Genomic DNA, 108,156 nt, shown 5'->3' on the forward strand with positions numbered 1-108,156 from the left:
AGGTGCCTGGTATGTGGCAACAACGGCTGATCAGCCTGCGCGCACGTGCGCGCGGCTTTCACCTGGTGAGCGACGAGATAGTCGCGGCGCTGCCCGAACTGGCCGAGTGCCGGATCGGCTTGCTGCACCTGTGGCTGCAACACACATCGGCCTCGCTGACCATCAACGAGAATGCCGATGCTGCGGTGCGACGTGACTTCGAGCGCTTCTTCAACCGTCTCGTGCCCCAGGGCGAGAGCGGCTACGAGCACGACTACGAAGGTCCGGACGATCTGCCGGCGCATTTCAAGGCGAGCCTGCTCGGTTGCCAGCTGACTCTGCCGGTCACTGCAGGCCGGTTGAACCTTGGCACCTGGCAAGGCATCTATCTCGGCGAGCACCGCGACCACGGCGGTTCGCGCCGGGTGTTGGCGACCCTGCAGGGCGAGTGGTCCTGAGGGACGAAGAATTTTTCCAGCGGCATTTTTGCAATGCGTGCCGCTGGGCTATAAGTAACCTGCTTTGCGCAAGTCATGAGGTAGAACATGAGCGACGAAGAACTGGAACAGGACGATCTGGAAGGCGCCGACGAGGATGACGGCGAGGAGCTGGAAGCAGCCGATGCCGGCGATGCCGGCGATGACGGCGAGGACGACGGCGGCAGCGATGCCGGCGAGTCTGGCGGCAGCAAGCCGGGCAAGAAAGCCAAGGCGGCCGAAGAGGTCGAGGAGCTGCCCAGCGTAGAAGCCAAGCAGAAAGAGCGCGACGCCCTGGCTCAGGCCATGGAAGAGTTCCTTTCGCGTGGTGGCAAGGTGCAGGAGATCGAGGCCAATGTGGTCGCCGACCCGCCCAAGAAGCCGGACAGCAAGTACGGCAGCCGCCCCATCTGAGGACGGTCGCCGCCATGAAAAAGCCCGCCAATCGGCGGGCTTTTTCATTTCTATTACAGAGCGTCGGGGTTCAGCTCCAGTGCTCCAGCACACTCGGCAGCTCGGCCAGGTTGCGGATCTGCGCGTCCGGCTCGATCTCGCCGCTCCAGTCCTTGCCCAGCGGGTTGAACCAGATGGCGCGCAGGCCGGCGGCCTTAGCCCCAGCGATGTCGTCGCTCGGATGATCGCCGATATGCACCGCCTGCGCCGCCTGCATGCCGGCGCGCTGCAGGGCGGTGTTGAAGGGGTGCGGGTCGGGCTTGCCGATGCCCAGCTCCTCGGCGCACAGGGCGAAGCGGAAGTAGTCGGCCAGACCCAGGCGACGCACATCGGCGTTGCCATTGGTGATCACCCCGAGGGTGTAGCGCAGGGCCAGGCGTTCCAGGGTCGGGTGCACCTCGGGAAACAGCTGGACCTGGTGGCGGGCGCTGAGGAACACCTGGAAGCCCAGTTCGGCCAGCTCATCGGCCTCGCCGTGGGCATAGCCGGCATCCTCCAGGGCGTGGAACAGGATGCGCCGGCGCAGCTCGCTGAGGCGATGCTTGAGACCGGGGTCGGCATCCAGCAGGCGTGTGCGGATCGCCCACAGGTGCTCGATCGGCACCGGGCCCAGGCGCGGCGCCTCACTGGCCAGCCACTCGCGCAGGGCGGCTTCGGCGCCGTGCATCACCGGCGCCACGTCCCACAGGGTGTCGTCGAGGTCGAAGGTGATCAGGCGGATGCTCATGGGGTCTCGCTCTTGCGCTTGGCGCGCGGGTGGGCGCCGTCGTACACCTTGGCCAGGTGCTGGAAGTCCAGGTGGGTATAGATCTGCGTGGTGGCGATATCGGCGTGGCCGAGCAGCTCCTGCACGGCGCGCAGGTCCTGCGACGACTCCAGCATATGGCTGGCGAAGCTGTGCCTGAGCATGTGCGGGTGCAGGTGCTGGCCCAGCTCGCGTACGCCGGCCTCGCGCACCCGCAGCTGGATCGCGCGTGGGGTCAGGCGCTTGCCCTGGCGGCTGACGAATACGGCGCCGTCCTGCGGATTGGTCAGCGCACGTAGTGGTAGCCAGGCGTCCATCGCCTCGCGGGCCTTGCGTCCGACCGGCAGCTCGCGGGCCTTGTTGCCCTTGCCGCGCACGCGCACCAGCCCGGCGGGCAGGTCGAGACCATCGAGGTCGAGGCCGACCAGCTCGGACAGGCGCAGGCCGGAGGAATAGAACAGTTCGAGCATGGCCTGGTCGCGGCGGGCGATAAAGTCGTCCTCGATGGCGCCGTCGAGCAGCTGCGCCGTGCGGTCGGCGTCCAGCGCGCGTGGCAGGCGGCGCTCGCCCTTGGGCGCGGACAATCCGCCCGCCGGGTCATGCCGGCACAGGCCTTCACGGCCGAGGTACTGGTACAGGCCACGCACCGCCGAGAGCAGGCGCGCCAGCGAGCGACTGGACTGCCCCTGGCCGTGCAGGCGCGCGACCATGGCGCGCAGGCTACGGGTATCCAGAGCGTCCCAACTGGCCACGCCGTGCTTCTCGCACAGGGCGAGCACTTTTAGCAGGTCGCGGCGGTAGCCGTCGAGGGTGTGCACGGAGACCTGGCGCTCGCGGCGCAGGTGATCGAGAAAGGCGTCGAGGCTGCTCTGCATGGCGACTCCGGCAGGCGACGGGGTGGGCCGCGAGCGGCCCGGAATCAGCGTACCGAGCGCAGGGGCGCGGCGAAGCGCGGCAGCACGCGGGCCAGTACTTCGGCGACGTAGCCGAGGAACAGGGTGCCGAGGCTGCTCTTGTAGTGCTGCGGGTCCGGGCTGCCGATGGCGAGTACGCCGTGCAGGCCCTGGTGGCTGAGGCTGACCACGGCGGCCGAGCCGACCTTGGCGAACTCGTCCGCGCCGAAGAGGAATTCCAGCTCGTTGGGGCGCAGCACGCCGCAGGTGGTCTTACCGCCGCCGAGCAGGCCGCCGATGGCCTGGTGGGCCTCGGCCGAGCTGACCGAGCGGCCGACGCCGAGCGGCGTTTCGCTGAACAGGATCAGGCTGACGAAGGGCACCTGGAACTCGTGGCGCAGGCTGTCTTCCACCGCGCCGATGACCTCTTCCAGACTGGTGGCATCGAGCAGGTCGAGCACCAGGCGGCGGGTCTTGTCGAACAGACGATCGTTGTCGCGGGCCACGTCCATCAGCTGCGACAGGCGATGGCGCATCTCGATGTTGCGCTCGCGCAGCAGTTTGACCTGGCGCTCCACCAGCGACACGGCTTCGCCGGGCTGATGCGGGATGCGCAGCTCTGGGATCAGCTCGTCATGGTCGACGAAGAATTCCGGGTGCTGCCGCAGGTAGGCGGCGACGCTCTCGGAGTCGAGTTGCACGAGCTGATCCTGATCACTCATAGACGAACCTGTCCTTCGTACACGCGAACGGCGGGTCCGGTCATCATAACCGGCTGGCCGGGTCCTGCCCACTCGATGGACAGCTTGCCTCCCGGCAGTTCCAGCTGCACCGGCGAATCCATCCAGCCCTGGCGAATCGCGGCCACGGCGGCGGCGCAGGCGCCGGTGCCGCAGGCCTGGGTCTCGCCGGCGCCACGCTCCCACACGCGCAGGCGCGCCTGCTGGCGATCGATGATCTGCAGGAAGCCGACGTTGACCCGCTGCGGGAAGCGCGGATGGTGCTCCAGCTTGGGCCCGAGGCTATGCACCGGTGCGCTGTCGACGTTGTCGACACGCAGCACGGCGTGCGGGTTGCCCATGGATACGGCGGCCAGCTCATGGCTCTGCCCGTCCACCTCGACCGCGTAGCTCAGCGCCTCGGCCTCGGCCTGGAACGGGATCTGTGCCGGGGTCAGGCGCGGCGCGCCCATGTCGACCACCACCTGGCCATCCGGGCGCAGGTTGAGTTCGATGATGCCACCCTTGGTCTCGACGCGGATCTGCTTCTTCACGGTCAGGCGCTTGTCCACCACGAAGCGGGCGAAGCAACGTGCGCCGTTGCCGCACTGCTCCACTTCCGAACCATCGGAGTTGAAGATGCGGTAGCGGAAGTCCACGTCCGGGCTGGTCGGCGCTTCCACCAGCAGCAGCTGGTCGAAGCCGACGCCGGTGTTGCGGTCGCCCCAGGCCTTGGCGTGCTTGGGCTGGATGTGCGCGTGCTGACTGATCAGGTCGAGGACCATGAAGTCGTTGCCGAGGCCGTGCATCTTGGTGAAGCGCAATAGCATGATCGCGCCCTCACTGCGGCAGCAGGCTTTCGCCGGCGTAGAGTTCCTCGATGGTCTCGCGGCGGCGCACCTCGAAGGCCTGCTCGCCATCCACCAGCACCTCGGCGGCGCGGCCGCGGGTGTTGTAGTTGGAGCTCATGACGAAGCCGTAGGCACCGGCCGAACGCACGGCCAGCAGGTCGCCCTCGGCCAGGACCAGCTCGCGGTTCTTGGCCAGGAAATCGCCGGTCTCGCAGATCGGCCCGACCAGGTCATAGTTGCGTGCCTCGCCCTGGCGCGGCTGCACCGGGGTGACGTCCATCCAGGCCTGGTACAGCGCCGGGCGGATCAGGTCGTTCATGGCCGCATCGATGATCGCGAAGTCCTTGTGCGCGGTGTGCTTGAGGTACTCCACGCGGGTCAGCAGCACGCCGGCGTTGGCGACGATGGAGCGGCCCGGCTCGAACACCAGGGCCAGCTCGCGGCCCTTGAGGCGCTCGCGTACGGCGGCGATGTAGTCGCCGGCCAGCGGCGGCTGCTCGTCACGGTACTGCACGCCGAGGCCGCCACCGAGATCCAGGTGCTTGATCTGGACGCCTTGCGCGGCCAATTGGTCGACCAGCAGCAGCAGGCGCTCGAGGGCGTCGAGGAACGGCGGCAGGCTGGTCAGCTGGGAGCCGATATGGCAGTCCACGCCGACGATCTGCAGGTTCGGCAGCTGGGCGGCGCGGGCATACACCGCGGGCGCCTGCTCGATGTCGATGCCGAACTTGTTCTCTTTCAGGCCGGTGGAGATGTACGGGTGGGTGCCGGCGTCCACGTCCGGGTTGACCCGCAGCGAGATGCTGGCGGTCTTGCCGACTTCCGCGGCGACGATCTGCAGGCGCTCCAGTTCGTCGACCGACTCGACGTTGAAGCAGTGCACGCCGACTTCGAGGGCGCGGCGCATGTCGTCACGGGTCTTGCCGACACCGGAGAAGACGATCTTGGCGGCGTCGCCACCGGCGGCCAGCACGCGCTCCAGTTCACCACGCGAGACGATGTCGAAGCCGGCGCCGAGGCGGGCCAGGACGTTCAGCACGCCGAGGTTGGAGTTGGCCTTGACCGCGAAGCAGACCAGATGCGGCATGCCGGCCAGAGCATCGGCATAGGCGCGGAACTGCGCCTCGATGTGGGCGCGCGAGTAGACGTAGGTGGGCGTGCCGAAGCGTTCGGCGATGGCGGACAGGGCCACGCCTTCCGCGAACAGTTGCCCGTCGCGGCTGGTAAAGGCTTGCATGGAACCCCCTTAGAGGAAGACGTCTTTGTCGCGTTTTTCCGAGGTCTTCTGGTCGTCCGGGTGATACAGCGGACCTTTCTGACCGCAGCCGGTGAGGGCGGCAGTGAGCACGGCGAGCGCGATGAAGGGCAGCAGCAGGCGCTTCATGGTGGAATCCTTTGCGAAAACGAGAATGGGTCGGAGTATACCGACCCCCTGTCGCCTTGCCTATGTACGCCCGGCGGGCCCGCCAGGACCGTCCGGCTGGCGTCTCGGGCTTGCCCGCAGCAGGACGTTTGCGGCTAGCATGGCGGAAAAAACGGAGCCCCGATGGACGCCCCCGCCACACTCGCCAGCTCGGTCTCGGTCGCCTACCTGCAGGGGCTGCTGGACTATCTCGCCCGCCAGGGCTTCGCCAGCGAGGCGCTGCTGGCCAAGGTCCAGCTCAGCCCGAGCATCCTCGCCCAGCGCGACCAGCGTATCGCCGTCAGCACCTATCTAGAGCTGCTCGGAGAGGGCGTGCGCCTGACCGGCGACAGCCATCTCGGCTTGCATCTGGGCGAGGCCATGCGCCCCGGCTACTACGGCGTGCTCGGCTACCTGATCATGAGCTGCGCGACCCTGGCCGATGCCCTGCACCGCCAGGCCCGCTACGCCGCGCTGGTGGGCAACCTGGGGCGTGTCGATTTGGACGAGGAGCCGCCGCGCGAGGGGCTGGAGCCGCAGGTGGCGCATAGCTGGGAGCCGCTGGTGCTGGAGCAGCAGCGCCAGCACAGCGAGGAGACCCTGGCCGGCTGGCTGACGTTCGGTCGCTGGATCACCGGCCTGCAGATTCCACCCACCGAGGTGCGCTTCCAGCACGCGGCGCCGGCCGATACCGCGGAGCATGAGCGCATCTTCGGCTGCCCGGTGTTGTTCGGTCAGGCCGACAACGCTTTGGTGTTCCCCAAGCGCCTGCTGGCCACGCCGCTGGGCCAGGCCGACGCACAATTACGTCAGCTGCTCGATGCCCATGCCGACCGCCTGCTCGGCCAGCTCAACCAGGGGCACAGCGTGCTCGACCGCGCCCGTCGCGAGCTGGCGCGCCAGCTGCCGGAGCAGGGCGCTGACCTGGAACGCCTGGCGCAGACCCTCGACCTTAGCGCGCGCACCCTGCAGCGGCGCTTGCGCGAGGGCGGGCTATCGTTCAGCGAACTGCTCGACGAGACCCGCCAGCAGCTGGTGCTGCACTACCTGCGCGACCCGGCGCTGGAGCTGGCGGAGATCGCCTTCCTGGTCGGTTTCAGCGAAGCCGGTTCACTGGCCCGAGCCTTCCGCCGCTGGACCGGACAGAGCCCCGGCGCCTACCGACAAAGTCTGCTAGATTCCGCACCCCATTCCTGAGGATGCTGTTATGAGTTTGAGCGAAGCCCGTTTCCACGATCTGGTCGATGCCGCCCAGCAGGCCGTGGAAGACATTTTCGACGACAGCGATCTGGACCTCGATCTGGAGAACTCCGCCGGCGTGCTCACCGTGCGCTTCGAGAATGGCACCCAGGTGATTCTCAGCCGTCAGGAAGCGCTGCGCCAGCTGTGGGTCGCGGCCCGTTCCGGTGGTTTCCACTTCGACTACGACGAAGCCCAGGCGCTGTGGATCTGTGACACCAGCGACGAGCCGCTGGGCGAACTGTTGAACCGGGTGACCCGTGAGCAGGCCGGTGAAGACCTCGAGTTCGACGAGCTCTGAGGCCGTCGAGTCGCCCTGCCGCCGTCAGTGCTGCCTGAACGATCAGGACATCTGCCTGGGCTGCGGCCGCTCCCTGGCCGAGATCCTCGAGTGGGGCAAGGCGGACAACGGCCGACGCCGGCAGATCTGCCAGGCTGCGCAGGGGCGTCTGCAGGCCGCGCCGGGGCGTGCTTGACCGGGCGGTCTTGCTTATTGATGGGCTTGTGGTAGGGTCGGTCGAAGCTGACCAACCGATCAAAACCCCGCCTCCGGGCGGGGTTTTGCTTTATCTGGCCCAAGGAGGAAGATCCACGCCATGAGCAGCACCCCCGCAATCACCATCACCCGTCTCGACCTGCAGCGCCTGGAGCGCCTGCTCGACAGCCTGGAGGACTTCGGCCCGACCGCCGAGGCACTGGAAAGGGAGCTGGCGCGCGCCCAGGTGGTGGGCCACGACGAGGTGCCTGCGGGGGTGGTGACCATGAACTCGCGCGTGCATTGCCGCGAGGAAGGCAGTGGCAAGGACTGGCACCTGACCCTGGTGTTTCCAGAGGACGCCGGCGCCGACGGCAGCGTGTCGATCCTGGCACCGGTGGGCTGTGCCCTGCTCGGCCTCTCCGTGGGCCAGCACATCGACTGGCCGGGCCCGGCCGGCAAGCCGCTCAAGCTGACCCTGCTGGAGGTCGAATACCAGCCCGAGGCGGCCGGCGCCTACCAGCGCTAAGCCAGGAAGAAGCGCCGCGGCAGCGTCTGCGGCTCGCGGCAGGGCGGTGTGTCGCTGCCGCGCCGGAGTTGTTCATCCAGTTCCAGAGAGCGCGCGATGTTCTGATTGCATTCGATGGTGCGCGCCACGCCACCACCGGAGACCGGACCCTTGCCGGCTAGCGCGGGGCCGTTGATCAGCGCCAGTAGCAGCGAGAGGAACAGCGCGCGTGGAGTGGAGAGCTGCATGGCTAGCCTCCCACCCGGATGGCGCCGAGCAGGTTTTGCAGGGTTTGCGCAAGGTTCGCCGAGCTATGCGACTGCAGGTCCAGATCGACACTGCTCAGGCCCAGGGCGAGCACAATGCTGGCGACGATGGCGAACAGGCCGAGGCCGGCGAGAGCGCCGCTGTCTGCGTGTCTGCGAAGGAGTCTGGCCATGTCGCTCTGCCTGGGTGTTTGCTGGTGTGGCGCCAGCTTCGCTCAGGCAGAATCGATTGAATAATGGTCCTTCTTCGTATCAAGTATCAGTGAAATTGATTGTTTGGCGGCCGGGGTGAACTCCACCGGCGTCACTCAGTCACTGGACTAGAGTGTCTTAACCAACGCCGGCAAGGAGGCCGAACATGTCCAGCCTGCCCCTGTATTTCCCCGAGCACTTTTCCCTGGACCGCGCGCTGCTCTGCGCGCAGTTGGTCGACCAGGCGTATATGCAGTATCGCCAGTGGCAGACTCAGGATCGCCCGCGCCGCCCTCAGGACTTCGTCTGGACGCCGCCGAGCCTGCCGGGCTGGCGCTTCTCCCAGCCGATCTGGAGCATCCTCAGCGACCTGCACTTCATCAACGAGTCCGAGCCCTTCGGCTTCGCCGCGGCCAACGACCAGGGCGAGACTTACCTGGTGCTGCGCGGCACCGAGTCGGCCCAGGACTGGCTCGATGACCTCGACGCCGAACAGGCGCCCTGGCCTTGGGCGGAAGGTGCGCAGGGCCATGTGCATGCCGGCTTCCTCAAGCTCTACACCTCGCTGCGTGATCTGGCGCTGGCGGCGCTGGACAGCCTGCAGCCGACCGGCCCGCTGTGGGTCTGCGGGCACAGCCTGGGTTGTGCGCTGTCCAGCATGGCGGTGCTCGACCTGCGCGAGCGTTGGCCGGATCAGGCGCTGGAGCACTACAACTTCGCCAGCCCGCGCCTGGCCGCCCCGGATTTCGCCGCTGCCTACAACGCCCTCGGCGTCACCACCTTCCGCGTGGCCAACGACAGCGACCTAGTGACCGAGGTGCCGGCAGCAGCCGTCGACGGTCTGCTCTATCAGCACCTGGGCCTGGCCGTGAGCTTCACCGCCAGTTACGCCGGGGTGGAGGCCAATCACAGCCTCGAAGGCAGCTACCTGTACGCCCTGGAGCATCCGCGGGCGCCGATGAGCTCCTGAGTTGGGGCTGTCCGGGTATCAGGCGCTCTGCAGGGCGCTGTTCAGCGCACCTTCCAGCTCGGCCTTGTAGCGCAGGTAGTGGATGGTCTGCGCCTGTCCGTCGCCGAGGATGCGCGACAGGTCCAGGTCGGTGATGTAGCAGGGGTAGCGCTCGGCGCCGCGGCGTTGCGCCAGGATGTGCCGGGCCACCGCGCCGAACAGCTCGGCGCCGTACTCCAGCTCGGAAAACTCACGGTGGTTGCAGTACAGGGTGACATGCACCCGCTCGCCCTCGGCCGGTTCGACGATGGCCTGCACGTCGTAGAAGGAATGGGCCACCGGTGCCTGCGGCGGTGCGCGGCGCTCGAGCTGCTTGGCACGCTGTGGCGGCGGGGGCAGTACTTCGTAATACAGCACGTCGAGGGCCGCTGGCGGCTGCGGGCTGTCCAGCGGCAGCAGGGCGTTGCGCCGGTACAGCAGCGACTGCAGGAAGCGCTGCAGCGGCGTCAGCAGGCTCTGTTCGTCGCGGAACGGCAGGCGCTGGCGCCACAGGGCGTTGTATTCGTCGAGCACCGTCAGCTCGGCCAAAGCGCCGTCGACCCGGTAGAACACCTGGATGCACTGCGGCCGCCCCTGCGGCAGGATCAGCGCCAGGTCCTCGCCCTCCAGGGCGAAGCGGTCCAGGTGCAGCGGGCTGTAGGACGGCTGCTCCTCGCCCAGGTGCTCGACCAGGCTCGGCAGGTCGAGCAGCGCGGCATGGCTGACCTGGCCGGGCTGCAACTCGAGCACGTGGTAATGCTGCTGGATCTGCAGCAGGTAGCGACTGTTGTTGCTGCCGGTGAGGCTGCGCAGGGCCTCGCGGAACAGTTCCTCGACCCGCTGGGCGATGGCCTGGGCGCGGTTGCGGCAGAAGCAGCGCACCTGCAGGTTGGGCAGGCGGCCGCTGGCCGGCAGGGCGTTGAGGTAGTCGCGCAGGCAGTCGAGCAGGGCGCTGGGGCCGTCGTAGCGGCTTACCATCAGCTCGTTCCAGCTGTTCAGGCTGATCTGGTCGAGGGTCAGCACCAGGTTTTCGCGCACGCCGGAGTAGCCCAGCGAGTCGGTGCGCCCGGTGGTCAGGTGCACGTTGAGCTGGCTGTGCGCCTTGAGCGGATCGATGCCGACGTTGACCACCAGCAGCACTTCGGCCGGCTCGGCAGCGTGCAGCAGGGCGTCTTCGGACACCGGCGGCAATGGCAGCGGCACCGTCTGCTGCAGGCTGCCGAGCAGGCTGGACAGTTCGAACTCGGTGAGGTCGCTGCTGCCCGGGTGCAGTGAGAGTCGGGTGCTGGGGTCGATCACGCCGTTGCGGTGGCACCAGGCGAGCAGTTCGATCAGCTGGCGCGCGCGCTTGAGCGGGGCGAAGTCCGGCCACTCGCGGCCATTCAGGCTGCCCTGGTAGAGCGCCCACTGGGTCTCGCCCTCGGCCTCCTGGCTGGCACTCTGCACCAGGGTCAGCGTGTCTTCGGCCAGGTCCGGGGCGATGCCCGGGTTGATGAATTCGATCTTGCCGGCCTTGCGCTCGAAGGCGGCGTACAGGCGCCGGCCGAGCACGCCGAGGTCGCGGCTGTTGAGCGGGATGGCGGTCTGCTCGCTACGGGCGAACTGCGACAGGAAGCGGTAGCTGTAGGTCAGCTCGTTGACCAGCGCACGGCGTTCGGCGCCGACCTGGCGCACTTTCCACTGGCTGCGGCTGTCGAGCATGGCCAGCTCGCGCGGGCTCCACTTCCACTCACCGGTCAGGCGCTCGAACAGCAGGCGCTGCCAGCTCTTGGCGCGCTGGCGCGACGGCACGCTGAGCTTCTTGCCGATTTTCAGATACAGGCAGCGGCGGATCAGCTCCAGGCGCTCCAGTTCGCCGCGCTCGGTGAGGTATTCCTCCAGGCGGCGGTACACCACGATGTAGGGGTCGAGCTCGTCCAGCTCCAGGCGGCCCTCGTACATCGCCTGCTTGAAGCGCAGGCTCAGGCACTCCACCCGCGGGTGCTCGCTGGCGTAGACCTCGGTGAGCAGCAGCTTGAGCACTGACTTGTAGGGCGAGTCGATGCCCTTGAACAGCTGCCACATGCCGGCGCCGATGAATTCGCCCGGCGGGATGCGCGCCAGGTGGCCGAGGTCGAGCACTTCCTCCTCGCGGACGAAGCGCTTGCTCAGCAGGGCGTGGGTATAGGTGCGGTAGTTGGCTTCTTCATACACCGGCACCAGCCACCACAGCGGCGTGCGTCCGCCGAGCCAGATGGCGGTGCGGTAGAACTCGTCGAGTAGCAGATAGTGCTGGGTGGTGCCGCAGTCGTCGGAGGTCAGCTGCGCCTCGCGGTCGCCCAGGGTGTAGCGCGCCGGGTCGATCAGGAAGCAGTGCGCCTCGGCGCCCTGGGTCGCGGCCCAGGCCTCCAGTAGGTCGCATTTCTTGCGCAGCTCGGCCAGGGCGCGCGCGTCCAGGTGCGGGTCATGGCACACCCACAGGTCCATGTCGCTCTGCTCGGCTTGCGCCACGGTGCCCAGGCTGCCCATCAGGAACAGGCCGTGGATCGGCGTCGGCGGCTTGCTGCCCAGGCCGGTGCCGCGACGGGCCTTGTAGGCGAAGGAGCGGGTCAGGCGCTGGGCCTCGGCCAGGGTGTCGTCGTCCGGCTCGTAGCCGGACAGCCCGGCCGGGGTGCCTGCCGAGACATAGCCCGGCAGCAGCGGATGGTTCACATGGAACAGCAGCGGCAGCAACTTGAGCACCAGTTGCTGGCGCGTCGACAGCCCCTGCATGGCGCGCCCCAGGCGCCCGCTGTTGACCTTGAGAAAGCGCGCGCGCAGTTGCGCCAGGACCTTGCGGTCGATGCCGTCATTGATGTCCGGGCGGATTTCCTGGAGGCGCGTCATGTACTGCTCGGGGCGATGGTGGCAGCAAGACTACCAGCGCCGAGGGGCGCCTGGCAGCCATCTCTGCCCAGTGTATCGGCGGCGCGCACCGTTGCTGCAGGGGCAGGGTGACGGCTGCCGCCCCGGGTATCGGTGATTCAGGCTTTTTGCCCGGCCAGGATGATCAGCAGCGCCTGGGCGTGCTCGGCGGCGTCCAGCCCCAGACTGGTCAGGTAGCCGCCGTCCGCCTGGGTCACCAGGCCCTTCTGGTGCAGGCGGGTGATGGCGTGCTGGGCACGAGACGAGGCGTTGTTGTGCACCTTCAGGCCTTCCTGGTGGTTGTCCAGGTTGTACAGGGCGAGGATTTCCAGTTCGGCGATCATTTCGGGGGTGTAGGCCATGGTGGTTTCCTTGTTGTTGTCGACTGTCAGTGTAGGAGGCCATTCCAGCGCTGGATGATCTGTTCGTAGCCGCCGTCGCGATGCAGGCTGCGCATGCCACTGTCGTAGCGCTGCATCAGCTGCAGGGCCTGCGGGTGATAGCGCGAGAAGCTGATGAACAGCTGCGGCTGGTGCAGGGTGGCGACCGGGGCGAAGGCGCCGGCCAGCTCCGGATGCTCGACGAATAGCGCGTTGGCGATGCCGCGGTAGGCGGCGGTGTACTCCACGCGACCGTGGGCCAGCATGCGGAAACCGTTGAGGTCGCGGCGCACCGGCACGCGCTCGACGCCCGCCAGGCTGTCGAAGGCGGTGCCGTACTCGTAGCCGATGGTCACCGCGACCCGCCGGCCGACCAGCTGTTGCAGGTCGGCGAGCGGGCGGGCGTCGGCGGTGCGTGCCCAGAGCAGGATGTCGTCGCTGAACAGCGGCTCTTCGGGCAGGCGGTATTCGGTGGCGATGCTGGCGTCCGGCGAGGTGTTGAAGCAGGCCGCGAGCTGGCCGGTGCGGGTCAGCTCCATGCAGCGCGAGTAGGGGTAGGGCACCAGCTCGATGCGCGTGTCGCTGGCGGCGAAGGCCGCACGCACCAGGTCGACGGACATGCCGCGCATCTCGCCGTCGCGCAGGGCGGTGAAGGGATACCAGTCGTCCTCGGCGCCGATGCGGAATACCTCGTCCGCCCGCGCCACGGGGACGAGCAACAGGACCAGCAGAGTGATGAGGTAGCGCCGCAACACGCGCGAGGTCATGCGGGTGACCCTTTCGCAACTAGGCTGGCGCCACCATAGCAACAGCCGGTGGGTGCAGAAAATAGACCTTGGTCAAGCCCGCATCATTCTTCGCCGGGCAGTTGCGGCAGGGCGCGCAGGGCCTGCTCGTACCAGATGCCGTCGAACGGGCGGTCGGCGTCCAGCATGGCGTCGATCTCGTAGGCCAGGACCAGCGCCATCAGCTCGAGGATTTCCTCGCGCTCGTAGCCGACCAGGGTCAGCTTGTTGTAGACCGCCTTGGCCGCCGGCGGCTCGCCTGTTTCCAGCTGGTTCTCGATCGCCTGGATCAGGGTCGCCTCGGCAAAGGCTTCGTCGTTGTCGTCTTGCTCGCTCATACGGGCTCCTCGGTAGTAGATCGGCAGTGTGCCACAGGCATCATTCAGCTGCCCGATGGAGCTTCCCCCAGGCGTGCCAGCAGCTATAACTGGCTTTTCCCTGCCCGGTACCGACCCATGCTCAGACTTCACGGATTCGCCGTCAGCAACTACTACAACATGGTTCACCTGGCCCTGCTGGAGAAGGGGCTGGAGTTCGAGACCGCCACCGTCTACGGCTGCCAGGACGAGGACTTCCTCGCCATCAGCCCGCGCGGCAAGGTGCCGGTGCTGCAGACCGAACACGGCTATATCAGCGAGACCGGCGCCATCCTCGATTACCTGGAAGACCTCGGCCAGGGCCGCCCGCTGCTGCCGGCGGAGCCCTACGCACGTGCCCAGGTGCGGGCGCTGGCCCGGGAGATTGAGCTGTACATCGAGCTGCCGGCGCGCAGCTGCTACCCGCAGGCGTTCTTCCGCACCCCGGTGGATGCGGCGATCCGCGACAAGGCTCGCGCCGAGCTGCAGGCCGGCATCGCCGCGCTCAAGCGCCACGGGCGCTTCGCTCCCTATGTGGCCGGCGAGCAGTTCAGCATCGCCGACCTGTACTTCCTCTACAGCATCGACCTGGCCGCGGCGGTGGCGCAGCAGGTGTTCGACTTCGACCTGCTGGCGGAACTACCCGCCGCCCGCGCGCTGCTGCAGCGCCTGCAGCAGAACCCGCACGTGCAGATGATCGCCGCACAGAAAGAAGCCGGCATGGCCGGCTTCATGGCGTTCCTCAAGAGCAAGGCCTGAGTCAGGGCGCGGCGAAGTCCAGTAGCGCCTGGCCGGTCAGGCGATAGGTGGTCCACTCGTCCTGCGGGCGGGCGCCGAAGGACTGGTAGAAGTCGATGGCGGGTGTGTTCCAGTCCAGCACCGACCACTCGAAGCGGCCGCAGCCGCGCTGCACGGCGATGCGCGCCAGGTGTTGCAGCAGCGCCTTGCCGGCACCGCAGCCGCGGGCCTCGGGGCTGACGTAGAGGTCTTCCAGGTACAGGCCGTGCTTGCCCAGCCAGGTGGAGTAGTTGAAGAAGTACACGGCGTAGCCGATCGGTACGCCGTCCTGCTCGCAGATCAGCGCATGGCTGCTGCTATCGGCGCCGAACAGGCTGTCGCGCAGGCCGGCGGCGTCGGTCTTCACCTCGTGCTCGGCCTTCTCGTAGATGGCCAGGTCGATGATGAAGCGCAGGATCAGTTCAGCGTCGTCGGCGTGGGCGGGGCGGATGTGCAGGGACATGGCAATACTCGTTGCAGGGTTCAGCCGTAGGTAAAGACCAGTACTGCCAGTGGCAGGACGACGATCAGGCAAAAGCCGAAGGCGCCGACCCAGCTGCTGCGTGGGCCCATCGGGTCGGCTACGCGCAGCGGCAGGCGCGGATAGCGGCCCAGGGTCAGCAGGCGTAGCGCCAGCCAGCCGGCGCCATAGAAGAGATAGCTGACGACTATCTCCAGGACGAATTCGCCGACGAAGAGCAGGCCGCGCAACAGCAGTTCTAACATGGGAAATCCTTTTCCCTTGGCGGGTGATCAGCGTGTCGCCAGCAGTTCCTTGCCGCGGGCCACGGCGGCGCGGACCTGGTTCGGTGCGGTGCCGCCGATATGGTCGCGGGCGCCGACCGAGCCTTCCAGGGTCAGCACGGCGAACACGTCGTCGGTGATCTGCTCGCTGAACTGGCGCAGCTCGTCGAGGCTCATCTCGGCCAGGTCCTTGCCGCTCTGCACGCCGTACTTCACGGCGTGGCCGACGATCTCGTGGCAGTCGCGGAAGGGCAGGCCCTTGCGTACCAGGTAGTCGGCCAGGTCGGTGGCGGTGGAGAAGCCGCTGCGGGCCGCCTCGCGCATGATCTCGCGCTTGGGCTTGATCGCCGGAACCATGTCGGCGAAGGCGCGCAGGCTGTCGCGCAGGGTGTCGGCGGCGTCGAACAGCGGCTCTTTGTCTTCCTGGTTGTCCTTGTTGTAGGCCAGCGGCTGGCCCTTCATCAGGGTCAGCAGGCCCATCAGCGCGCCGAACACGCGGCCGGATTTGCCCCGTACCAGCTCCGGCACGTCCGGGTTCTTCTTCTGCGGCATGATCGAGGAGCCGGTGCAGAAGCGGTCAGGCAGGTCGATGAACTGGAACTGCGCGGAGGTCCACAGCACCAGCTCTTCGGAGAAGCGCGACAGGTGCATCATCGCCAGGGAGGCGGCGGCGCAGAATTCGATGGCGAAGTCACGATCCGACACGCCGTCCAGCGAGTTGCCGCCAACAGCGTCGAAACCGAGCAGTTCGGCGGTGATCTCGCGGGCAATCGGATAGGTGGTGCCGGCCAGTGCGGCCGAGCCCAGGGGCATGCGATTCACGCGCTTGCGGCAGTCGACCAGGCGCTCGTGGTCGCGGGTCAGCATCTCGAACCAGGCCAAAAGGTGATGGCCGAAGGTCACCGGCTGCGCGGTCTGCAGGTGGGTGAAGCCGGGCATGATGGTGTCGGCTTCGGCCTCGGCCAGGCCGAGCAGGCCCTGCTGCAGGCGGGTGATTTCGGCGAGGATCAGGTCGATCTCGTCACGCAGCCACAGGCGGATATCGGTGGCGACCTGGTCGTTACGCGAGCGCCCGGTGTGCAGTTTCTTGCCGGTGACGCCGATGCGGTCGGTCAGACGCGCCTCGATGTTCATGTGCACGTCTTCCAGGTCGACACGCCAGTCGAAGCTGCCGGCTTCGATCTCGGCCTGGATTTCCTTCAGTCCGGCCGCGATGGCATCGCGCTCGTCCGCGGTCAGTACGCCGACCTTGGCCAGCATGGTGGCGTGGGCGATGGAACCCATGATGTCGTGGCGATACAGGCGCTTGTCGAAGTCGACGGAGGCGGTGAAGCGGGCGACAAAGGCGTCGACTGGCTCGCTGAAGCGGCCGCCCCAGGACTGGTTGGTTTTTTCGCTGCTCATGGCTGGACTCGTGGCAGGGCAGGCGCGGCGGGCACCTGCGGAACGGACAAAGTGTGCCGATAATAACAGCCTTGCCGGGAAAACCGAGGCCGCGCCGATCTGCCGGGTGCGTCACAGTTTTCACCGGCCGGTGGCATTTGGGCGCCCGTTTTGGCCCGGCCGGAGCGCTCTGGCTTGCCGCCCGGGGGCGCACACAAGGAAACTGCGCGGATGAAAATCCACTGGTTCAACAAGGGCCGCGTGCTGGCCCAGGGCGACGATTTCTTCATTCCGGAACTGTGCGAGCCCGAGGCTCTGCTCAGCCTGGTGCTGCTGGCCGAGCTGCTGGTGCTGGTGCTGGTATTGGCCGAGCCGATGCTGCCGGGCTTCAACTGGGTGCGCCTGGCGCTGACCTCGTTGTTCGTGCAGTGGATCGTGCTGCTCTCGGCGGCGCTGCTGTGCCGCTTGCGCCCGCTGCTGGCGCGGCTACGCGCGGCCCTGGCCGGTACCCTGTGCTGCGCCCTGGTGATCGGCCTGACCTTGGCCTGCACGGCGGTGGCCGACTATTACGAGCTGGGCGGGCCGCTGCCGCGCAGTGGCGAGGTCAACCTGTACCTGCGCCATGCGCTGATCAGCCTGATCATGTCGGCGCTGCTGCTGCGCTATTTCTATCTGCAGAGCCAGTGGCGCCGGCAGCAGCAGGCCGAGCTCAAGGCGCGCATCGAGTCGCTGCAGGCGCGCATCCGCCCGCATTTCCTGTTCAACAGCCTGAACAGCATCGCCAGCCTGGTGGCGATCGACCCGTACAAGGCCGAGCAGGCGGTGCTCGATCTCTCCGACCTGTTCCGAGCCAGCCTGGCCAAGCCCGGCACCCTGGTGCCCTGGGCCGATGAACTGGAACTGGCCAAGCGATATCTGTCGATCGAGCACTACCGGCTCGGCGAACGTCTACAGTTGGATTGGCAGGTGGAAAACGTGCCGACGGATTTGCCGATCCCTCAGCTGACCTTGCAGCCGCTGCTGGAGAATGCCCTGATCTATGGCATCCAGCCGCGCATCGAGGGCGGCCTGGTGCGAATCGAGGCGGATTACCAGGACGGGGTGTTCCAGCTCTGCGTGAGCAATCCCTATCAGGAAAGCGCCGAACAGCAACCGTCGCGCGGTACCCACCAGGCCCTGGTGAATATCGACGCGCGTCTGGCGGCACTTTTCGGCCCCGGCGCGAGTCTCAGCGTGGACCGCCGTGACGGACGCCACTTCACCTGTCTACGCTATCCTTGTTCGAGACTCATGCAGGAAGCCCGAGCAATATGAATGTGCTGATCGTCGATGACGAACCCCTTGCCCGCGAGCGCCTGACCCGTATGGTCGGCGAACTCGAGGGTTATCGTGTCCTCGAGCCCTCGGCCAGCAACGGCGAAGAGGCGCTAGCGCTGATCGACAGCCTGCGCCCCGACGTGGTCCTGCTGGATATCCGCATGCCTGGCCTCGATGGCCTGCAGGTCGCCGCCAAGTTGTGCGAGCGCGAGGCGCCGCCGGCGGTGATCTTCTGCACCGCGCATGACGAGTTCGCCCTGGAGGCCTTCGACGTCAGCGCCGTCGGCTACCTGGTCAAACCGGTGCGCCCCGAGGCGCTGGCCGCGGCGTTGAAGAAGGCCGAACGGCCGAACCGCGTACAGCTTGCCGCGCTCACTCGCCCAGCCACGCCGGGCAATGGTGCCGGCCCGCGCAGCCATATCAGCGCGCGCACCCGCAAGGGCATCGAGCTGATTCCGCTGGAGCAGGTGATCTTCTTCATCGCCGACCACAAGTACGTGACCCTGCGCCACGAGGGTGGCGAGGTGCTGCTCGACGAGCCGCTGAAGGCGCTGGAGGACGAGTTCGGTGAGCGTTTCGTGCGTATCCACCGCAACGCCCTGGTCGCCCGCGAGCGCATCGAGCGCCTGCAGCGTACGCCGCTAGGACACTTCCAGCTCTACCTCAAGGGCCTGGGGCCGGACGCGCTGACCGTCAGCCGTCGTCACGTGGCCGGCGTGCGCAAGCTGATGCACAGCCTGTGACACCGGCGCGGTGCAGCCTGCGGCGATAGTGCCTGCGGGCTTGCGCCGACCATCCTGCTATCATCGCCGGCAGTTCGTCTTCTGGAATTGCCCATGTCCCGCGAAATCCGCATCGCCACCCGTAAGAGCGCCCTGGCCCTGTGGCAGGCCGAGTACGTCAAGGCCCGTCTGGAACAGACCCACCCTGGCCTCAAGGTCAGCCTGGTGCCCATGGTCAGCCGTGGCGACAAGCTACTCGACGCGCCCCTGGCGAAAATCGGCGGCAAGGGCTTGTTCGTCAAGGAACTGGAAACCGCCCTGCTGGAAAACGAGGCCGACATCGCCGTGCACTCCATGAAGGACGTGCCGATGGACTTCCCCGAGGGCCTCGGCCTGTTCTGCATCTGCGAGCGCGAAGACCCACGTGATGCTTTCGTCTCCAACACCTATGCGAGCCTGGACGAGCTGCCGGCCGGCAGCGTGGTCGGCACCTCCAGCCTGCGCCGCCAGGCCCAGCTGCTGGCGCGCCGCCCGGACCTGAAAATCCAGTTCCTGCGCGGCAACGTCAACACGCGCCTGGCCAAGCTGGATGCCGGCGAGTACGACGCCATCATCCTCGCCGCCGCCGGCCTGATCCGCCTCGGCTTCGAGGAACGTATCCGTTCCTCGATCAGTGTCGAGGACAGCCTGCCGGCTGGTGGCCAGGGTGCGGTGGGCATCGAATGCCGCACCGCCGATGCCGAGATCCACGCCCTGCTGGCGCCGCTGCACCATGCCGAAACGGCCGGGCGTGTCACCGCCGAGCGTGCGCTGAACAAGCGCCTCAACGGCGGCTGCCAGGTACCGATTGCCTGCTACGCGTTGCTCGAAGGCGAGCAGCTGTGGCTGCGCGGTCTGGTCGGCCAGCCGGACGGCGGTGTGCTGCTGCGCGCCGAGAGCCGTGGGCGCGACGCCGAGGCACTGGGCGTGCAGGTGGCCGAGCAACTGCTGGCCCAGGGCGCCGAGGCCATCCTCAAGGCGGTATACGGCGAGTGACGGGCTGGCGCCTGCTGCTGACCCGCCCCGCCGCCGAGTGCGCGGCGCTGGCCGCCACGCTGGCCGAGGCCGGCGTGTTCAGCAGCAGCCTGCCGCTGCTGGAGACCGAGGCGTTGGCCGAGACGCCCGCGCAGCGCGCCACCATTCTCGATTTGCAGCGCTACTGCGCGGTGATCGTGGTCAGCAAGCCGGCGGCGCGCCTGGGCCTCGACCTGCTCGCCCGCCATTGCGCGCAGCCACCGGCCGGCCCGCGCTGGTTCAGTGTCGGCGCCGCCACCGCGCAGGTGCTCGATCAGTATCTGCAGCCACATGGCCTGCAGGCCAGCTGCCCGAGCCTGGGCGATGACAGCGAGGCCCTGCTGGCCCTGGCCGAGCTCGATCAGGCGTTGCAAGTGCCGAACCCGCGAGTGCTGATCATGCGCGGCGAGGGCGGTCGCGAACTGATCGCCGAAACCCTGCGCCAGCGTGGCGCGGCGGTGGACTATCTGGAACTCTATCGGCGCGTGCGCCCTCAATACCCTGCCGGTACGCTGCAGCGGTTGGTCGCTGCGGAGCGTATCAACGCCCTGCTGGTGAGCAGCGCCCAGGGCCTGGACAACCTCCGCCAGTTGGCCGCCGATGCCTGGGCGGAGCTGGCTCGGCTACCCTTGCTGGTGCCCAGCCCGCGAGTGGCCGAACTGGCTCGTGCGGCCGGCGCCCGGCAGGTGATCGATTGTCGCGGCGCCAGCGCTGCGGCTGTTCTGACGGCCTTGCGCGCCCAACCGGCGCCGGCCTCTGATGGATAAGGAAGGACTCGTGAGCGAAACCACCCCGCAGATCAGCGAACAGACTCCGCAACTTGCCGCCGACCAGCCGCCGCAGGCGGTCGCGCCCAAAGCCAAGGGTCGTGGTCCGGCCTGGCTGGCCTTGCTGGTCGGCCTGGCTGCCCTCGGTGCCGGTGGCTGGAGTGCCTGGCAGCTGCATCAGCAGCAGGGCCAGGCGGCGCAGCAATTGGCGCAGTTCCAGCAGGCCGGTGAAGCCGCTCAGGCACGGGTCAAGGCCAGTGAAGATCATGTGGCCAAGCGTCTGGCCGGCCTGCCCACGGCGGACGAGCTGGCCACCCAGCGCGACCTGCTGGTAAGCCTACAGGGCGAGCAGCAGCGCCTGGCCCAGAGCCTCTCCGGCCTGCTCGGCAAGAGCCGCGAGGACTGGCGCCTGGCCGAGGCCGAGCACCTGCTGCGCCTGGCCATGCTGCGCCTGACCGCTCTGCAGGACGTGGACAGCGCCATCGCCCTGGTACAGGGTGCCGACGACATCCTGCGCGCGCAGAACGACCCCCAGGCCTTTGCTGCTCGCGGTGAGCTGATCAAGGTGCTGGAGGAGCTGCGCGGCATGCCGCAGATCGATCGCAGCGGCCTGTTCCTGCAACTGGCCGCGCTGCGTGGCCAGGTCGCCCAGCTGCAGATGCTGGCACCCGAATACATCCTCCCGGTCGAAGTGCCGAGCACGGTCAGCGCCAGCGACAGCAGCCGCTGGGACACGCTCTGGCAGGAGCTGTCGCGCTATGTGCGCATCGACCTGCACGCCGACCAGGACGTGCGCCCGCAACTGGCCGGGCAGAGCCTGGCACAGGTGCGCCTGACCCTGGCGCTGGCACTGGAGCAAGCCCAGTGGGGCGCGTTGAATGGCGAGCAGGAGGTCTACCGCCAGGCGCTAGCCTCTGCCAGCGAGGTGCTCGACAGCTACTTCGACCGCGACAACCAGGCCGTGCAGGCCCTGCAAAAACGCGTGGCCGAACTGTCCGGTCAATCGGTTTCCACCCAGCTGCCCAAGCTGGATAACGCCCTCAATACCCTGCAGGCCTACCTCAAGCGCCGCGAGGCTGCCGAGCTGCTGCCCGAAACCGAGGAACCGGCTGCCGAGGCGATCGAGGAGGGCGGGCAATGATCCGTGCCGTCCTGCTCCTGATACTGGTGGCTGCTGGCGCCACCGCGCTGGGCCTGGCCGTCGCCGAGCACAGCGGCTATGTGCTGATCGCCTGGAAGGGCCTGCGCTACGAGTCCAGCCTGTGGGTGTTCCTGCTGATCATCGCTGCGGCCTGGCTGTTGTTCATCGGCCTGCGCTGGTTGCTGCGCCTGCTGCTGGTGTCCGGTGGCCTGCTCAATCCCTGGTCGCGCCGTCAGCGTGGCCGGCGCCAGCAACTGGCGGCCGAGAAGGGCCTGCTGGACCTGATCGAGGGGCGCTGGGAGCGCGCCGAGCGGCATCTCGCGCTGGCCGCCGAAGGCGAGAGCCAGCCACTGATGTACTACCTGGGCGCGGCCCGTGCGGCCTACAAGCAGGGCCGCGTGGAGCAGGGCGAGGCACTGCTGGAGAAAGCGTTGCAGCGCCAGCCCCAGGCCGAACTGGCGGTGGCCCTGGCGCATGCCGAGCTGCAGCGCGAATACGGTGACCTGGCCGGTGCGCAAGAAACCCTGCAGGCCATGCACGAGCGTCATCCACGCCATCACCTGGTGCTCGACCAGCTGCAGCGCACGCTGGCCGAACGCGGCGACTGGGCGGCGCTGCTCGAACTGCTGCCGGAGCTGCGCAAGGCTCGCGTGCTGGAGGGTGAGGCACTGGCCGAGCTGGAGCGCCGGGTGTGGATCGCCCGCCTGCAGCACACTGGCGAGCAGGGGCTGAACCAAGGCGAGATGGCCCTGCAGCCGCTGAGCAATGCTTGGCAGCAGCTGTCTTCTGCACAGCGCCAGGATGTCGAATTGCTGCTCGCCTATGCCGGCCAGCTGCGCACCCTGGGGGCTCAAGAAGAGGCCGAGGAAGTGCTGCGCAAGGCGCTCAAGCAGGGTTACGACCAGCGTCTGATTCGTCTCTACGGCCAGCTGCGCGGACGCGATCCGGCGCGCCAGCTGCAGACCGCCGAAGGCCTGCTCAAGGAGCATCCGCAGGACCCGCAGCTGCTGCTGTCACTCGGTCGCCTGTGCCTGCAGAACGGATTGTGGGGCAAGGCGCGCGAGTACTTCGAGATCAGCCTGGACTTCTCTCGCAGCGCCGAAACCTACGCCGAGCTGGCCCGTCTGCTGGCCAGCCAGGGCGAGGTAGAGGCGAGCAATCGCCTGCTGCTGCAACTGCTGGAGGTACAGGGCCAGCAGCTGCCGGCATTGCCGCAACCCGGCCGCTAGCCGGTCCTCGCCGGCCTGACGTGCGGCGCCCTGTCGCTGACGGGGCGCCTGCCACTGCCTTGAAAGGCCGGCCGGCTTTCCTCTACCGTAGGCGCCTTTCTAGCCCCGCATCGGAGTTCCCATGGCGCTGGCCACCCCGCGTACCCTGTTCCTGCTCGCCTTCCTCGGCTGCCTGGCCCTGATGGGCGGTGCGCTGTATCTGGAACATGTGGTCGGCCTCAATCCCTGCCCGATGTGCATCGTCCAGCGCATCTTCGTCATCCTCTTCGGCCTGGCCTGCCTGGTCGCCGCTATTCACGGCCCGGCTCGTACCGGGCGCCGCGTCTACGCGATCCTGGCCCTGCTGTTTGCCGTCGGCGGTGCCGGTACGGCGGCGCGTCAGGTCTGGCTGCAGAGTGTGCCGGCCGATCAGCTGGATGCCTGCCTGCCGAGCTTGGAGTTCATGATGGAGGCCCTGCCGCTGCAGGAAATCGTGCGCCTGGTGTTCCATGGCACCGCCGATTGCGCCGAGGTGACCTGGACCCTGTTCGGCCTCAGCCTGCCGGAGTGGAGCCTGCTGGCGTTCGTCGGCATGATCCTGTTTTCCCTCTACCAGCTGCTGCGTCGCGGCTGAACCGTTCGCGAGCGAGATGACTTGATGCCCGCGCCGAGTGGGCATACTCTGGCCCAACGCCTCGTCATTTATCCGCCGTTTTCGGCGAGGCGCTTCCCGAGACTCCGCGAGCTGACAATAAAATGTCTCGGGGCTGGCGTATTCAGCATTCACCAGTAAGGGGAGTGAGGACATCATGCTCGAGAGCTGCCAGAACGCCCAGGAACGCTGGGGTGGCGTACACCAACTGATCGATCGCTGGCTGCAGGAACGCCATGAGCTGGTGAGCGCCTATGGCGGCCTCTGCGACCAGCCGCAGGGCCCGGCCTTCGGTGAGGACGTGCAGCGCTTCTGCGAGATCCTGCTCGACTACGTCTCGGCCGGTCATTTCGAGGTCTACGAACAGCTCACCGTCGAGGCCAAGGCCTTCGGTGACCAGCGCGGCCTGGAGCTGGCCAAGCAGATCTACCCGCGCATCGAAGCCATCACCGAGGTGGCGCTGGCCTTCAATGATCGTTGCGACAACGGTGACTGCCGCGATGCCGCCTCACTCAACGGTGAGCTCAAGCGTCTTGGCCAGCTGCTGCACGAGCGCTTCGAACTGGAAGACTGCCTGATCGAGGTGCTGCACAACGCGCACCAGCACGAGGCCAGCGCTGCGCCGCTATAGCCTTCGGATGCCATGAAAAAAGCCGCCTCGATGGGCGGCTTTTTTCATACTGTCACAGCGCGATCAGTTGGCCACTTCCAGCAGCTCGACCTCGAATACCAGTGGCGCATCGGGCGGAATCAGATCGCCAGCGCCTTCCTTTCCATACGCCTGTGCGGCCGGAATCACCACGCGCCAGCGTGCGCCGGTAGGCATCTGCAGCAGTGCCGTTTGCCAGCCGGGAATCAGGGCGCGCAGGCGGAACCATTGCGGCCCTTCGCTCTGGTCGAACAGGCGGCCATCGGCCAGTTCGCCGCGGTAGTTGACCTTCACCCGGCTGCCGGCCAACGGCTTGCGTCCGTTACCCGCGCGCAGCTCACGCACCAGCACGCCACCTTCGAGTTCGCGCACGCCATACTGGGATTTTTCCTTGGCCAGGAAGCGTCCTTCGGCCATGCGCGTCTGCTCTTCGCGACTCTGCGCCACGCGCTGTTCGTGAACCTCCAGCAGTGCCTCGATACGCTCCGGCGGCAGGCGCAGAGCATCGCCCTGATAGGCCTGGCGCAGGCCCTGCAGCAGGGCATCCAGCGGCAGTCCAGGCACCTCGCCACGCAGCCTCTCACCGAGTTTTGCCCCCAGGCTATAGGCCAGATCCTCGTCCTCGCTCGCCGCCGGCGAAAGAGCAGGAAGCAGGCATAGCAACAACAGCATGAGGCGCAACATGAACGAGTTCTCCACAGAATTTGCCGGCGATTATGCCTGTTGCCTGCGCGGGTGCTAGCGACTGGCGAGTCAGGCGTCTAGTATGGGGATCACCAACGTCCGTTAGGAGGCACGTCATGCCGACCAACAATAAGAAGTCCGTAAGCACCCCTTTGCATCTGCTCCAGCAACTCTCCCATAGCCTGCTCGAACATTTGGAAAAAGCCTGCTCGCAAGCTCTGGTCGACGCTGAAGACCTTCTGACCAAGCTGGAAAAACAGCGCGTCAAAGCTCAGGAAAAACTGCACGACACGCGCAGCAAAGTGCAGGAAGCGGCGAAGGCCGGCAAAGCCAAGGCGCAAGACAAGGCCAAGGCTGCCGCTGCCGAACTTGAAGAGTTGCTCGCTGGCCTCAAGACCCGCCAGGCCGAGACCCGCAGCTATATCGTGCAACTAAAGCGCGACGCCCAGGAAAGCCTGAAGCTGGCCCAGGGCGTAGGCAAGGTTCGCGAGGCCGCCGCCAAGGCCCTCGACAGCCGCGCCGTCGCCAAGCCCGCTGCGAAGCCAGCAGCCAAGCCGGCGGCGAAGAAAGCTGCGGCCAAACCCGCTACCAAGGCCGCCGCCAAACCGGCAGCCAAGCCTGCCGCGAAGCCAGCTGCGAAACCCGCCGCCAAGGCACCGGCCAAAGCACCTGCGAAAGCTGCAGCGGCGAAACCGGCGGCCAAGCCCGCAGCCAAACCGGCAGCTAAACCTGCTGCCAAGGCTGCTGCGAAACCTGCCGCGAAGAAGGCCTCCAGCACCGCCAAACCGGCAGCCAAGCCTGCCGCGAAACCAGCGGCAAAACCCGCCGCTAAGCCAGCTGCCAAGGCCGCTGCAAAACCAGCAGCCAAGCCTGTCGCTAAGGCTGCCGCCAAGCCCGCGGCGAAGCCGGCCGCCAAACCAGCTGCAGCCAAGGCTCCGGCTAAGGCCGCTGCGGCCAAACCGGCTGCGAAGCCGGCGGCCAAGCCAGTCGCCAAGGCTGCTGCGAAGCCCGCTGCCAAACCCGCTGCTAAGCCGGCAACCAAACCAGTGGCCAAGGTTGCGGCTAAACCTGCTGCCAAACCAGCAGCGAAACCTGCAGTGAAGAAGCCAGTCGCGGCTAAACCGGCAGTGGCCAAACCCGCTGCCAAGCCTGCTGCGAAGCCGGCCGCCAAACCCGCTGCCGCGAAACCTGCGGCGCCTGCCAGCGCAGCTACGCCGACTCCGGCGCCAGCCGCTGCACCGGTAGCCAGCAACGGCAGCACTCCGCCCGGCGTCTAAGCCTGGCTTGCCGCGGCGCGCAGCAGTTCGCGCGCGTCGCGGTCGCTGACCAACTGCTCCAACCAGGCCACGGCATCGTCCGTGGCCTGCCATTTCTGTGCTACCTCTTCCAGTCGCCCGAGCAGTTCGCGCTCGGCGTCCAGCTCCAGTGCCTTGATCCGCTCGCGCAGTTGCGCCAGGGCGGGATCTGCGGCGCTGTCGTTCTTCCAGCTTCGACGCAGCTTGCGCAGCGGTCCTACCACCTGTTGCTGCCAGTGCGCGGCCACGACCTGCAGCTGCGCGAGGCGCTGCGCGTCGCAGGTGATTCGCCGCCGTTCCAGCCACAGGGCGCAGAGCAGCAGGCAGACATCGGCACCGCCATCCTGCAGGCGCAGGCAGGCCTGTTCCACGCCGGGGCGGGCGTAGCAGGTCAGGGCGAAACTCCACAGGTCAGTCGGCATGCGGCTCTCCGGGCGGCGAAGGGGGGAAGCTGGTAGACTCCGCGGCCATTATGATCCGACTCCAGAACCTCACTCTACAGCGTGGTCCGCAGCGCCTGCTCGAAGGCGCCGAACTGACCCTGCACGCCGGCCACAAAGCCGGCCTGATCGGTGCCAACGGCGCCGGCAAATCCAGCCTGTTCGCTCTGCTGCGGGGCGAGCTCGGCCCCGACGCCGGCGACTGCAACATGCCGCCGGACTGGCGCATCGCGCACATGCGCCAGGAGGTCGACGACCTCGAACGCCTGGCCGTGGACTACGTGCTGGATGGCGACATCCACCTGCGCCAGGTGCAGCGCCAGCTGGCGGGCGCCGAAGCGGCCCACGACGGTGCGGCGATTGCCCGCCTGCACAGTGAACTGGACACCGCCGACGGCTATACCGCCGATGCCCGCGCGCGCAAGCTGCTGGCCGGCCTTGGCTTCAGCAACGAGCAGATGGACCGCCGTGTCGGCGACTTCTCCGGTGGCTGGCGGATGCGCCTGAACCTGGCCCAGGCACTGATGTGCCCGTCCGACCTGCTGCTGCTCGACGAGCCGACCAACCACCTCGACCTCGATGCCATCCTCTGGCTGGAAGAGTGGCTGAAGAGCTATCCCGGCACTCTGCTGCTGATCTCCCACGACCGCGACTTCCTCGATGCTGTGGTCGACCATGTGGCGCACCTCGAACAGCAGAAGCTGACCCTCTACCGTGGCGGCTACTCGGCCTTCGAGCGCACTCGTGCCGAACGCCTGGCGCAGCAGCAGCAGGCGTATGAGAAGCAGCAGGCGCAGCGCGCGCACATGGAAAAGTACATCGCCCGCTTCAAGGCCCAGGCGACCAAGGCTCGTCAGGCGCAGAGCCGGATCAAGGCCCTGGAGCGGCTGGAAGAACTGGCGCCGGCGCACGTCGACTCGCCGTTCGACTTCGTCTTCCGCGAGGCCGACAAAATCTCCAGCCCACTGTTTGATATGGCCGAGGCCCAACTCGGCTATGGCGACAAGGTGGTGCTGCAGCAGGTCAAGTTGCAGCTGGTGCCCGGCGCACGCATCGGCCTGCTCGGCCCCAACGGCGCCGGTAAGTCGACCCTGATCAAGACTATCTCCGGCGAGCTGTCGCCGCTGTCCGGTCGCCTGGCGCGTGGCGAGAACCTGTCGATCGGCTACTTCGCCCAGCATCAGCTCGACTCGCTGGATGCCAAGGCCAGTCCGCTGCTGCACCTGCAGCGCATCGCTCCGGGCGAGCGCGAGCAGACCCTGCGCGACTTCCTCGGTGGCTTCGACTTCCGTGGTGCTCGCTGCGATGAGGCGGTGCAGAACTTCTCCGGTGGCGAGAAGGCGCGCCTGGCTCTGGCTCTGATCGCCTGGGGCAAGCCCAACCTGCTGCTGCTCGACGAACCGACCAACCACCTCGACCTGGAGATGCGCCTGGCCCTGACCATGGCCCTGCAGGAGTTCGCCGGGGCGGTACTGGTGGTCTCTCACGATCGTCATCTGCTGAAGAGCACCACCGACGAGTTCCTGCTGGTCGCCGATGGGCGCATCCAGTCGTTCGAGGGCGACCTCGACGACTACGCGCGCTGGCTGGTCGACTACCGCGCCCGCCAACAGCCGCAGGCAGCTGCTGCACCGGCCAGCGACAAGACCGACAAACGCGCCCAGCGCCAGGCCGCCGCGGCCCTGCGCCAGCAGCTGGCCCCGCACAAGAAGCAGGCCGACAAGCTGGAACAGGAGCTGGGCAAGCTCCAGGGCAAGCTCGCCGCCGTCGAGGAAAAGCTCGGCGACAGTGGTGTCTACGAGGCCGCGCGCAAGGACGAGCTGCGTGAGCTGCTGGCCGAGCAGGCGCGTCTGAAGGCCGCCGAGGCCGAGCTGGAAGAATCCTGGCTGCTGGCCCTGGAGACGCTGGAGGAGCTGCAGAAGCAACTGGAGGAGGCCGACTGATGGAAGAGCTGCAACTGCTCGCCACCTGGCGTGAACCGCTGACCGTCGCCGGTCAGGTGCTGTTGATCCTGCTACTGGCCTGGGTCGCCCAGCGTTTGGTCACCCGCGGCATCAGCCGCCTCGGCTCGCGCTACGCGATGCTGCCGCAGGAGGTGCTGCTGCCGCTGCGTGGCCTGTTGCGCTGGCTGATCATGGGTAGCGCGCTGATGCTGGTGCTGGAGCGCCTGGGCGTTTCCGCCGAAGTGCTGTGGACCGCGCTGACCGGTTTCGCCGCCGTCGCCGCCGTGGCCTTCTTCGCCATCTGGAGCGTGCTCTCCAACATGTTCTGCGCCCTGCTGATCTTCAGCATGGGCCCGTTCCGCCTGGGCGACACGGTGGAAGTCATCGAGAGCGCCGACAAGCCTGGGGTGAAGGGCCGGGTGCTGTCGATCAACCTGTTCTACACCACCCTGCAGGACCTCAGCGAAGGCGGCGAGGGTGCCCTGCTGCAGGTGCCCAACAGCCTGTTCTTCCAGAAAACCGTGCGCCGCTGGCGCTGACGGTACTGGTCGCTTGCGGGGCAGGGCGGTAGGCTGTGCCCTCTGTTCTTCTTCTGTTTTGAGGTATTCGCCATGGCTCTGGAAACCTGGCTCGCTTTCTTGGTCGCCTGCTGGGTGATCAGCCTGTCGCCGGGTGCCGGCGCCATCGCCTCCATGTCCAGCGGCCTGCAGTACGGCTTCGCCCGTGGCTACTGGAACGCACTGGGCCTGCAGGTCGGCCTGGCCCTGCAGATCGCCGTGGTCGCCGCGGGTGTCGGCGCCATTCTCTCCGCTTCGGCCACCGCCTTCGCCGCGATCAAGTGGTTCGGCGTGGCCTACCTGGTCTGGCTCGCGGTCAAGCAGTGGCAAGCCCTGCCCAGCGACATGGCCAGCGACTCCGCCGAGCGCCCCATCGGTCGCCCGCTGACCCTGGTGCTGCGTGGCTTCCTGGTCAACGCCAGCAACCCCAAGGCGATCGTCTTCATGCTCGCCGTGCTGCCGCAGTTCATCGATCCGCACCAGCCGCTGCTGGCGCAGTACCTGATCATGGGCACCACCATGATCATCGTCGACATGATCGTCATGGCCGGCTACACCGGGCTGGCGTCCCGCGTGCTGCGCGCCCTGCGCACACCGCGCCAGCAGCGCCTGATGAACCGCACCTTCGCCGGCCTGTTCGTCGGCGCCGCCGCGTTGCTCGCCACCGTACGCCGCGCCGCCGCCTGAGTATGCGTGTCTGGATCGACGCGGACGCCTGTCCGCGCCTGGCCCGCGACCAGGTGGTGAAGTTCGCCCTCAAGCGTGGTTTCGAGGTGGTGCTGGTGGCTGGTCAGGCCGTGGCACGACCGAACTTCGCCTGCGTGAAGCTGATCGTGGTGCCGAGCGGCCCGGACGCGGCCGATGATCATCTGGTCGAGCACGCCGTGCCCGGCGAACTGGTGATCTGCAGCGATATTCCACTGGCCGACCGGCTGATCAAGAAGGGTGTCGCCGCGCTCGACCCGCGTGGCCGCGAGTTCGACGAGCGCAACATGGGTGACAAGCTGGCCACCCGCAACCTGTTCGCCGACCTGCGCGATCAGGGCCAGATGGGCGGCGGCCAGGCCGCCTATTCGGACAAGGACCGCCAGGCCTTCGCCAACGCCCTCGACCGCATCCTCACCCGTCTGAGCAGGTAGGGCTCAGCCGCACAGATAGGTGCCGGTGCCCACCGCCACCAGGGTGCCGTCGTCGCTGTGCAGTTCGCTGCGTACCACTGCCACCTTGTTGCCCGAGCGCAGCAGCACCGCAGTGGCGCTGAACAGCTCGCCGCGACCGGGGCGCAGGTAGTCGACGCGCAGGTCGATGGTGCCCAGCTTGGACAGGCGCTGCATGCGTTCCGCCTGGCTCAGGTGCTGGTGCTTGTCGAAGGCGCCGATCAGCGCCATGGCGCCGCCGGTGACGTCGAGCAGCGAGGAGATCACCCCGCCGTGGAGAATGCCGTGAACGAAGTTGCCGATCAGCTCGGGCTTCATCGGTAGGCTCATCACCACCCGGTCGCCGCGCAGCTCGTCGATGCGAATGCCGAGCATCTGGTTGAACGGAATGCGCTGGAAGAAGGCTTCGACGCCCTGGCGCTGTTCCTCGGAAAGCTGGAAGACCGTGTCGTTCATGTGCGCTCCTGGCTCGACTGTGGCGCTCACGCTGCCGCAGGCGAGCCCGGCTGACCAGAGGCGCGGCGGGGACGCCGCGCGGATTGGCCGGAACGCCCGGTCAGAGCCTGTGCAAAGGCGCGCGAGCTAGAGCCAGGCTAGGCGCAGGCTCTTACTGCGGTTGGGCCAGCTCCAGTACGCGGTCGACCAGCTTGTTGATGCCGGCGGCGGCCTGGGCGATGGATTCGGCCAGCATGTAGGCGGGGGTGCTAACCAGCTTGCGCGCCTCGTCCTCGACGATGTCTTCCACCGCGCACTCGACGTGCTGGCCGCCCATGGCGGTGAGGCCGCCGACGGCCGGATCATCGGCCGCGCCCAGGGTGCAGCTGACGCCCTCGCCGTAGATCTTCGCCGCCAGGGCCGGGGCGATGCAGATCAGGCCGATCGGCTTGCCGGCCTGGGCGAATGACTGCGCGGCAGCCAGCACGTCGGGCTGCACGCTGCAGTTGGCGCCTTCCACGGCGAAGTTGGAGAGGTTCTTGGCCACGCCGAAGCCGCCGGGCAGGATCAGCGCGTCGTACTGCTCGGCCTTCAGCTCGCGCACGTCCATCACGTCGCCACGGGCGATGCGCGCTGCCTCGGTGAGCACGTTGCGGCTCTCCGGCATTTCCTCGCCGGTGAGGTGGTTGATCACGTGCATCTGCGCGATGTTGGGGGCGAAACACTGCACCTGGGCGCCGCGCTGGTCGAGGCGCAACAGGGTGATCACGCTCTCGTGGATTTCCGCGCCATCGTAGACGCCACAACCGGAAAGGATGACCGCGACTCGTTTTTGCATGCTGTTCTCCATGGCCAGCCAGATAACGATGCCTCAGTTTCGCCGATCGCCTGGGCGAGCGTCGAGCGACGGGGTGTCGCCAAATGCCACTCCACCTGGCATTTGCCGTCGCGAGTAGCTGCATGGGCAGGCATAGGATCAGCTTAGGTCAACCAGGCGCTGTCGAACCATGAACCTGATCCTTCTTGCCGTACCCTTCTTCTTCCTGCTGATCGCCGCCGAGCTGATCGCCGACCGCGTGCGCGGCGTCAGTACCTATCGCCTGGCGGATTCGCTGAACAGCCTCAGCGCCGGCGTGCTGTCCCAGGCCAGCGGCCTGCTGAGCAAGGCCATCGCCGTGCTCGGTTATGCCTTCGCCTATCAGCACCTGCACCTGTTCGAGCTGTCCGATCAGCTCTGGGTCTGGGTGCTGGCCTTCGTCGCCTACGACTTCTGCTACTACTGGAGCCACCGCTTCGGCCATGAGCGCAATGTGTTTTGGGCCTCCCACGTGGTGCACCACCAGAGCGAGGACTACAACCTTTCCACTGCCTTGCGCCAGACCAGCACCGGCTTTCTGCTGAGCTGGATCTTCTACCTGCCGATGGCCCTGGCCGGCGTGCCGCCGGTGGTGTTCGTCACGGTCGGCGCGCTCAACCTGCTCTATCAGTTCTGGGTGCATACCCGCCATGTGCCGAAGCTGGGCTGGTACGAGTGGTTCTTCGTCACGCCCTCCAACCACCGCGTGCACCATGCGCAGAATCCTATCTACATGGACCGTAACTACGGCGGCGTGTTCATCTTTTGGGACCGCCTGTTCGGCACCTTTCAGGAGGAGCTGGACGAGCATCCGGTGGTGTTCGGCGTGACCACTCCGCTGCGCAGCTGGAACCCGCTGTGGGCCAATCTGCAGTTCTACGTGCAGCTATGGCGCGACGCGCAACGTGCCGGCTCCTGGTGGGACAAGCTGCGCATCTGGTTCATGCCCACCGGCTGGCGCCCGGCCGATGTGGCCGAGCGTTTCCCGATGGACAAGCCGGACCTGGCTGCCTTCCGCAAGTTCGAGGTGCCGCTGTCGCGCGGGCAGAAGCTGTACGCCGCGCTGCAGTTCGCCACCTACGTGGTCGGCACCAGCGGATTGCTGGCGGTGGCGGCGCAGCAGAACCTCGGCGTGCTGGCCGGCGCCTGGCTGTGGATCGCCTTCGGCCTGTACTGCATCGGCGCCTGGCTGGAGAACCGGCCGTTTGCCCGCTCGCTGGAAACGTTGCGCCTGCTGCTCAACCTGCCGGCGCTGGCCTGGGCCCAGCAGGTCGGCCTGCTGCCGGGCGGCGCGCTGCCCTGGCTGTTGCTGGCAAGCTGGAGCCTGATCAGCCTGCTGTGGCTGTTGTGGCCGCGCCAGGAGCAGGCTCAACCGGCCTGAATCCAGTACGGAACTGCGGCTGCCCGTCGCAGTCTGGGTGTGACAGTCATTATTTGGTCATAATGGCCGGGTACAACTGTCACACTCGCCCGCCGTGCGGGTTCTGGAGTCCGTCGTGAGCTTTACCCCCGCCAATCGCCTGTTCCCCGCCACCCGCCTGCGCCGCAACCGTCGTGACGATTTCTCCCGTCGCCTGGTTCGCGAGAACGTGCTGACCACCGACGACCTGATCCTGCCGGTGTTCGTCCTCGACGGCGAAAACCGCCGCGAGTCGATTCCGTCCATGCCGGGCGTCGAACGTCTGACCATCGACCTGCTGCTGCAGGAAGCCGAGCACTGGGTCGCGCTGGGCATTCCGGCGCTGGCGCTGTTCCCGGTGACGCCGCTGGAGAAGAAGTCGCTCGATGGCGCCGAGGCGTGGAACCCGGACGGCATCGCCCAGCGTGCCATCCGCGCCCTGCGCGCCAAGTTCCCCGAGCTGGGGGTGATCAGCGACGTGGCTCTGGACCCCTTCACCACCCACGGCCAGGACGGCATCCTCGACGAAGAGGGTTACGTGATGAACGACGTGACCATCGACGCCCTGGTCAAGCAGGCGCTGTCGCATGCCGAAGCCGGTGCCCAGGTGGTGGCGCCGTCGGACATGATGGACGGCCGTATCCAGGCGATCCGCGAGGCGCTGGAGCTGGCCGATCAGGTCAACGTGCGCATCATGGCTTACTCAGCCAAGTACGCCAGCGCCTACTACGGCCCGTTCCGCGATGCGGTCGGCTCGGCCGCCAACCTCGGCAAGGGCAGCAAGAACACCTATCAGATGGACCCGGCCAACGGTGACGAGGCCCTGCACGAAGTCGGTGCCGACCTGGCCGAAGGCGCCGACATGGTCATGGTCAAGCCGGGCATGCCCTACCTGGACATCGTCTGGCGGGTGAAGGACGCCTACAAGGTGCCGACCTTCGCCTACCAGGTCAGCGGCGAGTACGCCATGCACATGGCCGCCATCCAGAACGGCTGGCTCTCCGAGGCGGTGATCCTCGAATCGCTGACCGCCTTCAAACGCGCGGGTGCCGATGGCATCCTCACCTACTTCGCCGTGCGTGCGGCAGAACTCTTGAAAGCGGGGCGCTGAAGGCGCCCCAGGGAAGCAAGGCATGAACACCGAGGGACTCAGCAACAAGCAGATCGTCGACGCCCAGCTGGAGGCCGAGCCAACCTTGCCGGCCGAGCCGGTGGTCGAGGCCGTGGCGGTCGTCGAGCCCGAGCCGGAACCGGCTCCTGCGCCGGCCCCGGTGATCCCGGGCCTGGACGACAGCAGCCTGTACATCCACCGCGAGCTGTCGCAGCTGCAGTTCAACATCCGCGTGCTGGAGCAGGCGCTGGACGAGTCCTACCCGCTGCTCGAACGCCTGAAGTTCCTGCTGATCTTCTCCAGCAACCTGGACGAATTCTTCGAGATTCGCGTCGCCGGCCTGAAGAAGCAGATCACCTTCGCCCGCGAACAGGCGGGCGCCGACGGTCTGCTGCCGAGCCAGGTGCTGACGCGCATCTCGGAGATCGCCCACGAACAGGTGGCGCGTCAGTACGCCGTGCTCAACGACCTGCTGCTGCCGGAACTGGCCAAGCACCAGGTCAACTTCATCCGCCGCCGCTACTGGACGCCCAAGATCAAGACCTGGGTGCGCCGCTACTTCCGCGATGAGATCGCGCCGATCATCACCCCGATCGGCCTCGACCCGACGCACCCGTTCCCGCTGCTGGTGAACAAGAGCCTCAACTTCATCGTCGAGCTGGAGGGTGTGGACGCCTTCGGCCGCGACTCCGGTCTGGCCATCATCCCGGCGCCGCGCCTGCTGCCGCGGGTGATCCGTGTGCCCGAGGAAGTCGGCGGCCCCGGCGACAACTTCGTGTTCCTCTCCTCGATGATCCATGCCCAGGCCGACGACCTGTTCCAGGGCATGAAGGTCAAGGGCTGCTACCAGTTCCGCCTGACCCGTAACGCCGACCTGTCGGTGGATGCCGAGGACGTCGACGACCTGGCCCGGGCCCTGCGTGGCGAGCTGTTCAGCCGTCGCTACGGCGATGCGGTGCGCCTGGAAGTGGTGGAAACCTGCCCGCAGCACCTCACCGACTACCTGCTCAAGCAGTTCAGCCTCAACGAGAGCGAGCTGTACCGCGTCAACGGCCCGGTCAACCTGACCCGCCTGTTCGCCATCACCGGGCTGGAGAGCCACCCGGAGCTGCAGCACGGCTCGTTCACCCCGGTGATCCCCAAGCTGCTGCAGAACACCGAGAACGTGTTCAACGTGGTCGGCAAGCAGGACATCCTGCTGCTGCACCCCTTCGAGTCCTTCACCCCGGTGATCGACCTGTTGCGTCAGGCCGCCAAGGACCCCAACGTCCTGGCGATCAAGCAGACCCTGTACCGCTCCGGGGCCAACTCGGAGATCGTCGATGCGCTGGTGGAAGCGGCGCGTAGCGGCAAGGAGGTCACCGCGGTGATCGAGTTGCGTGCGCGCTTCGACGAGGAATCCAACCTGCAGCTGGCCAGCCGCCTGCAGGCCGCCGGCGCGGTGGTGATCTACGGCGTGGTCGGCTTCAAGACCCACGCCAAGATGATGCTGATCCTGCGCCGCGAGAACGGCGAGCTGCGCCGCTACGCGCACCTCGGCACCGGTAACTACCACGCCGGCAACGCCCGCCTGTACACCGACTACAGCCTACTCACCGCCGATGATGCGCTGTGCGAGGACCTGCACAAGCTGTTCAACCAGCTGATCGGCATGGGCAAGACCCTGCGCATGAAGAAGCTGCTGCACGCGCCGTTCACTCTGAAGAAGACCCTGCTCGACATGATCGCCCGTGAGGCGCAGTACGCCAGCGAGGGCAAGCCGGCGCACATCATGGCCAAGGTCAACTCGCTGACCGATCCGAAGATCATTCGCGCGCTATACAAGGCCAGCCAGATGGGCGTGCGCATCGACCTGGTGGTGCGTGGCATGTGCTGCCTGCGTCCGGGCGTGCCGGGGGTGTCGCACAACATCCACGTGCGCTCCATCGTCGGCCGCTTCCTCGAGCACAGCCGCATCTACTACTTCGGTAACGACGGCGACGAGCAGCTGTTCCTCTCCAGTGCCGACTGGATGGAGCGCAACCTCGACAAGCGTGTGGAGACCTGCTTCCCGGTGGAGGGCAAGAAGCTCATCACCCGGGTCAAGAAGGAGCTGGAGAGCTACCTGTCCGACAACACCCAGGCCTGGGTGCTGCAGGCGGATGGCCGCTACCAGCGCGTCAGCCCGAGCGGTAACGCCAACCCGCGCAACGCCCAGGCGGCGCTGCTGGACAAGCTGACCACGCCGCAGCTGCGCTGAGTTCGCAGGTGGAAGAAAAGGCCCCGCTCAGCGGGGCCTTTTTCATTGCACGGTGATATTGATCTTCTTCGAGATCACCGGCGGGTCCATTGGCACATGGTGCTTGTCGCCGATCAGCAGCTGCAGGGTGTGCGGGCCGGGCGGCAGGGTCAGCTCGGTCTCGGTCTGGCCCTTGCCGAAGTGCAGGATGCGCTCGCTGGAGGGGATCGGCTCGTCCAGCAGCGGCATGTCGCTGACGTCCACCAGCAGGTGATGGTGGCCGGTGTCGGGCACGTCGATGCCCGCCGGGGCGATGCCCATGCCCTTGAGGCCGAACTTGACGGTGAAGGTCTGCGGTACTGTGGCGCCGTCGGCCGGCTCGATGAAGTACACCTCGGCGCCTTCGGGGGCGGGCAGTTGCGGCGCCGACTTGTCGGCCCAGGTCAGTGGGGGCAGGGCGCAGAACAGGGCGACTAGGCCCAGGTTGCGCAAAAAGGGACGCATGGCAGGCTCCTCTGATGAAAGTCCTGCTCTGACCATAGGCGATGACGGGGCGTTCCGGAGGTCAGCCGTCGCTTCGCTCCAGGCGCGCCAGTTCGGCGGCGGCCTCGGCCAGTTGCTGCTCGTTGAACACCTTCACGCCGTGGCGGCGCAGCAGGGCGGCGGTAACCCCCTCGCCCTCGACCAGGTTGCCGCTGAAGCTGCCGTCGTAGTTGTGCGTGTTGCCGCAGGACGGGCTGCGCGCCTTGAGCAGGGCCACGCGCAGGCCATGCTGCTGGACCAGGCGCAGGGCGATCTCGGCGCCGGCGACGAAGGCGGCGGTGACATCCGCGCCGCTGTCGGTCAGCACCGGCAGCTGTCCGTCCAGCACCTGGGCACCCTGGCCGCCGGCAATCTCCGCTGGCGGGCGCGGGGTCGGCAGGCCGCCGGCCACCTCGGGGCACAGCGGCACGATGCGCCCCTCGTCCTGCCACAGCTGCAGCAGGTCGTAGGGGCCATGCGCGCCACCGTCATAGCGCACCTTGTGGCCGAGCAGGCAGCGGCTGACCAGCAGCTTTTCCATCCTTCCTCCTCGTCGGGCGCTCAGCGCCGCCTGAACCAGCCGGTCAGCGACAGGCGCTCGCGGCTGGCGGGCAGCACCTCGTGGGGCAGCTCGGCGGACATGAACAGCACCAGGGTGCCGGCCTCCGGCAGCACGTCCAGTTCGCTGCCGTCGTTCGGGTAGAGGCGCAGGGCGCCGCCCTGGTCGGCCTGCCAGGCGTCGTTGAGATAGAACACGGCGGAGACGCTGCGGCGGTCGTCATCGCGGAAACGGTCCAGATGCTTCTGGTAGAAGGCGCCCGGCGGATACAGGGCGAAGTGGCTCTCGTAGTCCTCCAGGCCCAGGTAGAAGGCCTGGTTGAGAGCGCGGCGCAGCTCGTCCATGGCCGCCAGGTACTGGTCACAGGCCGCACTCTGCCCCGGCTCCAGCCACTGGATACTGTCGCCGCGCACCCCCTCGCGCACCGCCAGGCCCTGGCCGCGACCCACGCCGGCCGGGCTCAGCGCGCCATTTTGTGCGCGCTGGCGGCACTCGGCGGCCAGTTCGCCGGTCAGAGACTGCGGCAGGACCAGGGTCTGTCGCGACCAGCCGCGCTCGGCCAGGTCGTCGATGATCTGCGGCACCAGCCGCTGCAGGGGGAATTCGTTCATGCGCCGATTCTACCAGCGCCGCCTGCACGCCCCTACAATAGCCGCGACCTACAGGAGTACCCCATGCGCGTCGTGTTTGCCGTCTTCCTGCTGCTGTGCAGCTTCGCCGTTTCCGCCGACGACCACGCCCGGCTCTACCAGAGCGCCGGCTGGCCGCAGCAACGCGCGCATTTCGCCGACGCCCTCAAGGCTGCCCAGCAGCGCTACCAGAGCAGCCTGCCGCCGGCGGTATTCCAAGCCCTGGTGGACAACAGCAACCGCCGTTTCGAATCCACCGCCATGGATCAGCGCGCCCAGGCCGCCCTGCGCACGCAGTTGGCCGACCCGCAGCCGGCGCTGCAGTTCTTCGACTCGCCGCTGGGGCGCAAGGTCGTCGCTGCCGAAGTCGCCGCCTCGTCGCGCGAGCAACTGGCCAAACACGCTAACGGCCTGCCGCCGGTACAGGCCGAGGCGACCCGACGTCTGCTGATCCGCCACCTGGCCCAGGGCCTGCCGGCCACCGAGGCCGGCGCCGAGGTCAGCCTGGCCTTGGCCGGTGTCGCCGCCGACAGCCTCAGCTCGATGGTGCCCGGCCTGTTCGGTGGCGCGCAGGCACAGATGCTGGTGCAGAGCCAGCGCGAGCGTCTGCAGCAGCAGATCGAGGGTGATATCGACAACACCCTGCTGCACGTCTATCGCGAGCTGTCCGACCCTGAGCTGGAGGAGTTCGCCACCTTCGCCGAGTCACCCGGCGGCAAGGCCTACTACCAGGCGGCGCTGGCGGCCCTGCGCGCGGCGCTGGCGGCCGGCGAGAGCAGCAACAACATTCAACCTGCCCAGCAGGGCATCTGACGCCTAGCGCAGGCGCTCACTGAGGAAGGCGAAGTACTCGCGGCGAATGCCTTCGCTCTCGTTGACCAGGTGATGCCGCGCGCCGGGGATGCGCAGGATCTCCGGCTGGTCGAACTTGGCCTGCAGCACCTGCAGGTTGTGCCGCCAGTCCACCGTCATGTCCGCCTCGCCCTGTACCACCAGTGGTCGCTGCGTGCTGCGCGGGGCCTTCTCGATGCGTGGAATCCACTTGGCCAGGGCGCCGACCCAGGCGGTCGGCAGGTTGCGTGGCTGCAGTGGATCGCGGTTCTGCAGGAAGTCGAGGAATTCGGCGTCACTGGAGTTGGCCGAGAAGCGCCGCGGAATCTCGCTGCGGAACGGCCCGATCAGGTGATAGCTGAGCTTGGACAGGCCCCAGGCCCGTGGTCGCACCAGCGGCGCCAGGAGAATGGTGGCGCCGGGCTCCGGGCGTTTCTCGCCGAGCAGCAGGAAGTCCAGCAGGATCGCGCCGCCGGTGCTTTGACCACAGAGATGCCAGGGCTGCGGCAGGTCGAGGCTGGCGGCCTCGGCGAACAGGCACTGCAGGGTACGCTGGTAGGCGGAGAAGTCGTCGATGCTGGCGCGCGCCCCGGCGGACAGGCCATGGCCGGGCAGGTCGCAGGCCAGCACGGCGAGGTTCTCGCCCAGCGCCCAGTCGATCACGTGGCGATACAGGCCCATGTGGTCGTAATAGCCGTGCAGCAGAATCAGCGTCGCCTTGGGCTCGGGCGGCAGCCACAGCTGCGCCACCAGGTCCAGGCCGTCGCACTGGAAGCGCCCCAGGCGGCTGCGCGCGCTGCCGTGCTGCGGCAGGTCCAGGCCGTAGTAGCGCTGGTAGGCCAGGGCCTCATCCGCCAGCGGCGTGGTGGCCGCGGCCAAGGGTCGCAGGCCGGCGCGCAGACGCTCGGGCTGGAAGGGCTCTGGCAGGGGCTGGGGCATGGCGGTCATGGTGTCTTCGGTGCGTGACGGGGATTGCCGATATTCAGCTGTCGGGCCCGGCGTGGCAAGCTAGGCGCCTTTCCCCGCGTGCCTTCGATCATGTCGCCCCGTCGCAAAGCCATTCTCGCCAGCCTCATCGCCATTCTCTGGCTGGGCGCCATGCTGGCCGCCTTCTGGTGGTTCCAGGCTCGCTACATCCGTCCGTTCGAGGAGCGCACCGAGCTGTTCAGCGGCAGCCAGCTGCGCCTGCCGGCAGAGTTGGCCGGCCCCGGGCCGATCCGCCTGGTGCATTTCTGGGACCCGGCCTGCCCGTGCAACGTCGGCAACCAGCAGCACCTCGGCGAGCTGGTGCAGCAGTTCGCCGCGCGCGGCGTGCAGTTCTACGCGGTGCAGCGCGCCGGCAGCGAGGGCCGCTTGCCGGACAACCTGCAGGCGTTGCAGCCACTGGCGGCACTGCCCGGCAGCGAGGGCCTGCCGGCCAGCCCGGCGGTGGCCATCTGGGACCAGCAGGGCCAGCTGGCCTACTTCGGCCCCTACAGCGAGGGCGCTCTGTGCACCTCGGCCAACAGCTTCATCGAGCCGATTCTCGAGGCCCTGGTGAGCGGCCGGCAGGTGCGTGCGGACAGCAATCTGGCGGTCGGCTGCTTCTGCGACTGGCAGCGCTAGAGCCGGCCGATCTGTGGCCTGGCGCCCAGCTTGCCGGCGCTGGGCGCAACAACTTTACTGAGCACATTGGGGGCTGCTGATCGGCTGTTGAACACGGCCGGTCGTTTCGTTTCTGGCGAGATGGCCACCATGACGCAATCCTCGTTTTCCCTCGAACAGCATTACCGTCGCGCCGACCGCACCATGCTCGGCGTGCTCTGGCTGATGTTCCTCTACGCCCTCGGCCTGGCCGCCTGGCACGGCGGCTGGCTGCCGGCGCTGGTGATCGGCGGTGGCAGCGTGCTGGCGCTGAGCCTGCTCAACGGGGTGGCCGGCGGCAGCCGCCTGATGCGCTGCTGCATGGCGGTGGCGTTCATGGTGATGGCGGCGCTGCACATCGACCTGGCCCACGGCCTGCTGGAGATCCACTTCGGCATCTTCGTCCTGCTGGCCTTCCTGGTGTACTACCGCGACTGGCTGCCGATCGTGGTCGGTGCCGCGGTGATCGCCGTGCACCACCTGCTGTTCTTTGCCCTGCAGCAACAGAATACCGGCGTGTTCGTGGTGCCCAACGGCAGCTGGCCGGTGATCTTCCTACATGCCTTCTACGTGGTGCTGGAGAGCGCCATCCTCATCTACCTGGCGCGCCAGGCCTATGCCGAGGCCCAGGAGGGCGAGGCGCTGATGCAAGTGGCGGCGGCGCTGACGGCGAGCGAGGAGAGCATCGACCTGAGCACCCGCAGCGCGGCCAGCGGGCCGGTGGCGCGGCGCTTCAATCACTTCCTCGAACAGCTCGACGAGCTGGTCAGCGAGGTGGTGGCCGACACCGAGGGCCTGGCGGGCACCGGCGACAACCTGGCCCGCGCCACACGGCAGATGCGCGAGGGCGCCAGCCGCCAACTCGGCGAGATTTCGCAGATGTCCGGCGCAATGCAGGAGATGAGCGCGGCCATCGACGAGGTGGCGGCCCATGCCCAGCAGGCTGCATTGGCCACCCAGGCGGCCACCGGCAAGGCCGCGGAGGGGCGTGAGGCGGTGGCACAGAGCGGTGCCGAGATCGGCCGCCTGGCCGAGCGCATCGAAGCCACCGATCGTGAGGTGCAGTCGCTGGCAGAGCAGTCGCAGCAGATCGGCCGGGTGCTGGAGGTGATCCGCGCCATCGCCGAGCAGACCAACCTGCTGGCGCTCAACGCGGCCATCGAGGCGGCGCGGGCCGGAGATCAGGGCCGCGGTTTCGCCGTGGTCGCCGATGAGGTGCGCAACCTGGCGCAGAAGACCGCGGCCTCCACTGCCGAGATCCAGGACATCATCGCCCGCCTGCAGCAGAGCAGCCGTCAGGCCGCCGGCGCCATGCAGCAGAGCCACAGCGGAGTGGTGCGCTGCGTGGAGGACAGCCGGCGCACTGGCGAGCTGCTGCTGGCCATCGTCGGCGAGATCGAGGCGATCAGCCAGATGAGCGAGCTGATCGCCGCGGCGACCAACCAGCAGGCCACCGCCAGCGCCGAAGTCAGCGAGCACCTGACCGGCGTGCAGCAGGTCGCCGAGCAGAGTGCCGAGGATGCCGAAGCGCTGGACGATGACAGCCGACGCCTGCGCGAGCTGGCGCGGCGCCTGGGTGGCCTCAGCGCACGCTTTTTGGTCGGTGCGCGGCCAGGGCGATAGTCACATCGCCGCTGGCCTGGCCGCGCTCGTCGAAGCGCCGCTCCATGAGCTGCAGGCCGCCGTCGCCGTGCAGGATCAGTGCGCTGCTGGCGCAGGTGCCGTAGCCGGGGCCGGCGATGAACACGCTGGACAGCAGCAATTCCCAGTCCAGGCCGATGCCGGTGTCCGGCAACAGTACCCGCGGCGGCTGGCTGTGGTCCTGCAGTACCTGCAGCAGGCGTTCGGGCTGCGGGTCGTCGAGGCAGCCGGCGAGACCGGCGGTGGCGCGCAGCACCTTGGGCCAGGGCGTGTCCAGGTCCGCGTTGGACAGGCCGTAGAGCCCGGCCTGCAGGCGGCGCACCTGGCCGGCCTCGGAGTTGAGGAAGTACAGGGCGTGGCGGTCGCCGAGCAGCAGGTTGAAGCCACTGTAGTCGCCGGCGCGTGGCGCCAGGCGTTCCAGATAGGCCGCGCCGTCCAGCTCGCCCCGCAGGAAGTCCAGCGGCAACTCGCCGCGCGAATAAGCGCCCTTGGCCTGGCGCGGGTCGCGGATATTGGTCACGGCGGCGAAGCGGCCATCGGCCGTTGCCCCCATCCAGGTGCCGCCGGCCTGCAGGTCGCGGCCGGCGTAGAGGCCGGGCGACTCTTCCCACTCACCCAGCGGCAGGCTGCTGCGGGCGTAGAACTCGTCACGGTTGGCCGCCAGCACTAGCGGCTGCGGGTGGCCGGGGCGCCAGGCGAAGACGATCAGGCACATAGCGACTCCATAGGGCCTGTGGTCAGGTGAGCCGGAGTTTAGGGTCTGTTGCCGCTTCTGCGCGACCGCGACGGAGCCAGATTTTGCGCGGAGCTAGGCGCGAGACGCGAAGTTTGGTGATCCAAATGAGCCGTCGAGTAACGACGTTCCGCGCAAAATCTGGCCCGTCCCTGCGGGTTGCGCGGAAAATTGCGCCATGCGTTGTTGCGGGACTTGGCAAGGGATCGCCATTACCTGCGTCCCGCGCTTAGCCTGGCGCGATTTTTCGCTGCAACGCGGCTTGCGCAGAAGCGGCAACAGACCCTAACAAAGCAATGGGCGTCCATCGCCTCGGCTGGAGGGCAGGGTGGTCATCCGTTACCATGCCGCTTCGTTTTCGGGGGACTGCATGGAATTCCTGCTCTATCTGCTGCTCGGTGCGGCGGCCGGGGTGCTGGCCGGGCTGTTCGGCGTCGGTGGCGGCATCATCATCGTGCCGGTGCTGGTGTTCAGCTTCACCGCCCAGGGCTTCGACGCCACGGTGCTGACCCACCTGGCCGTGGGCACCTCGCTGGCCACCATCATCTTCACCTCGATCAACTCGGTGCTAGAGCACCAGCGCAAGGGTGCGGTGCTGTGGCCGGTGTTCACCTGGATGGCGCTGGGCATCCTGCTCGGCGCCGCCCTCGGCTCGGTGACCGCGGCGGCCATCCAGGGCCCGCTGCTGCAGAAGATCATTGGCGTGTTCGCCATCATCATCGCCATCCAGATGGGCCTGGGTCTGAAACCCAAGGCCAGTCGCGCTGTCCCAGGCAAGCCCGGGCTGACCGGCGCGGGCGTGGTGATCGGCTGGGCCTCGGCGATCTTCGGCATCGGCGGTGGCTCGCTGACCGTGCCGTTCCTGACCTGGCGCAGCGTGCCCATGCAGCAGGCGGTAGCGACCTCCTCGGCGTGCGGCCTGCCGATCGCCGTGGCCAGTACCCTGAGCTTCATGGTCCTGGGCTGGAACGAGGCGCACCTGCCGCAGTGGAGCCTGGGCTTCGTCTACCTGCCGGCGCTGGCCGGCATCGCCATCACCAGCATGTTCTTCGCCCGCATTGGCGCGCGCCTGGCGCACCGCCTGCCGGCCACCGTACTGAAACGACTGTTCGCCCTGCTGCTGCTTTGCGTGGGCACCAGCTTCCTGATCTAGAACCTGTTTACGATCTGCTGCGCGTTGGCCAGGCGTCGTTAAAAACAGGCTCGGATTGCTCATTTACCACTAGTAAACTCCGCTTCCTCGCCCGTTTTTGCCTAGCCCGGCTCTAGCTCGCGAGATCGTAAGCAGGTTCTAAGGAGTCGCAATGCTGACTTACCCGCAGATTGACCCGGTGGCCCTGGCCCTGGGCCCGCTGAAGATCCACTGGTACGGCCTGATGTACCTGGTCGGCATCGGCGGCGCCTGGTTCCTCGCCAGCCGCCGGCTGAAGGACTTCGACGCCAGCTGGAGCAAGGAGAAGCTCTCCGACCTGGTGTTCTGGGTGGCCATGGGCGTGATCCTCGGCGGCCGCCTGGGTTATGCGCTGTTCTACGACCTGTCCGCCTACGTGGCCGACCCGCTGAAGATCGTCCGCGTCTGGGAAGGCGGCATGTCCTTCCATGGCGGCCTGATCGGCGTGATGCTGGCCACCTGGCTGTTCGGCCGGCGCAACGGCAAGAGCTTCTTCGAGCTGATGGACTTTATCGCCCCGCTGGTGCCGATCGGCCTGGGCGCCGGGCGCATCGGCAACTTCATCAACTCCGAGCTGTGGGGCAAGGTCACCGACGTGCCTTGGGCCATGGTCTTCCCCAATGGCGGGCCGGACCCGCGCCACCCGTCGCAGCTGTACCAGTTCGCCCTCGAAGGCGTGGCCCTGTTCGTCATCCTCTGGGCCTACTCGCGCAAACCGCGCCCGACCATGGCGGTGTCCGGCCTGTTCGCCATCTGCTACGGCATCTTCCGTTTCATCGTCGAGTTCGTCCGCGTGCCGGACGCCCAGCTCGGCTACCTCGCCGGCGGCTGGCTGACCATGGGCCAGGTGCTCTGCGTACCGATGATTCTCGGTGGCCTCGGCCTTATGATCTACGCCTACCGCCGCCAGGCCGTTCAAGGAGCCGCGCAATGAAACAGTACCTCGACCTGATGCGCCTGGTGCGCGAGACCGGCACCTTCAAGAGCGACCGTACCGGCACCGGCACCTACTCGGTGTTCGGCCACCAGATGCGCTTCAACCTGGCCGACGGCTTCCCGCTAGTGACCACCAAGAAGTGCCACCTGAAGTCCATCATTCACGAGCTGCTGTGGTTCCTCCAGGGCGACACCAACATCAAGTACCTGAAGGACAACGGCGTGCGCATCTGGGACGAGTGGGCCGACGAGAACGGCGACCTCGGCCCGGTGTACGGCTACCAGTGGCGCAGCTGGCCGGCGCCCAATGGCGAGTCGATCGACCAGATCAGCAAGCTGATCGCGATGATCAAGAAGAATCCGGACTCGCGCCGCCTGATCGTCTCCGCCTGGAACCCGGCGCTGGTCGACGAGATGGCCCTGCCGCCATGCCACACCATGTTCCAGTTCTACGTCGCCGATGGCCGCCTGAGCTGCCAGCTGTACCAGCGCTCGGCCGACATCTTCCTCGGCGTGCCCTTCAACATCGCCAGCTACGCCCTGCTGACCCTGATGATCGCCCAGGTCTGCGGCCTGCAGCCGGGTGACTTCGTGTGGACCGGCGGCGACTGCCACCTGTACGCCAACCACATCGAGCAGACCGACCTGCAGCTGACCCGCGAGCCGCTGCCGCTGCCGACCATGAAGCTGAATCCCGAGGTGAAGGACCTGTTCGCCTTCAAATTCGAGGACTTCGAGCTGCAGAACTACCAGGCCCACCCGCACATCGCCGCGCCGGTCGCGGTGTAAGCCATGCTGGCGGCCGAGCTCAAGGCCTTTCACATGGTCGCCCGCCTGGGCAGCATCACCCAGGCGGCGAAGAAGCTCGGCCTCAGCCAGCCCACGGTCACCACGCAGATCCGCAGCCTGGAGGCGCAGTACGGCGTCGAGCTGTTCTACCGTGGCGGCCGCCGCCTGACCCTGAGCGAGGAGGGCGCGCGCCTGCTGCCGATGGTGCAGCAACTGCTGCAGCAGGAGGCCGACATCGAGTTCTTCCTGCGCAACTGCGGCCAGCTGCAGGGCAGCCTGCGCATCGCCGCCACTGCGCCCTACTACGTGCTCGATCTGGTCAAACGCTTCCGCGAGCGCCTGCCGCAGATCCAGGTGACCCTGGAGATCGGCAACTCGCAGCAGGTGATCGAGGCGCTGGAGGAATACCGCGTCGACCTCGCCGCCTCCTCGCAGCTGGAGCAGGACGCGCGTTTCACCCGCCTGGTGCTGGGCCAGGACCCGCTGGTGCTGGCCGTGCACAGCAGCCACCCGCTGGCAGCGCACAAGCGCCTGCACGCCTCGGCGCTGGCCGGCCACTGCCTGCTGATGCGCGAGGCCGGCTCGACCACGCGCCTGCTCACCGAACAGATGCTGCGCGAGGCCGGCGTCGCCCCCGGCCCGTTGCTGGAGATCGGCAGCCGCGAGTCGATCCGCGAGGCGGTGCTGCGCAATATCGGCGTCAGCGTGATCGCTCGCCATGAGGTGCCGGACAACCCCGAGCTGCGGGTGATCGAGCTGGACGATGCGCCGCTGATCCCGGAATACCTCTACTGCCTCAAGGAGCGCCGCGGCGCACGCCTGCCGGCGGCCTTCCTGGCCCTGGCCCGCGAGCAGGCCGAGTAATTTCATACCCAAATCCGCCGATGCCACTATCGGCGGCTTTTGCCCAACTGCCATAAAGCTTTAGCACTGCGCGCGCAGCATGAGCCTCGTTCGATTCACAACGAGGTTCTGCCATGGCCACCGTCGACCTGCAGCTGCGCGATATCCACAAGGGCTTCGGCGCCTTCAAGGCGCTGGATGGCGTGTCGCTGGACATCGCCGCCGGCGAGCTGGTCTGTCTGCTCGGCCCGTCCGGCTGTGGCAAGACCACCCTGCTGCGCTGCATCGCCGGCCTGGAACGCCAGGACGGCGGCGCCATCCGCTTCGCCGGGCGCGATGTCTCCGAGCTGCCGCCGCAGGCGCGCGACTACGGCATCCTGTTCCAGTCCTACGCGCTGTTCCCCAACCTGACGGTGGCGCAGAACGTCGCCTACGGCCTGGCCGGCCAGGGTCGCGAGGCGATCCGCGCACGGGTCAACGAAATGCTCGAACTGGTCGGCCTGGCCGGCAGCGAGCAGAAATACCCGGCGCAGCTCTCCGGCGGCCAGCAGCAGCGCGTGGCGCTGGCCCGCGCCCTGGCGCCGAGCCCGTCGCTGCTGCTGCTCGACGAGCCGATGTCGGCCCTCGACGCCCGCGTGCGTGAGCATCTGTGCGGCGAGCTGCGCGCTCTGCAGCGCCAGCTCGGCATCACCACCCTGATGGTCACCCACAACCAGGACGAGGCCATGCTGATGGCCGACCGCATCGCCGTGATGAACCACGGCCGCGTTGAGCAGTACGCCTCGCCCCAGGACATCTACCGCGCGCCGGCCACGCCCTTCGTCGCCGAGTTCGTCGGCCAGGGCAACTGGCTGCCGTTCGAGCGTGACGGCGAGCACGCCCGCGTCGGTGATCTCAGCCTGCGCCTGCACAGCGCCCAACCCGCCGAGCGCGGCCGCCTGTTCTGCCGCCCCGAGGCGGTGGTGATCAACCCGCCGGTGCACGAGGACAACCTGTTCCCGGCGCAGATGCGCGAGATCACCTTCCTCGGCAACCGCTGCCGCCTGAGCTTCGAACTCGACGCGCTGCCGGGCCATGCCCTGCTCGCCGAGCTGGCGCCGGAATCCATGCCGCGCCTGAGTGGCGCCGAGATCTGGGTGGCGCTGCCGCCGCGTAGCCTGCAGGTGTTCGCCTGATGCAGCAGGTCGCCGTTCTGCACAAACCCCAGCCGCTCGCCCGGCGCTGGCCGGCCGACCTGGCCGACCGCCTGTTCGTGCGTGGCGGCCAGTGGTTGCTGCTGGCGCTACTCCTGCTCGGCGTGCTGCTGCCGCTGCTGGCCATGCTCTGGCGCGGCCTGGCCGGCGATCCGGGGCAGGGTGGCGGGCTGCTTGCTGCGCGCGAGCTGGTGGCCAGCGCCAACTTCCGCTGGCTGCTCGGCAACAGCCTGAAGAGCGCCCTGGCCGTGGTACTGATCGTCGTACCGCTGGCCTATGCCTTCGCCTATGCCCTGCAGCGCACCTGTGTGCCGGGCAAGGGGTTGTGGCGCGGCATCTCGCTGCTGCCGCTGCTGGCGCCGTCGATGCTGCCGGGCATCGCGCTGATCTACCTGTTCGGCAACCAGGGCGTGCTGCGCCACCTGCTGACGGACAACGTTTACGGCTTCTGGGGCATTGTTCTCGGCCAGGTCATCTACACCTTCCCGCATGCGCTGATGGTGCTGCTCAGCGCCCTGGCCCTGGCCGATGCGCGGCTGTTCGACGCTGCCTCGAGTATGGGTGCCTCGCCTTGGCGCGCATTCCGCAGCATCACCTGGCCGGGCAGCCGCCAGGGCGTGTTCGCCGCCGCCTGCCTGGTATTCACCCTGTGCGTCACCGACTTCGGCGTGCCGGTGGTGGTTGGCGGCGACTACCAGGTGCTGGCCTTGGAGGCCTACAAGGCGGTGGTCGGCCAGCAGCAGTTTGGTCGCGGCGCGCTGATCGGCCTGTTCCTGCTGCTGCCGGCGCTGCTCAGCTTCGCCGTCGACCTCTGGCTGCGCCGCCGCCAGCGCGACGCCATGGGCGGCCGCGCGCAGGTCTATCACCCGCAGCCCAGCCGCGGCCGCGATGGCGCCTTCCTGCTGCTGGTGCTGCTGGTCAGCGCCTGCCTGCTCGGCGTGTTCGGCATGGCGGTGTACTCGTCGCTGGTCAAGTTCTGGCCGTACGACCTGTCGCTGTCGCTGGACAACTACGCCTTCTCCGAGCTGCCCGGCGGCTGGCTGGCCTACCGCAACAGCCTGCTGCTGGCGACCTGCTGCGCGCTGTTCGGCGGCGTGCTGATCTTCCTCGGCAGCTACCTGCTGGAAAAGACCCGGCAGAGCCCGCTGACCCAGCTGCTGCGCCTGCTGTGCTTCATTCCCATGGCGGTGCCCGGCCTGGTCCTCGGTCTCGGCTACGTCTTCTTCTTCAACCTGCCGGCCAACCCGCTGCACGGCCTGTACGGCAGCCTGACCCTGCTGGTGATCTGCACCGTGGCGCACTTCCTGACCACCGCGCAGATGACCGCCAGCGCCGCCCTGCGCCAGCTCGATGGCGAGTTCGAGGCCGCTGCGCTGTCGCTGAAGGTGCCGCTGCTGCGTCACTTCCTGCGCGTGACCCTGCCGATCTGCCTGCCGGCGCTGCTCGACATCGTCCGCTACCTGTTCGTCTCGGCGATGACCACGGTGTCGGCGGTGATCTTCCTCTACAGCCCGGACAGCCTGCTGGCCGCCATCGCCGTGCTGAACATGGACGACGCCGGCAACGTCGGCGGCGCCGCCGCCATGTCCACCCTGATCCTGCTCACTTCCGCCGCTGTCTCGCTGCTGCTGGCCGGGGCCTCGCGCGGCCTGCTGCGCCGCTCCCAGGCCTGGCGCGCGGCGCCCGGCCACTGATCCCTCTCGGAGACCTGCCATGCACTACCAAGCTCCCACCCGCCTCAGCGCCGCCATCCTCGACTGGGCCGGCACCGTGGTCGACTTCGGCTCCTTCGCGCCGACGCGCATCTTCGTCGAGGCCTTCGCCCAGTTCGATATCGAGCTGAGCCTGGACGAGGCGCGCGGCCCGATGGGCATGGGCAAGTGGGACCACATCCGCACCCTCTGCGATCAGCCGGCCGTGGCCGAGCGCTACCAGCGCCGCTTCGGTCGCGCGCCGACGGACGCCGACGTCACCGCCATCTACGAGCGCTTCATGCCGCTGCAGATCGCCAAGGTCGGCGAGCATTCGGCGCTGATCCCGGGTGCGCTAGAAACCATCGCCGCCCTGCGCGAGCGCGGCCTGCGCATCGGCAGCTGCTCCGGCTACCCGCTGGCGGTGATGGGCAAGGTGGTCGAGCTGGCCGCCGCCAAGGGCTACAGCCCGGATCACGTGGTCGCTACCGACGAGGTGCCCAAGGGCCGGCCGAGCCCGGCCCAGGCGCTGGCCAACGTCATCGCCCTGGGCCTCGACGACGTCGCCGCCTGCGTCAAGGTCGACGACACCGAGCCGGGCATCCTCGAAGGCCGCGCCGCCGGCATGTGGACCGTGGCCCTGCGCTTCTCCGGCAACTTCTTGGGCCTGACCTGGGACGAGTACCAGGCGCTGCCGGCCGAACGCCGCACCGCCGAGCGCACGCGCATCGACGGCCTGTTCGCCGGCAGCCGCCCGCACTACCTGATCGACACCATCGCCGAGCTGCCTGCGGTGATCGACCACATCAACGCACGCTTGGCCCGTGGCGAAAGCCCGCAGGCCTGCTGAAACAGACAACCAACGCCAACAGCCTCACCACTAGGAGCTTCACCATGTTCAAACGCACCGCTATGGCCGCCGGCCTGCTCGCCGCCTGCGCCCTGCAGGCCCAGGCCAACACCGAGCTGACTGTCTACACCGCGCTGGAAGTCGAGCAGCTCAAGCCCTACCAGGAAGCGTTCGAGAAGCAGAACCCGGACATCAGCATCAAGTGGGTGCGCGACTCCACCGGCATCGTCACCGCCAAGCTGCTGGCCGAGAAGGATCGCCCGCAGGCCGACGTGGTCTGGGGCCTGGCCGGTTCCAGCCTGGCCATCCTCAAGCAGCAGGACATGCTGGTGCCCTACGCCCCGGCCAACCTGGACAAGATCGGTGCCAACTACCGTGACGCCGCCAACCCGCCGGCCTGGGTCGGCATGGACGTGTGGGCCGCGACCATCTGCTTCAACACCATCGAGGCCGAGAAGCAGGGCCTGCCCAAGCCGACCAAATGGGAAGACCTGACCAACCCGGTGTACAAGGACAAGATCGTCATGCCCAACCCGGCGTCCTCCGGCACCGGCTACCTGGACGTCAGCGCCTGGCTGCAGACCTTCGGCGAAGATGGCGGCTGGGCCTACATGGACAAACTGCACGCCAACATCGGCCAGTACACCCACTCCGGCTCCAAGCCATGCAAGCTGGCCGCCGCCGGCGAATTCCCCATCGGCATCTCCTTCGAGTACCCGGCCGTGCAGCTCAAGCGCAAGGGCGCGCCGCTGGACATCGTGCTGCCCAAGGAAGGCCTGGGCTGGGAGATCGAGGCCACCGGCATCGTCAAAGGCACCGACCAACTGGCAGCGGCGCAGAAGCTCGCCGACTTCGCCGCCAGCCGTGAGGCCATGGACCTGTACAAGGCCAACTTCGCCGTACTGGCCCAGCCGGGCATCGCCGAGCCGTTCCAGGAACTGCCGGCCGACTACGAGCAGCGCCTGATCAAGAACGACTTCGCCTGGGCCTCGGAGAACCGCGACAAGATCCTCGCCGAATGGCGCAAGCGTTACGACGGTAAGTCCGAGCCGGTCGCCCAGTAAGCCCGCGCCACCCCTCTCCCGACGGGAGAGGGGGCGGGGCGGCCCGCGTAGGGGTGAGGGTTTTCGGGCAGCTGCGAGTCGCCTATCAGCCCCTCACCCCATCCATCTCCCAGGGGGAGAGGGAGCCAAGCAATCCATAGAATTTTCAGGAGTTTCCCCATGAGTCAGCACGACTGTGACCTGCTGGTCGTCGGCGCCGGCATGCTCGGCCTCGCCCATGCCTGGGCCGGCGTCAAGCGCGGCCTCAAGGTCAAGGTCTTCGAGCGCACGGCCACGCCGCTCGGCGCCTCCATCCGCAACTTCGGCCAGGCCCTGGTCACCGGCCAGGCGCCGGGGTCGATGCTCGACCTGGCGCGCCAGGCTCACGGCCTGTGGGCCAAACTGGGCAAGGCTGCTGGCCTGGCGCTGAAGCAGCAGGGCTCGCTGGTATTCGCCCGCACCGAGGCCGAGGAGGCCATGCTCGAAGCATTCTGCGCCGGTCGTGCGCGTGAACTCGGCTACCGCGTCGAACTGCTGCGCGGCGCCGCCCTGGACGGCCTCTACGCCGGCCGCTTCGCCCACCACCGCGCCGCCCTGCACGGGCTTGATGACCAGCAGCTGTACTCGCGCGAGGCGCTGCCGCAGATCGTCGACTACCTGCGCGACCTCGGCGTCGAGTTCCACTTCTCCACCCTGGTGCGCGATGTCGAGTCCGGCAGCGCGCTGAGCACCGCCGGGCGCTTCACCGCGCGGCACATCCTGGTCTGCTCCGGCCACGACTACCAGACCCTGCTGGCCGAACCCATGGCCGCGCTGAAGCCTTCGGTGTGCCGCCTGCAGATGCTGCGCGCGCGCCTGGAGCGCCCGCTGGACCTGCAGCACGCGGTGCTCACCGGCCTCAGCTGCGTGCACTACGGCGCCTTCGCCGACCTGCCCGAAGCCGCGGCGATCCAGGCCGAGATCCGCCGCGACTACCCGGCGCTGGAGCAGTACGGCATCCACCTGCTGGTCAGCCCGACGCCCTATGGCGAGCTGATCATCGGCGACTCCCACGACTACGGCAGCGACGCCGCGCCGTTCAATGCCGAGGACGTCGACCAGCTGCTGATCGAACTGGCCGAGCACACCCTGGGCGGCCGCCTGCAGGTGCTGGAGCGCTGGCAGGGCGTGTACGGCTCCCGTGGCCCCGGCCCGTTCAGCGTGCTGCGCGCCGCCGAGGGCGTGACCGCGGTGCTGATGCACACCGGCCTGGGCATGAGCGTCGGCCTCGGCCTGGGCGAGCGCACCATCGCCGCGCTGCTCGGCGAGGGCGACTGGCCCGTGGCGCTGCCGGCGTGAGTGCCGCGCTGGCGGTGGCCGAGTTGTTTGCCCTGTGCCGCCAGCAGGCCGAGGCCGACTACATCGGCGAGGCGGTCAGCCAGCTCGAACACATGGTCCAGGCCGCCGAACTGGCGCGCGACGAAGGCGCCGACGAGGAACTGATCCTTGCCGCCTTCTGCCACGATGTCGGCCACTTCTGCGTGCCACTGGCGGCGCATAACAGCATGGCCGGCCTCGGTCGCCAGGGCCACGAGCGGGTTGGTGCACGTTGGCTGCGCGGCCTGGGTTTCTCCGCGCGGCTCAGCGGCCTGGTGGCTCGGCATGTCGAGGCCAAGCGCTACCTGTGCCGACGCGAGGCGGGCTACCTGGCGGCGCTCAGCGCGGCCAGCCTGCAGACGCTGAGCTGGCAGGGCGGGCCGATGAGCGAGGCGCAGGCCGCTGCCTTCGAGCGTGATCCGCTGTTCGCCGACAGCCTGCGCCTACGCCGCTGGGACGAGGCGGCCAAGGTGCCCGGTCGGCCGCCGGCCGAGCTGGCCTGGCTGGAAGAGCTGGCCCTGCGGGTGCTGCACAATTCCTAACCGGCCAAGCCGGCCGCCAGGTGGTCGATCAGCGCGCGCAGTTTGGGTGGCAGGTGGCGGTTGGACGGGTACAGCGCCCAGGCCGTGCCGTGGTAGTAGCCGGTGTAGCGCCAGTCGCCGAGCACTTGCAGCAGCCTGCCATCGGCCAGCGCCTCGGCGGCGGTGAAGCTTGGCAGGCAGGCGATGCCCAGGTGATTGAGCGCGCCGTTGAGGCGCACTTCGCTATGGTTGCTGGCGAAACGGCCGCGCACGGCCACCGTGCACTGCTCGCCGTCCTTGGCGAAGTGCCAGCGGTGGTCGTCGGCGCGCTCGTCCAGGTACAGGCAGCGATGGCGTACCAGGTCCTGCGGGTGTTGCGGCGTACCCTGGTCGGCCAGGTACTCGGGCGTTGCGCACAGCAGGTGCTCGACCTGGCACAGGGGGCGGCCGGCCATCTGCTCCGGCGGCTGCTCGGTGATGCGGATGATCAGGTCGAAGCCCTCGGCGATCGGGTCGGGGCTGCGGTCGCTGAGGTTGAGGCTGACGTCGACCTCCGGATGCCTGGCCAGAAAATCCGCCATCAGCGGTGCGACCAGGTACTTGCCGAAGGCCTTGGGTACCGACAGGCGCACCTGGCCACGGGCATCGCTCATCAGTCGCTCGCCCACCGCCACGGCGGCCTCGGCGGCGCCGAGCATCTCGCGGCAACGCTCGAACACCTCGCTACCGGCCTCGGTCAGGCGCAGGCGTCTGGTGGTGCGTTCCAGCAGGCGCAGGCCCAGTGCGGCCTCCAGCTGAGCGAGCTGGCGGCTCAGCGCCGAGCCGCTGGTATGCAGCTGGCGCGCGGCGGCGGAGAAGCTACCGCACTCCACCACGCGGACGAAGCTGGCCATCAGCGGCAGCAGGTTATTCATGCTCATGGGGAACGAGTCTCGTGCGGAATGACCTGATTATCGCGATGAGGTTGACAATGGACAATCGCTACCTTCCTACCGTGAGCCGCCGCCATGACCAGCCTGACCGCCACCCATCGTTCCCGCCTGCTGCACGGTAGCGACCTGCTCCTGCTGTTGGTGGCGCTGGTGTGGGGCACCAGCTACGGCGTGGCCAAGCAGGCGCTGGTGTTCTACCCGGTGCTGGGCTTTCTCGCCGTGCGCTTTTGCATCACCTTCCTGCTGCTGGCGCCGCAGCTGCGCGGCGAGGGGAGGCGTGCCTGGGCGCCCGGCCTGCCGCTGGGCCTGGCCATGCTGGCGATCTTCCTCTGCGAGACCTACGGCGTGCAGCTGACCACGGCGAGCAACGCCGCCTTCCTGATCAGCCTGTGCGTGGTGCTGACACCCTTCGTCGAGTGGCTGATGCTCGGCCAGCGCCCGGATGCGCGCCTGCTGCCGGCGGTGGTGCTGTCGCTGCTCGGCACTTGGCTGCTCAGCGGCGGCGTCGACCTCGATTTCGGTCTGGGCGACGGCCTGATGCTGGCCGCCGCGCTGCTGCGTGCCTTCCAGGTGTGCCTGACCCGGCGCCTCACTGCGGATCGCGAAGTGCCACCGCTGGCGCTGACCGCCGTGCAGTCCGGGGTGATTGGCTTCGGCTGCCTGCTGCTCGGCGCGCTGCTGTTGCCCGGCGGCCTGCCGCCGCTGCCGAGTGCGCCGGCGTTCTGGGTCGGCAGCCTGTACCTGGTGCTGTTCGCCACCCTGTTCGCCTTCTATGTGCAGAACTGGGCGCTGAGCCGTAGCAGCCCTACCCGGGTCAGCCTGCTGATGGGCAGCGAGCCGCTGTTCGGCGCGCTGTTCGCTGTGCTCTGGCTGAGCGAGGAGCTGAGCTTGCAGGCCTGGGTCGGCGGCCTGCTGATCGTTGCCGCCACCCTGTGGACCAGCCTCAGCCGGCGCTGAGCAGGTCATCGCGCATTCAGGAGAAGAGCGTCGCCTGCTCTTCGCTGGCTGCCTCAATGGCGGAGATGCCATTGGCCTTCTCCTCCTGCTCCTTGGCCGCCTGCAACTCGGCGCGCTGCTGCATGCGCTCGGCGATCTGCTTCTCGATTGCCTCCTGCTGCTCCGGCGGCAGCGCGTCGATCTCCTCCTCGGTCAGGCCCATTTCCTTGAGGATGGCGTCGCGCATCTTCTCGGCCGGGGTCATGGCCATGTACTCGCGGAAGGCTTTGACGGCCGGGTCCTCGTCGCCAAGGGGCTCGCTGAGCTGGCCCTGGTTGACGCTAGTGGCCACGCCATCGGCCTCGGCGCGGTTCTGCAGGTTGACGCGCAGCTTGGCGAAGGACTCCTCGTAGGCCTGCTCCGCCTGGTGGTCGTAGCCCGCGTCGGCCTTGAAGGCGGCGGGCGGCGCGACCGGCGGAGTCAGCGCCAGTTGTTCCTCCTCGCGAAAGCCCTCTTTGCTGCGCAGGCCGCTGATGGGCAGCGAATACTGCCCAGCGATGCCGCTGATGCTGTTCATGGCTCCTCCTGGATCCGCATGAGCGCGGACTGTGCCAGGAGCAAGGTCGATGCCAGGCCGGCTATTTTTTGTGCAAGGCCTTGCGAATCAGCGACTTGCCGGCAGGACGGGGAGAGCCGCCAGGTGATGCGGCGGCAAGCGGCTGCCGCCGGCGACGCCTCAGTTGCCGCCCAGCTCCGCGCTCAGGTGCTCGACCTGCTCACGGCGCTCGGCCTGCTCCAGGCGCGCGCCGGCGTTGAGTGACGACCATTCGGGATGGGCACGGGCGCGGCGCAGTGCCTCGGGCAGCTTGCCCTCGCGCCAGCTGTCGTCACGCGGGGCATCGAGCTGGATGGCGCCGGTCGCCGCATGGCCACGGGCGAGCAGGGCGGCCAGCAGCTGGCGCTGGCGCAGGGCGAGCAGGCGCAGCACGTTGTCGTCCACGCTCAGTTCGCGCTGGCCCTTGAGCTTGCCGAGCAGGCGCCCGCCATAGTTGCGCGCGGTTTGCAGGCCGCCGCCGGCCAGTGCGCCGAGCAGTGCGGCGGCGCCCAGGGTGAGGCCGCCGACCAGCAGATCGACACCGGCACCGGCAGCAGCGCCGGCGGCCATCCCGCCACCGACTTTCACACCAAGCTGGCGCAGGGTCTCGGGGTTGAACAGATCGTCGCCCCAGCGCCCATCGGTCAGCGGCAGGTCGCCGGCCTGGGCGTCGCCGGTGCGGAAGGCGTACAGGCGCAGCAGGGCCTCGACGCATTGCTGTTCGCGCTGGCGCACGGCCTGGTGCAGCGCGGCGATCTCGCCCTGTTCGATCTGCGGCTGAGCGGCGACGCTACGGCGGCAGGCGGCGCAGTCCACCAGCAGCTCGGCGATCAGCCTGGCACCGGCCTGGCGCCGGGTCTCGGCCTGGGCCTCGTGGTCGGCGATCAGGCGGTCCAACTGCGGCCGGGCTGACTCGATCAGCAGGGCCAAGCTCTCGTACAAGCGTCGCTCGCCGTCCAGCGGCGGCGCCACGGTGTCGAAGCGCACCAGCGCATGCAGGCCGAGGCGGGCCAGGGCCTCGCGCCATTCATTCTCGCGCTGGCGCTCGCTGGCGCTGAAATTGAGGATCGGCAGCAGCGGCTTGCCGCAACCGGCGAGCACTGCCAGCTCGTCCTTGTACTTGGCCAGCACCGGCTCGCGGGCGTCGATCACGTACAGGCCGGCGTCGCTGGCCATGAGCTGGCGCAGCACCTTGGCCTCCTGCTCGAAGCGCTGGCGCGCCTCGGCGCCGTCGAGGAAGCGCAGCGTGCGCGCCGGGCCGTCCAGGCGTTCGCCCGGGCGGTCGAGGCGCTCCAGGTAGTCGAGCAGGGCGATGGCGTCTTCCAGGCCGGGGGTGTCGTACAGCTCCAGCAGTGCCTCGCCGTTCACCGACAGGCGCGCGCCCTCGACATGGCGGGTGGTGCTGGGCCGGTGCGAAACCTCGCCGAAGCCGGCGTCGCGCAGCAGGGTACGCAGCAGCGAGGTCTTGCCGACGTTGGTGTGGCCGACCACGGCCAGGCGTAGTGCCTTAGTCATGGCCGCTCTCCAGCCAGCCCAGGGGGGAGGTGTCGGCGCAGGCCAGGCCGAGTCGCTGCAGGGCCTCGTGCCAGTCGCCCAGGCGCTGGCTGTCGAGGGCCTCGCCCGGCGGTGGCGTGAGCAGCCAGACGCGTGTGGCGGCGGCCGTGCGCGACAGCTCGCCGAGCAGCGCCAGGGTGCCGCGGTCCGGCGAGCGGCGTGGGTCGACGGCCACCACCAGGCGCGCCGGCGGGAAACGGGTCAGCTGCTCTAGCAGGTGGCGACGCTGTTCGCGGCTATCGAGCACGCCGGCATCGGCCACGCTCTTGCCCAGTGGCGGCGGCCAGGGGCGGCTGTCGTCCAGCTCCACCGCCACCAGCAGGGCGCCGGCACTGGCCTGCACGGCGGCGCCGGCCTGGGTCTCTGGCAGCGCGGCCGGAGCTGGGTCGATCACGCCTAGGCGTTCGGCCGGCGGTTGCAGGTGCTCGGCCAGCAGGCGGTAGGCCGGAAGATTCAGGTCGAGGCTCAGGCGCCTGTGGCCATGCTGCCAGCGCCACAGGCACAGCAGCAGGCACAAGGTGCGCGGCAGCAGACCGAACACCAGCAGCACGCCGAGCAGCCAGCCGGCCCAGGCGTGGCGGGCGGCTTCCGCCGTCAGCGCGGCGTCGCCACTGGCGCGGATGGTATCGACGTCCGGCAGGGGGAAGCCGAGCAGGGCGGGCAAGCCGCCGAGCAGGTGGGTGAGGGCGACGAAGGCGTCGCTGGAGAGCAGCGTGGTCTCCCAGACGAAGCCGTAGCGCCGGGTGCTGAGCAGCAGTAGCAGCATCACTGCCGCGCAACCCAGCGCCAGCAGCCACAGGCCGTGGACCAGGGCGCCGAGCAGCCAGCGGTTGAGCCGACGGCGTTGCAGCAGCAGGACCAGCGCCGGGCCGAGCTGGGCAGCTGCGGCGTCGCGCGCCAGCTTCTCGCTGAGCCACAGCCACAGGCGGCCGAGAGCGGCCTGGTGCTCGCCGGCCAGGAGCAGGCCGAGCAGCCAGCCGAACAGGGTCAGCAGGTGCAGGCCGAGCAGGCTGCCCAGGGCCCAGAACACGTTGACCGGGCGCGAACCGTCGCCCAGCGCGGCAAAGGCCAGGCCGGCGCCGCTGAGCAGGGCTAGCAGGCTCAGCACCAGCAGGGCCAGGCGAGCACCCTGCAGCCAGTGGCGCAGGGCACGGGTCTGGCCGTCGCGGCCGGCGAGGAACAGGGCGCGGGTCTGGATGCGGGTGGCCAGGTCGCTACCGGCCTGGCGTGCCAGGCGATTGGCTTCGGCGTCCTCCAGCGGCCCAGCGTGCTCCTCGCGCAGGCGGATGGCTTCGCACAGCCAGAGGCATTGCAGGTGGTTCGATCGGGCTTCGCTCACGCGGCGTCTCTTTCACCGGAATGAGGCCGCAGCATAACCGCACAACCGCCGCCGTGGCACGGCGGCGGCCATTTGCCCGCTCAGCGCTGCTGGCGCAGGCGCACGGCGATGTCCGGCTGGTCGGTGAACAGCCCGTCGATGCCGGCATCGAGGTAGGCGCGCATTTCCGCCGCGCTGTCGCCGCGTTGCTCGGGGCGCTCGCTGCTGCGCAGGCTGGTCGGCAGGAAGGCGTTCTCGGCGCGGAAGGTGTAGGGGTGCACCTTGAGCCCGGCGGCGTGGGCGTCGGCGACGAAGCGGGTCGGCTGGCCCAGGTTGCCGGCGGCGTCGCGCGGGATCACGTAGCTCTTCTCCGGGCCGACCCCGGCGGCGTAGCGGGCGATGCGGCGCAGTCCCTCGGCCGTGGCCATCTGCGCGTAGCTCAGGGTCGAGCCCTGTGCCTGCTGGTCGTAGGGCTGGCCACTGCCGAACAGCTGGACCAGGCGCAGGCGGCTGCGCTGCGCCATCTGCCGCAGGTTGTCGACCTCGAACGACTGGATGTACACCGGGTCGCGCTGGTCCTGGTAGCCGTTTCGCGTCAGGGTGCGTAGTAGCGGGCCCTCCAGGGCCAGGCCGAGTTGCTGGAAGTGGGTGGGGTGCTTGGTCTCGATATACAGGCCGATGCGCCGCCGCTCGCTGCGCTCCAGGGTCTTCACCAGGTCGATGATCTCCTGCAGGGTCGGCACCGCGAAGGCGCCGTCCAGGCGGGCGTTGCCGGGGCGGATGGCGGGGATGCGCTCGATGGCGTGCAGGCTCTTCAGCTCGGCCAGGGTGAAGTCCTCGCTGAACCAGCCGGTGAGGCTGATGCCGTCGACCGTCTGGGTGCGCTTGCGCTCGGCGAACTCGGCGCGCGCGTCGACGTCGGTGGTCAGTCCCAGTTCGTTGTCGTGGCGCGCCACCAGCTGGCCGTCGCGGGTCATCACCAGGTCCGGCTCGATGTAGTCGGCGCCCTGCAGCACGGCCAGGGCGTAGGCGGCCAGGGTGTGTTCCGGCACATAGCCGCTGGCACCGCGATGGCCGATCACCAGGGGCGTCGGTTCGGCGCGGGCGGTGGGCACGGCGTCGCCGGCATAGGCGAAGAATGGCAACGTCAGGCTGGCGGCGACCAGCCAATGCCGCAGGGGTTGGATCTGCATGGCAACGCTCCTTGCGGGGTGGGGAGAGGGTAACAGCGCATCCACCCTGACCGCCCGCGATGACCGTTTACCGAACATGTCATGGCAGGACGATGACCGCCGGCCATGCTGCGCGCTGCTTCACACCGGGGCCTCTGGTATCCTCGCCGGCATGAACCAGACCCTGCCCCTCTGCCTGATCGCCGCCCTCGCGGAAAACCGCGTGATCGGCCGCGACAACCAACTGCCCTGGCACCTGCCGGCGGACCTCAAGCACTTCAAGGCCAAGACGCTCGGCAAGCCGATCATCATGGGCCGCAAGACCTGGGATTCGCTCGGCCGGCCGCTGCCGGGCCGCCTCAACCTGGTGGTCAGCCGCCAGGCCGGGCTGCAGCTGGAAGGAGCCGAGGTGTTTGCCTCGCTGGAGCAGGCCATCGTGCGTGCCGACCAGTGGGCCCGCGAGCAGGGCGTGGACGAGCTGATGCTGATCGGTGGCGCCCAGCTCTACGAACAGGGCCTGGCCCAGGCCGCGCGTCTCTACCTGACCCGCGTGGCTCTGCAGCCCGAGGGCGATGCCTGGTTCCCGGCCTTCGACGAGGCCGCCTGGCAACGCAGCGAGCGCGAGGAACATGCTGCCGCCGAGAGCAGCCCCGCCTACTGCTTCGAGACCTGGCAGCGCCGCTAGGACTTTTCTTCACTGCCATTGATCGACGTCGCTTTCCACGGAAGGCGGCGCCCTATGCTTGTGTCTTCTTCCAACAGGTTTCATCCATGACTGACAACACCGCCGAGCCCGCGCAGACGGAAACGGTCGCCGCCATCTTCGTCCGCCACCCGCTGTGGGAGGATGCCCTGGCGCTGCTGTTCGGCACCGCCCTGGTGGCTCTGGGCATCGCCTTCTACGGCCAGGCCGGGCTGCTCACCGGCGGCACCGTGGGCATCGCCTTCCTCGCCAAGTACCTGGCCGGCTGGCCGTTCGGCCTGGTGTTCTGCCTGGTCAACCTGCCGTTCTACCTGCTCGGCATCTGGCGCCTGGGCTGGGGCTTCACCCTGCGCACCGGCTGCGCGGTGCTGCTGGTGTCGCTGCTGGCCGAGCTGACTCCGGGCTGGGTCGCCTTCACCCACCTCAACGTGCTGTACGCCGCGCTGTTCGGCGGCGCGGCCATGGGCCTGGGTTTGCTCATGCTGTTTCGTCACCGCGCCAGCCTGGGCGGGGTGAACATCCTCGCGCTGTTCATTCAGGAGCGCTTCGGCGTGCGCGCCGGCACGGTGCAGATGGGCATCGACGCGGTCATCGTGCTGGGGGCGATCTTCGTGGTGACACCGGACAAGGTGGCGCTGTCGGTGCTCGGTGCGGTGATGCTCAACCTGGTGCTGGCGCTCAACCACCGCGCCGATCGCTACGTCGGGGTCAGCTGACCCGCCCCGACTAAGTCTGCAGTTCGATCAGCTCGGCGCGCACGGCGCCGTCGGCGATATGCAGCAGGCCGACGCTGATCGGCAGCTTGAAGCGCCGTGGCCCGGCGCTGCCAGGGTTGACCCACAGGCGCCCGTCGCGCTGCTCGATCAGCGGCTTGTGCGAGTGACCGGTGATCACCACCTGCACACTTTCCGCCAGCTCGGCCGGCACATGGGCCAGCTCATGCACCATATAAAGACCCACGCCGCCGAGTTGCAGCTCGACCACTAGCGGCAACTCGGTGGCCCAGGCCAGGCCTTCGTCGTTGTTGCCGCGCACCACGCTCAGCGGGGCGATCTGGCGCAGTACCTCAAGGATTTCCGGCTTGCCGATATCGCCGGCATGCAGGATCTGCTCGCAACCGGCCAGGGCCGCTAGCGCCTCGGGGCGCAGCAGGCCGTGGGTATCGCTGATCAGGCCGATGCGCAGTGTGGGCTCGGGCACGCTCGGCCTCCTGTGGCGGCGGTTATGGCTGCTTCGGCGTCTCTGGCAGGAACCAGTTCAGCAGCAGGGCGCAGATGCCGCCAGTGGCGACGCCGGACTCCAGCACGTTGCGCATCGCCGCCGGCATGTGCGCGAGGAACTCCGGTACCTGCGACACGCCCAGGCCCAGCGCCAGGCTCACGGCGATGATCAGCAGGGCGCGGCGGTCGAGGTCGATGCCGGCGAGGATGTTGATCCCCGAGGCGGCCACCGCACCGAACATCACCATCGCTGCGCCGCCGAGCACCGGTTCCGGCACCGCCTGGATCACTCCGGCGACGCTGGGGAACAGGCCGAGCAGCACCAGCATCGCGGCGATCCACAGGCCGACGTGGCGGCTGGCGACGCCGGTGAGCTGGATCACGCCGTTGTTCTGCGCGAACACCGAGCTGGGGAAGGTGTTGAACACCCCGGCCAGCAGCGAGTTGGTGCCATTGACCAGCACGCCACCCTTGATCCGCTGCATCCACTGCGGGCCTTCTACCCGCTGGCGCGAGATCTTGCTGGTGGCGGTGATGTCGCCGATGGCTTCCAGCGAGGTGACCAGGTAGATCACCAGCATCGGGATGAACAGGCTCCAGGAGAAGCCGATGCCGAAGTGCAGCGGCATCGGCACCTGGAACAGCTCGGCCTGGTGCATGCCGGTGAAGTCCAGGCGGCCCAGGTAGCCGGCCAGGGCGTAGCCCACGGCCAGGGCGATGACGATGGCGCAGCTGCGCATCCACACCACGGGAATGCGGTTGAGTACGACGATGATGGCCAGCACGCTGCCCGACAGCAGCAGGTTCTCGGCGTTGGCGAAGGTGCCGTTGCCCAGCGCGGCGAAGCCACCGCCCATGCTGATCAGGCCGACCTTGATCAGCGTCAGGCCGATCATCAGCACCACGATGCCGGTGACTAGCGGGGTGATCAGGCGTTTGACGAAGGGCAGGATGCGCGACACGCCGATCTCGACGAAGGAGCCGGCGATGACCACGCCGAAGATCGCCGCCATCACCGCCTCGACCGGCGTTCCCTGCTTGACCATCAGCGCACCGCCGGCGATCAGCGGGCCGACGAAGTTGAAGCTGGTGCCCTGAACGATCAGCAGGCCGGCGCCGAACGGGCCGAAGCGTTTGCACTGCACATAGGTGGCGATACCGGAGATGACCAGCGACATCGACACGATCAGGTTGGTGTCGCGCGCCGACACACCGAGCGCCTGGCAGATCAGCAGACCGGGCGTGACGATCGGCACGATGATCGCCAGCAGGTGCTGCAGCGCGGCGAGCATGGCCACCAGCGGGCGCGGGCGGTCTTCCGGGCCGTAGACCAGTTCGTTGCGCGCGTCGTCGACGGGCGGTTTTTCCAGTGCGCTCATGGCAGGCTCCGCGAAAAAAAGCGGCGATTCTACGCCACTGCAGCACAGCGGAAGAGGTAATTCAGCGGCGCGCCTGACTCAAGCCGCGCCCTTGAAACATTGCGTTTACTTAGAGCCAGCTGACATCCAGCACACGTACGAACACCCTTTTTCGTTCTTCCTCCGAGAGCAGGCTTTCCAATCTAGCTCTCAGCTCATCGGGTGTTGTGGGTTTTGGTTTCCTGTTCGGTGGGCTTTTCAATTTCTTGCTGTCGCCAAACCAAAGCACCAAATAAATCCCGTGTCCCATAGACTTCGGTGCGTGGGCATACTGGGCAATCAGCTGATCGCGCAATGCTGTCCATAACTTGTCGTGATCATCACGCTTGATCTCAATCGGCAGGGCCAACTGGTTCCGGTAGTCGAGTTGAAGATCGGCGCGCTTGTCTCCTGCATGGTCATATTCCGGGGCAATGCCAATGCCGTGAGCATCCAGGCGAGATCGCAAGCGGGCCAATAGAACATCGCGGCATAGGTTTTCTCCGCGCCGGCTGGGGGGCTGCCCATTGGGAATATTCCAGAACATCCGATAACCGTCGTCATTGGCATGGCGTAGTTCATGGGCGATGTCGTCTAGGTGACTCAAGGTAAGGTGCATTAGATCAGCGATATTCGCTGGCACCTGGTTGGCCAGCACGTCGGCGACCTCCTCCAAGCCCAGGAAACGGAATTCAGCTTCCCTTCTGCGCGCTTGCTGCTGCTCCAATGTGCTCCGAATCCTGTAGTGCTGAGTAGACAACGCTGGGCTATCAAGCAGGCGCTGCAACTCATTTCGGGCCTCTACATTAGTTTGCGTGCCAAACCAGTCGATCATGCCGCGCAGTTCGTCGCCAAGATCCATCGCTGCAGTGACGAAGCCTCCACGGCCACGCTCTAGGTCGGCATGAGGGATAAGTGCCTCGATCAAGCGCCCCAGAATGCGTTCTGGTTGGGAGGGGCACAGGGCCGGCAGTTGAATGCCTTGCATCAGGACTTCAACCGCTAGCTGCATAGCTACATCTGCCTCCTCTGCCTCGCCGAGGCGTTGCCAGAACTCATCCTCGTCGTCAGAGCTGCCATTCAGTACCTGCAGTGCCAGCCACAGAAGGCGCTGGTCAGTATTGAGTTGTGGCAATTTCAACTTTTGTAGAGCCAGCGCAGCAAGGCACTCCGGAGCGGACACTAGAGCCGCTTTCAGCAACTGCCGGAGGTCATGGAGTTGCTGCGCAGCGGCTGTTTCGGGAAATTGTTGCAGCAAACCTGGGCTGGCCAGCTGAGCGACCTTTGCATAGGCAGTATCTCTAGCCAATAAGTAAGTCATGCCTGCAGATGTACTGCCTGCAGCAAACGTACTAGTGGCCTGGCGAACCAGCACACGGGCAAACAATTCGGGACGCTGCTGCGCGGTTTGCGCGCACCAAGTGCTCAGATCATCCAGCCCGAAGTGTGGCGTGCAGAGATAAATGGCGAGCAATAACTCAACTCGATCATCTGGCAGCGCCGTCACTTGCTCGGGTGTATCTACCCAGCTCAGTTGCAGGCCAAGCAGACAGGGAAGACTAATGTAATAGCGCTTTCCAGATTGACTCAGAGAGATGATCTCTGTGACAGAAGGCAGATCAGGGCGCTGCAGGCATCTACGAAACCCCGACTCGGCTGCCTGCATAAGGCCGTCGCCTAGATCGCTGTAGCTGGCAAAGCGGGCGTTAATTGTTTCCCCATGAATGTTCGAGAAACGATCTAGCCAAACCCTCACAAGATCTTCCAGCAGGTGTGCCGAGGCCGTGCCGGCAGCAATTGCGGGAAGTTCGGGAGTAATGTGTTGAGTTCTCTGGTGGCGCTGCTCTGCTTGCCGCTCTCTGTAGCTGCGAGTACGCGCTGCGTCTTGCAAGCGCCAGCTCTCCTGTTCCAAATCACAGAAAAGCCCTTTGTGTAACCAGGCAGCCCTATCTGGGAACTTCTGTGCCCAGGCATCTAAAACCTCCAGAGACAGCCCTTCGGCACCGCGTTGCTGCATTAGAGCGTGAATTGCAAATTGAGTATGGATTTTGGCTGCCGCCTCGTCCTCCAGCGTGCCTGCGCGCCGGAGATGCCAGAGCCCTATATCTGCTGGTGGGATTGCATCGTGCAAATAGAGGTGGGGGATACGCCTGCTATCGCTCGCAATGGTTTGGACGCATTGATTAAGTACGGCCTTGTATCTCTCTGGGCGCTGTTCAAGCCAACTCTGGATCTGTACTCGAGAGTCTTGCTCCCTGTTGAAATGCCCATATTGATTAGCTCCGGCCCCTAGCCAGTTAAAGAGCTGCTCATCTGTAGCGGATTCACCGAACTCATTGAGAGTACGAACAAGCAATCGACCAACCGAGCGGGACAGCATCCACTCGGTTCTGTCTTCATCAAAAAAATCGCTCTTTGCACAAAGCCCATCCAACAACGCCGGTAACTGATCCGCTGGGGCTCGTTCCGATAGCCCATGCTCCAAGAACATCAGATAGCCTCCAATCAAATGTGTGTCCTTGGGTGGATGAAGGCAGTGGAGAAGCTCGTTCGGCATCAAAAAATCCGGATATAGCCGATCTAGCAGTTGGCTCAACAACTCGTCATCTTCGTCCTCAACCTCACCGCTGCATATCTGCGACAGCAAGGCTTTGCTCTCAGTAGGAGAGGTCACTTTCAGCCAAATACTAAGCGCGCTATTTCGAAGGCGTTGCCAGAGCGAAGTGTCTTTGATCGTCGCGAGCAGTGGAGTTGCCAGAGAAGCATCAGCATGGCCGTACTCAAGAATATCCAGCACACAATCCATATGGGACTGTGTTGCTTCATCGCGCTCGGAAGCCTGCAGAATGCGCTGAAAGTCCTCAAGCAGCGATTCGTCTGCCAAGGCCCTGAACCCAGTCATGTCTTGCCAAAGGTGCCAGCGGTATCCCGGAAACTTCTCTGCCTGCTGGCGCAGGGCCTGCAGCAGATATCGCTTGTCTGCGGTGCTGAACGGACCTACATCGCCATACAGCACGATACCGAGCGGATCTGCTTCTATCAGGCGCCTACGTATTGATGTGCTCTGTTGAGCCAGCCATGCGACTAGTCCCCGTAAGTCGGCGACTACTCCTCCATCGAAGCCAAACAACAGATTAAGTAGACGGCCATGTGGCAGGCTTTCGCGATCCAGCTTGTCCGCCAGCCAGCTGGCCGCCAGATATTCGGCAATGCTGCGGTGGTGAGGCGTTAGGTGTTCAGCGTTACCAGGGGAGGGGGTGAATAAGGCAGATTGCAGTGCCCTTCTAGCTGCGGCGGGGATTTCTGGCTTGAACTGGCTGAGTGCTGGGTAACTGAAGTCGCTGGAGTCTAAATCGCTGGCAATTCCCGCCTTACTCGAAAGTAGCTGTACTGCGAACAACTGCCCTGCCGCTTTCAGCAAGATTTCGTTATCGGTCGTTTTGGCTTCACTGGTTTGCCGGTGGCGAACGTTGTTTTCCGCCACCAATTTCTCGCAGGCCAGTCGATAAACCTCGTTGCGGCTTTCCGGCCATTTTTCACCGCTGACGGCCCTGGCCATCAGGCCGAGCATCTGTGGATTACTCAGCAGCTGGGCAATGCCGTAGCGTTCGGCTTGTTCGATAAAAGCTTTGGGATCGGCGACGTTGTAATTGCTGTGCAGGATTTGCTGGATGTCCTCGCCACTCAGCGGACATAGCTGCAATACCTTCAACTGGCCATCAGGGCTGGCACCCTGCAAATCAGAGATGTCTGTCGATCCGTACCAGTCAGCTGCGCGGCAGGAGAGTCGGAAGGCTGGTTTGCCAAGTTGAAGCAGTTGTTGGCGGATGCGTAGAGGTAGGCTGTCAGCACCCGCAGAGCGGGCCTCATCTAACGCGTCGATGAATAGGGTTTTCCCGCGCCACTCCTCCAGCGGCGGAGTCGTTATTACAAGCTCGTTCACAGTGACGTATACGCCACCGGCCTCCAGAGAGGCCTGCCTCAGGGCTTCACTCTTGCCAGCCCCAGGCTCGCCCAACAGAACCCATGCTGGCGTCATGTGAAAGTTGTCGAGTGGTAGCTCTTCTAGCCCGTGTTCTTCATCCTGCTTTTCAGCAACTTTCTGCACTCGCCTGGCTACCAGCATCGTCCTTATCCCTCGAAACCTGCATGCCCGGCAGGATACAGGGCTGATCTGTGGTGCAGAAAGCAAAGCGCCCCGCTATTGCGGGGCGCTTTTTAACTACTGAACGGGCTTAGCCGTCGAGCAGCGACTTGTCGCGTACTGCACCCTTGTCGGCGCTGGTAGCCAGCAGGGCGTAGGCCTTGAGCGCGGTGGTCACCTTACGCGCGCGCGGGGCGACCGGCTTCCAGCCCTTCTGGTCCTGCACGATGCGGCGGGCGGCCAGTTCTTCATCGCTGATCAGCAGGTTGATGCTGCGGTTGGGGATGTCGATCAGCACCTTGTCGCCGTCACGCACCAGGCCGATGGCGCCGCCCGCGGCGGCTTCCGGCGAGGCGTGGCCGATGGACAGGCCCGAGGTACCGCCGGAGAAGCGGCCGTCGGTGAGCAGGGCGCAGGCTTTGCCCAGGCCTTTGGATTTGAGGTAGGAGGTCGGGTAGAGCATTTCTTGCATGCCCGGGCCGCCTTTCGGGCCTTCGTAGCGGATGATCACGATGTCGCCGGCCTTCACTTCGTCGGCGAGGATGCCCTTAACGGCGCTGTCCTGGCTTTCGAAGATCTTCGCGGTGCCTTCGAACACGTGGATCGACTCATCCACGCCGGCGGTCTTCACCACGCAGCCGTCGAGGGCGATGTTGCCGTACAGCACGGCCAGGCCGCCTTCTTGCGAATAGGCATGCTTGACGCTGCGGATGCAGCCTTCGGCGCGGTCGTCGTCCAGGGTTTCCCAGCGGGTGCTTTGGCTGAACGCGGTCTGGGTCGGGATGCCGGCCGGGCCGGCCTTGAAGAAGGTGTGCACCTTCTCGTCGCTGGTCTGGGTGATGTCCCACTGGGCGATGGCGTCGGCCATGCTCGGGCTGTGCACGGTCGGCACGTCGGTGTGCAGCAGGCCACCACGGGCCAGCTCGCCGAGGATGGAGAAGATGCCGCCGGCGCGGTGCACGTCTTCCATGTGGTACTTCTGGATGTTCGGCGCCACCTTGCACAGCTGCGGCACCTTGCGCGACAGGCGATCGATGTCGCGCAGGTCGAAGGCGATCTCCGCCTCCTGGGCGGCGGCCAGCAGGTGCAGGATGGTGTTGGTCGAACCGCCCATGGCGATGTCCAGGGTCATGGCGTTCTCGAACGCCTTGAAGCTGGCGACATTGCGCGGCAGCACGCTGGCATCGTTCTCGCCGTAGTAGCGTTGGCACAGCTCGACGGCCAGGCGGCCGGCGCGCAGGAACAGCTGCTCGCGGTCAGAGTGGGTGGCCAGGGTCGAGCCGTTGCCCGGCAGGCCAAGGCCGAGGGCCTCGACCAGGCAGTTCATCGAGTTGGCGGTGAACATGCCGGAGCACGAGCCGCAGGTCGGGCAGGCGCTGCGCTCGTACTCGGCGACTTTTTCGTCGGAGCAGGAGTCGTCGGCGGCAACCACCATGGCGTCGACCAGGTCCAGGCCATGGTTGGCCAGCTTGGTCTTGCCGGCTTCCATCGGGCCGCCGGAGACGAACACCACCGGGATGTTCAGGCGCAGGGCGGCCATCAGCATGCCGGGGGTGATCTTGTCGCAGTTGGAGATGCAGACGATGGCGTCGGCGCAGTGGGCGTTGACCATGTATTCCACGGAGTCGGCGATGATCTCGCGGCTCGGCAGGGAGTAGAGCATGCCGTCATGGCCCATGGCGATGCCGTCGTCCACGGCGATGGTGTTGAATTCCTTGGCCACGCCGCCGTGTTTCTCGATCTCGCGGGCGACCAGCTGGCCCAGGTCCTTCAGGTGCACGTGGCCAGGCACGAACTGGGTGAAGGAGTTGGCGATGGCGATGATCGGCTTCTTGAAGTCTTCGTCCTTCATCCCGGTGGCGCGCCACAGAGCGCGGGCGCCGGCCATGTTGCGGCCGTGGGTGGAGGTTTTCGAGCGGTAATCAGGCATGACACGGTTCCTGCGGCTAATCAGGTAAGCATTGGTTGTGGTGAGCGGGTCGGCGGCAGATGACCGCGTCGGAAGGGGGCGTGGAACGAGACGGGATCACCGTCCGCCCGGCCCGGGCTCACAGCCCGCCGGAGGATGCCTGGCGAGGAATGCCCCGATTCTACGCCCGCCGGAGCCGCCGAGCCAAGGCGGGCGCGATTGCCGGTGGCGCGCCGCCGCTTCGGCGCGAGCTAGCCCGTTGGTGCGATGCCGCCCATCCGCTTTCGCCGTTCGGGTGATTGCGGGTGAGGCCGGGCGCTCACGTAGGGTGCACGGCGGCGCGCCACTGCCTATAGGTCGAGCGCCGACCGTCGCCTGCTTGAGCAGTGCAGCCCGGGTCCGGCGTGGTGGGTCGGGAGGGAAGGCGATGGGTATCTCAGGGAACAATAACGAGGAACCCTACCAATGCATGACTTCACACTCGGCGGCCTGGCGGCCGTGCTTCTGGCCATGTCGGCCTCCGCCCTTGCCGCACCGCTGCCGGATACCCCCGGCACCGCCTTCCCGGCGGTCTCCAGTTTCGATGCCAGTGGCCCCTACGCCACCAGCAACCAGAGCGAAGGGCCCAGCTGCCGTGTCTACCGACCCAGCACCCTGGGCCAGAACGGCGTGCGCCACCCGATCATCCTCTGGGGTAACGGTACCGGCGCGACGCCCGACACCTATGCGGCACTGCTGACCCACTGGGCCAGCCATGGCTTTGTGGTGGCCGCCGCGGAAACTTCCGATGCCGGTACCGGCCAGGAGATGCTCGCCTGCCTGAGCTATCTGGTGCAGGCCAACGGCAGCACCTCCGGTGTCTATGCCGGCAAGCTGAATGCGGGGCGAGTCGGCACTTCGGGCCATTCCCAGGGAGGTGGCGGCTCGATCATGGCCGGCCAGGACGAGCGCGTGCGCACCACGGCGCCGATCCAGCCGTATACCCTCGGGCTCGGTCACAACAACAGCTCGCAGAGCAAGCAGAAGGGGCCGATGTTCCTGATGTCCGGCGGTGGCGACACCATTGCCTTCCCCTACCTCAATGCCCAACCGGTCTATACCCGGGCCAACGTGCCGGTGTTCTGGGGCGAGCGGCGTACGGTTTCGCACTTCGAGCCGGTCGGCAATGGCGGGGCTTATCGTGGCCCGGCTACTGCCTGGTTCCGCTACCAGCTGATGAACGACCAGAATGCCAGCAGCACTTTCAATGGCACGCTGTGCAGCCTGTGCGTCAGCCCGCTGTGGACGGTGAAGCGCAAAGGCTTCTAAGGCAGGCGATCGGGCCCCGCGCGCAGGTGCGAGCGGGGCTTTTGCTGCTCAGCTGTTGGGCAGCAGGCGTACGGTCAGGCTCTTGATGTAGCGGGTCTCGGCGATGGCCGGGTGTACCGGGTGGTCCGGGCCCTGGGCGCCGCGTTCGAGCAGCTGGATGTTGCGGTCCAGGTGGCGGGCGCTGGTCAGCAGGATGTTCTGCAGGTTGTCTTCTTCCAGGTGCATGGAGCAGCTGGCGCTGACCAGGATGCCGTCCTTGTTGAGCATGCGCATGGCGGTCTCGTTGAGACGGCGGTAGGCAGCCTCGCCGTTCTTGATGTCCTTCTTGCGCTTGATGAAGGCGGGCGGGTCGGCAACGATCACGTCGAAGCGCTCCTCGGCGGACTTCAGTTCCTTGAGCGCGGCGAACACGTCGCCTTCCACGCAGGTGACCTTCTCGGCCACGCCGTTGAGGGTGGCGTTGCGCTCCACGCCGTCCAGAGCGAAGCCGGAGGCGTCGACGCAGAACACTTCGCTGGCGCCGAAGGCCGCGGCCTGCACGCCCCAGCCGCCGATGTAGCTGAACAGGTCGAGCACGCGCTTGCCATTCACATAGGGCGCCAGGCGCGCGCGGTTCATGCGGTGGTCGTAGAACCAGCCGGTCTTCTGCCCTTCCAGCACCGGCGCCTGGAACTTCACGCCGTTCTCTTCCAGGTCGACCCACTCCGGCACCACACCGAAGGCGGTGTCGACGTAGCGCTCCAGGCCCTCGGCGTCACGCGCGGCGGAGTCGTTCTTGAACAGGATGCCGCGCGGCTTGAGGACCTGGACCAGGGCTTCGATCACCGCGTCCTTGGCGCGCTCCATGGAGGCGGAGGCCAGCTGCACCACCAAGTGATCGCCGAAGCGGTCGACCACCAGGCCAGGGAGCAGGTCGGAGTCGCCGTAGACCAGGCGGTAGAACGGCTTGTCGAACAGGCGCTCGCGCAGGCTCAGGGCCACGTTGAGGCGGTGCACCAGCAGCGACTTGTCGAGCACATGCTTGACGTCACGCGACAGCAGGCGGGCGCAGATCAGGTTGTTCGGGCTCATCGCCACGATGCCCAGCGGCTTGCCGCCGGCGGCTTCCAGTACGGCCTGGTCGCCCGGCTGGAACTGGTGCAGCGGAGTAGCCGCCACATCTATCTCGTTGCTGTAGACCCACAGATGGCCGGCGCGCAGGCGACGATCGGCATTGGGCTTGAGGCGCAGGGCGGGCAGGGTCATGGGGACGCTCCGGAAAAAAGAGCGCGATTATACCCTGCCCGCATTCATCAGGCCGCCAGCGACTCCAGCAATGCCTGATTGAAGGCCGGCAGGTCGTCGGGTTTGCGACTGCTGATCAGGTTGCCGTCGCGTACCACGGCCTGGTCCTGCCAGTCGCCACCGGCGTTGCGGATGTCATCCTGCAGTGACGGCCAACTGGTGATGGCCTTGCCCTTGACCAGTCCGGCCGAGACCAGCAGCCAGGCGCCATGACAGATCACGGCGATCGGCTTGCCGGATTTCTCGGCAGCCTGCACCAGGGTGCGGGCGGCATCGTTGGTGCGGATGGTGTCGGAGTTCATCACGCCACCGGGCAGGACGATGGCGTCGTAATTCTCGACCTGGGCGGTGTCGAAGGTGCCATCGACCGTGAAGCTGTCGCCCGGCTGGTCGTGGTGCCAGCCGCGCACCTGGCCCTCCTTGGCGGACAGCACTTCGGCGCGGGCGCCGGCCTGTTCCAGGGCCTTCTTCGGCTCGGTCATCTCGACCTGCTCGAAACCGTCGGTCACCAGCAGGGCGACACGTTTGCCTTTCAGAGACAGTGACATGGCGAATTTCCTCGTCTGTGTGGGTGTCCCTGTTCCGACCGGGCGGGTTCGGAAAAGATCAGACAAAAGGTTTAGCCTCCTCAGCGCATTCTCTCGGTTAGACTGTAGGCTCGTTCACATTTTTCCAGCCCGTCGTTATGGCCCACGAACTCTCCGCCGAACAGATCCAGCAGGTGCTGCAGGGCATCAGCGTACCGCCGCAACCCCAGATCATGGTCGATCTGCAGATGGAGCAGTTCCTGCCCAATCCGGACCTGAAGACCATCGCCAAGCTGATCAGCCAGGACCCCGGGCTCTCCGGTGCGCTGCTGAAAATCGTCAACTCGCCGCACTTCGGCCTGGCCAACCGCATCGCCTCGATCCAGCAGGCGGTCAACCTGCTCGGCTGCAATACGGTGATCAACCTGATCAACGCGCAGTCGATCCGCGGCGAGCTGACCGACGAGGCCATCGTCACCCTCAACCGTTTCTGGGACAGCGCCCAGGACGTGGCCATGACCTGCCTGACCCTCGCCAAGCGCATCGGCTATCAGTCGCCGGACGAGGCCTACACCCTGGGCCTGTTCCACAACTGCGGCATCCCGCTGATGCTCAAGCGCTTCCCCAACTACATGACGGTGCTGGAGGAGGCCTACTACAACGCCAACAGCGAACGTCGTGTGGTGGACACCGAGAACCGCCTGCTCAACACCAACCATGCGGTGGTCGGCTACTTCACCGCCAAGTCGTGGAACCTGCCGCTGCACCTGTGCGAGGCCATCGCCAGCCACCACAACGCGCTGTCCTTCTTCGAGGAGGATTCCGGGCGCGATGCGCAGCTGAAGACGCTGATGGCGATCCTCAAGATGGCCGAGCACATCTGCGCCAGCTACAAGGTGCTGGGCAACCAGGAGCGCGACCACGAGTGGGAGTGCATTCAGACCCAGGTGCTGGAGTACGTGGGCCTGTCGGAATACGACTTCGAGAACCTGCGCGAGTCGATCCGCGAGCTGGGCCCGGGCTGATTCCCCGCCCGCCACCTTCCTGCTAGGGTGGCCGCATCCGCAGTATCCGAGCCCGTCATGCCCGAACTACCCGAAGTCGAAACCACCCGCCGCGGTATCGCGCCTCACCTCGAAGGTCAGCGCGTCAGCCGCGTGGTGGTGCGCGAGCGCCGCCTGCGCTGGCCGATCCCCGAAGACCTCGACGTGCGCCTGTCCGGCCAGCGCATCGAGTGCGTCGAGCGGCGCGCCAAGTACCTGCTGATCAAGGCCGAGAGTGGCACGCTGATCGGCCACCTGGGCATGTCCGGCAACCTGCGCCTGGTGCCGGTGGGCGCGCCGGTGGCCAAGCACGAGCATGTCGACATCGAACTGGAGTCGGGTCTGGCGCTGCGCTACACCGACCCACGGCGCTTCGGCGCGCTGCTGTGGAGCAACGATCCGCTCAATCACGAGTTGCTGCTCAAACTGGGCCCGGAGCCACTGACCGATCTTTTCGATGGTGAGCGTCTGTACCAGCTGTCGCGCGGTCGTTCGATGGCGGTCAAGCCGTTCATCATGGACAACGCGGTGGTGGTGGGCGTGGGCAACATCTACGCGACCGAGGCGCTGTTCGCCGCCGGCATCGACCCGCGCCGCGAGGCCGGCTCGATCTCCCGCGCGCGCTATGTGGCGCTGGTCGTGGAGATCAAGCGTATTCTGGCCCATGCCATCGAGCGTGGCGGCACCACCTTGCGCGACTTCATCGGTGGCGACGGCCAGCCGGGCTATTTCCAGCAGGAGCTGTTTGCCTACGGGCGTGGCGGCGAGTTCTGCAAGAACTGCGGCAGCACGCTGCGCGAGGTGAAGTTGGGCCAGCGCGCCAGCGTCTACTGCCCCAAGTGCCAGCGCTGAGCGCGGCCTATCCGCACTGCCGAGAACAATAACAAGAGGTCAAAGATGTCCGGCAATTACCTGCCGCCCAACCCGTTCGCCGAATGGGTCGGGCGTAGCGCCCTGCGCCTGATGGGTTGGCGCATCGAGGGCGAGCTGCCCAGGCTCGACAAGTTCGTCGCCATCGGCGCCCATCACACTTCCAACTGGGACTTCGTGATCTTCATCGCGCTGAAGTTCGTCCTGCGCCTGAACGCCCGCTGGTTCGGCAAGCACGGCATCTTCCGCTGGCCCTTCGGCGCTCTGATGCGTAGCTGGGGCGGTATTCCGATCCAGCGTCACCTCAGCCTGAACATGGTGGAGCAGGCGATCCAGGGCTTTCACGACAACCGCGAGTTCATCCTGGTGCTGTCGCCGGAGGGCACGCGCAAGCGGGTGGAGCGCTGGAGGATGGGCTTCTACCATATCGCTGTCGGTGCGGGCGTGCCTATCGTTCCGGGGGCGCTGGACTTCGCCAACCGCCGCGTGGTGATCGGCCAGCCGTTTCAGCCGACCGGCGATGCCGAGGCCGATATGCGCGTGTTGCTGGCCTTTTTCCGACCCTATCCGCCGAAGAAACCGGAATACGCGTTCCACGGCGATTGACGGCGTTCACGCTGACAATTGCGCGAGCGCTGTTATAGTTAGCCGTAACGCTCTGCCATAACTACACAATGAAGGACCGCGCCATGAATCTGTTTCGCACCACCGCCGCTGTCTTGGCTCTGACCACTGGCCTGCTGGCACTGCCTGCGCAGGCAGAGGTGGTACAGCAGAACGCCAGTGGCGATCCTGCATATGCACTAGAGGCTCCTAAGGGCTACGCAATGGCTGGTGACCTGATTATCGCCCGTCCGCTGTTGATCGCCGGCACTATCATCGGTGCCGGTCTGTTCCTGGTCAGCCTGCCGTTCACCGCCGCTGGCGGTAACGTCAAGGAAGCTGGCCAGGCTCTGGTGGTCGAGCCGGGCATGGCTGCCTTCGTGCGCTGCCTGGGCTGCACCGAGAGCGGCTACAAGAAGGACTGATTTCCGGTCCCTGGCGAAAGGCCCCCGGCATGCGAGTGCCGGGGGCCTTTTCGTTTGCGGCTAGTATTGGCGGCAGGGCGAGGGGGAAGGGATATGAAGCGCTATGCGCGTGCGCTCCTGCTGGTGGTGTTGGCGGGAGGTCTGGGTTGGTCGTTCTGGAATAGCGCTGGCTGGCTGCAGCTGTGCGCCGGTCTGGCGCTGTTCCTGTTCGGCATGCAGTGCCTGGAGGAGGGGCTGCGCCAGTTGGCCGGGGGCAAGCTGGAGCAGCTGCTCGGGCGCAGCACGGCCACGCCGGGCAAGGCCATGCTGTTCGGCGTCGGTGGCACCATGCTGCTGCAGTCCAGTACCCTGGTCTCGCTGCTCACCATCGCCTTCATCAGCACCGGGCTGATCCAGCTGGCCGGTGGCATCGCCATCCTGTTCGGCGCCAACCTCGGCGCCACCAGCGGTATCTGGCTGCTCGCGTTGGCCGGGCAGAATCTCAGCCTCAGCCCGTTGGCCCTGCCGCTGCTGGTGTTCGGTGTGCTGGCCGGTTTCCTCGGGGCGAAGAGCAAGGCCGCCGGGCGCATAGTGCTGGGCATCGCCTTCATCTTCTTCGGCATCGACCAGATCAAGGAGGGTTTTTCCAGCCTTGGTGGCGACATGGATATGGCCGGCTACCAGGCCGAGGGACTGGCCGGGCAGCTGCTGTTCACCCTGATTGGCCTGATCGGCACCGTGGTTCTGCAGTCCAGCCACGCGACGCTGATGCTGACCCTGGCGGCCCTGGCCGGTGGCCAGCTGGAGCTGGGGCAGAGCCTGGCCATCGCCATCGGCTCCAACGTCGGCAGCAGCGTCAGTACGGCTGTGGTCGGCTCGCTCGGCGGCAACCGCAGTGGTCAGCGCCTGGCCCTGGCTCATGTGCTGTTCAACGTGGTCACCGCCACTCTGGCCTTCGTGCTGCTTGCGCCGCTGACCTGGCTGGTGCTGTGGCTGGCCGGCCTGGTCGGCCTGGGTGACAACAGTCTGATTCAGCTGGCGCTGTTCCACAGCCTGTTCAATGCCTTCGGCGTACTGCTGTTCTGGCCCTGGCAGGGGCGCCTGGCCGCGTTATTGCTGCGCTGGCTGCCGGAGCCGGCCGAACCGCAGGTGCTGATCACCGATCTGGCCGTGCCCGGTGCGCAGGAGGTCGCGCGTACCCGCGCGCGCTACCTCAACGACCAGGCGCTGGACTCGGTGGACGCCGCCGCCAGCGCGGTGATGCGCGAGCTGCGTCACCTGGGGCGGTTGAGCCTGGAAGTAATCTGCCATGCCCTGTACCTGCCGGTGGACCAGCTGGCCCAGGCGCATGGCGACGAGGCGTTGCTGCAGGCACGGCCGGGTGAGCATGCCCTGGACGCCGAGGCGCTCTACCAGCGCCACATCAAGGGCGTGTATGGCGACCTGTTGAGCTTCATGGGGCGCCTGGAGCTGCCGCTGGATGAGGCTCACCGCGAGTTCTGGCTGGCCTGCCAGCTGGCCGCGTTGCAACTGGTCGATGCAGTGAAGGATGCCAAACACCTGCAGAAGAACCTCGGCCAGCAGCTGCGCGGCGAGCCTTCCACCGTGCGCGACACCTATGTCGAGCTGCGCCGCCACCTGCTGTTGCTGCTGCATGAGCTGTACGAACTGGTGCGAGCGCAAGAGCTGAGCGACGAGGTTTGGAGCGCGCGCCTGCAACTACTCGACGAGCAGGCGGCGGAGTTCGACCGGGCCTATCGCGAGCGGCTGTTCGCCATGGTTCGCCAGGGCCAGCTGGACGGCCTGCAGACCAGCTCGCTGATGAACGACCTGGGCTACGTCGGGCGCATCTTCCAGGGCCTGCGCAATGTCCTGCGGTTGGCCGATGAGCAGGGGCCGCTGCATGGCCTGCGCGAGGTCGAGATCGAGGGCGCCTCGCCGATCATCCTCGACTAGTTCAGTCCCTGCGCAGCAGCTCGGCGCGGCCCACGCCGCGCGGGTCGCTGGCGGCTTCCACCTGGCCATCGGTCTTGCGCCACAGCAGTACCTGCTGGTTGCCGTAGTTGCGCTCGACCCGCTGCAGCCGGTGGCCGCGCATCTCTAGGCTGTTCAACTGGCTGGGGCTGAAGGCGTCGGCCTCGTACTCGATCACATCCGGCAGGTACTGGTGGTGGTAGCGCGGCGTGGCCGGCCACTGTTGCACCGGCTTGCCGTCCAGGTAATCGAGCACGGCCAGCAGCACCATGCTGGGGATGCGGCTGCCGCCCGGCGTGCCGAAGCTGGCCAGTTCCTTGTCGCTTTCGATGAAGGTCGGGCTCATCGACGATAGCGGTCGCTTGCCCGGCGCGATGGCGTTGGCCTGGCTGCCGGAAAGGCCATAGGCGTTGCTGCCACGCGGGTCGGCGGCGAAGTCGTCCATCTCGTTGTTGAGTAGCACGCCGGTGCCGGGCACGGTGAAGGCGGCGCCGAACGGTAGGTTGATCGACAGAGTGGCGGCCACCGCGTTGCCCTCGGCATCGAGCACGGTGAAGTGGGTGGTGTGATCGCCCTCGCGCCAGGCCGTGGCCGGCGGCAGGCTGCTGCTGGGCGTAGCGTTCTGCAGGGCAATGCTCTCGGCCAGACCCTTCAGGTAGCCGGGTGCGAGCAGTTGCTGCACGGGGTTGCGCACCTGATCCGGGTCGCCGAGCAGGCCGCGGTCGCGATAGGCGCGTCGCAGCACCTCGACCACGTAATGGCTGCGCTGCACCGCGCCGGCCTTCTGCCAGGGCAGCTGCTGCAGCATCAGCAGGCTCTGCGCCAGGGCCACGCCACCGGCCGAGGGCGGCGGCGCGGCGATCAGCTCGCGGCCGCCGTCGAGGCTGATGCGTAGCGGCTGGCGTTCGACCACCCGGTAGTCGCGCAGGTCGCGCGCGCTCCACACACCGCCTGCGGCAGTGACGCCCTCCAGCAACAGGCGCGCCGTCTCGCCTTCGTAGAAGCCGGCCTGACCGTCGCGAGCCAGGCGCTCCAGGGTACGGGCCAGCGCCGGTTGGCGCAGCAGGCCGAACTCGGCGGGTACTCGGTTCTGCTCGAGGAAGATGGCGGCGCTGGTCGGGTCCTGCTGCAGCGCCTGCAGGCGCCATTCGGCGCGCTCGCGGTAGACCCGGTCGATGCCCACGCCGTCGCGCGCCAGGCGGATGGCCGGGGTCAGCGAATCACTCAGTGGCAGCTTGCCGTAGTGCTTGGCCAGATGGACCAGGCCTGCCGGCAGGCCGGGGATGGCCGCGGCCAGGGGGCCGTTGAGCGACAGCTCGCGCTGCACCGTGCCGTTGCGCCGGTACAGGTCGGGGCCGGCGGCCTGGGGCGCGCGCTCGCGGGCGTCGATGAAGCGATAGGTCGGTTTCTCTCCCGCTTGTCGCAGCAGGAAGAAGCCACCGCCGCCGATGCCCGAGCCATAGGGTTCGGCCACTGCCAAGGCGGCGGCCATGGCCACGGCGGCATCGAAGGCGTTGCCGCCGAGAGCCAGGGTTTCCAGGCCGGCGACGGTGGCGGCGGGGTGGGCGCTGGCGACGGCGGCCTGCTGGGGCAGTGTGGTTGCGGCCTGCACGCCGCTGGCGCAGACCAGCAGCAGGCTGGCGAGGAGGGTCTTGCGGAGCATTGGGGCGATCCGTGCGGGGCAGGCCCTACAGCCTAGCGAAGATCGACCGGCAGCGGGGGAATCAGGCCTTGCCGGTGATGCGCTGGTACTTTTCCATCAGCTGATCCTTGCTCTCGACATTGGCGTCGTCGAGGGGGATGCAGTCTACCGGGCAGACCTGTTGGCACTGCGGTTCGTCGTAATGGCCGACGCATTCGGTGCACAGGTTGGGGTCGATCACGTAGATCTCCTCGCCCTGGGAAATCGCGGCGTTGGGGCACTCGGGTTCGCAGACGTCGCAGTTGATGCAGTCGTCGGTGATTTTCAGGGACATCGGGCAACTCCTGCCAGGCCCGGCGGGCATGGCACTTTCAGGCATTCAATGGGCGAATTGTGCCGGATTGACGGCCTTCGCGCCACGCGCGGGCGACCGGAGTCACCCGCCGTGTCGCTTCGACTCAGCGTTTGAAGCGCTCGGCCAGGGCGTCGGCCACTGCCGGATGGACGAACTTGCTGATGTCGCCGCCCAGCGCCGCGATCTCGCGTACCAGGGTCGAAGAGATGAAGGAGTACTTCTCTGACGGGGTGAGGAACATGCTCTCCACGTCCGGCGCCAGCTGGCGGTTCATGTTGGCCAGCTGGAATTCGTACTCGAAGTCCGACACCGCGCGCAGGCCGCGCAGGAACACGTTGGCGTTCTGTTCCTTGACGAAGTGCGCGAGCAGGGTGGAGAAGCCCACCACCTCGACGTTAGGCAGGTGCTTGGTGACCTCGCGGGCGAGCTCGACACGTTGCTCCAGGGGGAACAGCGGGTTCTTCTTCGGGCTGGCGGCCACCGCGATGATCACGGTGTCGAACAGGCGCGAGGCGCGTTCGATCAGGTCGCCATGACCCTTGGTGATGGGGTCGAAGGTGCCCGGGTACAACACTCGATTCATCGTCTCGTCCTGCTCGGAGCGGTAAGAGTCGCGGATGGTAGCGCAGCGCTTCCCCGGCGGAAAAGCCTCAGGCCGTGCGCAGGTGCAGCACCATGGCCGGCAGCAGGCAGGCCAGGGCCACCCAGTCGGCTACCGCGACGCGGCGCAAAGCCTCGTTGTAGAGCGGCGCGCTCCAGGCCAGCAGAAGGAAGCTGACCACGCTGATCAACCCGCCAAGCAGGGCCAGAGTGCGCAGCCCCGGGATGAACGCGGCGGCCACCAGCAGGGCGCCGAGCAGGCCGAACAGTACGGCACGGTGGCGCATCAGAATCTGTAGGTTGGGCTCGTCCAGCGCCAGGCCGTAAAGGGAATTTAGCCGCTCGCCGCCGAGCACGCCGGCCAGTGGCAGCAGATGAATGATGCCGGCGACCAGCAGCAGGACGGCGATCAGCTTGCTCATGGCTTACGCCTTCAAGCGCTCGGCGAGCAGGGTTGAGAGCTTGGCGGTGAGGCCATAGATCGACAGCTGCGGGTTGGCGCCGATGCTGGTGGGGAACAGCGAGCCGTCGTGGATCGACAGGTTCTCCAGCTGGTGGTGGCGGCCCAGGCTGTCGGTGACCGCGCTCTTGGCATCCTCGCCCATGGCGCAGCCGCCCATCACGTGGGCGCTGCCCAGGCGGGTCTGGAACAGGCGCAGGTCGAGGCGATCGATCAGCGCTTTGGCCTCGGCCGGCGTCTTCGCGTAGTCGGCCGCGGCGTGCACCGGCAGCACGGCCTTGGCGCCGGCGGCGAACTGGATCTCGGCCATGCTGTGGAAGGCGCGGCGGATGCCGTCCCAGGTGTAGTCGGTCATCTGGTAGTCGAGCACTGGAGTGCCGTCGCCACGCAGCTCCACCGTGCCCTCGGCGCTGTCCGGGTGGAAGCCGTCGCGCATCAGCGCCAGCATCACGTTGGTGTGCGGCAGCTGCTCCATGCGCAGGGCGTTGTCGACGCCGAAGCGGCCGAGCAGGGTGGCGGCCAGGGCTGGTTGCAGCGGCGGTACCTCCAGCTTGTAGGACATGTGCCCGGCGGCGCCGTCGTTCCACTGGAAGTGATCGGAGTACACCGACTGCGGCGCACCGTAGAAGGGATTGATGACCTGCTCGAACTGCGCCGCGGAGAAGTTCACCACGTGCAGGAAGGTGCGCTTGCCGGCGCGCTGGTGCGGGTCCGGCGCCTGCGAGCGCAGCAACAGTGCCGGCGAGTTGATGCCGCCGCCGGCCAACACGTAGTGGCGCGCCTTGACCATGATGCGCCGGCCGTTGGGCGCCACTGCGCGCTCGTCCATGCCCAGGCACTCCAGGCCGCTGACGCGCTCGCCGTCGTGGATCAGGCGTTCGGCGCGGGCCAGATAGAGCAGGGCGCCACCCTTGTCGAGTGCGGCCGGGATGGTGGTGACCAGCATCGACTGCTTGGCGTTGACCGGGCAGCCCATGCCGCAATAACCGAGGTTCCAGCAGCCGCGCACGTTGCGCGGGATGATGTGCCAGGCGTAGCCGAGCTTCTCGCAGCCGTCCTTGATCACCTGGTTGTTGGGGTTCGGCGGAATGGCCCAGGGCATCACGCCCAGGCGCTGTTCCATCTGTTCGAACCAGGGCGCCATTTCGGCGGCGCTGTGGCCCTGTACGCCGTGCGCATCGGCCCAGTGCTGCAGGGTCGGCTCCGGGGTGCGGAAGCTGGAGGTCCAGTTGACCAGGGTGGTACCGCCCACGGCACGGCCCTGCATGATGGTGATGGCGCCATCCTTGCTCATGCGCCCGATGCCTTCCTGGTACAGCTGCGGGTAGGCGTCGGCCTCCTGCATCTTGAAGTCGCTGCTGGTCTTCAGCGGACCTTCCTCGATCAGCAGCACCTTGAAGCCGGCAGCGCTGAGGATCTCGGCGGTTGTACCACCACCGGCGCCGCTGCCGATGATGGCGACATCGGCCTCCAGCAGCAGGTCCTGTTCCAGGCGCGAGCCGTCGTAGGTGGTCCAGCCACGGGCCAGGCCGTCGCGGAAGATATCGGGTACAGGCATGTTCAGGCTCTTTTCTTGTAATTCTGCAAAGGGAGCGGGGCGGACCGTTAGAAAGCAGGCGGGCCGGGATAGCCGCAATGGGCCCAAGATTGTGGTCGGGAATACCAGGACATCAGCACCATCTGCAGCAACGAGGAATGGCCCATGCGCAGCAGGTCCAGCGAGCTGTGTTCCCAGCGGGTGAGGAACTGGCTGACGTCGGCGCTACTGGCGTTTTCCCAGCTGCCCCAGATGCCGGTCAGCGGACCACGGGTGACGCCCATGGCCAGTACGTCGAGCAGTTGCTGGGTGAGCTTGAGCAGCTCCGGCGAGACGTGATGCAGGCTGTGGTCGATGCCCTGCAGGGTGGCGTCTACCGCCGCCTGCATGGTGTCGGGCTGTACCGCGCCCTGCAGCACGGCGGGGATGATGGCGCGCAGGCTGGGCAGGTCGCTGCTGCGCAGCACGGTGAAGCTGGCTGCCGGGCCGGCGGCCGAGCAGCCGCTGAGGCTGGCGGTGACCCCGGCGGTGGCGAGGAACGCCCCGCCGAGCAGGCCGACCTTGAGCAGGCCGCGGCGCGAGAGCTGCGGCGCGGCGTTGGTGAGTTCGCTCATCTGGGCCCCTTAGCGGATGAACAGCTTCTGGATCAGCTTCTGGATCGCCGTGCCGTAAGGAGGGTAGATGACGCGGGCGGCGTTGAAGCGCTGCTTGATCAGCACGCCCTTGGCCTTGCTGAAGGTCAGGAAGCCCTCGTGGCCGTGGTAGTGGCCCATGCCGGAGGGGCCGACGCCGCCGAACGGCATGTCGTCCTGGGCCACGTGCAGCAGAGTGTCGTTGAGGCAGGCGCCGCCGGAGTGGGTCTCGGTCAGCACGCGCTGCTGCTCGGCCTTGTCATAGCCGAAGTAGTACAGCGCCAGCGGGCGCGGGCGGTCGGCGATGTAGGCGAAGGCGTCGTCCAGACGCTGGTAGGGAACTACCGGCAGCAGCGGGCCGAAGATTTCCTCCTGCATCAGCTTCATCTCGTCGGAGACGTTCAGCACCAGGCTGTGGGCCATGCGTCGGCCCTGGTCGGCCGGGAACAGCGGAACGATCTGTGCGCCCTTGCTCTCGGCATCGCTGATGTAGCCCTTGAGGCGGTTCAGCTGGCGCTCGTTGATGATCGCGGTGTAGTCGGCGTTGCCTTCCAGCTTGGGATAGAAACGCTGCACGGCGGCACGGTAGGCGGCGACGAAGCCCTCGACGCGCTCCTGCGGCACCAGCACGTAGTCCGGCGCCACGCAGGTCTGCCCGGCGTTCATGGTCTTGCCGAAGGCGATGCGCTCGGCGGCGTCTTCCAGCGGTACGTCGGCGGAGACGATGGCCGGCGACTTGCCGCCCAGTTCCAGGGTCACCGGCACCAGGTTCTCGGCGGCGGCGCGCATGACGTGCTTGCCGATGCTGGTGGCGCCGGTGAACAGCAGGTGGTCGAACGGCAGCTTGGAGAAGGCCTGGCCGACCTCGGCCTCGCCCAGCACCACGGCAACCTGGTCTTCGGGGAAGACCTTGGCCAGCAGGTCCTTGACCAGCTGCGAGGTGGCTGGGGTCGATTCGCTCATCTTGATCATCACCCGGTTGCCGGCGGCCAGGGCGCCGATCAGCGGGCCGAAGGCCAGGTACAGCGGGTAGTTCCACGGCACGATCACGCCGACCACGCCCAGCGGCTGATACACCACGCGCGCCGAGGCGGGCTGGAAGGCCATGCCGACATGGCGGCGCGAGGGCTTCATCCACTTGCCCAGGCGTTTGCTGGCGTAGTCGATGCCATGCAGGCTGGGCATGATCTCGGCCAGCAGGGTCTCGTTGGCTGCACGGTTGCTGAAGTCGCGGGACACCGCGTCGATCAGCGCCTGCTTCTCGCCGAGGATCAGCTCCCGAAGGGCTTTGAGCCAGGCACGGCGCTGCTCGGCGGACGGCATCGGCTGGGCGCGGTAGGCAGCGCGCTGGGCGGCCAGCAGCGGCTCCAGGGCGTCTATCTGTTGTTGGTTTTGTTGGAGATAGGCTACGTCGGCGACCATGGTGGCGTCCTCGTGGGGAGCGGCGGATTAGGTTGAGTGATTTTTAGAGTAAATGCTCTAAACTGTCAATCGAGGGCTGCGCCGGTCGTCAGCCCGTATGCTTCCCTGTACTTTTGTCACTTTTCGCACCGAGCCGAACCATGGCCCCGAAGAACAAGACCCGCGACCGCATCGTCGAAGCCAGCCTGGAGCTGTTCAATGCCCAGGGCGAGCGCAGCGTCACCACCAACCACATCGCCGCGCACCTGGGCATGTCGCCGGGCAACCTGTATTACCACTTCCGCAACAAGCAGGTGATCATTGCCGAGCTGTTCGCCGAGTACGAAAGCCGGGTCGACGCCTTTCTCCGCCCACCAGAAGGGCGCGCGCTGACGGTGGCGGACAAGACCTTCTATCTGGAGGCGCTGCTGGCGGCCATGTGGCACTACCGCTTCCTGCACCGCGACCTTGAGCATCTTCTGGAAACCGACTCCGAGCTGGCCGAGCGCTACCGCGCCTTCGCCCATCGCTGCCTGCAAGGTGCGTCGAACATCTACCAGGGCTTCGTCGACGCCGGCATCCTGATCATGAGTCCGGCGCAGATCGAGGCGCTGACCCTCAACAGCTGGATCATCCTCACCTCATGGGTGCGTTTCCTCTGCACCGTGCGCAGCAACCCCGGCGACCTCAGCGAGGAGCTGATGCGTCGCGGCATCTACCAGGTGCTGGCGCTGGAAGGGGGATATGCCACCGAGGTCGCGCGGCCGGAAGTGGAAGCGCTGTACCAGCGCCTCCACGTACCGCTGGAACGGATCTTCTAGCGCTCCGCACCGGCCAGCCAGGCCGGGATGCGTCGCTCCAGATAGAACTCCGGCCGGCGCGGCGAGCCGCCGACGAAGCCGACATGCCCGCCACGGGTGTGCAGTTCCAGCTGGGTGCTGGCCGACAGTTCCTGGCTCAGCGGCACGCTGTGCGGGAAGACGAAGGGATCGTCGCTGGACTGGATGATCAGGGTCGGCGTGGCGATGCGCTCCAGGTAATAGCGGCTGGAGGCACGGCGGTAGTAGTCGTCGGCATCGGCGTAGCCGTGCAGCGGCGCGGTGAAGCGGCCGTCGAAATCCCAGAAGGTGCGCATGCCCTCCAGCGGGCCGAGCTGCTGCAGCGCCGCCAGGCGCTCGTGATGACCCTCGTCGGTGAAGCGCTGCTGCTTGTCACGCACATAGGCCACCAGCTCGCGCATAAAGTGGGCCTGGTAGACCTTGGAGAAGCCGCGGTCGATACGCTCGGCGCAGTGGTCCAGGCGGAACGGCACCGACACTGCCACCGCGCCCTGCAGGCCCGATTCGTTACCCGACTCGCCGAGATACTTGAGCAGCACATTGCCGCCCAGCGAGTAACCCACGGCATACAGCGGCGCCAGCGGCCGCTGCGCCTGCAGATGGCGGACCACGCTGACCACGTCCTCGCTGACCCCGGAGTGGTAGCCGCGCGGCAGCAGGTTGGGCTCGCCCGAGCAGCCTCGCCAGTTCAGCGCCACGCTGGCCCAGCCTCGTGCGGCCAGCTGCTGCTGCAGGCCGAGCACATAGTGCGAGCTGGAGGAACCGGTCAGCCCATGCAGCACCAGCACCAGCGGCGCTGTGGCCTCGTGTGGGCCGTGCCAGTCGAGGTCGAGAAAATCGCCGTCCTCCAGCCACAGGCGCTCACGCTGGCGTTGCAGTGGCGGCGGGGTGCGGCACAGCGAGCCGAACAGGGTCTGCAGGTGTGGGCTGGGCAGCCACCAGGCGGGGGAGAAGGTCGGTGCGGACATCGGTACGGCTCGGAGCGGAAACGCTCCCAGCTTAAGGCTCGGGCGCGGCGACGAGAAGCCTTCAGTCGCGGCCGAACAGGTCGCGGCTGTAGACCTTGGCGGCCACGTCGGCCAGGGCTTCGTTCATCCGGTTGCTCAAGATCACATCGGCCACGGCCTTGAACTGCGCCAGATCGTCCAGCACGCGGCCCTCGATGCCGTGCTCCGCGGGCAGGCCCGGCTCGTAGACCACCAGCTCCACGCCGCTGGCGGCCAGGCGGCGCATGATGCAAAGGATGCTGGAGGCGCGGAAGTTGTCCGAGCCGCTCTTCATGATCAGCCGGTAGATGCCAACCACGCGCGGCCGGCGTTTGAGGATCTCGCCGGCGATGAAGTCCTTGCGCGTGGTGTTCGAGGCGACGATGGCGTGAATCAGGTTCTGCGGCACGTCGCGGTAGTTGGCCAGCAACTGCTGGGTGTCCTTGGGCAGGCAATAGCCGCCGTAGCCGAACGACGGGTTGTTGTAGTGGCTGCCGATGCGCGCATCGAGGCCGACACCTTCGATGATCTGCCGGCTGTCCAGGCCATGGCTGGCGGCGTAGGTGTCGAGCTCGTTGAAGATGGCCAGGTAGGCATTGGCGAACAGCTTGATCGCCTCCGCCTCGGTCGAGCCGGTGAGCAGGATCGGCACGCTGGGCTCGACCGCGCATTCCTTGAGCAGCTCGGCGAACACCTGCGCGCGCGGCGAGCGCTCACCGACCACGATGCGGCTCGGGTGCAGGGTGTCGTAGAGGGCGCGGCCTTCACGCAGGAACTCGGGGGAGAAGATCAGCTGCTCGCAGTTCAGGCGCTGGCGGGTCTTCTCGGTGTAGCCGACCGGTATCGTCGACTTGATCACCAGCACGGCGCGCGGATTGATCGCCATCGCCTCGATGATCACGCTCTCGATGGCCTGGGTGTTGAAGTGGTGGGTCTGCGGGTCGTAGTCGGAGGGCGTGGCGATCAGCACGTAGTCCGTGCCCTCGTAGGCGTCGCGGCTGTCGAGGGTGGCGCGCAGGTTGAGCGTCCTGCTCGCCAGGTATTCCTCGGCCTCGGGGTCGGCCACCGGCGCCTGCCGGCGGTTGAGCTGCTCGACCCGGCTGGCGTCGATGTCCAGCGCCACTACCTCATGCTGCTGGGCGAGCAGCACGGCATTCGACAGCCCCACGTAACCCAGCCCGGCAACGGCGATCTTCATGCGGCGTCCCTTTCGTTAGCGCGGTGTTGAGCACCGGCTTTCGCAGGGAGGATGCCGGCTGCAGATTGCAGCCGTGTTGCGGTGTGCCTAGGGCTGCGGGATCAGCCGCGCTGCCACAGCGAGTAGTAGACCTGGCCGGCCTTCTGCTCGCGGTGCAGGCGCCAGTTGCCGGGCATGGCCAGGGTCGAGGGTGCGGTTTCGCTTTCGGTGTAGATCCAGGCGTCCTTGGCCAGCCAGCCTTTTTCTTCCAGCAGCAGGCAGGCCGGGGCCAGCAGGTCCTGGCCGAACGGCGGGTCGAGGAACACCAGGTCGTAAGGTGTGGCCGGCTGGTTTTCCAGGTGCTGCAGGGCGTTGGTCTGCAGCAACTGGCCGTTGCTGCATTTCAGCGTGGTGAGGATCTGCCGCAGGCTGGCGATGGCGTTGCTGTTGCTGTCCAGGGCCAGCGCGCTGCTGGCGCCGCGCGACAGGGCCTCGAGGAACAGCGCGCCACTGCCGGTGAAGCAGTCCAGCACATGGGCGCCCTCGACGTAGGGCGCCAGCCAGTTGAACAGCGTCTCGCGCACGCGGTTGGGCGTCGGGCGCAGGCCGTGGGCCATCGGGAAGCTGAACTGGCGACTGCGCCACTCGCCACCGATGATGCGCAGCTGGCCGCTGCCATTGTGCTCGGTGGGTTTCTTGCTTGGGGGCTTGCGCATCAGTGCTCCGGCGGGCCGGCGGGTTGCTCGGCCGGTTTGTCGGTGGGCGGTGGCAGTGGCTTCTGCTCAACCGTGGGGCCGGCAGTGACGATCACCAGCTTGTTCAGGTCCAGGTGCTTGGCCATGGCAGCCTTGACCTGCTCGACGCTCAGGCCCTGGACCTCGCTCATGAAGTCGTCGAGGTAGGTCAGCGGCAGGTCGTAGAAGCCCATGGCGCCGAGCTGGCCGACGATGTCGGCGTTGCTCGCGGTGCTCAGCGGGAAGCTGCCGACCATCTCGCGCTTGGCGTCGTCCAGTTCCTTCTGCGTCGGGCCGTTGGCCAGGTAGTCACGGAGGATGTCCTGTACCAGCTTGAGGGTGCCCTCACTCTGCTCGGCGCGGGTCTGCAGGCTGATCATGAACGGACCGCGCGCCTGCATGGCGCTAAAGCCGGAGTAGACGCCGTAGGTCAGGCCGCGCTTCTCGCGTACTTCTTCCATCAGGCGGGTGCCGAAGCCGCCGCCGCCGAGGATCTGGTTGCCCAGGGTCAGCGCGGCGTAGTCCGGTTCGCGACGGTCGATGCCGAGCTGGGCCAGCATCAGGTGGGTTTGTTTGGATGGGAACTCGATATGGCTAGGGCCGGCCTTGGGTTCCTCGGGCTGGGCGATGGGCGGCAGCGCCGGACCCTTGGGCAGTGCCGCGGAGACTTCGGCGGCCATGGCCTCGGCCTCGGCGCGGCTGAGGTCGCCGACCAGGGCGATCACCGCGTTGCCGGCGGCATAAGCCTTGGCGTGGAAGGCGCGCAGCTGGGCGCTGCTGATGGCCGGGATCGACTGCTCGCTGCCCTCGCTCGGATGGGCATAGGGATGCTGGCCGTACAGGCGCTCGAACAGCTGCAGACCAGCCAGCTTGCCGGGGTTCTGCTTCTGGTACTCGAAGCCGGCCAGCAGCTGGTTCTTGATCCGCGCCAGCGAGTCCTCGGGGAAGCTCGGCTGGCCGACCACCTGTTCGAACAGCTTGAGTGCTGGCACGCGTTGCTCGGCAGCGCTCAGGCTGCGCAGGCTGGCCACCGCCATGTCGCGGTAGGCGCCGTTGCCGAAGTCCGCGCCGAGGCTCTCGAAGCCTTCGGCGATGGCGGTGACGTCCTTGCCGGCCACGCCCTCGTTGAGCATGGCGTTGGTCAGGGTGGCCAGGCCGGCCACGCCCTCGTCGCGGCTGCTGCCGGCGGCGAAGGTCAGGCGCAGGTCGAACATCGGCAGCTGGCGCGCCTCGACGAACAGCACGCGGGCGCCTTCGGCGGTCTGCCACTGCTGGATGTCCAGGGTGCGCTTGCTTGGCGCCTTGCCTTCGAGGGTGGCCAGCGACTCCAGTTGAGTCGAGGGCGCTGGGGTGTAGGTTGGCGCCTGCGCAGTGCGCGTGGCGATGAATGTCAGCAGGCCGACCAGCAGGATCAGGCCGAGGCCGAGCAGGCCGTAACGCAGACCGTTGCGCTCGCTCATGGCTGGACTCCTTGTTGGGCTTGCTCAGGCAGGATATGGGCGACCGACAGGCGGGTGCGAGTGAAGAAGGTCTGCGCGGCCTTCTGGATATCGGCCGGGGTCACGGCCTCCAGGGCGGCGAGGTCCTGGTCCATCAGCTGCCAGGACAGGCCGACGGTCTCCAGCGAGCCGATGGTGGTGGCCTGGCTGGTGATCGAGTCGCGCTCGTAGACCAGCCCGGCGATCACCTGGGCGCGTACGCGGGCCAGTTCTTCGGCGCTTGGCGGGGTCTGCTTGAGGTCGTCGAGCTGGCGCCACAGGCCGGCTTCGACCTGTTCCAGGGTCTTGCCCTTCTGCACATTGGGCATGGCCGAGAGGGTGAACAGACTGTCGCCACGGTTGAAGGCGTCGTAGCTGGCCGAGGCGCCGGACACCAGTTCCTCGCCACGCTCCAGGCGCGACGGCAGGCGCGCGCTGTAGCCGCCGTCGAGCAGCGCGGAGATCAGACGCAGGGCATGCACCTGGCGGGCGTCGGCGCTGGTGGCGATGCCGGGGACGTTGAAGGCCATCATCAGGCTCGGCAGCTGGGTCTTCACGTGCAGGGTGATGCGTCGCTCGCCGGGCTCGGCCAGCTCGCGCGGGATCTTCGCCGGCGGCACTTCACGGCGCGGGATGGCGCCGAAGTAGTGCTGGGCCAGGCTCTGCACCTCGTCCTTGGTGACGTCGCCGACCACCACCAGGGTGGCGTTGTTCGGCGCGTACCAGGCCTGGTACCAGTGGCGCAGCTCCTCGACGGTCATGCGGTCGAGGTCGGCCATCCAGCCGATGGTCGGGGTGTGGTAGCCGCTGGCCGGGTAGGCCATGGCTTTGAAGCGTTCGTAGGCCAGCGAGGCCGGCTTGTCGTCGGTGCGCAGGCGGCGTTCTTCCTTGATTACCTCGATCTCGCGGGCGAACTCGTCGGCCGGCAACTTGAGGCTGGCCAGGCGGTCGGCTTCCAGTTCGAAGGCCACGGCCAGGCGGTCACGCGACAGCACCTGGTAGTAGGCGGTGTAGTCGTCGCTGGTGAAGGCATTCTCCTCGGCGCCGATGTCGCGCAGGATGCGCGAGGCTTCGCCGGGGCCGAGCTTGCGGCTGCCCTTGAACATCATGTGTTCGAGGGCGTGGGACAGGCCGGTCTGGCCGGGCGTCTCGTAGCTGGAGCCGACCTTGTACCAGAGCTGGGAGACCACCACCGGGGCACGATGATCCTCGCGGACGATGACCTTGAGGCCGTTGTCCAGCTGGAATTCGTGGGTCGGTTGCGGTTCTGCGGCCAGGGCCGGCAGGGGGGTGAGGAGGGTTGCGAGGAGCAGGCCGGCGCAGCGGCGGGCGAGTCGTGTCATAGGGGCTCTTGACCTGTCGGGCGGCCCGGGCGGTCGTACCGCCGGCGGGCGAAGAGGTGCTAGGATACCGCATCCTTTTCCGGGGCGGCGCGGCGATCCGTGCGGCTCCCCTGAGATCAAGCGACCCATGTTTGGTTCCCAAGACGACAAGCCATCGCCGGAGCAACCCGGCGAGAAGAAATCCCTGTTCGGCTGGCTGCGCAAGAAGCCGCAGGAGCCCCAGGCTACTCCCGAATCCGCCCAGCCCGAGCCGGCCGCACCCGTAGCCCCGGTCGAGGCCGAGGCGCCCGCCAGCCCGACACCTGCCGTCGAGCCGGTCAGCGCCCCAGTAGTCGCTGAGCCGAGCGTCGAGCAACCGCCTGTCGCCGAAGTTGCTGCCCCCGCGCCTGCCGTGGAGCAACCCGCGGTCGAGCCGGTGGCCGAGGCCCTGCCGCCAGCAGAAGAGCCGAAGCCGGCCTTCTCGCGTTTCCGTATCAATGCCGGCGATCAGGTCAGCCACCCGGTGCACGAACAGCCGGTGCAGGTTGAAATTCAGCCCGAGCCGCAGCCGGTGGTCGAAGCCGCGCCCGTTCAGGTCGAGCAGAGCAAGCCCGGTGACAACCAGGGCGGCTGGTTCGCCCGCCTCAAGCAGAGCCTGTCGAAGACCAGCGCCAGCCTGGGCGAGGGTATGGCCAGCCTGTTCCTCGGCAAGAAGGCCATCGACGACGACCTGCTCGAAGAACTGGAAACCCGCCTGCTGACCGCCGACGTCGGCGTCGAGGCGACCGGCGTGATCATCGGCAGCCTGACCAAGCGCGTGGCGCGCAAGGAGCTGGCCGACAGCGAGGCGCTGTACAAGGCACTGCAGGAAGAGCTGGGTGGCTTGCTCAAGCCGGTTGAGCAGCCGCTGATGGTCAATGCCGAGAAGCAGCCCTACGTGATCCTGGTGGTCGGCGTGAACGGCGTCGGCAAGACCACCACCATCGGCAAGCTGGCCAAGAAACTGCAGAGCGAGGGCAAGAAGGTCATGCTCGCCGCCGGCGACACCTTCCGCGCCGCCGCTGTCGAGCAGCTGCAGGTGTGGGGCGAGCGCAACCAGATCGCGGTGATCGCCCAGCACACCGGCGCCGATTCCGCTTCGGTGATCTTCGATGCGGTGCAGGCCGCCAAGGCCCGTGGCGTCGATGTGCTGATCGCCGACACCGCCGGCCGCCTGCACACCAAGGACAACCTGATGGAGGAACTGAAGAAGGTCCGTCGGGTCATTGGCAAACTGGATGAAACCGCGCCCCACGAGGTGCTGCTGGTGCTGGACGCCGGCACCGGGCAGAACGCGATCAACCAGACCAAGCAGTTCAACCAGGCCGTGGCCCTCACCGGGCTGGCGCTGACCAAGCTGGACGGCACCGCCAAGGGTGGGGTGATTTTCGCCCTGGCCAAGCAGTTCGGCCTGCCGATCCGCTACATCGGTGTCGGCGAGGGCATCGACGATCTGCGCACCTTCGTCGCCGCGGACTTCGTCCAGGCACTCTTTGCTGAGAAGGAACAGGGATGATTCGATTCGAGCAGGTCGGCAAGCGCTACGCCAACGGCCATGTCGGGTTGCACGAACTGAGCTTTGGCGTGCGCCGCGGCGAGTTCCTCTTCGTCACCGGCCACTCCGGTGCGGGCAAGTCCACCCTGCTGCGCCTGCTGCTGGCGATGGAACGGCCGACCAGCGGCAAGCTGCTGCTGGCGGGCCAGGACCTGTCGCAGATCACCACCGCACAGATTCCCTTCCTGCGCCGGCAGATCGGCGTGGTGTTCCAGAACCACCAGCTGCTGTTCGATCGCACGGTGTTCGACAACGTCGCCCTGCCGCTGCAGATTCTCGGCCTGTCCAAGCCGGACATCGCCAAGCGGGTCGGCGCGGCGCTGGAGCGCGTGTCGCTGTCCGACAAGGCCGAGCAATCGCCGGCGGACCTGTCCACCGGTCAGCAGCAGCGTGTCGGCATCGCCCGCGCCGTTGTGCATCGCCCGGCCCTGCTGCTGGCGGACGAACCTACCGGTAACCTCGACCCGCGCCTGGCCGCCGAGATCATGGGCGTGTTCGAGGACATCAACCGCCTCGGCACCACCGTGCTGATCGCCAGCCATGACCTGGCCCTGATCGCGCGCATGCGCCACCGCATGCTGACCCTGCAGCGCGGCCGACTGATCGGCGACGGGGAGGCCAGCTGATGAGCGACACTCAACGCAATATCAAGGCCGCCGAACGCGTCGGCGCCGTGCAGAGCAAGGCCGACAAGCCGATCAAGCAGGGCCCGGACTTCTCCACCCTGTTCGCCGCCTGGGTCGAGAGCCATCGCGCCAGCCTGGTTGACAGCCTCGGCCGCCTGGTCGGCCAGCCGATCGGCAGCTTCTTCACTTGCCTGGTGATGGCCGTGGCGCTGTCGCTGCCCATGGGCCTGGCCCTGCTGCTGGACAACGTCGAGCGCCTAGGCGGCTCCTGGCAGAAGGCTGCGCAGATTTCCCTGTACCTGAAAGTCGAGGCTGGTGACGACGCCGGCCTGCAACTGCGCGACGAAGTCGCCGGCATGGACGATGTGGCCGAAGCCGAGTTCATCGGTCGCGAGGCCGGCCTGGCCGCGTTCGAGCAGCAGTCCGGCCTTGGCCAGGCCCTGCGCGATCTGCCGGACAACCCGCTGCCGGCGGTGGTGGTGGTCACGCCTAAGGAGATCGACAAGGCGCGTCTGGAGGCCTTGCGCCAACGCCTGTCCGAGATGCCGGGTGTCGACCAGGCGCAGCTCGACCTGCAGTGGGTGGAGCGCCTGGGCGCCATCCTCGGCCTGGGCGATCGCTTTGTCTTCGGCCTGACCCTGCTGCTGGTGATGGCGCTGCTGCTGGTGATCGGCAACACCATTCGTCTGCACATCGAGAACCGTCGCAGCGAGATCGAGGTGATCAAGCTGGTCGGCGGTACCGACGGCTACGTGCGCCGCCCCTTCCTCTATATGGGTGCGCTCTATGGCCTGGGTGCCGGCTTGCTGTCCTGGGGGCTGCTGGCGTTCGGCCTGGACTGGCTGAACGACGCCGTGGTGCGCCTGGCCGGCCTGTATGGCAGCGACTTCGCCCTGGTCGGCGTGCCGGCCGCCGATGGTCTGTCACTGCTGTTGGGCGCGGTTTTCCTCGGTTATATTGGCGCCTGGCTTGCGGTAGCCCGCCATCTGAGCGAGCTCGCACCAAAGTAACAGTTGTGTTTTTGTATCGATCCCTGGCTAGCTGTACGGGAACTTTCGTCCAGCTTGCCCGTCTCAGGATCGACGGTGCTAGACTGCGCCGATCCCGTAATACCGGAGGTTTTTGATGACCACTTCCCTGCAACCTGTCCATGCCCTAGTCCCAGGCGCCAACCTGGAGGCCTATGTGCATGCGGTGAACAGCATTCCGTTGCTGTCCGTCGAGCAGGAGCGCGAGCTGGCCGAGAGTCTCTACTACGAGCAAGACCTGGAAGCCGCGCGCCAGATGGTGCTGGCCCACCTGCGTTTCGTCGTGCACATCGCCCGCAGCTATGCCGGTTATGGCCTGGCCCAGGCCGACCTGATTCAGGAAGGCAACGTCGGCCTGATGAAGGCGGTCAAGCGTTTCAACCCTGAGATGGGTGTGCGCCTGGTGTCCTTCGCCGTGCACTGGATCAAGGCCGAGATTCACGAGTTCATTCTGCGCAACTGGCGCATCGTCAAGGTCGCCACCACCAAGGCGCAGCGCAAGCTGTTCTTCAACCTGCGCAGCCAGAAGAAGCGTCTGGCCTGGCTGAGCAACGATGAAGTGCATGCCGTGGCCGACAGCCTGGGCGTGGAGCCGCGCGAAGTGCGCGAGATGGAGAGCCGTCTGACGGGCCATGACATGGCCTTCGATCCGGCCGCTGATGCCGACGACGACACCGCCTACCAGTCGCCGGCTCACTACCTGGAAGACCATCGCTACGATCCGGCTCGCCAGCTGGAAGAGGCTGACTGGAGCGACAGCGCCAACGCCAGCCTGCACGAAGCGCTGGAAGGCCTGGACGAGCGCAGCCGCGACATCCTCTACCAGCGCTGGCTGGCCGAGGAGAAGGCGACCCTGCATGACCTGGCTGCCAAGTACAACGTCTCCGCCGAGCGTATTCGCCAGTTGGAGAAGAACGCCATGAACAAGCTGAAAGGCTCGATTCAGGCGTAAGTCGCACCACCCCGAGAAGCCGCACCCAGGTGCGGCTTTTTTCTGTCCGGAGTTTGTTCGTGAGTCGTCGTCCGCCCGCCCTGCTGTTCACCATCGTGGCCCTGGCCAGCTGCCTGCTCGGCTACTGGTTTCTGACTCCGCGCGAGGACAAGCCCGCGCCGTCGCCCTGGTTGCAGCAGTGGGATGTCGAGGTGCTGCGGCCGCTGCTCGAGGACCGCCTCACCGTCGGCGATCTGAGTCAGCGTCTGTCCGCGTCTGAGCTGTGGCTGCAGCCGCGCCTGGACGGCCCGCGTCTGCTGCTGCGCGGTGAGCTGGACGGTTGGCAGGTAGAGGGCGAGCTGACGCTCAGCGATGCGCAGCGCGCCAGCCTGGCCGCAGCCAGTGGTGTGCGCCCGAACGACCCCGAGCAGCCTCAGTCGGCGGAGATGCTGACACAACTGGCCGGGCGCAACATCGAGGGGCTCAATCTGTTGCCACAGCAACTGGTGCCGGCGACGACGCTGAGCGCCAGCCTGGGTGAGCCGCGTCTGCGCCTGCAGCTGCAGGAGGGCGAGGCCTGGGTCTATCCGCAGCAGGGCCTGACCGCGCATATCAAGGATGGGCACGTGCAGTTGCTGCGCGCCGTGCCCAAGCGCCTGTTGCAGCACTGACGCGTTCGGCCATGGCTGCTGGCGCCTGACGACTGGTCGGGCGGCGTGGCCATAGGCAGGATCGGCTCTCCATCTACGGGAGTCCGCCATGTCTGCCAGCCAGCTGCGCCTCTACACCCTCGCCATCGGGCTGGGTGTCATCTATCTGCTCCTGCTGCCGCTCAAGCCCTATCCGCTGGGCTGGCTGCTCAAGCCGCTGCCCATGCTGATCTTCGCCGCCCTGGCCTGGCGGGCTTTCCCCGGCGCGGCCGGGCGCTGGCTGGCGCTGGGATTCCTGGGCGCGGCCGCCGGTGACTTCTTCCTCGATTTCGGTAACCGTGATGGTCTGTTCATCCAGGCGCTGCTGTCCTTCCTGGTCAACCAGCTGGCCTTCGTGGTGGCCTTCGCCCTGCTCGGGCGCGGCCGACCCTGGCTGCTCTGGCGCAGCCTGCCGGTCGTGCTCTATTCCCTGCTGATGGCGGCCTGGATGCTGCCGGCGGCCGGGGCACTGAAGATCCCGGTGGCGATCTATCTGAGCTGCCTGCTGGCCATGGCCATCCTGGCCGGGCGCTTGGAGTCGCGGCCGGGTCCGCTGTGGCTGGGCGCCATGCTGTTCGTGGTGGCGGACTCGCTGATCGGGGTGAACAAGTTCGTGCAGCCCTTCCCGCATGCGGTGCTGGTGATCGTCACCTGCTACTTCAGCGGCCAGGCGCTGATTGCCTGGGGCTTGCTGCGCCTCAGGAGCGCGGCGCCCACTTCGGCCACCATTGCGGCAGCTGCCACGACAGCTGGCTGAGGTAGTGGCTGCCGCCCAGCTGGTAGCTCTGCTGGCGAATCCAGGCGGCGCGGCGCTGCACATGCGGGCCGGGACGGCTGGCGCTCCAGGCGCGCGGGTTGGGCAGCACGGCGGCGAGCAGGCTGGCCTGGGTGCGTGACAGGTAGGGCGCGCCGACCTTGAAGTGGTGGCGTGCGGCGGCCTCGGCACCGAACACGCCGTCGCCCCATTCCACGCTGTTGAGGTACACCTCGAGGATGCGCTGCTTGGGCCAGAGCAGCTCGATCAGGCCGGTGAACCAGGCTTCCAGCGCCTTGCGCGGCCAGCTGCGGCCGGACCAGAGGAACAGGTTCTTGGCCACCTGCTGACTGATGGTGCTGGCGCCGCGCAGGCTGCCGCCCTCGGCGTTGTGCTCCAGGGCCTGGCGGATGGCGGCGACGTCGAAGCCCCAGTGCTCGGCGAACTTCTGGTCCTCGGCGGCGATCACCGCGATCTTCAGGCTGTCCGGCAGCTCCTTCCATGGACGCCAGCTGCGCTGCAGGTCGATCGGCTCACCATCGACCCAGGACTGCACCTTGCGCTCGGCCATCAGCGCGGTGCCGGGCGGGTCGATCCAGCGCAACGCCAGTACCAGCAGTGCGGAGCCGGCGGCGAACCACAGCAGCAGCTTGATCAGGCGACGGAACAGGTTGCGCAGCATGGCTTGGCCCGGTGGGAGGGAGCGGCCATTATAGCGGCCGCATTCAACCTGTCTGGGAACCGATCATGTTACGAGTCTTTCTGTTGCTGGCGGCTGTGGCCGGCTTCTCCGGCGTGGCTCTCGGCGCCTTCGCCGCCCACGGCCTCAAGGGCCAGCTGAGCGCGGAGTATCTGGCGGTGTTCCAGACTGGCGTGCACTACCAGCTGATCCACGCCCTGGCCCTGTTCGGTGTGGCGCTGCTCGCCGAGCGCCTGCCTGGCCGCCTGCTCAAGGCCGCCGGTAGCATGTTCGCGCTCGGTATCCTGCTGTTCTCCGGTAGCCTCTATCTGCTGACCCTGAGCGCTGTGGGCAAGCTGGGTATGATCACCCCGCTGGGCGGCGTGTGCTTCCTCGCCGGCTGGCTGTGCCTGGGGCTGGCAGCCTGGCGCAGCGGCCGCGCCTGACGGATGGTGTGCGCTTGCCTTGGTGGCTGTCGCCGATCGGGCTAGAATGCCGACCCTTTTTCAGAATCTGACCGACCAGCCATGCTCATCCAGTTGAACGGCGAACCCTTCGAGTTGCCCGACGGCGCCACGGTCACCGACCTGCTCGTGCGCCTCGATGCTGCCGGCAAGCGGGTGGCGGTCGAGCTCAATCTGGACATCGTGCCGCGCAGCCAGCACGGCTCCACCATCCTGCGCGACGGCGACCAGCTGGAAGTCGTTCACGCCATCGGCGGCGGCTAGTCGCCCGAGGAACTGCCATGAGCGCCATCATCGACAAGCCCTTCACCCTGGCCGGCCGCACCTACGAGTCGCGTCTGCTGGTGGGTACCGGCAAGTACAAGGACCTCGAGGAAACCCGCCTGGCCATCGAGGCCAGCGGTGCCGAGATCGTCACCGTGGCGGTGCGCCGGACCAACATCGGGCAGAACCCGGGCGAGCCGAACCTGCTCGACGTGATCTCGCCGGACAAGTACACCATCCTGCCCAACACCGCCGGCTGCTATAACGCCGAGGAAGCGGTGCGCACCTGCCGCCTGGCCCGCGAGCTGCTCGACGGCCACAAGCTGGTCAAGCTGGAAGTGCTGGCCGACCAGAAGACCCTGTTTCCCAACGTGATCGAGACCCTCAAGGCCGCCGAAGTGCTGGTCAAGGAAGGCTTCGACGTGATGGTCTACACCAGCGATGACCCGATCATCGCCCGCCAGCTGGCCGAGATGGGCTGCATCGCGGTGATGCCGCTGGCCGGCCTGATCGGTACCGGGCTGGGCATCTGCAACCCCTACAACCTGCGCATCATCCTCGAAGAAGCGACCGTGCCGGTGCTGGTCGACGCCGGCGTAGGTACCGCCTCCGACGCCACCATCGCCATGGAGCTGGGTTGCGAAGCGGTGCTGATGAACAGCGCCATCGCCCACGCCCAGGACCCGATCCTGATGGGTGCGGCGATGAAGCACGCGATCATCGCCGGGCGCATGGCCTACCTGGCCGGGCGCATGCCGAAGAAACTCTATGCCAGCGCGTCCTCGCCGCTGGACGGCTTGATCAAGTAAGAGAATTCAATGAGCGACATCATCGAGCCGGCAGACGAAGGCACTGCCCAGCGCCATATGCGCGCCATCAAGAGTTTCGTCATGCGCTCCGGGCGCATGACCGAAGGCCAGCAGCGTGGCCTGGACCAGGGCTGGCCGCAGTTCGGCCTGCAGCTGGAAGACGGCCTGCGCGACTTCGACCAGGTGTTCGGCCGCAGCGCGCCGCGCACCTTCGAGATCGGCTTCGGCATGGGCCACGCCACCCTGGAGATGGCCGCTGCCGCGCCGGAGCAGGACTTCATCGGCGTGGAAGTGCACAAGCCGGGTGTCGGTGCCCTGCTCAACGGCATGCTCACGCAGAACCTCTCCAACATCCGCGTATACAGCTGCGACGCCCTGGAAGTGCTGCGCGACTGCGTGGCCGACGCCAGCCTCGACCGCGTCCTGTTGTTCTTCCCCGATCCCTGGCACAAGGCCCGTCACCACAAGCGCCGCATCGTCCAGGCGAGCTTCGCCGAACTGGTACGCAGCAAGCTCAAGGTCGGCGGCATCTTGCACATGGCCACCGATTGGCAGCCATATGCGGAACATATGTTGGAGGTAATGTCGCTGGCTCCGGGCTACCATAATGTGGCCGGCGCCGCGGGTTACGTAGAACGCCCCAGCGAGCGCCCGGTGACCAAGTTCGAGAAGCGCGGCGAGCGCCTCGGCCATGGGGTCTGGGACCTCAAGTTCCAGCGTACCGAGTAAGTATTCAGAGCCCTGCCGGATGCGGGGCCGATGACCGGGCCCACCCGGCGCCAGGATGGCCAAAGCCTCACCCAACGCTAATCCGCAAGCGCGGCCGTGTCTGGCCGTACGAATAAGAAGTAGCGGCGTCGGAGTGCGCCGCGAGGAGAATGCTGTGCTGAGAACTCTTGCTGTACTGTCTCTGGCGGCTGCCGTCAGTCTGCCGGCACACGCCCGCGTCGACGCGACCCAGGCCGCGCGCCTCGGCCAGGACCTGACGCCGCTGGGCGGCGAGCGCGCCGGCAATGCCGCCGGCACCATCCCGTCCTGGGAGGGTGGCGTAGCCACGCCGCCGGCCAACTATCAGCCCGGCATGCACCATCCGGACCCCTTCGCCGCCGATGCCGAGCTGTATCGCGTCGACAAGAACAACATGGCCCAGTACAAGGCCGTGCTGACCCCGGGTTACCAGAAGCTGCTGGCGGAAAGTCCGGACTACTACCTGCGCGTGCTGCCTACGCGCCGTAGCGCCGCCTCGCCGCAGCGTATCTACGATGCCACGCGTTACAATGCCACCAACGCCAGCCTGATCGCCGGCGGTAACGGTATCGAAGGCACCGCGGCCGGCATTCCCTTCCCGATCCCGCAGAGCGGCCAGGAAGCGATCTGGAACCACATCACCCGCTACCGTGGTGAGCAGACCCGCATGACCACCAACCACGCCGCTGTGCTCAAGGGCGGCGACTATGTGCTGGTCAAGCGCGAGCGCGACATCATGTTCATCTACGGTCGTGAGGGCGTGACCCCCGCCGATCTGGACAACACCCTGTTCTTCTACAAGTACGTGGTGACCGCGCCGAGCAAACTGGCCGGTTCCTCGCTGGTGGTGCAGGAGACCCTCGACCAGGTCCTGGCGATCCGCAAGGCCTGGCGCTTCAGCCGTGGCGAGCGTCGTGTACGTCGCCTGCCGATGCTGGCCTATGAGGCCATGCAGCCGGACACCAACGGCATGGCCACCGCCGACGTGGTCGATGCCTACAACGGTGCGCCGGACCGCTACGAGTGGACCCTGGTGGGCAAGCAGGAAATGCTGGTGCCGTACAACAGCTACGCCGTGCACCAGAAGGGCATCGCCTACGAGAAGATCCTGCAGAAGAAGCACGTCAATCCCGAGCTGCTGCGCCACGAGCTGCACCGCGTCTGGGTGGTCGATGCCAAGCTGCGTAAGGGCTTCAGCCATCCGTATGCCGCGCGTCGCTTCTACATCGACGAGGACAGCTGGCAGATCCTCGCCGTCGACCTGTACGACAAGAACGGCGAACTGGTCGGCCTGCAGGAAGCGCACCCGATCAGCTACTACGAAGTACCGGTCTTCGTCAGCACCCTGGAGACCATCTACGACTTCAAGGGCCAGCGTTACTTCGTCGACGGCCTGGACAACAACGAACCGATGTACGACTTCGGCGTCAAGCTGAACAAGGGCGACTTCACCGCTGCCGCCCTGCGCCGCGAAGGCATCTGATCGGATAGCTTTCAGACGCCGCAAAACACAAGGCCCGCATCGTGCGGGCCTTGTCGTTTCTGCGATCAGTCGTGATCGTGGTGGCGGTGCTTGTGCTTCTTCTTGTAGTGCTTCTTGTGCCCGCGATGCTCGCCGCGGTCGTGGCCATCATCGTCCTGGTCATCACCGTAGTAGTTGCCCAGCGCGCCGCCAGCGCCGCCACCCACTGCCGCGCCGATGGCGCCACCGGTGCTGCCGCCGACCTTGTTGCCGATCACCTGGCCGCCGGCCGCGCCGATGCCGCCGCCAATGGCCGCCTCGGTACGATTGCGCTTGTCGGCGCCGACCGCACTGCCGGCCGCGCCGCCGACGCCGGCACCGATGGCGGCGCCGGTGCTGCCGCCGATCTGCTCGCCGACCACGCTACCCAGCGCGCCGCCCAGGGCGCCGCCGACGCCGGCCGAGGTGTTGCCGGCCAGTGCGCTGGCGCTGGCCAGGCCGAGAGAGAGCAGGAGAACAGAGGAGTACTTCATTAACACGGACCTTCGTTGGTGGATGGCGCACATGCTGCCAGCGCCGCTTCGCTGGGCAAGTGGCGCTTGCCCAGGCTGCGAGGCCAGTCACGGCTTGTGCAAAAAATGGCGCAGTCGGCGAACCGGGGCAGGTTGGGGCTGTCCGGATCAGGCAGGGAGGGCGAGCTGCGCGCTGAGCTGGCGGTAGTCCTCGACGGCGGCGAACTCCTCGGTGTCCTTGGCCTGGCCGCGGCTGTCCGGCTGGCGTACCGCCCGCAGGTGGGTGACGCCATAGCGCCCGGCGCTGCGCAGGATCGGCAGGCTGTCGTCGATGAACAGGCTACGCGCCGGATCGAAGGGGAAGTCCTGCTGCAGGGCGAACCAGAACTGCTGGTCTTCCTTGGGGAAGCCGTAGTCGTGGGAGCTGATCAGGCGATCGAAGTAGGGTGCCAGCTCGACCTTCTCCAACTTCAGCGACAGCGAGTCGCGATGGGCGTTGGTGATCAGTACCACGCGCTTGCCGGCGGTGCGCAGTGCCTGGAGGAAGGTGTCGGCATCCGGGCGCAGGGCGATCAGGTGGGCCACCTCGCGCTTGAGGTCGCGCACCGAGAGCTTCAGCTCGCGGCTCCAGAAATCCGTGCAGTACCAGGGCAGGGTGCCGGCGTGCTCGCGGAACAGCGGCAGCAACTCGGCCTCGGCGGCCTCGCGGCTCACACCGTGCAATTCGGCATAGCGCTGTGGCAGGTGTTGCAGCCAGAAATGGTTGTCGAAGTGCAGGTCGAGCAGGGTGCCGTCCATGTCGAGCAGGACGGTATCGATATCGGCCCAGGGCAGCTGATGCATGGCAAAGTCCGGAAACAGACGAAGAGCGAAGAAGCCGCGCGGATGTTCCGGCGCAGCGGGGTATGATACCCGTTCGAATCAAGGAGCGAATGATGCGTGAGAAACCCCAGGTGCTGGCCCGCGAGATCGTCGCCAGCAGCCGCCTGTTCCGCGTCGAAGAGCTGCAGCTGCGCTTCGCCAATGGCGTCGAGCGCACCTACGAGCGGCTGGTGGGCAAGGGCTCGGGCTACGGCGCGGTGATGGTGGTGGCGCTGCTCGACGCCGAGCACGCGGTGCTGGTCGAGGAGTACTGCGCCGGTACCGACGACTACCAGCTATCGCTGCCCAAGGGCCTGATCGAGCCCGGCGAGGACGTGCTGGTGGCTGCCAATCGTGAGCTCAAGGAAGAAGCCGGTTTCGGCGCCGAGCGCCTGGAACTGATCGCCGAGCTGAGCCTGTCGCCCGGCTACATGAGCCAGAAGATCCAGGTGGTGCTGGCCCGCGATCTCTACGAGGAGAGCCTGCCGGGCGACGAGCCCGAGCCGCTGCGGGTCGACAAGGTCAACCTGCGCGAGCTCAGCGCCCTGGTCCAGCACCCGCAATTCACCGAGGGCCGTGCATTGGCCGCCCTCTATCTGGTCCGCGACCTGCTGAGCCAACGTGGAGAGTTCAAGCTGTGAGTCATCCCTATCTGCCGGCGGTGATCGCCCTGGTTCAGCGTGCCGGCCAGGCCACCCTGCCGCACTGGCGCAACGACGTTGCGGTGGTCGAGAAGGCCGACGCCTCGCCGGTCACCGCCGCTGACCTGGCGGCTCACGAGATCCTCGCCGCCGGCCTGCGTGAGCTGGCCCCCGAGGTGCCGGTGCTGTCCGAAGAGGACGCCGGTATTGCCCTCGCCGAGCGCACCACCTGGCAGCGTTGGTGGTTGGTCGACCCGCTCGACGGCACCAAGGAGTTCATCTCCGGTAGCGAGGAGTTCACCGTCAATGTCGCGCTGATCGAGCGCGGCCGCGTGGTATTCGGCGTGGTCGGCATTCCGGCCAATGGCCGCTGCTACTTCGGTGGCGCCGGCCTGGGTGCTTGGCGCCAGGAAGCGGGCGGCGAGCCCGAGGCCATCTCCGTGCGCCTGGCGCCGGCCGAGGCCTTCACCCTGGTGGCCAGCAAGCGCCACTCCAGTCCGGCGCAGGAGCGCTTGCTGGCCGGTCTGGCCGAGCGCTTCGGCGACTTGCAGCTGGCCAATATCGGCAGCTCGCTGAAGTTCTGCCTGCTGGCCGAAGGCAATGCCGACTGCTATCCACGCCTGGCGCCCACTTCGCAGTGGGACACCGCCGCAGCCCAGGGCGTGCTGGAAGGCGCCGGTGGCGAGGTGCTGGACCTCAAGGGCGAAGCACTGACCTACGAGGCCCGCGAGAGCTACCTCAACCCATCCTTCCTCGGCCTGCCTCAAGCTGCCGAGTGGCGCGCCGAACTGATCCAGCTGGCTCGCGCGTTCGACTGATGAGCGATGACCGCCTCTACCTGGAGCAACTGCTGCACCAGGACATCCCGCTGACCCAGGCCCTCGGCCTGGGCGTGTTGGGCTGGCATGGCGGCGAGCTGCGTCTCTCGCTGCCGCTGGCGGCCAACTTCAATCACAAGAGCAGCATGTTCGGCGGCAGCCTGTACTGTGGCGCCGTGCTGGCCGGTTGGGGCTGGCTGCACCTGAGCCTGCGCGAGGCCGGGATTAACGATGGCCATATCGTCATCCAGCAGGGCCAGATCGATTATGCCGAGCCGGTGCTGAGCGACGCCGTGGCGGCCTGTTCCGCACCCGCCGTAGCGGAGTGGGACAAGTTCCTCGCCCTCTACCGGCGCCGTGGCATGGCCCGGATCAGGCTGCACAGCCGCATCCTCGCGGGCGATACCGAGGCGGTGCGCTTCAGCGGCCAGTACGTGCTGCACCGCTGAGTCTTTGCCGCCTTACAGCATGTCGCTGTAGCGCTCGTCCTTCCTGTACAGCAACGGCTGGGCGAAGCCCGGCACCTGGATGCCGTCGGCGTTGAACTGCAGCTGCTGGTCGTCGATCAGGTCGTGGCCGAAGTTGTAGAGGATGTCGAAGCGGCCCTGCAGGGCCTGCTGGTCGTACGCCTCGGCATTGGCACGGGTGGCTTCGCGCTTGGTCTGCCAGGTGCTGAATGCAGCCTCGCCATGGCGCTTGCGCAGCATACGCTCGGCCACCTGCGGCGCCAGTACCACGCCGGTGGCGTTATTGCCGCCGAAGCCCTTGGAGTTGATGAAGCACACTTCCAGTCCGTCGACCTGGCGATCGCGGGTTTCCAGGCTCAGGTGCTGGCGATGGACATCGTCGGCGACCTTGTCGATGGTCTTCAGGCCCGGCAGCAGTCCGTGGCGGAAGGTGCCGAGGGCGGCGATCACCTGGTCGCCGCTGGCGGTGGCCAGCGAGTGGCCGAGGAAGGCCTTCACTGCGGTGATCGGCCAGCTCTCGATGCCGAACGCCGCGGCGACGCGGTCCAGCAGTTCAGATTCGGTGGTGCGGTTGGCCGGGGTGCTGGAGCCATGGGCATGGACGAAGCTGCGCTGGCGCACGCCGTCCTCGCCGACCAGCTGCATGGCGCTGGCCACGGCCTTGGCCAGGGTCAGGTAGTTGCCCGGGCCGGGTGCGGAGATGGACTTCTTGAAGCCGTCGGCGTTGATGAACACGTCCGGTACCGCGCCGTGGATGTCGGCGCCCAGCTCCAGGGCCAGTTCGTCGTCCATCAGCACCAGGAACTGGCAGGACTCGGAGAGGGTGAAGCCGCAGTTGTCGCCGAACGGCCGGCTGGCGCGCTGGAAGTCGACCTCATCGCGACCCTCGATCTTGCGCAGGCCGTCCTCGGTGGCGAGGGCGCCCATGGCGCCGTAACCGTCGATGACCTCCTGGGTGATCGGCGCCTCGGCGTTGCCGACCAGGGCCACGCGGGCCTTGCCGCTGGCGATCTGCTCGATGGCCTTCTGCAGGTTGTAGAGGAAGGTGGCGCAGGCGCCGGTGACGCTGCCGGTGGTGCCGACACTGCCGAGCACGTAGGCGTTGATGAAGTCGGCCGGCATGGTGTTCAGGCCTAGCGGGCACTGCTTGGCGGTGACCCGGCCGCCCTTGAGGCGCGACTGCAGCATGCCGCCGAAGCCATATTCGTCGAGCTGACTCATGATGCTGCCGGCAAATACCGCAACCTCATCCGGCTGCACATGGTCCTGAATAGTGCGCCAGTCCAGGCCGGTGGAGCGCAGTGCGTCGGTGGCGCCGGTCACCGCCATCTGCAGGCCGCGCGGGTGGAAGTGCGAGTGGTACAACTCTCCGGGCTCGAAGCCGGCGGGCAACTGGCCTGCGGACTTCACCGGCAGCGCGCGGTAGCTGTCGACCTTGAACTCGCAGCTGTCGCTCAGGGTGACGCGTACCTGCTGCTCGTCCACGTCTTCTACCTGCCAGGTGGCCGGTAACGGCTCGGGCAGGTGCTTGCGCAGGGTGGTGAACTGGGCGCCGCTGATGGCGAGATTCTTCTGCCAGTGGGCGGCATCGACGTCCAGGTGGCGCTTGTCGATGCGCCGTACCAGGGTGCCGGCGAGGATCTCGGCGCCATGCCGGGCCTCGATCTCGGCGAGGCTCAGCGGCTGGCCGTCGAGGCTGCGAAACTGGCCATCGACCACCTGCACCATTTTCATCATCACGGCCAGGCCGGCCAGGGTCTGCTGGCGGCTGGTGGCATCCAGCGATTCCTGGACGATGCGGCGGAAGCCGTGGTGGAACGAGCTTCTGCCGGCGGCGTTATAGCCGCCGAAGCCGACGATGACGGGTAGACGAGACATCACGCATAACTCCTTCGGGCGCCCCGGTAGGCGTTGACGCAGGCAATGGCCGTTCCGGCCAGGCGGTGGTTACCGGGTGGCGACTCAAAATGAATCGGGATGTCTGGATGACGCAGGTCGTGACTGTTAGGTCACGACCTGCCTGCCGAGTGGCAGTGAGAGGCGTTGCCTCAGTGGTAGCTGAGGCCGGGTTGTGCGGTGCTGACGCGGGTGCCGGACTTGCCCTGGACGATGGCCTCGATATTGGCCAGCGAGCCGATCACCGCGACCTTGCCGGTGTTGCGGGCGAACTCGGCCGCGGCCTGGACCTTCGGCCCCATGGAGCCGGCGGCGAAGCCGAGGCGTTCCAGTTCGTCCGGGTGGGCCTGGGCGATGGCCTTCTGCGTCGGCTTGCCCCAGTCGATGTAGGCGGCGTCCACGTCGGTGGCGATCACCAGCAGGTCGCTATCCAGCTGTTCGGCGAGCAGGGCCGAGCACAGGTCCTTGTCGATCACCGCTTCCACGCCGTGCAGCTTGCCGTTGTCGTACATGGTCGGAATGCCGCCGCCGCCAGCGCAGATCACCACGCTGCCTTTCTCCAGCAGCCACTTCACCGGGCGGATTTCGAAGATCCGCTGCGGCCGTGGGCTGGCCACCACGCGGCGGAACTTGTCGCCATCCGGAGCGATGCTCCAGCCTTTCTCCTTGGCCAGGCGCTCGGCCTCGTCCTTGGGATAGACCGGGCCGATCGGCTTGGTCGGCTTCTGGAAGGCCGGGTCGGCGCTGTCCACCTCGACCTGAGTCAGGATGGTGGCGAAGGGCACCTCGAACGGCAGCAGGTTGCCCAGTTCCTGTTCGATCATGTAGCCGATCATGCCTTCGGTCTCGGCGCCGAGTACGTCCAGCGGATAGGGGTTGGCCGGATCGTAGGCGTTGCCCTGCAGGGCCAGCAGGCCGACCTGCGGGCCGTTGCCGTGGGCGATCACCAGCTCGTTGCCGGGGGCCACCTTGGCGATCTGTTCGCAGGCGATGCGCACGTTGATGCGCTGGTTCTCTGCAGTCATGGCTTCGCCACGCCGCAGCAGGGCGTTGCCACCCAAGGCGATGACTAGTCGCATGTTGATTCTCCTTGAACGGGCGCGAGCCGGGGCGTGCCCGGCCCGCGGCGGCGGTTAGACATCGGCCAGGGTCGAGACCAGGATCGCCTTGATGGTGTGCATGCGGTTTTCCGCCTGCTCGAAGGCGATGCACCAGGGCGACTCGAACACGTCGTCGGTCACTTCGATGCCGTTCTTCAGGTGCGGGTACTGTTCGGCGATCTGCTTGCCGACCTTGGTCTCGCTGTTGTGGAAGGCCGGCAGGCAGTGCATGAACTTCACGCGTGGGTTGCCGACAGACTTCATCAGCTCGGCGTTGACCTGATAGGGCATCAGTTCCTTGATGCGTTCACCCCAGGCTTCTACCGGCTCGCCCATCGACACCCAGACGTCGGTGTGGACGAAGTCGACGCCCTTGACCGCGGCCTTGGCATCCTCGGTGAGGGTGATGCGCGCGCCGCTCTCTTCCGCGAATTTCTTGCACGCGGCAACGTGTTCATCGGTGGGCCACAGGGCCTTGGGCGCGGCGATGCGCACGTCCATGCCGAGCTTGGCGCCGATCAGCAGCAGCGAGTTGCCCATGTTGTTGCGGGCGTCGCCCAGGTAGGCGTAGCTGATCTCGTGCAGCGGCTTGTCGCTGTGCTCGCGCATGGTCAGCACGTCGGCGAGCATCTGGGTCGGGTGGTATTCGTCGGTCAGGCCGTTGAACACCGGCACGCCGGCATACGCGGCGAGGTCTTCGACGATTTCCTGTTTGAAGCCGCGGTACTCGATGGCGTCGTACATGCGCCCGAGCACGCGGGCGGTGTCCTTCATCGATTCCTTGTGGCCGATCTGCGAGGAGCCCGGGTCGATGTAGGTGACGTTAGCGCCCTGATCATAGGCGGCGACTTCAAAGGCGCAGCGGGTGCGGGTGGAGGTCTTCTCGAAGATCAGCGCGATGTTCTTGCGCAGCAGGTGCGGCTGTTCGGTGCCGGTGTACTTGGCGCGTTTCAGGTCGCGCGACAGGTCCAGCAGGTAGCGCAGCTCGCGAGTGCTGTGGTGCATCAGGCTGAGCAGGTTGCGGTTGTGCATGTTGAAAGCCATGGTTCTTCTCCTTGTGGGTATGGAAACCGCGTCCGGCGGCGTGATGGCCGCCGGGGTGGCTTTATCAGTAGTCGATCGGGTCGCGGATGATCGGGCAGGTCATGCAGTGGCCGCCGCCGCGGCCGCGGCCCAGCTCGCTGGCGCTGATGGTGATGACCTCGACGCCGGCCTTGCGCAGCAGGGTGTTGGTGTAGGTGTTGCGGTCATAGCCGACCACCACGCCTGGCTCCAGGCAGACCACGTTGTTGCCGTCGTCCCACTGTTCGCGCTCGGCCTCGAAGCTGTCGCCGCCGGTTTCCACCACGCGCAGTTTCTTCAGATTGAGCGACTCGGCGACCACGTCGAGGAAGGATTTGTTCTCGCGACGCACATCGATGCCGCCCGGCTTGCTCTCGTCCGGGCGAATCACGAACGGCACGATCTGGTAGGCGACTTCCGGGAAGACGGTGACCAGATCGCGGTCGCAGAAGCTGAACACGGTGTCCAGGTGCATGGCCGCGCGCGACTTGCCGAGACCGGCAACCACTACGCGCTCGGCAGCGCCGGCCTTGAACAGGGCCTGGGCAACCTGGCCGATGGCCTGGTGCGAAGTGCGCTCGCCCATACCGATCAGCACGGTACCGTTACCGATCGGCATCACGTCGCCACCTTCCAGGGTGGCTGCGCCGTGGTCGACATCCGGGTC

At 67.1% G+C, this 108,156-nt stretch carries 114 protein-coding genes and 1 pseudogene (1 of these 115 only partly in view); 61 read left to right on the top strand and 54 right to left on the bottom strand.

Translation table 11 applies throughout. The features are described from left to right. The first annotated feature begins 11 nt into the window (after window positions 1-11). Together IP89_RS04220 and sutA are read left to right on the top strand one after the other, a co-directional pair. Window positions 12-437: a secondary thiamine-phosphate synthase enzyme YjbQ gene (locus IP89_RS04220; protein WP_043307938.1), complete on the top strand. Its 426-nt coding sequence runs from the start codon at window positions 12-14 to the stop codon at window positions 435-437. 87 nt (window positions 438-524) lie between these two features. Continuing rightward, window positions 525-869 carry a transcriptional regulator SutA gene (sutA, locus tag IP89_RS04225; RefSeq protein ID WP_043307939.1) on the top strand — a complete coding sequence of 115 codons (345 nt, stop codon included), beginning with the start codon at window positions 525-527 and terminating at the stop codon, window positions 867-869. 70 nt (window positions 870-939) lie between these two features. On the opposite strand, the gene IP89_RS04230 is transcribed toward sutA, so the two are convergent. Genes IP89_RS04230 through IP89_RS04255 form a run of 6 tightly spaced genes read right to left on the bottom strand, consistent with a single transcriptional unit; the run spans window position 940 to window position 5,500 of the window. Then, window positions 940-1,635, bottom strand: coding sequence for an HAD family hydrolase (locus tag IP89_RS04230; RefSeq protein ID WP_043307940.1), 696 nt, complete (start codon window positions 1,633-1,635; stop codon window positions 940-942). After that, a complete protein-coding gene (xerC, locus tag IP89_RS04235) occupies window positions 1,632-2,528 on the bottom strand; it encodes a tyrosine recombinase XerC (RefSeq protein ID WP_043307941.1) in 897 nt (298 codons plus the stop codon). Before xerC ends, IP89_RS04230 begins: the two co-directional genes overlap by 4 nt. Window positions 2,529-2,572: 44 nt before the next feature. After that, window positions 2,573-3,268, bottom strand: coding sequence for a DUF484 family protein (locus tag IP89_RS04240; protein ID WP_043307942.1), 696 nt, complete (start codon window positions 3,266-3,268; stop codon window positions 2,573-2,575). Further along, entirely contained in the window at window positions 3,265-4,095 is an 831-nt protein-coding gene (dapF, locus tag IP89_RS04245; RefSeq protein WP_043307943.1) for a diaminopimelate epimerase, read from the bottom strand. The genes IP89_RS04240 and dapF overlap by 4 nt, the downstream gene beginning before the upstream one ends. Window positions 4,096-4,105: 10 nt before the next feature. After that, window positions 4,106-5,353: a diaminopimelate decarboxylase gene (gene lysA / locus IP89_RS04250; protein WP_043307944.1), complete on the bottom strand. Its 1,248-nt coding sequence runs from the start codon at window positions 5,351-5,353 to the stop codon at window positions 4,106-4,108. Between the two features lie 9 nt (window positions 5,354-5,362). After that, window positions 5,363-5,500 carry a lipoprotein gene (locus IP89_RS04255; RefSeq protein WP_043307945.1) on the bottom strand — a complete coding sequence of 46 codons (138 nt, stop codon included), beginning with the start codon at window positions 5,498-5,500 and terminating at the stop codon, window positions 5,363-5,365. 162 nt (window positions 5,501-5,662) lie between these two features. On the opposite strand from IP89_RS04255, the gene IP89_RS04260 reads away from it, so the two are divergent. The 4 genes from IP89_RS04260 (at window position 5,663) to rnk (ending at window position 7,761) form a co-directional block, all read left to right on the top strand. Continuing rightward, entirely contained in the window at window positions 5,663-6,715 is a 1,053-nt protein-coding gene (locus IP89_RS04260; RefSeq protein ID WP_043307946.1) for an AraC family transcriptional regulator, read from the top strand. A gap of 10 nt (window positions 6,716-6,725) precedes the next feature. After that, window positions 6,726-7,058: an iron donor protein CyaY gene (gene cyaY, locus IP89_RS04265; protein ID WP_043307947.1), complete on the top strand. Its 333-nt coding sequence runs from the start codon at window positions 6,726-6,728 to the stop codon at window positions 7,056-7,058. Next, window positions 7,030-7,233, top strand: coding sequence for a DUF1289 domain-containing protein (locus tag IP89_RS22900; protein WP_081963172.1), 204 nt, complete (start codon window positions 7,030-7,032; stop codon window positions 7,231-7,233). The genes cyaY and IP89_RS22900 overlap by 29 nt, the downstream gene beginning before the upstream one ends. Before the next feature lie 120 nt (window positions 7,234-7,353). Next, complete coding sequence (gene rnk, locus IP89_RS04270) at window positions 7,354-7,761, top strand: nucleoside diphosphate kinase regulator (protein WP_043307948.1); 408 nt, start codon at window positions 7,354-7,356, stop codon at window positions 7,759-7,761. Here rnk and IP89_RS04275 read toward each other — a convergent pair. Together IP89_RS04275 and IP89_RS04280 are read right to left on the bottom strand one after the other, a co-directional pair. Next, window positions 7,758-7,988 (bottom strand): hypothetical protein, encoded by a 231-nt coding sequence (locus IP89_RS04275; protein ID WP_043307949.1) that lies wholly within the window; start codon window positions 7,986-7,988, stop codon window positions 7,758-7,760. The genes rnk and IP89_RS04275 overlap by 4 nt on opposite strands. 2 nt (window positions 7,989-7,990) lie before the next feature. Then, on the bottom strand, window positions 7,991-8,179 hold the full coding sequence (locus tag IP89_RS04280) for a hypothetical protein (RefSeq protein ID WP_043307950.1): 189 nt from the start codon (window positions 8,177-8,179) through the stop codon (window positions 7,991-7,993). 185 nt (window positions 8,180-8,364) lie between these two features. On the opposite strand from IP89_RS04280, the gene IP89_RS04285 reads away from it, so the two are divergent. Beyond that, on the top strand, window positions 8,365-9,168 hold the full coding sequence (locus IP89_RS04285; RefSeq protein ID WP_043307951.1) for a lipase family protein: 804 nt from the start codon (window positions 8,365-8,367) through the stop codon (window positions 9,166-9,168). Window positions 9,169-9,186: 18 nt separating this feature from the next. Here the strand turns inward: IP89_RS04285 and IP89_RS04290 are convergent, their stop codons facing one another. The 4 genes from IP89_RS04290 to IP89_RS04305 form a co-directional block, all read right to left on the bottom strand. Then, window positions 9,187-12,051 (bottom strand): class I adenylate cyclase, encoded by a 2,865-nt coding sequence (locus tag IP89_RS04290; protein WP_043307952.1) that lies wholly within the window; start codon window positions 12,049-12,051, stop codon window positions 9,187-9,189. A 137-nt stretch (window positions 12,052-12,188) separates the two neighbouring features. After that, window positions 12,189-12,431, bottom strand: coding sequence for a TIGR02647 family protein (locus tag IP89_RS04295; RefSeq protein ID WP_043307953.1), 243 nt, complete (start codon window positions 12,429-12,431; stop codon window positions 12,189-12,191). A gap of 26 nt (window positions 12,432-12,457) precedes the next feature. Then, complete coding sequence (locus tag IP89_RS04300) at window positions 12,458-13,216, bottom strand: ABC transporter substrate-binding protein (protein WP_043307954.1); 759 nt, start codon at window positions 13,214-13,216, stop codon at window positions 12,458-12,460. A gap of 83 nt (window positions 13,217-13,299) precedes the next feature. Further along, a complete protein-coding gene (locus tag IP89_RS04305) occupies window positions 13,300-13,572 on the bottom strand; it encodes a hypothetical protein (protein ID WP_043307955.1) in 273 nt (90 codons plus the stop codon). 117 nt (window positions 13,573-13,689) lie between these two features. On the opposite strand from IP89_RS04305, the gene IP89_RS04310 reads away from it, so the two are divergent. Further along, window positions 13,690-14,349 carry a glutathione S-transferase family protein gene (locus IP89_RS04310; protein WP_043307956.1) on the top strand — a complete coding sequence of 220 codons (660 nt, stop codon included), beginning with the start codon at window positions 13,690-13,692 and terminating at the stop codon, window positions 14,347-14,349. 1 nt (window position 14,350) lies between these two features. Here the strand turns inward: IP89_RS04310 and IP89_RS04315 are convergent, their stop codons facing one another. From IP89_RS04315 to argH, 3 genes are read right to left on the bottom strand one after another with little or no spacing between them, the layout of a single operon-like run. Next, complete coding sequence (locus tag IP89_RS04315) at window positions 14,351-14,830, bottom strand: GNAT family N-acetyltransferase (protein WP_043307957.1); 480 nt, start codon at window positions 14,828-14,830, stop codon at window positions 14,351-14,353. A 20-nt stretch (window positions 14,831-14,850) separates the two neighbouring features. Then, on the bottom strand, window positions 14,851-15,093 hold the full coding sequence (locus IP89_RS04320; protein WP_043307958.1) for a hypothetical protein: 243 nt from the start codon (window positions 15,091-15,093) through the stop codon (window positions 14,851-14,853). Window positions 15,094-15,120: 27 nt separating this feature from the next. Beyond that, window positions 15,121-16,515: an argininosuccinate lyase gene (argH, locus tag IP89_RS04325; RefSeq protein ID WP_043307959.1), complete on the bottom strand. Its 1,395-nt coding sequence runs from the start codon at window positions 16,513-16,515 to the stop codon at window positions 15,121-15,123. Between the two features lie 210 nt (window positions 16,516-16,725). Here argH and IP89_RS04330 point away from each other — a divergent pair, with 210 nt between their 5' ends. The 8 genes from IP89_RS04330 (at window position 16,726) to IP89_RS04365 (ending at window position 23,985) form a co-directional block, all read left to right on the top strand. Further along, window positions 16,726-17,808, top strand: a complete 1,083-nt coding sequence (locus IP89_RS04330; protein WP_052080952.1) for a sensor histidine kinase — start codon at window positions 16,726-16,728, stop codon at window positions 17,806-17,808. Then, window positions 17,805-18,554: a LytTR family DNA-binding domain-containing protein gene (locus IP89_RS04335; RefSeq protein ID WP_043307960.1), complete on the top strand. Its 750-nt coding sequence runs from the start codon at window positions 17,805-17,807 to the stop codon at window positions 18,552-18,554. The genes IP89_RS04330 and IP89_RS04335 overlap by 4 nt, the downstream gene beginning before the upstream one ends. Before the next feature lie 93 nt (window positions 18,555-18,647). Next, entirely contained in the window at window positions 18,648-19,568 is a 921-nt protein-coding gene (gene hemC, locus IP89_RS04340) for a hydroxymethylbilane synthase (protein ID WP_043307961.1), read from the top strand. Beyond that, complete coding sequence (locus tag IP89_RS04345; protein ID WP_043307962.1) at window positions 19,565-20,353, top strand: uroporphyrinogen-III synthase; 789 nt, start codon at window positions 19,565-19,567, stop codon at window positions 20,351-20,353. The genes hemC and IP89_RS04345 overlap by 4 nt, the downstream gene beginning before the upstream one ends. 10 nt (window positions 20,354-20,363) lie before the next feature. After that, window positions 20,364-21,494, top strand: coding sequence for a uroporphyrinogen-III C-methyltransferase (locus IP89_RS04350; protein ID WP_081963173.1), 1,131 nt, complete (start codon window positions 20,364-20,366; stop codon window positions 21,492-21,494). Continuing rightward, complete coding sequence (locus tag IP89_RS04355) at window positions 21,491-22,723, top strand: heme biosynthesis HemY N-terminal domain-containing protein (RefSeq protein ID WP_043307963.1); 1,233 nt, start codon at window positions 21,491-21,493, stop codon at window positions 22,721-22,723. Before IP89_RS04350 ends, IP89_RS04355 begins: the two co-directional genes overlap by 4 nt. Before the next feature lie 121 nt (window positions 22,724-22,844). Continuing rightward, complete coding sequence (locus tag IP89_RS04360; RefSeq protein ID WP_043307964.1) at window positions 22,845-23,336, top strand: disulfide bond formation protein B; 492 nt, start codon at window positions 22,845-22,847, stop codon at window positions 23,334-23,336. Window positions 23,337-23,511: 175 nt separating this feature from the next. Further along, the gene (locus tag IP89_RS04365) at window positions 23,512-23,985 is read left to right on the top strand and encodes an Rsd/AlgQ family anti-sigma factor (RefSeq protein ID WP_043307965.1); all 474 of its coding nucleotides are present in this window, start codon (window positions 23,512-23,514) and stop codon (window positions 23,983-23,985) included. Between the two features lie 63 nt (window positions 23,986-24,048). Here the strand turns inward: IP89_RS04365 and IP89_RS04370 are convergent, their stop codons facing one another. Next, window positions 24,049-24,687 (bottom strand): FKBP-type peptidyl-prolyl cis-trans isomerase, encoded by a 639-nt coding sequence (locus tag IP89_RS04370; RefSeq protein ID WP_043307966.1) that lies wholly within the window; start codon window positions 24,685-24,687, stop codon window positions 24,049-24,051. Between the two features lie 116 nt (window positions 24,688-24,803). On the opposite strand from IP89_RS04370, the gene IP89_RS22905 reads away from it, so the two are divergent. After that, the gene (locus tag IP89_RS22905; protein WP_043307967.1) at window positions 24,804-25,964 is read left to right on the top strand and encodes an AlgP family protein; all 1,161 of its coding nucleotides are present in this window, start codon (window positions 24,804-24,806) and stop codon (window positions 25,962-25,964) included. On the opposite strand, the gene IP89_RS04380 is transcribed toward IP89_RS22905, so the two are convergent. Then, window positions 25,961-26,404: a TIGR02444 family protein gene (locus IP89_RS04380; protein ID WP_043307968.1), complete on the bottom strand. Its 444-nt coding sequence runs from the start codon at window positions 26,402-26,404 to the stop codon at window positions 25,961-25,963. The genes IP89_RS22905 and IP89_RS04380 overlap by 4 nt on opposite strands. Before the next feature lie 50 nt (window positions 26,405-26,454). On the opposite strand from IP89_RS04380, the gene IP89_RS04385 reads away from it, so the two are divergent. From IP89_RS04385 to IP89_RS04400, 4 genes are all read left to right on the top strand, one after another. After that, on the top strand, window positions 26,455-28,365 hold the full coding sequence (locus IP89_RS04385; RefSeq protein ID WP_043307969.1) for an ATP-binding cassette domain-containing protein: 1,911 nt from the start codon (window positions 26,455-26,457) through the stop codon (window positions 28,363-28,365). After that, complete coding sequence (locus IP89_RS04390) at window positions 28,365-28,904, top strand: mechanosensitive ion channel family protein (RefSeq protein ID WP_043307970.1); 540 nt, start codon at window positions 28,365-28,367, stop codon at window positions 28,902-28,904. Before IP89_RS04385 ends, IP89_RS04390 begins: the two co-directional genes overlap by 1 nt. 72 nt (window positions 28,905-28,976) lie before the next feature. Beyond that, window positions 28,977-29,609: a homoserine/homoserine lactone efflux protein gene (rhtB, locus tag IP89_RS04395; protein WP_043307971.1), complete on the top strand. Its 633-nt coding sequence runs from the start codon at window positions 28,977-28,979 to the stop codon at window positions 29,607-29,609. A gap of 2 nt (window positions 29,610-29,611) precedes the next feature. Continuing rightward, a complete protein-coding gene (locus tag IP89_RS04400) occupies window positions 29,612-30,061 on the top strand; it encodes a YaiI/YqxD family protein (RefSeq protein ID WP_043307972.1) in 450 nt (149 codons plus the stop codon). 3 nt (window positions 30,062-30,064) lie between these two features. Here the strand turns inward: IP89_RS04400 and IP89_RS04405 are convergent, their stop codons facing one another. Together IP89_RS04405 and elbB are read right to left on the bottom strand one after the other, a co-directional pair. Continuing rightward, window positions 30,065-30,535, bottom strand: coding sequence for a thioesterase family protein (locus tag IP89_RS04405; RefSeq protein ID WP_043307973.1), 471 nt, complete (start codon window positions 30,533-30,535; stop codon window positions 30,065-30,067). A gap of 151 nt (window positions 30,536-30,686) precedes the next feature. Further along, window positions 30,687-31,352: an isoprenoid biosynthesis glyoxalase ElbB gene (gene elbB, locus IP89_RS04410; protein WP_043307974.1), complete on the bottom strand. Its 666-nt coding sequence runs from the start codon at window positions 31,350-31,352 to the stop codon at window positions 30,687-30,689. A 169-nt stretch (window positions 31,353-31,521) separates the two neighbouring features. Between elbB and IP89_RS04415 the strand changes: the two genes are divergently transcribed. From IP89_RS04415 to ppk1, 3 genes are all read left to right on the top strand, one after another. Then, window positions 31,522-32,751, top strand: coding sequence for a sterol desaturase family protein (locus tag IP89_RS04415; RefSeq protein WP_043307975.1), 1,230 nt, complete (start codon window positions 31,522-31,524; stop codon window positions 32,749-32,751). Between the two features lie 115 nt (window positions 32,752-32,866). Then, window positions 32,867-33,880: a porphobilinogen synthase gene (gene hemB, locus IP89_RS04420; RefSeq protein WP_043307976.1), complete on the top strand. Its 1,014-nt coding sequence runs from the start codon at window positions 32,867-32,869 to the stop codon at window positions 33,878-33,880. Window positions 33,881-33,902: 22 nt separating this feature from the next. Continuing rightward, window positions 33,903-36,119, top strand: coding sequence for a polyphosphate kinase 1 (ppk1, locus tag IP89_RS04425; RefSeq protein ID WP_043307977.1), 2,217 nt, complete (start codon window positions 33,903-33,905; stop codon window positions 36,117-36,119). 42 nt (window positions 36,120-36,161) lie between these two features. Here ppk1 and IP89_RS04430 read toward each other — a convergent pair whose 3' ends face one another. The 3 genes from IP89_RS04430 to IP89_RS04440 all read right to left on the bottom strand — a co-directional run bounded on the left by IP89_RS04430 (window position 36,162) and on the right by IP89_RS04440 (window position 37,790). Beyond that, window positions 36,162-36,602, bottom strand: coding sequence for a DUF4399 domain-containing protein (locus tag IP89_RS04430; protein WP_043307978.1), 441 nt, complete (start codon window positions 36,600-36,602; stop codon window positions 36,162-36,164). 61 nt (window positions 36,603-36,663) lie between these two features. Further along, a complete protein-coding gene (locus IP89_RS04435) occupies window positions 36,664-37,161 on the bottom strand; it encodes a DUF523 domain-containing protein (RefSeq protein WP_043307979.1) in 498 nt (165 codons plus the stop codon). Between the two features lie 20 nt (window positions 37,162-37,181). Beyond that, window positions 37,182-37,790, bottom strand: coding sequence for a 2OG-Fe(II) oxygenase (locus IP89_RS04440; RefSeq protein ID WP_043307980.1), 609 nt, complete (start codon window positions 37,788-37,790; stop codon window positions 37,182-37,184). Between the two features lie 63 nt (window positions 37,791-37,853). Between IP89_RS04440 and IP89_RS04445 the strand changes: the two genes are divergently transcribed. Then, window positions 37,854-38,621, top strand: coding sequence for a DUF2059 domain-containing protein (locus IP89_RS04445; RefSeq protein ID WP_043307981.1), 768 nt, complete (start codon window positions 37,854-37,856; stop codon window positions 38,619-38,621). Between the two features lie 3 nt (window positions 38,622-38,624). On the opposite strand, the gene IP89_RS04450 is transcribed toward IP89_RS04445, so the two are convergent. Further along, window positions 38,625-39,566: an alpha/beta hydrolase gene (locus IP89_RS04450; protein WP_043308206.1), complete on the bottom strand. Its 942-nt coding sequence runs from the start codon at window positions 39,564-39,566 to the stop codon at window positions 38,625-38,627. A 111-nt stretch (window positions 39,567-39,677) separates the two neighbouring features. Here IP89_RS04450 and IP89_RS04455 point away from each other — a divergent pair, with 111 nt between their 5' ends. Both IP89_RS04455 and IP89_RS04460 read left to right on the top strand, forming a co-directional pair. Then, on the top strand, window positions 39,678-40,244 hold the full coding sequence (locus tag IP89_RS04455) for a DUF6436 domain-containing protein (RefSeq protein WP_043307982.1): 567 nt from the start codon (window positions 39,678-39,680) through the stop codon (window positions 40,242-40,244). A gap of 129 nt (window positions 40,245-40,373) precedes the next feature. After that, window positions 40,374-41,885 (top strand): methyl-accepting chemotaxis protein, encoded by a 1,512-nt coding sequence (locus tag IP89_RS04460; RefSeq protein ID WP_043308207.1) that lies wholly within the window; start codon window positions 40,374-40,376, stop codon window positions 41,883-41,885. Here the strand turns inward: IP89_RS04460 and IP89_RS04465 are convergent. Then, a complete protein-coding gene (locus tag IP89_RS04465) occupies window positions 41,845-42,618 on the bottom strand; it encodes an NRDE family protein (RefSeq protein WP_043307983.1) in 774 nt (257 codons plus the stop codon). The two genes, IP89_RS04460 and IP89_RS04465, sit on opposite strands and share 41 nt — an antisense overlap. Window positions 42,619-43,006: 388 nt before the next feature. On the opposite strand from IP89_RS04465, the gene IP89_RS04470 reads away from it, so the two are divergent. The 10 genes from IP89_RS04470 (at window position 43,007) to IP89_RS04515 (ending at window position 53,050) form a co-directional block, all read left to right on the top strand. Then, complete coding sequence (locus IP89_RS04470) at window positions 43,007-43,789, top strand: sulfite exporter TauE/SafE family protein (RefSeq protein ID WP_043308208.1); 783 nt, start codon at window positions 43,007-43,009, stop codon at window positions 43,787-43,789. 151 nt (window positions 43,790-43,940) lie between these two features. After that, window positions 43,941-44,741, top strand: a complete 801-nt coding sequence (gene lgt, locus IP89_RS04475) for a prolipoprotein diacylglyceryl transferase (RefSeq protein ID WP_043307984.1) — start codon at window positions 43,941-43,943, stop codon at window positions 44,739-44,741. Continuing rightward, entirely contained in the window at window positions 44,738-45,532 is a 795-nt protein-coding gene (locus IP89_RS04480; RefSeq protein WP_043307985.1) for a thymidylate synthase, read from the top strand. The genes lgt and IP89_RS04480 overlap by 4 nt, the downstream gene beginning before the upstream one ends. A 3-nt stretch (window positions 45,533-45,535) precedes the next feature. Then, entirely contained in the window at window positions 45,536-46,396 is an 861-nt protein-coding gene (locus IP89_RS04485; RefSeq protein WP_043307986.1) for a LysR family transcriptional regulator, read from the top strand. A 113-nt stretch (window positions 46,397-46,509) separates the two neighbouring features. Further along, window positions 46,510-47,550 carry a putative 2-aminoethylphosphonate ABC transporter ATP-binding protein gene (locus IP89_RS04490; protein ID WP_043307987.1) on the top strand — a complete coding sequence of 347 codons (1,041 nt, stop codon included), beginning with the start codon at window positions 46,510-46,512 and terminating at the stop codon, window positions 47,548-47,550. After that, entirely contained in the window at window positions 47,550-49,262 is a 1,713-nt protein-coding gene (locus IP89_RS04495) for a putative 2-aminoethylphosphonate ABC transporter permease subunit (RefSeq protein ID WP_043307988.1), read from the top strand. The genes IP89_RS04490 and IP89_RS04495 overlap by 1 nt, the downstream gene beginning before the upstream one ends. Window positions 49,263-49,281: 19 nt before the next feature. Next, window positions 49,282-50,109, top strand: coding sequence for a phosphonoacetaldehyde hydrolase (gene phnX, locus IP89_RS04500; protein ID WP_043307989.1), 828 nt, complete (start codon window positions 49,282-49,284; stop codon window positions 50,107-50,109). Window positions 50,110-50,153: 44 nt separating this feature from the next. Further along, complete coding sequence (locus tag IP89_RS04505) at window positions 50,154-51,173, top strand: putative 2-aminoethylphosphonate ABC transporter substrate-binding protein (protein ID WP_043307990.1); 1,020 nt, start codon at window positions 50,154-50,156, stop codon at window positions 51,171-51,173. Between the two features lie 159 nt (window positions 51,174-51,332). Then, entirely contained in the window at window positions 51,333-52,490 is a 1,158-nt protein-coding gene (locus IP89_RS04510) for a TIGR03364 family FAD-dependent oxidoreductase (protein ID WP_043307991.1), read from the top strand. After that, complete coding sequence (locus tag IP89_RS04515; protein ID WP_043307992.1) at window positions 52,487-53,050, top strand: HD domain-containing protein; 564 nt, start codon at window positions 52,487-52,489, stop codon at window positions 53,048-53,050. Before IP89_RS04510 ends, IP89_RS04515 begins: the two co-directional genes overlap by 4 nt. Here the strand turns inward: IP89_RS04515 and IP89_RS04520 are convergent. After that, window positions 53,047-53,949 (bottom strand): LysR family transcriptional regulator, encoded by a 903-nt coding sequence (locus IP89_RS04520; RefSeq protein ID WP_043307993.1) that lies wholly within the window; start codon window positions 53,947-53,949, stop codon window positions 53,047-53,049. The two genes, IP89_RS04515 and IP89_RS04520, sit on opposite strands and share 4 nt — an antisense overlap. A gap of 87 nt (window positions 53,950-54,036) precedes the next feature. On the opposite strand from IP89_RS04520, the gene IP89_RS04525 reads away from it, so the two are divergent. Next, entirely contained in the window at window positions 54,037-54,918 is an 882-nt protein-coding gene (locus IP89_RS04525) for a DMT family transporter (RefSeq protein WP_043307994.1), read from the top strand. A gap of 16 nt (window positions 54,919-54,934) precedes the next feature. Here the strand turns inward: IP89_RS04525 and IP89_RS04530 are convergent, their stop codons facing one another. The 4 genes from IP89_RS04530 to IP89_RS04545 all read right to left on the bottom strand — a co-directional run bounded on the left by IP89_RS04530 (window position 54,935) and on the right by IP89_RS04545 (window position 59,557). Further along, window positions 54,935-55,474 (bottom strand): hypothetical protein, encoded by a 540-nt coding sequence (locus IP89_RS04530; protein WP_052080954.1) that lies wholly within the window; start codon window positions 55,472-55,474, stop codon window positions 54,935-54,937. Between the two features lie 159 nt (window positions 55,475-55,633). After that, on the bottom strand, window positions 55,634-57,007 hold the full coding sequence (locus tag IP89_RS04535) for a DUF3482 domain-containing protein (protein ID WP_043307995.1): 1,374 nt from the start codon (window positions 57,005-57,007) through the stop codon (window positions 55,634-55,636). Next, window positions 57,000-58,385 (bottom strand): DUF2868 domain-containing protein, encoded by a 1,386-nt coding sequence (locus IP89_RS04540; protein ID WP_043307996.1) that lies wholly within the window; start codon window positions 58,383-58,385, stop codon window positions 57,000-57,002. Before IP89_RS04540 ends, IP89_RS04535 begins: the two co-directional genes overlap by 8 nt. An 80-nt stretch (window positions 58,386-58,465) precedes the next feature. Continuing rightward, window positions 58,466-59,557, bottom strand: a complete 1,092-nt coding sequence (locus IP89_RS04545) for a glycerophosphodiester phosphodiesterase (protein WP_043307997.1) — start codon at window positions 59,555-59,557, stop codon at window positions 58,466-58,468. Between the two features lie 139 nt (window positions 59,558-59,696). Here IP89_RS04545 and IP89_RS04550 point away from each other — a divergent pair, with 139 nt between their 5' ends. Both IP89_RS04550 and IP89_RS04555 read left to right on the top strand, forming a co-directional pair. Next, the gene (locus IP89_RS04550) at window positions 59,697-60,221 is read left to right on the top strand and encodes a dihydrofolate reductase (RefSeq protein ID WP_081963179.1); all 525 of its coding nucleotides are present in this window, start codon (window positions 59,697-59,699) and stop codon (window positions 60,219-60,221) included. 86 nt (window positions 60,222-60,307) lie between these two features. Further along, entirely contained in the window at window positions 60,308-60,955 is a 648-nt protein-coding gene (locus tag IP89_RS04555) for a YitT family protein (RefSeq protein ID WP_043307999.1), read from the top strand. A 10-nt stretch (window positions 60,956-60,965) separates the two neighbouring features. Here the strand turns inward: IP89_RS04555 and IP89_RS04560 are convergent, their stop codons facing one another. The 4 genes from IP89_RS04560 to ilvD form a co-directional block, all read right to left on the bottom strand. Continuing rightward, window positions 60,966-61,424, bottom strand: a complete 459-nt coding sequence (locus IP89_RS04560; RefSeq protein ID WP_043308211.1) for a metallophosphoesterase family protein — start codon at window positions 61,422-61,424, stop codon at window positions 60,966-60,968. A 37-nt stretch (window positions 61,425-61,461) separates the two neighbouring features. Continuing rightward, window positions 61,462-62,838, bottom strand: a complete 1,377-nt coding sequence (locus IP89_RS04565; RefSeq protein WP_043308000.1) for a nucleobase:cation symporter-2 family protein — start codon at window positions 62,836-62,838, stop codon at window positions 61,462-61,464. Window positions 62,839-62,947: 109 nt separating this feature from the next. After that, window positions 62,948-66,982: a hypothetical protein gene (locus IP89_RS04570; protein WP_043308001.1), complete on the bottom strand. Its 4,035-nt coding sequence runs from the start codon at window positions 66,980-66,982 to the stop codon at window positions 62,948-62,950. 109 nt (window positions 66,983-67,091) lie between these two features. Continuing rightward, a complete protein-coding gene (gene ilvD / locus IP89_RS04575) occupies window positions 67,092-68,930 on the bottom strand; it encodes a dihydroxy-acid dehydratase (RefSeq protein WP_043308002.1) in 1,839 nt (612 codons plus the stop codon). Window positions 68,931-69,374: 444 nt separating this feature from the next. Between ilvD and IP89_RS04580 the strand changes: the two genes are divergently transcribed. Then, a complete protein-coding gene (locus IP89_RS04580) occupies window positions 69,375-70,217 on the top strand; it encodes a lipase (RefSeq protein WP_043308003.1) in 843 nt (280 codons plus the stop codon). A gap of 48 nt (window positions 70,218-70,265) precedes the next feature. Here IP89_RS04580 and IP89_RS04585 read toward each other — a convergent pair whose 3' ends face one another. Further along, on the bottom strand, window positions 70,266-71,462 hold the full coding sequence (locus IP89_RS04585) for a class I SAM-dependent rRNA methyltransferase (RefSeq protein WP_043308004.1): 1,197 nt from the start codon (window positions 71,460-71,462) through the stop codon (window positions 70,266-70,268). Window positions 71,463-71,509: 47 nt separating this feature from the next. Further along, window positions 71,510-72,049, bottom strand: coding sequence for a type 1 glutamine amidotransferase domain-containing protein (locus IP89_RS04590; protein ID WP_043308005.1), 540 nt, complete (start codon window positions 72,047-72,049; stop codon window positions 71,510-71,512). Between the two features lie 137 nt (window positions 72,050-72,186). Between IP89_RS04590 and IP89_RS04595 the strand changes: the two genes are divergently transcribed. The 5 genes from IP89_RS04595 to IP89_RS04615 all read left to right on the top strand — a co-directional run bounded on the left by IP89_RS04595 (window position 72,187) and on the right by IP89_RS04615 (window position 76,904). Further along, the gene (locus tag IP89_RS04595; protein ID WP_043308006.1) at window positions 72,187-73,053 is read left to right on the top strand and encodes an HDOD domain-containing protein; all 867 of its coding nucleotides are present in this window, start codon (window positions 72,187-72,189) and stop codon (window positions 73,051-73,053) included. A 57-nt stretch (window positions 73,054-73,110) separates the two neighbouring features. Beyond that, the gene (gene mutM, locus IP89_RS04600; protein ID WP_043308007.1) at window positions 73,111-73,923 is read left to right on the top strand and encodes a bifunctional DNA-formamidopyrimidine glycosylase/DNA-(apurinic or apyrimidinic site) lyase; all 813 of its coding nucleotides are present in this window, start codon (window positions 73,111-73,113) and stop codon (window positions 73,921-73,923) included. A 45-nt stretch (window positions 73,924-73,968) separates the two neighbouring features. After that, window positions 73,969-74,547, top strand: coding sequence for a lysophospholipid acyltransferase family protein (locus IP89_RS04605; protein ID WP_043308008.1), 579 nt, complete (start codon window positions 73,969-73,971; stop codon window positions 74,545-74,547). Window positions 74,548-74,630: 83 nt separating this feature from the next. Further along, complete coding sequence (locus tag IP89_RS04610; protein ID WP_043308009.1) at window positions 74,631-74,969, top strand: hypothetical protein; 339 nt, start codon at window positions 74,631-74,633, stop codon at window positions 74,967-74,969. A gap of 93 nt (window positions 74,970-75,062) precedes the next feature. Continuing rightward, complete coding sequence (locus IP89_RS04615) at window positions 75,063-76,904, top strand: Na/Pi cotransporter family protein (RefSeq protein ID WP_043308010.1); 1,842 nt, start codon at window positions 75,063-75,065, stop codon at window positions 76,902-76,904. 1 nt (window position 76,905) lies between these two features. Here IP89_RS04615 and ggt read toward each other — a convergent pair whose 3' ends face one another. The 7 genes from ggt to IP89_RS04650 form a co-directional block, all read right to left on the bottom strand. Then, the gene (gene ggt / locus IP89_RS04620) at window positions 76,906-78,585 is read right to left on the bottom strand and encodes a gamma-glutamyltransferase (RefSeq protein WP_043308011.1); all 1,680 of its coding nucleotides are present in this window, start codon (window positions 78,583-78,585) and stop codon (window positions 76,906-76,908) included. A 61-nt stretch (window positions 78,586-78,646) separates the two neighbouring features. Continuing rightward, a complete protein-coding gene (locus tag IP89_RS04625) occupies window positions 78,647-78,898 on the bottom strand; it encodes a YfhL family 4Fe-4S dicluster ferredoxin (RefSeq protein ID WP_043308012.1) in 252 nt (83 codons plus the stop codon). A gap of 124 nt (window positions 78,899-79,022) precedes the next feature. Continuing rightward, the gene (gene coaD, locus IP89_RS04630; RefSeq protein WP_043308013.1) at window positions 79,023-79,502 is read right to left on the bottom strand and encodes a pantetheine-phosphate adenylyltransferase; all 480 of its coding nucleotides are present in this window, start codon (window positions 79,500-79,502) and stop codon (window positions 79,023-79,025) included. A 67-nt stretch (window positions 79,503-79,569) separates the two neighbouring features. Then, window positions 79,570-79,941 (bottom strand): hypothetical protein, encoded by a 372-nt coding sequence (locus IP89_RS04635; RefSeq protein ID WP_043308014.1) that lies wholly within the window; start codon window positions 79,939-79,941, stop codon window positions 79,570-79,572. A gap of 3 nt (window positions 79,942-79,944) precedes the next feature. Further along, on the bottom strand, window positions 79,945-81,537 hold the full coding sequence (locus IP89_RS04640; RefSeq protein ID WP_043308015.1) for a GMC family oxidoreductase: 1,593 nt from the start codon (window positions 81,535-81,537) through the stop codon (window positions 79,945-79,947). A 47-nt stretch (window positions 81,538-81,584) separates the two neighbouring features. After that, window positions 81,585-82,130, bottom strand: coding sequence for a hypothetical protein (locus IP89_RS04645; protein ID WP_043308016.1), 546 nt, complete (start codon window positions 82,128-82,130; stop codon window positions 81,585-81,587). A 9-nt stretch (window positions 82,131-82,139) separates the two neighbouring features. Beyond that, the gene (locus IP89_RS04650; protein WP_043308017.1) at window positions 82,140-83,570 is read right to left on the bottom strand and encodes a coniferyl aldehyde dehydrogenase; all 1,431 of its coding nucleotides are present in this window, start codon (window positions 83,568-83,570) and stop codon (window positions 82,140-82,142) included. Window positions 83,571-83,710: 140 nt separating this feature from the next. On the opposite strand from IP89_RS04650, the gene IP89_RS04655 reads away from it, so the two are divergent. Further along, complete coding sequence (locus tag IP89_RS04655) at window positions 83,711-84,370, top strand: TetR/AcrR family transcriptional regulator (protein ID WP_043308018.1); 660 nt, start codon at window positions 83,711-83,713, stop codon at window positions 84,368-84,370. Here IP89_RS04655 and IP89_RS04660 read toward each other — a convergent pair. From IP89_RS04660 to IP89_RS04680, 5 genes and pseudogenes are all read right to left on the bottom strand, one after another. Beyond that, the gene (locus tag IP89_RS04660) at window positions 84,367-85,356 is read right to left on the bottom strand and encodes a hydrolase (protein WP_043308019.1); all 990 of its coding nucleotides are present in this window, start codon (window positions 85,354-85,356) and stop codon (window positions 84,367-84,369) included. The two genes, IP89_RS04655 and IP89_RS04660, sit on opposite strands and share 4 nt — an antisense overlap. Window positions 85,357-85,417: 61 nt before the next feature. Then, window positions 85,418-86,572: a nucleotide sugar dehydrogenase gene (locus IP89_RS04665; RefSeq protein WP_043308020.1), complete on the bottom strand. Its 1,155-nt coding sequence runs from the start codon at window positions 86,570-86,572 to the stop codon at window positions 85,418-85,420. 101 nt (window positions 86,573-86,673) lie between these two features. Beyond that, on the bottom strand, window positions 86,674-87,267 hold the full coding sequence (rsmD, locus tag IP89_RS04670; protein ID WP_043308021.1) for a 16S rRNA (guanine(966)-N(2))-methyltransferase RsmD: 594 nt from the start codon (window positions 87,265-87,267) through the stop codon (window positions 86,674-86,676). Beyond that, on the bottom strand, window positions 87,267-88,745 hold the full coding sequence (locus IP89_RS04675; RefSeq protein ID WP_043308022.1) for a pitrilysin family protein: 1,479 nt from the start codon (window positions 88,743-88,745) through the stop codon (window positions 87,267-87,269). The genes rsmD and IP89_RS04675 overlap by 1 nt, the downstream gene beginning before the upstream one ends. Continuing rightward, window positions 88,741-90,106, bottom strand: a pseudogene (locus IP89_RS04680) (M16 family metallopeptidase); the annotation flags it as partial. The gene IP89_RS04675 and the pseudogene IP89_RS04680, both read right to left, overlap by 5 nt. 127 nt (window positions 90,107-90,233) lie before the next feature. Between IP89_RS04680 and ftsY the strand changes: the two are divergent. The 6 genes from ftsY to IP89_RS04710 all read left to right on the top strand — a co-directional run bounded on the left by ftsY (window position 90,234) and on the right by IP89_RS04710 (window position 95,710). After that, window positions 90,234-91,640: a signal recognition particle-docking protein FtsY gene (gene ftsY, locus IP89_RS04685; RefSeq protein ID WP_043308024.1), complete on the top strand. Its 1,407-nt coding sequence runs from the start codon at window positions 90,234-90,236 to the stop codon at window positions 91,638-91,640. After that, entirely contained in the window at window positions 91,637-92,305 is a 669-nt protein-coding gene (gene ftsE / locus IP89_RS04690) for a cell division ATP-binding protein FtsE (RefSeq protein WP_043308025.1), read from the top strand. The genes ftsY and ftsE overlap by 4 nt, the downstream gene beginning before the upstream one ends. Further along, window positions 92,305-93,315: a permease-like cell division protein FtsX gene (gene ftsX, locus IP89_RS04695; RefSeq protein WP_043308026.1), complete on the top strand. Its 1,011-nt coding sequence runs from the start codon at window positions 92,305-92,307 to the stop codon at window positions 93,313-93,315. Before ftsE ends, ftsX begins: the two co-directional genes overlap by 1 nt. 115 nt (window positions 93,316-93,430) lie before the next feature. Next, window positions 93,431-94,285 (top strand): RNA polymerase sigma factor RpoH, encoded by an 855-nt coding sequence (rpoH, locus tag IP89_RS04700; RefSeq protein WP_043308027.1) that lies wholly within the window; start codon window positions 93,431-93,433, stop codon window positions 94,283-94,285. A gap of 59 nt (window positions 94,286-94,344) precedes the next feature. Continuing rightward, window positions 94,345-94,935, top strand: a complete 591-nt coding sequence (locus IP89_RS04705; protein ID WP_043308028.1) for a hypothetical protein — start codon at window positions 94,345-94,347, stop codon at window positions 94,933-94,935. 88 nt (window positions 94,936-95,023) lie between these two features. Continuing rightward, a complete protein-coding gene (locus IP89_RS04710; RefSeq protein WP_043308029.1) occupies window positions 95,024-95,710 on the top strand; it encodes a lysoplasmalogenase in 687 nt (228 codons plus the stop codon). Here the strand turns inward: IP89_RS04710 and mtgA are convergent. Next, entirely contained in the window at window positions 95,652-96,389 is a 738-nt protein-coding gene (mtgA, locus tag IP89_RS04715) for a monofunctional biosynthetic peptidoglycan transglycosylase (RefSeq protein WP_043308030.1), read from the bottom strand. The two genes, IP89_RS04710 and mtgA, sit on opposite strands and share 59 nt — an antisense overlap. A 65-nt stretch (window positions 96,390-96,454) precedes the next feature. Here mtgA and IP89_RS04720 point away from each other — a divergent pair, with 65 nt between their 5' ends. The 5 genes from IP89_RS04720 (at window position 96,455) to IP89_RS04740 (ending at window position 100,153) form a co-directional block, all read left to right on the top strand. Then, window positions 96,455-96,832, top strand: a complete 378-nt coding sequence (locus IP89_RS04720) for a DUF423 domain-containing protein (protein WP_043308031.1) — start codon at window positions 96,455-96,457, stop codon at window positions 96,830-96,832. Between the two features lie 81 nt (window positions 96,833-96,913). Next, entirely contained in the window at window positions 96,914-97,114 is a 201-nt protein-coding gene (gene thiS, locus IP89_RS04725; RefSeq protein ID WP_043308032.1) for a sulfur carrier protein ThiS, read from the top strand. 17 nt (window positions 97,115-97,131) lie between these two features. Further along, complete coding sequence (locus tag IP89_RS04730; RefSeq protein ID WP_043308033.1) at window positions 97,132-97,923, top strand: thiazole synthase; 792 nt, start codon at window positions 97,132-97,134, stop codon at window positions 97,921-97,923. A 57-nt stretch (window positions 97,924-97,980) separates the two neighbouring features. Next, window positions 97,981-98,652, top strand: a complete 672-nt coding sequence (gene trmB, locus IP89_RS04735; RefSeq protein WP_218185986.1) for a tRNA (guanosine(46)-N7)-methyltransferase TrmB — start codon at window positions 97,981-97,983, stop codon at window positions 98,650-98,652. Window positions 98,653-98,806: 154 nt separating this feature from the next. After that, window positions 98,807-100,153, top strand: a complete 1,347-nt coding sequence (locus tag IP89_RS04740; RefSeq protein WP_043308035.1) for a DUF1329 domain-containing protein — start codon at window positions 98,807-98,809, stop codon at window positions 100,151-100,153. Between the two features lie 65 nt (window positions 100,154-100,218). Here IP89_RS04740 and IP89_RS04745 read toward each other — a convergent pair whose 3' ends face one another. Beyond that, entirely contained in the window at window positions 100,219-100,665 is a 447-nt protein-coding gene (locus IP89_RS04745) for a YMGG-like glycine zipper-containing protein (RefSeq protein WP_043308036.1), read from the bottom strand. A gap of 147 nt (window positions 100,666-100,812) precedes the next feature. Continuing rightward, entirely contained in the window at window positions 100,813-101,487 is a 675-nt protein-coding gene (gene yrfG / locus IP89_RS04750; protein ID WP_043308037.1) for a GMP/IMP nucleotidase, read from the bottom strand. Window positions 101,488-101,579: 92 nt separating this feature from the next. Between yrfG and nudE the strand changes: the two genes are divergently transcribed. The 3 genes from nudE to IP89_RS04765 are packed head-to-tail and all read left to right on the top strand — an operon-like array spanning window position 101,580 to window position 103,413. After that, complete coding sequence (gene nudE / locus IP89_RS04755) at window positions 101,580-102,146, top strand: ADP compounds hydrolase NudE (RefSeq protein ID WP_043308038.1); 567 nt, start codon at window positions 101,580-101,582, stop codon at window positions 102,144-102,146. Further along, on the top strand, window positions 102,143-102,964 hold the full coding sequence (gene cysQ / locus IP89_RS04760; RefSeq protein WP_043308039.1) for a 3'(2'),5'-bisphosphate nucleotidase CysQ: 822 nt from the start codon (window positions 102,143-102,145) through the stop codon (window positions 102,962-102,964). The genes nudE and cysQ overlap by 4 nt, the downstream gene beginning before the upstream one ends. After that, window positions 102,964-103,413 carry a thioesterase domain-containing protein gene (locus tag IP89_RS04765; protein WP_043308040.1) on the top strand — a complete coding sequence of 150 codons (450 nt, stop codon included), beginning with the start codon at window positions 102,964-102,966 and terminating at the stop codon, window positions 103,411-103,413. Before cysQ ends, IP89_RS04765 begins: the two co-directional genes overlap by 1 nt. Window positions 103,414-103,425: 12 nt before the next feature. Here the strand turns inward: IP89_RS04765 and IP89_RS04770 are convergent, their stop codons facing one another. The 4 genes from IP89_RS04770 to arcA form a co-directional block, all read right to left on the bottom strand. Then, window positions 103,426-105,309, bottom strand: a complete 1,884-nt coding sequence (locus tag IP89_RS04770) for a beta-ketoacyl synthase (protein WP_043308041.1) — start codon at window positions 105,307-105,309, stop codon at window positions 103,426-103,428. A 170-nt stretch (window positions 105,310-105,479) separates the two neighbouring features. Beyond that, complete coding sequence (arcC, locus tag IP89_RS04775) at window positions 105,480-106,406, bottom strand: carbamate kinase (protein WP_043308042.1); 927 nt, start codon at window positions 106,404-106,406, stop codon at window positions 105,480-105,482. Window positions 106,407-106,460: 54 nt separating this feature from the next. Beyond that, window positions 106,461-107,471 carry an ornithine carbamoyltransferase gene (locus IP89_RS04780; RefSeq protein WP_043308043.1) on the bottom strand — a complete coding sequence of 337 codons (1,011 nt, stop codon included), beginning with the start codon at window positions 107,469-107,471 and terminating at the stop codon, window positions 106,461-106,463. A gap of 64 nt (window positions 107,472-107,535) precedes the next feature. Continuing rightward, window positions 107,536-108,156 carry the 3' end of an arginine deiminase gene (gene arcA / locus IP89_RS04785; RefSeq protein ID WP_043308044.1) on the bottom strand. 630 nt of this gene lie beyond the right edge of the window, so 621 of the gene's 1,251 nt are visible here — the last part of the coding sequence; the start codon falls outside the window, past its right edge; the stop codon is at window positions 107,536-107,538.

It is taken from the genome of Pseudomonas sp. ML96, assembly GCF_000761545.1.
GTDB lineage: Bacteria > Pseudomonadota > Gammaproteobacteria > Pseudomonadales > Pseudomonadaceae > Aquipseudomonas.

Bases quoted from the DNA above. Each gene is read 5' to 3' on its own strand.
- IP89_RS04220 (WP_043307938.1), top strand. From the start codon at position 12: ATGTGGCAACAACGGCTGATCAGCCTGCGCGCACGTGCGCGCGGCTTT.
- sutA (WP_043307939.1), top strand. From the start codon at position 525: ATGAGCGACGAAGAACTGGAACAGGACGATCTGGAAGGCGCCGACGAG.
- IP89_RS04230 (WP_043307940.1), bottom strand. From the start codon at position 1,635: ATGAGCATCCGCCTGATCACCTTCGACCTCGACGACACCCTGTGGGAC.
- xerC (WP_043307941.1), bottom strand. From the start codon at position 2,528: ATGCAGAGCAGCCTCGACGCCTTTCTCGATCACCTGCGCCGCGAGCGC.
- IP89_RS04240 (WP_043307942.1), bottom strand. From the start codon at position 3,268: ATGAGTGATCAGGATCAGCTCGTGCAACTCGACTCCGAGAGCGTCGCC.
- dapF (WP_043307943.1), bottom strand. From the start codon at position 4,095: ATGCTATTGCGCTTCACCAAGATGCACGGCCTCGGCAACGACTTCATG.
- lysA (WP_043307944.1), bottom strand. From the start codon at position 5,353: ATGCAAGCCTTTACCAGCCGCGACGGGCAACTGTTCGCGGAAGGCGTG.
- IP89_RS04255 (WP_043307945.1), bottom strand. From the start codon at position 5,500: ATGAAGCGCCTGCTGCTGCCCTTCATCGCGCTCGCCGTGCTCACTGCC.
- IP89_RS04260 (WP_043307946.1), top strand. From the start codon at position 5,663: ATGGACGCCCCCGCCACACTCGCCAGCTCGGTCTCGGTCGCCTACCTG.
- cyaY (WP_043307947.1), top strand. From the start codon at position 6,726: ATGAGTTTGAGCGAAGCCCGTTTCCACGATCTGGTCGATGCCGCCCAG.
- rnk (WP_043307948.1), top strand. From the start codon at position 7,354: ATGAGCAGCACCCCCGCAATCACCATCACCCGTCTCGACCTGCAGCGC.
- IP89_RS04275 (WP_043307949.1), bottom strand. From the start codon at position 7,988: ATGCAGCTCTCCACTCCACGCGCGCTGTTCCTCTCGCTGCTACTGGCG.
- IP89_RS04280 (WP_043307950.1), bottom strand. From the start codon at position 8,179: ATGGCCAGACTCCTTCGCAGACACGCAGACAGCGGCGCTCTCGCCGGC.
- IP89_RS04285 (WP_043307951.1), top strand. From the start codon at position 8,365: ATGTCCAGCCTGCCCCTGTATTTCCCCGAGCACTTTTCCCTGGACCGC.
- IP89_RS04290 (WP_043307952.1), bottom strand. From the start codon at position 12,051: ATGACGCGCCTCCAGGAAATCCGCCCGGACATCAATGACGGCATCGAC.
- IP89_RS04295 (WP_043307953.1), bottom strand. From the start codon at position 12,431: ATGGCCTACACCCCCGAAATGATCGCCGAACTGGAAATCCTCGCCCTG.
- IP89_RS04300 (WP_043307954.1), bottom strand. From the start codon at position 13,216: ATGACCTCGCGCGTGTTGCGGCGCTACCTCATCACTCTGCTGGTCCTG.
- IP89_RS04305 (WP_043307955.1), bottom strand. From the start codon at position 13,572: ATGAGCGAGCAAGACGACAACGACGAAGCCTTTGCCGAGGCGACCCTG.
- IP89_RS04310 (WP_043307956.1), top strand. From the start codon at position 13,690: ATGCTCAGACTTCACGGATTCGCCGTCAGCAACTACTACAACATGGTT.
- IP89_RS04315 (WP_043307957.1), bottom strand. From the start codon at position 14,830: ATGTCCCTGCACATCCGCCCCGCCCACGCCGACGACGCTGAACTGATC.
- IP89_RS04320 (WP_043307958.1), bottom strand. From the start codon at position 15,093: ATGTTAGAACTGCTGTTGCGCGGCCTGCTCTTCGTCGGCGAATTCGTC.
- argH (WP_043307959.1), bottom strand. From the start codon at position 16,515: ATGAGCAGCGAAAAAACCAACCAGTCCTGGGGCGGCCGCTTCAGCGAG.
- IP89_RS04330 (WP_052080952.1), top strand. From the start codon at position 16,726: ATGAAAATCCACTGGTTCAACAAGGGCCGCGTGCTGGCCCAGGGCGAC.
- IP89_RS04335 (WP_043307960.1), top strand. From the start codon at position 17,805: ATGAATGTGCTGATCGTCGATGACGAACCCCTTGCCCGCGAGCGCCTG.
- hemC (WP_043307961.1), top strand. From the start codon at position 18,648: ATGTCCCGCGAAATCCGCATCGCCACCCGTAAGAGCGCCCTGGCCCTG.
- IP89_RS04355 (WP_043307963.1), top strand. From the start codon at position 21,491: ATGATCCGTGCCGTCCTGCTCCTGATACTGGTGGCTGCTGGCGCCACC.
- IP89_RS04360 (WP_043307964.1), top strand. From the start codon at position 22,845: ATGGCGCTGGCCACCCCGCGTACCCTGTTCCTGCTCGCCTTCCTCGGC.
- IP89_RS04365 (WP_043307965.1), top strand. From the start codon at position 23,512: ATGCTCGAGAGCTGCCAGAACGCCCAGGAACGCTGGGGTGGCGTACAC.
- IP89_RS04370 (WP_043307966.1), bottom strand. From the start codon at position 24,687: ATGTTGCGCCTCATGCTGTTGTTGCTATGCCTGCTTCCTGCTCTTTCG.
- IP89_RS22905 (WP_043307967.1), top strand. From the start codon at position 24,804: ATGCCGACCAACAATAAGAAGTCCGTAAGCACCCCTTTGCATCTGCTC.
- IP89_RS04380 (WP_043307968.1), bottom strand. From the start codon at position 26,404: ATGCCGACTGACCTGTGGAGTTTCGCCCTGACCTGCTACGCCCGCCCC.
- IP89_RS04385 (WP_043307969.1), top strand. From the start codon at position 26,455: ATGATCCGACTCCAGAACCTCACTCTACAGCGTGGTCCGCAGCGCCTG.
- IP89_RS04390 (WP_043307970.1), top strand. From the start codon at position 28,365: ATGGAAGAGCTGCAACTGCTCGCCACCTGGCGTGAACCGCTGACCGTC.
- rhtB (WP_043307971.1), top strand. From the start codon at position 28,977: ATGGCTCTGGAAACCTGGCTCGCTTTCTTGGTCGCCTGCTGGGTGATC.
- IP89_RS04400 (WP_043307972.1), top strand. From the start codon at position 29,612: ATGCGTGTCTGGATCGACGCGGACGCCTGTCCGCGCCTGGCCCGCGAC.
- IP89_RS04405 (WP_043307973.1), bottom strand. From the start codon at position 30,535: ATGAACGACACGGTCTTCCAGCTTTCCGAGGAACAGCGCCAGGGCGTC.
- elbB (WP_043307974.1), bottom strand. From the start codon at position 31,352: ATGCAAAAACGAGTCGCGGTCATCCTTTCCGGTTGTGGCGTCTACGAT.
- IP89_RS04415 (WP_043307975.1), top strand. From the start codon at position 31,522: ATGAACCTGATCCTTCTTGCCGTACCCTTCTTCTTCCTGCTGATCGCC.
- ppk1 (WP_043307977.1), top strand. From the start codon at position 33,903: ATGAACACCGAGGGACTCAGCAACAAGCAGATCGTCGACGCCCAGCTG.
- IP89_RS04430 (WP_043307978.1), bottom strand. From the start codon at position 36,602: ATGCGTCCCTTTTTGCGCAACCTGGGCCTAGTCGCCCTGTTCTGCGCC.
- IP89_RS04435 (WP_043307979.1), bottom strand. From the start codon at position 37,161: ATGGAAAAGCTGCTGGTCAGCCGCTGCCTGCTCGGCCACAAGGTGCGC.
- IP89_RS04440 (WP_043307980.1), bottom strand. From the start codon at position 37,790: ATGAACGAATTCCCCCTGCAGCGGCTGGTGCCGCAGATCATCGACGAC.
- IP89_RS04445 (WP_043307981.1), top strand. From the start codon at position 37,854: ATGCGCGTCGTGTTTGCCGTCTTCCTGCTGCTGTGCAGCTTCGCCGTT.
- IP89_RS04455 (WP_043307982.1), top strand. From the start codon at position 39,678: ATGTCGCCCCGTCGCAAAGCCATTCTCGCCAGCCTCATCGCCATTCTC.
- IP89_RS04460 (WP_043308207.1), top strand. From the start codon at position 40,374: ATGACGCAATCCTCGTTTTCCCTCGAACAGCATTACCGTCGCGCCGAC.
- IP89_RS04465 (WP_043307983.1), bottom strand. From the start codon at position 42,618: ATGTGCCTGATCGTCTTCGCCTGGCGCCCCGGCCACCCGCAGCCGCTA.
- IP89_RS04470 (WP_043308208.1), top strand. From the start codon at position 43,007: ATGGAATTCCTGCTCTATCTGCTGCTCGGTGCGGCGGCCGGGGTGCTG.
- lgt (WP_043307984.1), top strand. From the start codon at position 43,941: ATGCTGACTTACCCGCAGATTGACCCGGTGGCCCTGGCCCTGGGCCCG.
- IP89_RS04480 (WP_043307985.1), top strand. From the start codon at position 44,738: ATGAAACAGTACCTCGACCTGATGCGCCTGGTGCGCGAGACCGGCACC.
- IP89_RS04485 (WP_043307986.1), top strand. From the start codon at position 45,536: ATGCTGGCGGCCGAGCTCAAGGCCTTTCACATGGTCGCCCGCCTGGGC.
- IP89_RS04490 (WP_043307987.1), top strand. From the start codon at position 46,510: ATGGCCACCGTCGACCTGCAGCTGCGCGATATCCACAAGGGCTTCGGC.
- IP89_RS04495 (WP_043307988.1), top strand. From the start codon at position 47,550: ATGCAGCAGGTCGCCGTTCTGCACAAACCCCAGCCGCTCGCCCGGCGC.
- phnX (WP_043307989.1), top strand. From the start codon at position 49,282: ATGCACTACCAAGCTCCCACCCGCCTCAGCGCCGCCATCCTCGACTGG.
- IP89_RS04505 (WP_043307990.1), top strand. From the start codon at position 50,154: ATGTTCAAACGCACCGCTATGGCCGCCGGCCTGCTCGCCGCCTGCGCC.
- IP89_RS04510 (WP_043307991.1), top strand. From the start codon at position 51,333: ATGAGTCAGCACGACTGTGACCTGCTGGTCGTCGGCGCCGGCATGCTC.
- IP89_RS04520 (WP_043307993.1), bottom strand. From the start codon at position 53,949: ATGAGCATGAATAACCTGCTGCCGCTGATGGCCAGCTTCGTCCGCGTG.
- IP89_RS04525 (WP_043307994.1), top strand. From the start codon at position 54,037: ATGACCAGCCTGACCGCCACCCATCGTTCCCGCCTGCTGCACGGTAGC.
- IP89_RS04530 (WP_052080954.1), bottom strand. From the start codon at position 55,474: ATGAACAGCATCAGCGGCATCGCTGGGCAGTATTCGCTGCCCATCAGC.
- IP89_RS04535 (WP_043307995.1), bottom strand. From the start codon at position 57,007: ATGACTAAGGCACTACGCCTGGCCGTGGTCGGCCACACCAACGTCGGC.
- IP89_RS04545 (WP_043307997.1), bottom strand. From the start codon at position 59,557: ATGCAGATCCAACCCCTGCGGCATTGGCTGGTCGCCGCCAGCCTGACG.
- IP89_RS04555 (WP_043307999.1), top strand. From the start codon at position 60,308: ATGACTGACAACACCGCCGAGCCCGCGCAGACGGAAACGGTCGCCGCC.
- IP89_RS04565 (WP_043308000.1), bottom strand. From the start codon at position 62,838: ATGAGCGCACTGGAAAAACCGCCCGTCGACGACGCGCGCAACGAACTG.
- IP89_RS04570 (WP_043308001.1), bottom strand. From the start codon at position 66,982: ATGCTGGTAGCCAGGCGAGTGCAGAAAGTTGCTGAAAAGCAGGATGAA.
- ilvD (WP_043308002.1), bottom strand. From the start codon at position 68,930: ATGCCTGATTACCGCTCGAAAACCTCCACCCACGGCCGCAACATGGCC.
- IP89_RS04580 (WP_043308003.1), top strand. From the start codon at position 69,375: ATGCATGACTTCACACTCGGCGGCCTGGCGGCCGTGCTTCTGGCCATG.
- IP89_RS04585 (WP_043308004.1), bottom strand. From the start codon at position 71,462: ATGACCCTGCCCGCCCTGCGCCTCAAGCCCAATGCCGATCGTCGCCTG.
- IP89_RS04590 (WP_043308005.1), bottom strand. From the start codon at position 72,049: ATGTCACTGTCTCTGAAAGGCAAACGTGTCGCCCTGCTGGTGACCGAC.
- IP89_RS04595 (WP_043308006.1), top strand. From the start codon at position 72,187: ATGGCCCACGAACTCTCCGCCGAACAGATCCAGCAGGTGCTGCAGGGC.
- mutM (WP_043308007.1), top strand. From the start codon at position 73,111: ATGCCCGAACTACCCGAAGTCGAAACCACCCGCCGCGGTATCGCGCCT.
- IP89_RS04605 (WP_043308008.1), top strand. From the start codon at position 73,969: ATGTCCGGCAATTACCTGCCGCCCAACCCGTTCGCCGAATGGGTCGGG.
- IP89_RS04610 (WP_043308009.1), top strand. From the start codon at position 74,631: ATGAATCTGTTTCGCACCACCGCCGCTGTCTTGGCTCTGACCACTGGC.
- IP89_RS04615 (WP_043308010.1), top strand. From the start codon at position 75,063: ATGAAGCGCTATGCGCGTGCGCTCCTGCTGGTGGTGTTGGCGGGAGGT.
- ggt (WP_043308011.1), bottom strand. From the start codon at position 78,585: ATGCTCCGCAAGACCCTCCTCGCCAGCCTGCTGCTGGTCTGCGCCAGC.
- IP89_RS04625 (WP_043308012.1), bottom strand. From the start codon at position 78,898: ATGTCCCTGAAAATCACCGACGACTGCATCAACTGCGACGTCTGCGAA.
- coaD (WP_043308013.1), bottom strand. From the start codon at position 79,502: ATGAATCGAGTGTTGTACCCGGGCACCTTCGACCCCATCACCAAGGGT.
- IP89_RS04635 (WP_043308014.1), bottom strand. From the start codon at position 79,941: ATGAGCAAGCTGATCGCCGTCCTGCTGCTGGTCGCCGGCATCATTCAT.
- IP89_RS04640 (WP_043308015.1), bottom strand. From the start codon at position 81,537: ATGCCTGTACCCGATATCTTCCGCGACGGCCTGGCCCGTGGCTGGACC.
- IP89_RS04645 (WP_043308016.1), bottom strand. From the start codon at position 82,130: ATGAGCGAACTCACCAACGCCGCGCCGCAGCTCTCGCGCCGCGGCCTG.
- IP89_RS04650 (WP_043308017.1), bottom strand. From the start codon at position 83,570: ATGGTCGCCGACGTAGCCTATCTCCAACAAAACCAACAACAGATAGAC.
- IP89_RS04655 (WP_043308018.1), top strand. From the start codon at position 83,711: ATGGCCCCGAAGAACAAGACCCGCGACCGCATCGTCGAAGCCAGCCTG.
- IP89_RS04660 (WP_043308019.1), bottom strand. From the start codon at position 85,356: ATGTCCGCACCGACCTTCTCCCCCGCCTGGTGGCTGCCCAGCCCACAC.
- IP89_RS04665 (WP_043308020.1), bottom strand. From the start codon at position 86,572: ATGAAGATCGCCGTTGCCGGGCTGGGTTACGTGGGGCTGTCGAATGCC.
- rsmD (WP_043308021.1), bottom strand. From the start codon at position 87,267: ATGCGCAAGCCCCCAAGCAAGAAACCCACCGAGCACAATGGCAGCGGC.
- IP89_RS04675 (WP_043308022.1), bottom strand. From the start codon at position 88,745: ATGAGCGAGCGCAACGGTCTGCGTTACGGCCTGCTCGGCCTCGGCCTG.
- ftsY (WP_043308024.1), top strand. From the start codon at position 90,234: ATGTTTGGTTCCCAAGACGACAAGCCATCGCCGGAGCAACCCGGCGAG.
- ftsE (WP_043308025.1), top strand. From the start codon at position 91,637: ATGATTCGATTCGAGCAGGTCGGCAAGCGCTACGCCAACGGCCATGTC.
- ftsX (WP_043308026.1), top strand. From the start codon at position 92,305: ATGAGCGACACTCAACGCAATATCAAGGCCGCCGAACGCGTCGGCGCC.
- rpoH (WP_043308027.1), top strand. From the start codon at position 93,431: ATGACCACTTCCCTGCAACCTGTCCATGCCCTAGTCCCAGGCGCCAAC.
- IP89_RS04710 (WP_043308029.1), top strand. From the start codon at position 95,024: ATGTCTGCCAGCCAGCTGCGCCTCTACACCCTCGCCATCGGGCTGGGT.
- mtgA (WP_043308030.1), bottom strand. From the start codon at position 96,389: ATGCTGCGCAACCTGTTCCGTCGCCTGATCAAGCTGCTGCTGTGGTTC.
- IP89_RS04720 (WP_043308031.1), top strand. From the start codon at position 96,455: ATGTTACGAGTCTTTCTGTTGCTGGCGGCTGTGGCCGGCTTCTCCGGC.
- thiS (WP_043308032.1), top strand. From the start codon at position 96,914: ATGCTCATCCAGTTGAACGGCGAACCCTTCGAGTTGCCCGACGGCGCC.
- IP89_RS04730 (WP_043308033.1), top strand. From the start codon at position 97,132: ATGAGCGCCATCATCGACAAGCCCTTCACCCTGGCCGGCCGCACCTAC.
- trmB (WP_218185986.1), top strand. From the start codon at position 97,981: ATGCGCGCCATCAAGAGTTTCGTCATGCGCTCCGGGCGCATGACCGAA.
- IP89_RS04745 (WP_043308036.1), bottom strand. From the start codon at position 100,665: ATGAAGTACTCCTCTGTTCTCCTGCTCTCTCTCGGCCTGGCCAGCGCC.
- yrfG (WP_043308037.1), bottom strand. From the start codon at position 101,487: ATGCATCAGCTGCCCTGGGCCGATATCGATACCGTCCTGCTCGACATG.
- nudE (WP_043308038.1), top strand. From the start codon at position 101,580: ATGCGTGAGAAACCCCAGGTGCTGGCCCGCGAGATCGTCGCCAGCAGC.
- IP89_RS04765 (WP_043308040.1), top strand. From the start codon at position 102,964: ATGAGCGATGACCGCCTCTACCTGGAGCAACTGCTGCACCAGGACATC.
- IP89_RS04770 (WP_043308041.1), bottom strand. From the start codon at position 105,309: ATGTCTCGTCTACCCGTCATCGTCGGCTTCGGCGGCTATAACGCCGCC.
- arcC (WP_043308042.1), bottom strand. From the start codon at position 106,406: ATGCGACTAGTCATCGCCTTGGGTGGCAACGCCCTGCTGCGGCGTGGC.
- IP89_RS04780 (WP_043308043.1), bottom strand. From the start codon at position 107,471: ATGGCTTTCAACATGCACAACCGCAACCTGCTCAGCCTGATGCACCAC.